At 70.0% G+C, this 109,749-nt stretch carries 112 protein-coding genes, 4 tRNA genes and 1 riboswitch (1 of these 117 only partly in view); of the genes, 59 read left to right on the forward strand and 57 right to left on the reverse strand.

Annotated elements, in window-relative coordinates; all coding sequences use genetic code 11:
* The 3 genes from IF54_RS39700 to IF54_RS0120815 form a co-directional block, all read right to left on the reverse strand.
* On the reverse strand, positions 1-791 hold a 791-nt coding region (locus IF54_RS39700; protein WP_420790451.1), incomplete at its 3' end, for an ABC transporter substrate-binding protein.
* 419 nt (positions 792-1,210) lie between these two features.
* Complete coding sequence (locus tag IF54_RS0120810) at positions 1,211-2,638, reverse strand: sensor histidine kinase (RefSeq protein ID WP_030320843.1); 1,428 nt, start codon at positions 2,636-2,638, stop codon at positions 1,211-1,213.
* On the reverse strand, positions 2,635-3,324 hold the full coding sequence (locus IF54_RS0120815) for a response regulator transcription factor (protein WP_030320845.1): 690 nt from the start codon (positions 3,322-3,324) through the stop codon (positions 2,635-2,637). The genes IF54_RS0120810 and IF54_RS0120815 overlap by 4 nt, the downstream gene beginning before the upstream one ends.
* Positions 3,325-3,422: 98 nt before the next feature.
* Between IF54_RS0120815 and IF54_RS0120820 the strand changes: the two genes are divergently transcribed.
* Complete coding sequence (locus IF54_RS0120820) at positions 3,423-3,923, forward strand: hypothetical protein (protein WP_030320847.1); 501 nt, start codon at positions 3,423-3,425, stop codon at positions 3,921-3,923.
* Between the two features lie 39 nt (positions 3,924-3,962).
* Here the strand turns inward: IF54_RS0120820 and IF54_RS0120825 are convergent, their stop codons facing one another.
* A complete protein-coding gene (locus IF54_RS0120825) occupies positions 3,963-4,826 on the reverse strand; it encodes a spermidine synthase (RefSeq protein WP_030320848.1) in 864 nt (287 codons plus the stop codon).
* A gap of 118 nt (positions 4,827-4,944) precedes the next feature.
* The gene (locus tag IF54_RS0120830) at positions 4,945-5,295 is read right to left on the reverse strand and encodes a hypothetical protein (protein ID WP_199821231.1); all 351 of its coding nucleotides are present in this window, start codon (positions 5,293-5,295) and stop codon (positions 4,945-4,947) included.
* Positions 5,296-5,560: 265 nt separating this feature from the next.
* Between IF54_RS0120830 and IF54_RS0120835 the strand changes: the two genes are divergently transcribed.
* Positions 5,561-6,967: a tetratricopeptide repeat protein gene (locus IF54_RS0120835; RefSeq protein WP_030320851.1), complete on the forward strand. Its 1,407-nt coding sequence runs from the start codon at positions 5,561-5,563 to the stop codon at positions 6,965-6,967.
* 89 nt (positions 6,968-7,056) lie between these two features.
* On the opposite strand, the gene IF54_RS0120840 is transcribed toward IF54_RS0120835, so the two are convergent.
* Positions 7,057-7,650, reverse strand: coding sequence for a histidine phosphatase family protein (locus IF54_RS0120840; RefSeq protein ID WP_030320853.1), 594 nt, complete (start codon positions 7,648-7,650; stop codon positions 7,057-7,059).
* A 208-nt stretch (positions 7,651-7,858) separates the two neighbouring features.
* On the opposite strand from IF54_RS0120840, the gene IF54_RS0120845 reads away from it, so the two are divergent.
* The 7 genes from IF54_RS0120845 (at position 7,859) to IF54_RS0120875 (ending at position 14,316) form a co-directional block, all read left to right on the forward strand.
* Positions 7,859-8,812 (forward strand): phosphatase PAP2 family protein, encoded by a 954-nt coding sequence (locus IF54_RS0120845; RefSeq protein WP_030320855.1) that lies wholly within the window; start codon positions 7,859-7,861, stop codon positions 8,810-8,812.
* Positions 8,763-9,881 carry a hypothetical protein gene (locus tag IF54_RS0120850; RefSeq protein WP_030320861.1) on the forward strand — a complete coding sequence of 373 codons (1,119 nt, stop codon included), beginning with the start codon at positions 8,763-8,765 and terminating at the stop codon, positions 9,879-9,881. Before IF54_RS0120845 ends, IF54_RS0120850 begins: the two co-directional genes overlap by 50 nt.
* The gene (locus tag IF54_RS0120855) at positions 9,872-11,497 is read left to right on the forward strand and encodes a hypothetical protein (protein ID WP_030320863.1); all 1,626 of its coding nucleotides are present in this window, start codon (positions 9,872-9,874) and stop codon (positions 11,495-11,497) included. The genes IF54_RS0120850 and IF54_RS0120855 overlap by 10 nt, the downstream gene beginning before the upstream one ends.
* The gene (locus tag IF54_RS0120860; RefSeq protein WP_030320865.1) at positions 11,494-12,831 is read left to right on the forward strand and encodes an AAA family ATPase; all 1,338 of its coding nucleotides are present in this window, start codon (positions 11,494-11,496) and stop codon (positions 12,829-12,831) included. Before IF54_RS0120855 ends, IF54_RS0120860 begins: the two co-directional genes overlap by 4 nt.
* A gap of 319 nt (positions 12,832-13,150) precedes the next feature.
* A complete protein-coding gene (locus tag IF54_RS0120865) occupies positions 13,151-13,522 on the forward strand; it encodes a hypothetical protein (protein ID WP_030320868.1) in 372 nt (123 codons plus the stop codon).
* 142 nt (positions 13,523-13,664) lie between these two features.
* The gene (locus IF54_RS40765) at positions 13,665-14,252 is read left to right on the forward strand and encodes a bifunctional DNA primase/polymerase (RefSeq protein ID WP_028809851.1); all 588 of its coding nucleotides are present in this window, start codon (positions 13,665-13,667) and stop codon (positions 14,250-14,252) included.
* Positions 14,243-14,316, forward strand: a tRNA-Lys gene (locus IF54_RS0120875). Before IF54_RS40765 ends, IF54_RS0120875 begins: the two co-directional genes overlap by 10 nt.
* Before the next feature lie 273 nt (positions 14,317-14,589).
* Here IF54_RS0120875 and IF54_RS0120880 read toward each other — a convergent pair.
* Positions 14,590-15,843: a M6 family metalloprotease domain-containing protein gene (locus IF54_RS0120880; protein ID WP_030320870.1), complete on the reverse strand. Its 1,254-nt coding sequence runs from the start codon at positions 15,841-15,843 to the stop codon at positions 14,590-14,592.
* Between the two features lie 314 nt (positions 15,844-16,157).
* Here IF54_RS0120880 and IF54_RS0120885 point away from each other — a divergent pair, with 314 nt between their 5' ends.
* A complete protein-coding gene (locus IF54_RS0120885; protein WP_030320872.1) occupies positions 16,158-17,963 on the forward strand; it encodes a putative bifunctional diguanylate cyclase/phosphodiesterase in 1,806 nt (601 codons plus the stop codon).
* A 15-nt stretch (positions 17,964-17,978) separates the two neighbouring features.
* On the opposite strand, the gene IF54_RS0120890 is transcribed toward IF54_RS0120885, so the two are convergent.
* The gene (locus IF54_RS0120890; RefSeq protein ID WP_030320873.1) at positions 17,979-19,067 is read right to left on the reverse strand and encodes an LLM class flavin-dependent oxidoreductase; all 1,089 of its coding nucleotides are present in this window, start codon (positions 19,065-19,067) and stop codon (positions 17,979-17,981) included.
* 228 nt (positions 19,068-19,295) lie between these two features.
* On the opposite strand from IF54_RS0120890, the gene IF54_RS0120895 reads away from it, so the two are divergent.
* Positions 19,296-19,556 (forward strand): hypothetical protein, encoded by a 261-nt coding sequence (locus IF54_RS0120895; RefSeq protein ID WP_030320875.1) that lies wholly within the window; start codon positions 19,296-19,298, stop codon positions 19,554-19,556.
* Between the two features lie 94 nt (positions 19,557-19,650).
* Here IF54_RS0120895 and IF54_RS0120900 read toward each other — a convergent pair whose 3' ends face one another.
* Complete coding sequence (locus IF54_RS0120900; RefSeq protein WP_030320877.1) at positions 19,651-20,382, reverse strand: aspartate/glutamate racemase family protein; 732 nt, start codon at positions 20,380-20,382, stop codon at positions 19,651-19,653.
* Complete coding sequence (locus tag IF54_RS0120905; protein ID WP_030320878.1) at positions 20,379-21,203, reverse strand: aspartate/glutamate racemase family protein; 825 nt, start codon at positions 21,201-21,203, stop codon at positions 20,379-20,381. Before IF54_RS0120905 ends, IF54_RS0120900 begins: the two co-directional genes overlap by 4 nt.
* Before the next feature lie 274 nt (positions 21,204-21,477).
* Here IF54_RS0120905 and IF54_RS0120910 point away from each other — a divergent pair, with 274 nt between their 5' ends.
* Positions 21,478-22,425, forward strand: a complete 948-nt coding sequence (locus IF54_RS0120910; protein WP_030320879.1) for a D-2-hydroxyacid dehydrogenase — start codon at positions 21,478-21,480, stop codon at positions 22,423-22,425.
* A 22-nt stretch (positions 22,426-22,447) separates the two neighbouring features.
* Positions 22,448-23,860 (forward strand): amidase, encoded by a 1,413-nt coding sequence (locus IF54_RS0120915; RefSeq protein ID WP_030320882.1) that lies wholly within the window; start codon positions 22,448-22,450, stop codon positions 23,858-23,860.
* Here IF54_RS0120915 and IF54_RS0120920 read toward each other — a convergent pair.
* Positions 23,847-24,341 (reverse strand): DUF3830 family protein, encoded by a 495-nt coding sequence (locus IF54_RS0120920; protein ID WP_030320883.1) that lies wholly within the window; start codon positions 24,339-24,341, stop codon positions 23,847-23,849. The genes IF54_RS0120915 and IF54_RS0120920 overlap by 14 nt on opposite strands.
* Positions 24,342-24,437: 96 nt before the next feature.
* Between IF54_RS0120920 and ehuB the strand changes: the two genes are divergently transcribed.
* From ehuB to IF54_RS0120950, 6 genes are all read left to right on the forward strand, one after another.
* Positions 24,438-25,343, forward strand: coding sequence for an ectoine/hydroxyectoine ABC transporter substrate-binding protein EhuB (gene ehuB, locus IF54_RS0120925; RefSeq protein WP_030320886.1), 906 nt, complete (start codon positions 24,438-24,440; stop codon positions 25,341-25,343).
* Positions 25,340-26,062, forward strand: a complete 723-nt coding sequence (gene ehuC / locus IF54_RS0120930; RefSeq protein WP_030320888.1) for an ectoine/hydroxyectoine ABC transporter permease subunit EhuC — start codon at positions 25,340-25,342, stop codon at positions 26,060-26,062. Before ehuB ends, ehuC begins: the two co-directional genes overlap by 4 nt.
* Entirely contained in the window at positions 26,059-26,709 is a 651-nt protein-coding gene (gene ehuD / locus IF54_RS0120935) for an ectoine/hydroxyectoine ABC transporter permease subunit EhuD (protein WP_030320891.1), read from the forward strand. The genes ehuC and ehuD overlap by 4 nt, the downstream gene beginning before the upstream one ends.
* Before the next feature lie 10 nt (positions 26,710-26,719).
* On the forward strand, positions 26,720-27,496 hold the full coding sequence (gene ehuA, locus IF54_RS0120940; RefSeq protein ID WP_030320894.1) for an ectoine/hydroxyectoine ABC transporter ATP-binding protein EhuA: 777 nt from the start codon (positions 26,720-26,722) through the stop codon (positions 27,494-27,496).
* A 220-nt stretch (positions 27,497-27,716) separates the two neighbouring features.
* Entirely contained in the window at positions 27,717-28,475 is a 759-nt protein-coding gene (locus tag IF54_RS0120945; RefSeq protein WP_030320896.1) for an IclR family transcriptional regulator, read from the forward strand.
* 188 nt (positions 28,476-28,663) lie between these two features.
* A tRNA-Lys gene (locus IF54_RS0120950) sits at positions 28,664-28,737 on the forward strand.
* On the opposite strand, the gene IF54_RS40770 is transcribed toward IF54_RS0120950, so the two are convergent.
* The 5 genes from IF54_RS40770 to IF54_RS0120985 form a co-directional block, all read right to left on the reverse strand.
* Positions 28,703-30,355, reverse strand: coding sequence for a long-chain-fatty-acid--CoA ligase (locus tag IF54_RS40770; protein ID WP_078852062.1), 1,653 nt, complete (start codon positions 30,353-30,355; stop codon positions 28,703-28,705). The genes IF54_RS0120950 and IF54_RS40770 overlap by 35 nt on opposite strands.
* A 40-nt stretch (positions 30,356-30,395) precedes the next feature.
* Positions 30,396-30,830 (reverse strand): hypothetical protein, encoded by a 435-nt coding sequence (locus IF54_RS0120970; protein WP_030320904.1) that lies wholly within the window; start codon positions 30,828-30,830, stop codon positions 30,396-30,398.
* 86 nt (positions 30,831-30,916) lie between these two features.
* The gene (locus IF54_RS0120975; protein ID WP_030320906.1) at positions 30,917-31,522 is read right to left on the reverse strand and encodes a lytic polysaccharide monooxygenase auxiliary activity family 9 protein; all 606 of its coding nucleotides are present in this window, start codon (positions 31,520-31,522) and stop codon (positions 30,917-30,919) included.
* A 65-nt stretch (positions 31,523-31,587) separates the two neighbouring features.
* Positions 31,588-32,703, reverse strand: a complete 1,116-nt coding sequence (locus IF54_RS0120980; RefSeq protein WP_030320909.1) for an SPFH domain-containing protein — start codon at positions 32,701-32,703, stop codon at positions 31,588-31,590.
* Positions 32,704-32,843: 140 nt separating this feature from the next.
* Positions 32,844-34,199, reverse strand: a complete 1,356-nt coding sequence (locus IF54_RS0120985; protein WP_030320911.1) for a peptidoglycan-binding protein — start codon at positions 34,197-34,199, stop codon at positions 32,844-32,846.
* A gap of 167 nt (positions 34,200-34,366) precedes the next feature.
* On the opposite strand from IF54_RS0120985, the gene IF54_RS0120990 reads away from it, so the two are divergent.
* From IF54_RS0120990 to IF54_RS0121000, 3 genes are all read left to right on the forward strand, one after another.
* Positions 34,367-34,440, forward strand: a tRNA-Lys gene (locus tag IF54_RS0120990).
* A 647-nt stretch (positions 34,441-35,087) separates the two neighbouring features.
* Complete coding sequence (locus IF54_RS0120995; protein WP_030320914.1) at positions 35,088-37,088, forward strand: glycosyltransferase family 2 protein; 2,001 nt, start codon at positions 35,088-35,090, stop codon at positions 37,086-37,088.
* Complete coding sequence (locus IF54_RS0121000) at positions 37,085-39,022, forward strand: kelch motif-containing protein (protein ID WP_030320917.1); 1,938 nt, start codon at positions 37,085-37,087, stop codon at positions 39,020-39,022. Before IF54_RS0120995 ends, IF54_RS0121000 begins: the two co-directional genes overlap by 4 nt.
* Positions 39,023-39,125: 103 nt before the next feature.
* On the opposite strand, the gene IF54_RS0121005 is transcribed toward IF54_RS0121000, so the two are convergent.
* Positions 39,126-40,196, reverse strand: a complete 1,071-nt coding sequence (locus IF54_RS0121005) for a glycoside hydrolase family 6 protein (protein WP_030320925.1) — start codon at positions 40,194-40,196, stop codon at positions 39,126-39,128.
* 164 nt (positions 40,197-40,360) lie between these two features.
* Here IF54_RS0121005 and IF54_RS0121010 point away from each other — a divergent pair, with 164 nt between their 5' ends.
* Positions 40,361-41,137, forward strand: a complete 777-nt coding sequence (locus IF54_RS0121010) for a GAF and ANTAR domain-containing protein (protein ID WP_030320928.1) — start codon at positions 40,361-40,363, stop codon at positions 41,135-41,137.
* A gap of 274 nt (positions 41,138-41,411) precedes the next feature.
* Here IF54_RS0121010 and IF54_RS0121015 read toward each other — a convergent pair whose 3' ends face one another.
* Positions 41,412-42,122 (reverse strand): class F sortase, encoded by a 711-nt coding sequence (locus IF54_RS0121015; RefSeq protein WP_030320930.1) that lies wholly within the window; start codon positions 42,120-42,122, stop codon positions 41,412-41,414.
* Positions 42,123-42,128: 6 nt separating this feature from the next.
* Positions 42,129-42,674, reverse strand: a complete 546-nt coding sequence (locus IF54_RS0121020; protein ID WP_030320933.1) for a hypothetical protein — start codon at positions 42,672-42,674, stop codon at positions 42,129-42,131.
* A gap of 235 nt (positions 42,675-42,909) precedes the next feature.
* Between IF54_RS0121020 and IF54_RS0121025 the strand changes: the two genes are divergently transcribed.
* A complete protein-coding gene (locus tag IF54_RS0121025) occupies positions 42,910-43,689 on the forward strand; it encodes an HAD-IIA family hydrolase (RefSeq protein ID WP_030320935.1) in 780 nt (259 codons plus the stop codon).
* A 24-nt stretch (positions 43,690-43,713) separates the two neighbouring features.
* Here the strand turns inward: IF54_RS0121025 and IF54_RS0121030 are convergent, their stop codons facing one another.
* Positions 43,714-44,430 (reverse strand): hypothetical protein, encoded by a 717-nt coding sequence (locus IF54_RS0121030; protein WP_030320938.1) that lies wholly within the window; start codon positions 44,428-44,430, stop codon positions 43,714-43,716.
* Between the two features lie 99 nt (positions 44,431-44,529).
* A complete protein-coding gene (locus IF54_RS0121035; protein ID WP_420790457.1) occupies positions 44,530-45,789 on the reverse strand; it encodes an ROK family transcriptional regulator in 1,260 nt (419 codons plus the stop codon).
* Between the two features lie 48 nt (positions 45,790-45,837).
* On the opposite strand from IF54_RS0121035, the gene IF54_RS0121040 reads away from it, so the two are divergent.
* The 3 genes from IF54_RS0121040 to IF54_RS0121050 all read left to right on the forward strand — a co-directional run bounded on the left by IF54_RS0121040 (position 45,838) and on the right by IF54_RS0121050 (position 48,419).
* Positions 45,838-46,911, forward strand: coding sequence for a Gfo/Idh/MocA family oxidoreductase (locus tag IF54_RS0121040; protein WP_030320944.1), 1,074 nt, complete (start codon positions 45,838-45,840; stop codon positions 46,909-46,911).
* Positions 46,908-47,417: a heme-degrading domain-containing protein gene (locus IF54_RS0121045; RefSeq protein ID WP_030320946.1), complete on the forward strand. Its 510-nt coding sequence runs from the start codon at positions 46,908-46,910 to the stop codon at positions 47,415-47,417. The genes IF54_RS0121040 and IF54_RS0121045 overlap by 4 nt, the downstream gene beginning before the upstream one ends.
* A gap of 144 nt (positions 47,418-47,561) precedes the next feature.
* Positions 47,562-48,419 (forward strand): LLM class F420-dependent oxidoreductase, encoded by an 858-nt coding sequence (locus tag IF54_RS0121050; protein ID WP_030320949.1) that lies wholly within the window; start codon positions 47,562-47,564, stop codon positions 48,417-48,419.
* A 102-nt stretch (positions 48,420-48,521) separates the two neighbouring features.
* Here the strand turns inward: IF54_RS0121050 and IF54_RS0121055 are convergent, their stop codons facing one another.
* From IF54_RS0121055 to IF54_RS0121070, 4 genes are all read right to left on the reverse strand, one after another.
* Positions 48,522-49,379 carry a fumarylacetoacetate hydrolase family protein gene (locus IF54_RS0121055; RefSeq protein WP_030320951.1) on the reverse strand — a complete coding sequence of 286 codons (858 nt, stop codon included), beginning with the start codon at positions 49,377-49,379 and terminating at the stop codon, positions 48,522-48,524.
* A gap of 188 nt (positions 49,380-49,567) precedes the next feature.
* Positions 49,568-50,281 carry a YidC/Oxa1 family membrane protein insertase gene (locus IF54_RS0121060; protein WP_030320953.1) on the reverse strand — a complete coding sequence of 238 codons (714 nt, stop codon included), beginning with the start codon at positions 50,279-50,281 and terminating at the stop codon, positions 49,568-49,570.
* A gap of 89 nt (positions 50,282-50,370) precedes the next feature.
* A complete protein-coding gene (locus IF54_RS0121065; RefSeq protein WP_030320956.1) occupies positions 50,371-50,682 on the reverse strand; it encodes a DUF6412 domain-containing protein in 312 nt (103 codons plus the stop codon).
* Positions 50,683-50,762: 80 nt separating this feature from the next.
* Entirely contained in the window at positions 50,763-51,290 is a 528-nt protein-coding gene (locus IF54_RS0121070) for a winged helix-turn-helix transcriptional regulator (protein WP_030320958.1), read from the reverse strand.
* Between the two features lie 68 nt (positions 51,291-51,358).
* Between IF54_RS0121070 and IF54_RS0121075 the strand changes: the two genes are divergently transcribed.
* Positions 51,359-52,774, forward strand: coding sequence for an MFS transporter (locus IF54_RS0121075; RefSeq protein WP_030320960.1), 1,416 nt, complete (start codon positions 51,359-51,361; stop codon positions 52,772-52,774).
* Positions 52,775-52,871: 97 nt separating this feature from the next.
* Here the strand turns inward: IF54_RS0121075 and IF54_RS0121080 are convergent, their stop codons facing one another.
* On the reverse strand, positions 52,872-53,675 hold the full coding sequence (locus IF54_RS0121080) for a class E sortase (protein WP_030320967.1): 804 nt from the start codon (positions 53,673-53,675) through the stop codon (positions 52,872-52,874).
* 249 nt (positions 53,676-53,924) lie between these two features.
* On the opposite strand from IF54_RS0121080, the gene IF54_RS0121085 reads away from it, so the two are divergent.
* From IF54_RS0121085 to IF54_RS42730, 6 genes are all read left to right on the forward strand, one after another.
* A complete protein-coding gene (locus IF54_RS0121085) occupies positions 53,925-55,397 on the forward strand; it encodes a beta-1,6-galactanase (protein WP_030320969.1) in 1,473 nt (490 codons plus the stop codon).
* A 130-nt stretch (positions 55,398-55,527) separates the two neighbouring features.
* A complete protein-coding gene (locus tag IF54_RS0121090; RefSeq protein WP_030320972.1) occupies positions 55,528-56,538 on the forward strand; it encodes an SEC-C domain-containing protein in 1,011 nt (336 codons plus the stop codon).
* Positions 56,539-56,665: 127 nt separating this feature from the next.
* Complete coding sequence (locus IF54_RS0121095; RefSeq protein WP_030320974.1) at positions 56,666-57,250, forward strand: dihydrofolate reductase family protein; 585 nt, start codon at positions 56,666-56,668, stop codon at positions 57,248-57,250.
* Complete coding sequence (locus IF54_RS0121100; protein ID WP_030320976.1) at positions 57,247-57,660, forward strand: VOC family protein; 414 nt, start codon at positions 57,247-57,249, stop codon at positions 57,658-57,660. Before IF54_RS0121095 ends, IF54_RS0121100 begins: the two co-directional genes overlap by 4 nt.
* Positions 57,661-58,560: 900 nt before the next feature.
* Positions 58,561-59,739: a GmrSD restriction endonuclease domain-containing protein gene (locus tag IF54_RS0121110; protein ID WP_030320978.1), complete on the forward strand. Its 1,179-nt coding sequence runs from the start codon at positions 58,561-58,563 to the stop codon at positions 59,737-59,739.
* Complete coding sequence (locus IF54_RS42730; RefSeq protein WP_159002173.1) at positions 59,736-60,284, forward strand: HEPN domain-containing protein; 549 nt, start codon at positions 59,736-59,738, stop codon at positions 60,282-60,284. Before IF54_RS0121110 ends, IF54_RS42730 begins: the two co-directional genes overlap by 4 nt.
* Positions 60,285-60,608: 324 nt before the next feature.
* Here IF54_RS42730 and IF54_RS41310 read toward each other — a convergent pair whose 3' ends face one another.
* Positions 60,609-61,472, reverse strand: coding sequence for an NgoMIV family type II restriction endonuclease (locus tag IF54_RS41310; protein WP_078852063.1), 864 nt, complete (start codon positions 61,470-61,472; stop codon positions 60,609-60,611).
* A 194-nt stretch (positions 61,473-61,666) separates the two neighbouring features.
* On the opposite strand from IF54_RS41310, the gene IF54_RS41315 reads away from it, so the two are divergent.
* On the forward strand, positions 61,667-62,134 hold the full coding sequence (locus IF54_RS41315; RefSeq protein ID WP_078852064.1) for a very short patch repair endonuclease: 468 nt from the start codon (positions 61,667-61,669) through the stop codon (positions 62,132-62,134).
* Here IF54_RS41315 and IF54_RS0121115 read toward each other — a convergent pair.
* Complete coding sequence (locus IF54_RS0121115) at positions 62,131-63,297, reverse strand: DNA cytosine methyltransferase (RefSeq protein ID WP_051735492.1); 1,167 nt, start codon at positions 63,295-63,297, stop codon at positions 62,131-62,133. The two genes, IF54_RS41315 and IF54_RS0121115, sit on opposite strands and share 4 nt — an antisense overlap.
* A gap of 161 nt (positions 63,298-63,458) precedes the next feature.
* On the opposite strand from IF54_RS0121115, the gene IF54_RS0121120 reads away from it, so the two are divergent.
* Positions 63,459-64,193, forward strand: coding sequence for an HNH endonuclease (locus IF54_RS0121120; RefSeq protein ID WP_030320981.1), 735 nt, complete (start codon positions 63,459-63,461; stop codon positions 64,191-64,193).
* A gap of 11 nt (positions 64,194-64,204) precedes the next feature.
* Here the strand turns inward: IF54_RS0121120 and IF54_RS0121125 are convergent, their stop codons facing one another.
* Positions 64,205-64,834, reverse strand: coding sequence for an ATP-binding protein (locus tag IF54_RS0121125; RefSeq protein WP_030320982.1), 630 nt, complete (start codon positions 64,832-64,834; stop codon positions 64,205-64,207).
* A gap of 220 nt (positions 64,835-65,054) precedes the next feature.
* Between IF54_RS0121125 and IF54_RS0121130 the strand changes: the two genes are divergently transcribed.
* The 3 genes from IF54_RS0121130 to IF54_RS0121140 all read left to right on the forward strand — a co-directional run bounded on the left by IF54_RS0121130 (position 65,055) and on the right by IF54_RS0121140 (position 66,750).
* On the forward strand, positions 65,055-65,900 hold the full coding sequence (locus tag IF54_RS0121130; protein WP_030320984.1) for a helix-turn-helix domain-containing protein: 846 nt from the start codon (positions 65,055-65,057) through the stop codon (positions 65,898-65,900).
* Entirely contained in the window at positions 65,901-66,098 is a 198-nt protein-coding gene (locus IF54_RS0121135) for a DUF397 domain-containing protein (RefSeq protein WP_030320985.1), read from the forward strand. It abuts the gene before it with no gap.
* 127 nt (positions 66,099-66,225) lie between these two features.
* Positions 66,226-66,750 carry an Imm21 family immunity protein gene (locus IF54_RS0121140; protein ID WP_107047867.1) on the forward strand — a complete coding sequence of 175 codons (525 nt, stop codon included), beginning with the start codon at positions 66,226-66,228 and terminating at the stop codon, positions 66,748-66,750.
* 274 nt (positions 66,751-67,024) lie between these two features.
* On the opposite strand, the gene IF54_RS0121145 is transcribed toward IF54_RS0121140, so the two are convergent.
* Positions 67,025-67,678, reverse strand: coding sequence for a class I SAM-dependent methyltransferase (locus IF54_RS0121145; protein WP_030320988.1), 654 nt, complete (start codon positions 67,676-67,678; stop codon positions 67,025-67,027).
* A 105-nt stretch (positions 67,679-67,783) separates the two neighbouring features.
* On the opposite strand from IF54_RS0121145, the gene IF54_RS0121150 reads away from it, so the two are divergent.
* The gene (locus IF54_RS0121150) at positions 67,784-68,788 is read left to right on the forward strand and encodes a BtrH N-terminal domain-containing protein (protein ID WP_030320990.1); all 1,005 of its coding nucleotides are present in this window, start codon (positions 67,784-67,786) and stop codon (positions 68,786-68,788) included.
* Positions 68,789-68,908: 120 nt separating this feature from the next.
* Positions 68,909-69,211: a zinc-ribbon domain-containing protein gene (locus IF54_RS0121155; RefSeq protein ID WP_030320991.1), complete on the forward strand. Its 303-nt coding sequence runs from the start codon at positions 68,909-68,911 to the stop codon at positions 69,209-69,211.
* Positions 69,212-69,237: 26 nt separating this feature from the next.
* On the opposite strand, the gene IF54_RS43920 is transcribed toward IF54_RS0121155, so the two are convergent.
* Complete coding sequence (locus IF54_RS43920) at positions 69,238-71,265, reverse strand: sigma-70 family RNA polymerase sigma factor (RefSeq protein ID WP_051735494.1); 2,028 nt, start codon at positions 71,263-71,265, stop codon at positions 69,238-69,240.
* Between the two features lie 199 nt (positions 71,266-71,464).
* Here IF54_RS43920 and IF54_RS0121170 point away from each other — a divergent pair, with 199 nt between their 5' ends.
* Both IF54_RS0121170 and IF54_RS0121175 read left to right on the forward strand, forming a co-directional pair.
* A complete protein-coding gene (locus tag IF54_RS0121170; RefSeq protein ID WP_030320992.1) occupies positions 71,465-71,881 on the forward strand; it encodes an SsgA family sporulation/cell division regulator in 417 nt (138 codons plus the stop codon).
* A 117-nt stretch (positions 71,882-71,998) separates the two neighbouring features.
* Positions 71,999-72,769: a hypothetical protein gene (locus tag IF54_RS0121175; RefSeq protein ID WP_030320994.1), complete on the forward strand. Its 771-nt coding sequence runs from the start codon at positions 71,999-72,001 to the stop codon at positions 72,767-72,769.
* Between the two features lie 561 nt (positions 72,770-73,330).
* Here IF54_RS0121175 and IF54_RS0121180 read toward each other — a convergent pair.
* Together IF54_RS0121180 and IF54_RS0121185 are read right to left on the reverse strand one after the other, a co-directional pair.
* Positions 73,331-73,744 (reverse strand): DUF2267 domain-containing protein, encoded by a 414-nt coding sequence (locus IF54_RS0121180; protein WP_030320995.1) that lies wholly within the window; start codon positions 73,742-73,744, stop codon positions 73,331-73,333.
* Positions 73,745-73,865: 121 nt separating this feature from the next.
* Positions 73,866-74,291 carry an Hsp20/alpha crystallin family protein gene (locus IF54_RS0121185; protein WP_030320997.1) on the reverse strand — a complete coding sequence of 142 codons (426 nt, stop codon included), beginning with the start codon at positions 74,289-74,291 and terminating at the stop codon, positions 73,866-73,868.
* 151 nt (positions 74,292-74,442) lie between these two features.
* Between IF54_RS0121185 and IF54_RS0121190 the strand changes: the two genes are divergently transcribed.
* Positions 74,443-74,745 (forward strand): hypothetical protein, encoded by a 303-nt coding sequence (locus IF54_RS0121190; protein ID WP_030320999.1) that lies wholly within the window; start codon positions 74,443-74,445, stop codon positions 74,743-74,745.
* A 263-nt stretch (positions 74,746-75,008) separates the two neighbouring features.
* On the opposite strand, the gene IF54_RS0121195 is transcribed toward IF54_RS0121190, so the two are convergent.
* A complete protein-coding gene (locus IF54_RS0121195) occupies positions 75,009-76,463 on the reverse strand; it encodes an MFS transporter (protein WP_030321002.1) in 1,455 nt (484 codons plus the stop codon).
* A 169-nt stretch (positions 76,464-76,632) separates the two neighbouring features.
* Positions 76,633-78,036 carry a DUF445 domain-containing protein gene (locus tag IF54_RS0121200; RefSeq protein WP_078852070.1) on the reverse strand — a complete coding sequence of 468 codons (1,404 nt, stop codon included), beginning with the start codon at positions 78,034-78,036 and terminating at the stop codon, positions 76,633-76,635.
* A 195-nt stretch (positions 78,037-78,231) separates the two neighbouring features.
* Between IF54_RS0121200 and IF54_RS0121205 the strand changes: the two genes are divergently transcribed.
* Entirely contained in the window at positions 78,232-79,560 is a 1,329-nt protein-coding gene (locus IF54_RS0121205; RefSeq protein WP_030321007.1) for an SGNH/GDSL hydrolase family protein, read from the forward strand.
* Between the two features lie 197 nt (positions 79,561-79,757).
* Here IF54_RS0121205 and IF54_RS0121210 read toward each other — a convergent pair whose 3' ends face one another.
* The 4 genes from IF54_RS0121210 to IF54_RS0121225 all read right to left on the reverse strand — a co-directional run bounded on the left by IF54_RS0121210 (position 79,758) and on the right by IF54_RS0121225 (position 83,234).
* Entirely contained in the window at positions 79,758-80,471 is a 714-nt protein-coding gene (locus IF54_RS0121210; protein WP_030321009.1) for a DUF1707 SHOCT-like domain-containing protein, read from the reverse strand.
* 87 nt (positions 80,472-80,558) lie between these two features.
* Positions 80,559-81,578, reverse strand: coding sequence for an ABC transporter ATP-binding protein (locus IF54_RS0121215; RefSeq protein ID WP_199821234.1), 1,020 nt, complete (start codon positions 81,576-81,578; stop codon positions 80,559-80,561).
* A 14-nt stretch (positions 81,579-81,592) separates the two neighbouring features.
* On the reverse strand, positions 81,593-82,357 hold the full coding sequence (locus tag IF54_RS0121220) for an ABC transporter permease (RefSeq protein WP_051735497.1): 765 nt from the start codon (positions 82,355-82,357) through the stop codon (positions 81,593-81,595).
* A gap of 76 nt (positions 82,358-82,433) precedes the next feature.
* On the reverse strand, positions 82,434-83,234 hold the full coding sequence (locus tag IF54_RS0121225; protein WP_030321016.1) for an ABC transporter permease: 801 nt from the start codon (positions 83,232-83,234) through the stop codon (positions 82,434-82,436).
* A gap of 203 nt (positions 83,235-83,437) precedes the next feature.
* Here IF54_RS0121225 and IF54_RS0121230 point away from each other — a divergent pair, with 203 nt between their 5' ends.
* The gene (locus IF54_RS0121230; RefSeq protein ID WP_037820341.1) at positions 83,438-85,846 is read left to right on the forward strand and encodes a transglycosylase domain-containing protein; all 2,409 of its coding nucleotides are present in this window, start codon (positions 83,438-83,440) and stop codon (positions 85,844-85,846) included.
* Between the two features lie 30 nt (positions 85,847-85,876).
* Here the strand turns inward: IF54_RS0121230 and IF54_RS0121235 are convergent, their stop codons facing one another.
* From IF54_RS0121235 to IF54_RS0121245, 3 genes are all read right to left on the reverse strand, one after another.
* Positions 85,877-86,197 carry a DMT family transporter gene (locus tag IF54_RS0121235; RefSeq protein ID WP_030321018.1) on the reverse strand — a complete coding sequence of 107 codons (321 nt, stop codon included), beginning with the start codon at positions 86,195-86,197 and terminating at the stop codon, positions 85,877-85,879.
* 38 nt (positions 86,198-86,235) lie between these two features.
* Positions 86,236-86,320: riboswitch (guanidine-III (ykkC-III) riboswitch) on the reverse strand.
* A 46-nt stretch (positions 86,321-86,366) separates the two neighbouring features.
* The gene (locus IF54_RS0121240; RefSeq protein WP_020138964.1) at positions 86,367-86,717 is read right to left on the reverse strand and encodes a GroES family chaperonin; all 351 of its coding nucleotides are present in this window, start codon (positions 86,715-86,717) and stop codon (positions 86,367-86,369) included.
* 44 nt (positions 86,718-86,761) lie between these two features.
* Positions 86,762-87,091, reverse strand: a complete 330-nt coding sequence (locus IF54_RS0121245) for a DUF3618 domain-containing protein (RefSeq protein WP_030321020.1) — start codon at positions 87,089-87,091, stop codon at positions 86,762-86,764.
* A 94-nt stretch (positions 87,092-87,185) separates the two neighbouring features.
* On the opposite strand from IF54_RS0121245, the gene bcp reads away from it, so the two are divergent.
* The 4 genes from bcp (at position 87,186) to IF54_RS0121260 (ending at position 89,089) form a co-directional block, all read left to right on the forward strand.
* The gene (bcp, locus tag IF54_RS0121250; RefSeq protein ID WP_020138966.1) at positions 87,186-87,653 is read left to right on the forward strand and encodes a thioredoxin-dependent thiol peroxidase; all 468 of its coding nucleotides are present in this window, start codon (positions 87,186-87,188) and stop codon (positions 87,651-87,653) included.
* A 132-nt stretch (positions 87,654-87,785) separates the two neighbouring features.
* Positions 87,786-88,331, forward strand: coding sequence for an HNH endonuclease signature motif containing protein (locus tag IF54_RS0121255; RefSeq protein WP_078852065.1), 546 nt, complete (start codon positions 87,786-87,788; stop codon positions 88,329-88,331).
* Positions 88,328-88,999 (forward strand): HNH endonuclease, encoded by a 672-nt coding sequence (locus IF54_RS41325; protein ID WP_037820343.1) that lies wholly within the window; start codon positions 88,328-88,330, stop codon positions 88,997-88,999. Before IF54_RS0121255 ends, IF54_RS41325 begins: the two co-directional genes overlap by 4 nt.
* A 15-nt stretch (positions 89,000-89,014) precedes the next feature.
* Positions 89,015-89,089: transfer RNA gene (locus IF54_RS0121260), tRNA-Leu, on the forward strand.
* A 56-nt stretch (positions 89,090-89,145) separates the two neighbouring features.
* Here the strand turns inward: IF54_RS0121260 and rdgB are convergent.
* The 4 genes from rdgB to IF54_RS0121280 all read right to left on the reverse strand — a co-directional run bounded on the left by rdgB (position 89,146) and on the right by IF54_RS0121280 (position 91,482).
* The gene (rdgB, locus tag IF54_RS0121265) at positions 89,146-89,748 is read right to left on the reverse strand and encodes an RdgB/HAM1 family non-canonical purine NTP pyrophosphatase (protein ID WP_030321025.1); all 603 of its coding nucleotides are present in this window, start codon (positions 89,746-89,748) and stop codon (positions 89,146-89,148) included.
* A 22-nt stretch (positions 89,749-89,770) separates the two neighbouring features.
* Positions 89,771-90,175: a hypothetical protein gene (locus tag IF54_RS0121270; RefSeq protein WP_030321027.1), complete on the reverse strand. Its 405-nt coding sequence runs from the start codon at positions 90,173-90,175 to the stop codon at positions 89,771-89,773.
* A gap of 145 nt (positions 90,176-90,320) precedes the next feature.
* Positions 90,321-91,058 carry a ribonuclease PH gene (rph, locus tag IF54_RS0121275; RefSeq protein ID WP_030321028.1) on the reverse strand — a complete coding sequence of 246 codons (738 nt, stop codon included), beginning with the start codon at positions 91,056-91,058 and terminating at the stop codon, positions 90,321-90,323.
* Between the two features lie 61 nt (positions 91,059-91,119).
* The gene (locus IF54_RS0121280) at positions 91,120-91,482 is read right to left on the reverse strand and encodes a PTS glucose/sucrose transporter subunit IIB (protein ID WP_324616561.1); all 363 of its coding nucleotides are present in this window, start codon (positions 91,480-91,482) and stop codon (positions 91,120-91,122) included.
* Between IF54_RS0121280 and IF54_RS0121285 the strand changes: the two genes are divergently transcribed.
* Positions 91,481-92,785 (forward strand): PTS transporter subunit EIIC, encoded by a 1,305-nt coding sequence (locus IF54_RS0121285; RefSeq protein WP_030321030.1) that lies wholly within the window; start codon positions 91,481-91,483, stop codon positions 92,783-92,785. The genes IF54_RS0121280 and IF54_RS0121285 overlap by 2 nt on opposite strands.
* A gap of 100 nt (positions 92,786-92,885) precedes the next feature.
* Positions 92,886-94,193 (forward strand): PTS transporter subunit EIIC, encoded by a 1,308-nt coding sequence (locus tag IF54_RS0121290; protein WP_030321031.1) that lies wholly within the window; start codon positions 92,886-92,888, stop codon positions 94,191-94,193.
* 72 nt (positions 94,194-94,265) lie between these two features.
* On the opposite strand, the gene IF54_RS0121295 is transcribed toward IF54_RS0121290, so the two are convergent.
* Positions 94,266-95,018, reverse strand: coding sequence for an MBL fold metallo-hydrolase (locus IF54_RS0121295; protein ID WP_030321033.1), 753 nt, complete (start codon positions 95,016-95,018; stop codon positions 94,266-94,268).
* A 234-nt stretch (positions 95,019-95,252) separates the two neighbouring features.
* On the opposite strand from IF54_RS0121295, the gene IF54_RS0121300 reads away from it, so the two are divergent.
* On the forward strand, positions 95,253-95,705 hold the full coding sequence (locus IF54_RS0121300) for a type II toxin-antitoxin system PemK/MazF family toxin (RefSeq protein WP_030321034.1): 453 nt from the start codon (positions 95,253-95,255) through the stop codon (positions 95,703-95,705).
* Between the two features lie 29 nt (positions 95,706-95,734).
* On the opposite strand, the gene IF54_RS0121305 is transcribed toward IF54_RS0121300, so the two are convergent.
* The 7 genes from IF54_RS0121305 to clpS form a co-directional block, all read right to left on the reverse strand.
* Positions 95,735-96,685, reverse strand: a complete 951-nt coding sequence (locus tag IF54_RS0121305) for a PLP-dependent cysteine synthase family protein (protein WP_030321036.1) — start codon at positions 96,683-96,685, stop codon at positions 95,735-95,737.
* A 6-nt stretch (positions 96,686-96,691) separates the two neighbouring features.
* On the reverse strand, positions 96,692-96,970 hold the full coding sequence (locus tag IF54_RS0121310) for a MoaD/ThiS family protein (RefSeq protein ID WP_007382355.1): 279 nt from the start codon (positions 96,968-96,970) through the stop codon (positions 96,692-96,694).
* Between the two features lie 88 nt (positions 96,971-97,058).
* Positions 97,059-97,154, reverse strand: coding sequence for a putative leader peptide (locus IF54_RS44075; RefSeq protein ID WP_020138976.1), 96 nt, complete (start codon positions 97,152-97,154; stop codon positions 97,059-97,061).
* A 98-nt stretch (positions 97,155-97,252) separates the two neighbouring features.
* Positions 97,253-97,675: a Mov34/MPN/PAD-1 family protein gene (locus IF54_RS0121320; protein WP_030321039.1), complete on the reverse strand. Its 423-nt coding sequence runs from the start codon at positions 97,673-97,675 to the stop codon at positions 97,253-97,255.
* 83 nt (positions 97,676-97,758) lie between these two features.
* Positions 97,759-99,171, reverse strand: a complete 1,413-nt coding sequence (locus IF54_RS0121325; RefSeq protein WP_030321042.1) for an amino acid permease — start codon at positions 99,169-99,171, stop codon at positions 97,759-97,761.
* 323 nt (positions 99,172-99,494) lie between these two features.
* Positions 99,495-100,097, reverse strand: coding sequence for a DUF2017 domain-containing protein (locus IF54_RS0121330; protein WP_030321044.1), 603 nt, complete (start codon positions 100,095-100,097; stop codon positions 99,495-99,497).
* A 233-nt stretch (positions 100,098-100,330) separates the two neighbouring features.
* The gene (gene clpS / locus IF54_RS0121335) at positions 100,331-100,648 is read right to left on the reverse strand and encodes an ATP-dependent Clp protease adapter ClpS (protein ID WP_020138980.1); all 318 of its coding nucleotides are present in this window, start codon (positions 100,646-100,648) and stop codon (positions 100,331-100,333) included.
* Between the two features lie 58 nt (positions 100,649-100,706).
* Between clpS and IF54_RS0121340 the strand changes: the two genes are divergently transcribed.
* Both IF54_RS0121340 and IF54_RS0121345 read left to right on the forward strand, forming a co-directional pair.
* A complete protein-coding gene (locus IF54_RS0121340) occupies positions 100,707-102,053 on the forward strand; it encodes a nicotinate phosphoribosyltransferase (protein ID WP_030321045.1) in 1,347 nt (448 codons plus the stop codon).
* 230 nt (positions 102,054-102,283) lie between these two features.
* Positions 102,284-102,871 (forward strand): isochorismatase family protein, encoded by a 588-nt coding sequence (locus IF54_RS0121345; protein WP_030321047.1) that lies wholly within the window; start codon positions 102,284-102,286, stop codon positions 102,869-102,871.
* 48 nt (positions 102,872-102,919) lie between these two features.
* On the opposite strand, the gene IF54_RS0121350 is transcribed toward IF54_RS0121345, so the two are convergent.
* Positions 102,920-103,657, reverse strand: coding sequence for a helix-turn-helix domain-containing protein (locus tag IF54_RS0121350; protein WP_030321050.1), 738 nt, complete (start codon positions 103,655-103,657; stop codon positions 102,920-102,922).
* 223 nt (positions 103,658-103,880) lie between these two features.
* Here IF54_RS0121350 and IF54_RS0121355 point away from each other — a divergent pair, with 223 nt between their 5' ends.
* Genes IF54_RS0121355 through IF54_RS0121365 form a run of 3 tightly spaced genes read left to right on the forward strand, consistent with a single transcriptional unit; the run spans position 103,881 to position 106,370 of the window.
* Positions 103,881-104,552 (forward strand): DUF4097 family beta strand repeat-containing protein, encoded by a 672-nt coding sequence (locus tag IF54_RS0121355; RefSeq protein WP_030321052.1) that lies wholly within the window; start codon positions 103,881-103,883, stop codon positions 104,550-104,552.
* Between the two features lie 58 nt (positions 104,553-104,610).
* Entirely contained in the window at positions 104,611-105,582 is a 972-nt protein-coding gene (locus IF54_RS0121360) for an ATP-binding cassette domain-containing protein (protein ID WP_030321054.1), read from the forward strand.
* A complete protein-coding gene (locus IF54_RS0121365; RefSeq protein ID WP_030321056.1) occupies positions 105,579-106,370 on the forward strand; it encodes an ABC transporter permease in 792 nt (263 codons plus the stop codon). The genes IF54_RS0121360 and IF54_RS0121365 overlap by 4 nt, the downstream gene beginning before the upstream one ends.
* Positions 106,371-106,474: 104 nt before the next feature.
* Here the strand turns inward: IF54_RS0121365 and IF54_RS0121370 are convergent, their stop codons facing one another.
* Entirely contained in the window at positions 106,475-106,813 is a 339-nt protein-coding gene (locus IF54_RS0121370) for a hypothetical protein (RefSeq protein WP_030321058.1), read from the reverse strand.
* Between the two features lie 113 nt (positions 106,814-106,926).
* Positions 106,927-109,275: an immune inhibitor A domain-containing protein gene (locus tag IF54_RS0121375; RefSeq protein ID WP_030321060.1), complete on the reverse strand. Its 2,349-nt coding sequence runs from the start codon at positions 109,273-109,275 to the stop codon at positions 106,927-106,929.
* Between the two features lie 337 nt (positions 109,276-109,612).
* On the opposite strand from IF54_RS0121375, the gene IF54_RS0121380 reads away from it, so the two are divergent.
* On the forward strand, positions 109,613-109,749 hold the 5' portion of the coding sequence (locus tag IF54_RS0121380; protein WP_030321062.1) for a hypothetical protein. 124 nt of this gene lie beyond the right edge of the window; 137 of the gene's 261 nt are visible here — the first part of the coding sequence; the start codon lies at positions 109,613-109,615; the stop codon falls past the right edge of the window.

Genomic DNA, 109,749 nt, shown 5'->3' on the forward strand with positions numbered 1-109,749 from the left:
CGCGAGTCACGGTCCATGAACTGCGTCAGACTCTTCGCCCCCGAGATCATCTCGTACGCCTTCTTCTGCAACGGCGAATACGACGCCGTCGACGCCTTGCTGGAGGCGGCCACCACACTCGGGTCCGACTTCAGGTAGATCTCCTCCGCCGCCGGCGTGCCCAGGTACTCGAGCAGCTTGGAGACGCCGGCCTTGTTCTTCGGCGACTTGGAGACCATGAAGCCGTCGGTGGGCGCCTCCACGGTGTCCTGCCCGTACGCGGGGTTGATCTCCGGGAAGGCGAAGAAGTCCAGGTCGTCCAGGTCGGCCTTGTTGCTGAACTGCTGGGCCACGAACGTGCCCAGCAGATACATGCCCGCCTTCTTGGACACCAGCGTCTGGGCGGCGTCCTGCCAGGTGCGGCCCATGAAACCGTCCTGGTGGTAGATCAGCTCGACGTGGAAGTCGTAGCCGTTGAGGCGGAAGTTGATCTGGTCGAACGTGCCCATCGCCGGCCAGGCGTCCTTGTCGCCGTGGTAGCCGTGCTGCTGGAAGACGCTCTTGCGGTAGAAGAGCGCCCACGGGTACGTGTACAGCGGCACGAAGTAGTACTTGCCGTCGGCGCCCTTGGACAGCTTCTTCATGGCGTCCGGGAAGTTGCCGCCGATCTTCTCCCACACGTCGTCGATCGGGGAGGCGAGGTTCTTCGCGGCGAAGAACTGCATCCGGTACCCGGCGAACCAGTTGAACACGTCGTCCGGCGTGCCCTGAAGGTAGGAGTTGATCTGCTCCTGGAACGTGTTGTGGTCCACGCGTTCGACCCGAGGCTCACGGTCTTCGGGTCGCTGGAGCTGCCGCTGCTGCCACAGGCGGACAGCAGCGGTATACCCGCCCCGAGGAGGGCCGCGCCACCCACCCCCTTGAGCAGGCCGCGACGGCTGGGCGAGGGAAGAGACGACGAGAGATCACGCATGGACGGCTCCTGAAGGCAGGGTTCAGTCATGGAGGGATTCGAAGACCGGTCGTAATCAACCAGAAATCAACTTGACCGAACACGGTGGCGCAATGACAGCCGTATGTCAGGTCAACCGTCAAGACCCTCTCGGTCCCATTTGTCGAAACGTGACCGACACGTTGGCCCGCCTCCACAGCTCCCATGGAATCGTCAGTGGCAGGCGGCGAAAGCCTTCGAGAAAACGAAGGCTTCCGGAACGATCGGCTCCGGGTGGCGTCAGCGTAGTTCGTCGCGCCCGCGCACGGTACGGGGCCGGTGGAACGACGGGACCAGCCGGCCCGTACGGCGTCGACGCACCCGGTGTCCCCGGCGCACCGGCTCCCGTCCGCCCAGCTGGATCCAGATCCGCACCTCGGTCCCGCCCAGCACCGACGACCCGATGCGGACGTCCCCGCCGGTCGACTCGGCGAGCCGGCGCACGATGTCGAGCCCGAGCCCGGTCGACCCGGCGCTGCCGGAACCCCGGCCGCGCGCCATCGCGGCCTCGGGGTCGCGGATGCCGGGCCCGGCGTCGGAGACGAGCACGATCACGGCGTCCTCGCCGTTGTGCACGTCGACCGCGAAGGCGGTGCCCTCCGCGGTGTGCCGGAAGACATTGCCGAGCAGGGCGTCCAGCGCGGCCACGAGGTCCGCCCGGGCCACGGGTATGCGCACCGGCCGCTCGGTGCCGGCGACCCGCCACTTGCGGCCCTCGTCCTCGGCGAGCGCCGACCAGAACCCCATCCGCTCCCGGACCACCTCGGCCGCGTCGCACCCGGCGCCGGGCCCGGCCGCCGCGGTCTGCGGCTTGGCCTCGCGCGCGGTGCGGATGATGGTGTCGACCTCGCGCTCCAGCTGCGCGACCGCGGCCCGGGTCTGCTCGGCGGCCGGCCCCTCCCCGAGCGAGGCCGCGTTCAGCCGCAGCACGGTCAGCGGGGTGCGCAGCCGGTGGGACAGATCGGCGGCCAGCTCTCTCTCGTTCGCGAGCAGTTGGACGACCTGGTCGGCCATGGAGTTGAACGCGACGGCCGCGAGCCTGAGTTCGGTCGGCCCCTCCTCCGGCACCCTCGCGCCCAGCTTCCCCTCCCCCAGCTCGTGGGCGCCCTCGACGAGCTTCCGCGCGGGCCGCACCATCCGTACGCCGAGCCGGTCGGCGACCGCGACCGAGCCGACGACGAGCGCGATGCCGACGCCGGCGAGAACCGCCCAGGCGGTGGCGACACCGTTGCTCACCTCGGACTCGGCGACGTACACCTCGACGACGGCGATCCGGCCGGAGCTGAGCGCGACCGGCTGGAGCAGGGTGGAGCCGCCGGAGACCTCGGTGGTGGAGGCGCGGCCGAGCCTGCGCACGGTGGCGATGTCGTCGGCGGCGGCCCGCTGCCGTCCGATGTCGAGGGCCTTCCGGTCGCTTCCGGGGTCGTCGGCGGCCGGCAGGTGGACGGCCATCCCGGCGTCCGAGCCCGCCGAGGCGACGACCCGCTCCAGCTGGTCCCGGTCGGTGGTGATGGACAGGGCGGGGGCCACGGCGGCGGCCTGGCGCTCGGCGTTGGAGAAGGCGCGGTCCCGGGCCATCTCCTTGATGACGAGCCCGAGCGGGATCGCGAAGGCGACCACGACCATGGTGGTGACCGCCAGACAGACCTTGACCAGAGCCCATCTCATAGCGGCGGCTCCAGCTTGACCCCGACGCCCCGCAGGGTGTGGAGATAGCGGGGCTGCGCGGCGGTCTCCCCCAACTTGCGCCGGAGCCAGGAGAGATGGACGTCGATGGTCTGGTCGTCGCCGTAGGACTGCTGCCAGACCTCCGCGAGGAGTTCCTTGCGAGGGACGACCACGCCGGGGCGGGCGGCGAGGAAGGCGAGCAGGTCGAACTCCCTGCGGGTGAGGTCGAGTCGGACGCCGTCCAGCTCGGCCTGGCGGCGCAGCGGGTCCACGCTCAGGCCGCCGACGCGCAGCACGGTCTCCGGCGGGGCGTCACCGCCGGCGGCACGGGACCGTCGTAGGACGGCGGACATGCGGGCGGAGAGGTGTTCGACGGAGAAGGGCTTGGTGAGGTAGTCGTCCGCCCCGGCGTTGAGCAGGCGGACGATCTCCGTCTCGTCGTCCCGCGCGGTGGCGACGATGACCGGGACGTCGGTGATCCCGCGCAGCATCTTCAGGGCCTCGGAGCCGTCCAGATCGGGCAGACCGAGGTCCAGGATCACCACGTCGAAACGGAAATGGGCGACCTCGCGCAGCGCCTCCAGCGCCGTCCCGACACTGCGCACGGTGTGTGCCGCGTCGGTCAGGTGCCGGATGAGCGCCGAACGAACGAACTGGTCGTCCTCGACCACGAGCACACTTGCCATGCGCCGCACCGTACGCGATTCGGGCGGGCCCGGTCGGGGCCTGTGGACAACTCAGTCCGGGTGCGACCCGTGAGGCGCGTGAGGCAGTATGTCGGGCGATGCGCAGAGGACTCGTACACGTACTGGCCTGGCTGCTCGCCACGGGCGCGGCGGTCACGCTGTCGTGGTGGGGTGTCCACACGGTGATGGCGGGCACGGCCTACGACCCGCCCCGCGCCCTGCCCATCGCGGCCGAGGCGAAGCAGGAGTCGGACCCGCCGGCGTCCCCGACGCCGGCCCCGGAAAGGACCGCGACCCCCTCGGAGAGCCCGTCGCCGACGCCGAGCGCCACGACCGCCCGCCCGACCCCCTCGCGGAGCCCGTCCCCGACCGCCTCCGGCCAGGTCAGGAGCTACGACACCGACGGCGGCCGGGCGGTCTTCGACCTCGGGAGGACCTCGGCGACCCTGGTGTCCGCGACTCCGGGCACGGGCTGGTCGATGCAGGTGTGGAAGACGGAGTCGTGGATCCGGGTGGAGTTCTCCTCGGGCGCGGACCGGGTGTCGGTGTTCTGCACGTGGCACGACGGCCCGCCACGGGTGGAGATCGGAACGTACTGAGCCAGTCGGGACGTACCGACTCGATCGGGACGTGCCGACTCAGCGGAACACCGAGGGCGGTGGCGCGGGAGAGGCCACGGCCTTCGCGTCCGTCACGGGGACGGCCCCGCCGGTGAAGTCGAGGAGCGCCCTGCCGTGTTCGACGCGGCCCGGGTGCGGGTCTGAGGCGGCCCGGCGGGTCAGTTCGGCGACCGGCAGGGGACTGTCGGAGGCGACCAGGACGGCGTTGCCGAAGCGCTTGCCGCGCAGCACGGTCGGGTCGGCGACCAGGGCGAGTTCGGCGAACCGGGCGGCGGCGGTGGCGATCTGGCCGCGGAGATGGGTGAGCGGCGGTCCGTCGGCGAGGTTCGCGGCGTAGAGGCCGCCCGGCTTGAGGGCCCTTCGGACCTCGTCGAGGAACTCGGCCGAGGTGAGGTGCGCGGGGGTTCTGGCACCGCTGAACACATCGGCGATCACGAGGTCGGCCCAGCCGTCGGCGACCTTGGCGAGCCCTTCGCGGGCGTCGACGGACCGCACGCGTATCCGCGCGGTCGGCTCCAACGGCAGCTGCTGCCGCACCAGTTGCACGAGAGCGGCGTCCCGCTCGACGACCTGCTGGGTGGAGCGGGGGCGGGTGGCGGCGAGGTACCGGGCGAGGGTGAGGGCGCCACCGCCGAGGTGGACGGCGTGCAGGGGCCTGCCGGGGGCGGCGGCCAGGTCGATGACGTGACCGAGGCGGCGCTGGTACTCGAAGGAGAGGTGGCGCGGGTCGTCGAGGTCCACGTGGGACTGGGGTGCGCCGTCGATGAGCAGCGTCCACGCGCGCGGGCGGTCGCGGTCGGGGATGAGTTCGGCCAGGCCGCCGTCGACTGGTTCCACGACGGGTTCGGCGACGGAGTTGCCACGCCTCTTGGACTTGCCCATGACGCCATTATCTGCGGCGGGAGGCCGTATCGCGTCTGCGGGCCGGTGGGGGCTGGTCGCGCCCCGCGGCGGAGCCGCATGTCGATACAGCCCCGCGCCCCTTGTCAGGTGGGTGCGGTCACCGGCAATTGTCCGCGGCCTCGATCAGTCGCGCCGCCTCGTCCAGCGCTGCCCGCAGTACCGCCGGATCCGTTGCCAGGTCGGCGTCCCCCGGCGGCAGCAGCCAGTCCGAGCCCTCCACCGGCGGCTCCGGAGCCAGCCGCAGCCCCCGCCCGTCCGTCTCCGTGCACGTACTGCCCGGCACGTCCCAGCCCGCCGCCGTGCCCGGCGGGACCAGGAACCCCAGGGTCTCGCCGCCGTCGTCGTGCAGTACGGGTCCGACCCCCTCGCCCACCCCCCGCCGCAGGATGTCGACGGCCTCCAGGCCGTGTCGCGTCGGTACCGTGACCACGTCACAGCTGATCTCCATCGCGGCCTCCATCAAGGAACCCTCGTCCGACTCCACGGGGTTCAACGCGCACCCGCGTCAACGGCTACGGCGGAAGTCCGCCGCAAAGGATGGCAGTTCATGGCAGATCTCGGATGAGATATCCGGTTTGTAGCCAAACCCCGCGTGGCGCCCCGGACACAGCCGGTACGTTCTTGCCCGCCGGAAACAGGGCGTCACACTGACAAACCAGTCAACTCGCCCCACCTCCGGCATGGTTCGACGGTTCGCACGAGAGGACCCGGCCATGGCGTCGTCACAGGTGACCTCGTCCCAGTCCCCCATGCCACCGAGGCCGAACCTCGCGTTCCGGCGCCTGCGCGGTCAGCGCTCGCCGGCCGAGTTCGCCGCGGCGGTCCGGCGGGCCGCGCGCGAGATCGGCGAGCTGGTCAGCTGCGACGCACGCTATGTGGGCCGCGTCGAGGCAGGCGAGATCCGCTGCCCCAACTACGCGTACGAACGGGTGTTCCTGCACATGTTCCCCGGCCGCACGCTCACCGACCTGGGCTTCGCGCCCCGCGCGACCGTACGGGGGCGCAGGTCACGGGACGCGTCTGAGACGCGGGGGGCGTACGAGCCGTATGACACGCAAGACACGCAGGACCCTGACGAGACGTACGACAACTACGAGGAGAGCGACGTGCTGCGTCGCGCATTCATGACCGGCGGGGGCGCCACGGTGGCCGCCGCCTCGCTGGGCCCGCTCGGGCTCGCCGCCGACGCCACCGCCGCCGGGCGGCCGGTGCGCCGCGCCGGAGCGAGCGAGGCCGGCGCCCTGGAGGAAGCCGTCCGCAGGATCCGGTTGCTGGACGACCGGCACGGCGCGGACGGCCTGTACCGGCGCGCGGCCGCTCCGCTGCGCGCCGCCTACGCGCTCCTTGACGCGGGCGCGACCCGGCAGACGACCGCCGACCGGCTGCACGCGGGCGCGGGTGAACTCGCCATCTCGGTGGGCTGGCTGGCGCACGACTCGGGGCGGTTCGACGACGCCCGCTCGCACTACGCGGAGGCGCTCGCGACGGCCCGGGTCACCGGTGACGACGCCCTGGAGGCGCACGCCTTCTGCAACACGGCCTTCCTCGCGCGCGACGCGGGCCGGCCGCGGGAGGCGGTGCGGGCCGCTCAGGCGGCCCAGCGCGTGGCCCGGCCGCTGGGGTCGGCCCGGCTGATGTCGCTGCTCTCGCTGCGCGAGGCGGGCGGCTGGGCGGGCCTCGCCGACCGCACCGGGTGCGAGCAGGCCCTCGCCCGCGCGCAGGCCTACTTCGAGCGGGGTGTCGGCGACTCGGACCCCGAGTGGATGAGCTTCTACGGCGAGGCCGAGCTGGAGGGCCTGGAGGCGCAGTGCTGGTCCACGCTGGGCGACTGGCGCCGGGCCGCCCGGCACGCACGCCGGGCGGCGGACCTCCAGGACCCGCACTTCACCCGCAACATCGCGCTGTACACCGCCGAACTGGCCGACGACCTGGCCCGCGGCGGCCGGCCCGACGAGGGGGCGGCGGCGGGACTGCGGGTACTGGAGCTGCTGGGCGAGGTCCAGTCCTCCCGCATCCAGACGATGCTGGCGGGAACGGCGAGGGTGCTGCTGCCGCATCGGAGGGCGGCGGGGGTGTCGGCGTTCCTGGAACGCCACGCTTCAACGCCGAGGACGGCGTGACGGGGTAGCTCGCAGGCTGCGGCCCGGTGAGGGTTTTGAGGGGGCGCGGGGAACTGCGCGAGAAGCCCCACCGGCCCGCAGCCGAACAGCTACCCCAGATGCCCCAAGTCGTTCCAGCTCTCAATGGCGGGCTCCCCGTAAGCCCACCCCAGCACGGACAAGGACGTCGGATTAAGGCGTATCCGCGCAGCGAAATCCATCGGCAACCCCAGCCACCGCGCCCCGATGGACCGCAGGATGTGCCCGTGGGCGAACACCAGCACGTCCCGGTCCGCGGACCTGGCCCACGCCACGACCTCGTCCGCCCGCGCGGCGACCCGCTCCAGGGACTCCCCCGAAGGGACCCCGTCCCGCCAGATCAGCCATCCCGGCCGCACCGCCTGGATCTCCTCCGGCGTCATGCCCTCGTACGCGCCGTAGTCCCACTCCATGAGCGTGTCCCAGGTGGCCGCCCGCTCCCCGAAGCCGGCGAGTTCGCAGGTCTCACGCGCGCGTGCCAGCGGGCTCGTGCGGATCTCCACCCCGGCCAGGCCGTCGTACGGCGCCCGGTGCAGCCGTTCGCCGAGCAGCTTGGCCCCCCGTCGGCCCTCCTCCAGAAGCGGCACGTCTGTCCTGCCCGTGTGCTTGCCGGACAGCGACCACTCGGTCTGTCCGTGCCGGGCGAGCAGGATGCGCGGTGCCATGAAGAAACCTTTCCGGGGGAAAACGGAGGCGGGACCCCTCCATCATCGCGCACCCTGTGGGTGGGCAACCCGAAGGGCGATCTCTGCGTCTTCGAGATCCGAAGGCGCTGCGTGGGGGCACTCCACAGGGGCCCGCACATACGCCGTAAAGTGGCACGACCGGAAACGACCACCGGAAGCCGCGCGAAACGAAGGGGGACAGGATCGGATGCCGCTGACCGAGACACCAGGCACCGAGGCAGTCCCGGACACGCGGCTGCGCTGGTGGACCGAGCTGCCCCTGATCGTGCTGGTGTACGCCTGCTACAGCGCGGGGCGGCTGCTGGCCCGGGGCGATGTCTCGGGTGCCGTCGACCACGGTCTCGCGATCCTGAAGGTCGAGAAGTTCCTGCACATCAACGCCGAGCACCCGTTGAACCGGCTGTTCACCAACGAGGCCTGGATCGGCGTGCCCGCGGACTTCTGGTACGCCTCGCTGCACTACCTGGTCACACCGGCCGTCCTGATCTGGCTCTTCCGCTCCCGCAGCGCGCACTACCGGGCGGCCCGCACCTGGCTGATGACGTCCACCTTCATGGGCCTGATCGGCTTCACCCTGCTGCCGACCTGCCCGCCCCGCCTGCTGTCGGCGGGCCACGGCTTCGTCGACACCATGGCGCAGTACAGCTCGTACGGCTGGTGGGGCGGCGAGGCGAGCGCCCCGCGGGGCATGGGCGGCATGACGAACCAGTACGCGGCCATGCCGAGCCTGCACGTCGGCTGGGCGCTGTGGTGCGGTGTGATGCTGTGGCGCTACGGCACCACGCGTACGACGAGGGTCGCTGCCGTGGCCTACCCGCTGATCACCACGATCGTGGTCATGGGCACCGCGAACCACTACTTCCTCGACGCGGTCGCGGGCGCCGTCGTGATGGGCCTCGGGTTCCTGCTCGCCCCGTACGTCAGCCGGGTCGCGACGCGGGCCACGGCGGGTGTCCGGGCGCGGATCACCACCGTCTCCCTCGCCTCTCGGGACGCAGAGCCCTCAATTGTCAGTGGCGGATGCCAGACTTCGGCGGGTGAGCACATTCCACGGCAGCGTGAGTCCCGGTTCGCAGGCGGAGCCGAGCCGAGTGCCGCTCCCACGGACGCAGGGGACGGCGCTCCGGCAGCGGCTCGCTGAGCTGCGCGGCCCCGAGGTACCGGCCAAGGCGCTGGACGCCCGCGCCCTCGCGGCCCTGGCCGCGAACCCCGGGTGCAAGCGGCGCGCGATCCTCGACGGCGCAGGGGTGAACAAGACGGCGCTGGCGAGCGCGCTGGGTGCCCCCTCGGCCTTCGGGCAGTCGCAGTTCGCCCTGACCCGCGGCAACGCCTTCGAGGCGAAGGTCAAGGCGGACGGCGGCGCGGAGCTGCTGCGGCTGGTGCACGAGCGCCTGGACCGCGGCGCCGAACCGCCCACCGAGGCCGAGGTCCCCGACCTCACCGCGATCGGCCCCGAGGGCCGCACCGCGCGGACCGCCCTCGCGCTGCGGGAAGCGACCGCCGGCGCCTGGACGCTCCTCGACCACCCCATGCTCGCGCTCGACGTCGCCGGTTCCCCCGCCTTCCTGGAGCCGGACGCGGTGGTCGTGCACCCGGACGGCAGTTGGACCGTCGTGGAGATCAAGTCCTTCCCGCTGCTGGACGGTTCGGCGGACCCGTCGAAGGTGGGCGCGGCCGCCCGCCAGGCCGCGGTGTACGTGCTGGCGCTGGAGGAGGTCGCGGCCCGGATGGACCCGGCGCCGAAGGTCCGCCACCGCGTCCTGCTGGTCTGCCCCAAGGACTTCTCCAACCTCCCCGCCGCCTCCGCCGTCGACATCCGCAAGCAGCGCGCGGTCACGGCCCGCCAGCTGGCCCGCCTGACCCGCATCGAGGACATCGCCGACACCCTTCCCGAAGGCATCTGCTTCGCCCCGGACCTGCCCGCCACCGAGCTGACCGCCGCGGTCGAGTCGGTCCCGGCGACCTACGCGCCCGAGTGTTTGTCCGCGTGCGAACTCGCCTTCCACTGCCGCGACCGCTCGCGCGCCGAGGGCGCGGTGACCTCCCTGGGCCGCTCGGTCCGCGCGGAGCTGGGCGGTCTGACGAGGGTGGAGGACGTCCTGGCGGCGGCCCGCGGCGAGACCGGCGACCCGGACGACCCGGCGGTGGCGGCCCTGCGGCGAGCGGCGGAGCTGCGCGCCGAGGCCCTGGGGGTGAGCGCATGTCGCTGATCACCACCCTCGGCCGTCTGGAAGCGGTCAGCACCGGCCGTGCCCAGCCGGCCGCCACGGTCCGCCACCGCCATCTCTCCGACCACCCCCTCGTCCTCGTCCCGCTCACCACCGCGGGCGAGGCCGGTGCCCCGCTGGGGGCGCTCGTGGGGACCGACCGGGACGCCCCGCAGCTCCTGGTCGTACCGCAGCCCCGGGACCGGGACCTCAGGTTCGCGTTCCTGGCCGAGCTGGCGGACATCGTGCTGCCGTACGTGGACGGCTGTGCGGAAGCGGTGGAGGCCGCCGAGCGCAACGAGACCGACCCGGAGACCGGCAAGCGCGTCAAGGTCGAGGTCGAGCTGTGCGCGGACGCCCCGCAGCTGATCGTGCCGAGCCGCGCGGGCGTCGATTTCGTGCGGCTGCTGGGGCGCTCCATGCGCTTTCGGCGTACGGCGGAGCAGGACCCGGAGACGCCCTATCCGGCCCCGCCCCGGGTGCCGTTGCTGGGCCGGTGGCTGACCCACTTCGGGGAGCGGGCCCGGATGCCGGGCTCCTCGCTGCTGCCGGCGATGACGGACCTGCTGGCCCGGCACTGGTCCACCGGCCAGTCCACGCTGGAGGACCAGCACCTGGGCGCGCTGCTCGCGTGGATCGACCCGCCCGAGGGCCGCTCCGGCGCCGAGGCCGCGCTGGAGGCCGAGCTCGCCCGGGACGAGCAGGGCCAGTTGCGGCATCCGCCGGCCGGCCCGGCCACCGACCCGGCGTTCGACAACAAGCTGCTCGCCCCGGCCTTCGAGCGCTACGACCGCGCGCGTACCGCCCTCTCCGCCGCCGAGGACGGCCTGGAGGCCGACGACCGGCTCGGCGCGCTCACCGCGGCCGAACAGGAGATCCGCGCCCTCGTCCTCAGCCGGACGCGCCCCACCTGGGACGCGGTGTGGCACGGCCTCGACCTGCTGCGGGCGCTGCCCGAGGGGGCGCACGTCGAGGAGCGGTGGACGCGCGACCGCTGGTCGTTCACCGGCCACCGCGACCGGGTCACGGCGGGCGAGCCCCCGCAACCGCGCCGCGACGACGCGGTCACCGCCGCCAACAAACTCGCCTCACGCGAGCGCGAACAGGCCCGCCTGGAGGCGCAGGAGGCACTGGACGACCCGCTGGTGATGGCGGGGCGGCGGCTGGCCGGGGAGGCGTTCGCCGGGGAGGTCACCGACGTCGTGATGACGTACAGCGAGGGCAAGCGGCCGAGCCCGCGCCCGCTGGTCACCGTACGGACCGAGGACCGGCCGCATCTGGGCGAGCGGGCCAAGGTGTACCGCTCGCTGGGCGGGAAGCCCCAGTCGGCGGAGTTCGTGGGGTACGAGGACTCCGCCGAGGGCCCCGCTGACGGCTCGACTGAGGGCGGTGCCCTGATCGTCCTCAAGATCCTCGACAAGATGGGCCGCGGCAGGGAGCCGGAGGCAGGGTCGGTGCCCGAGAAGGGCGACCGGCTGTGCTTCACGCTCTTCGAGCACGAGCAGCGCGGCGGCGCGAAGCTGCCCGAGCCGGAGGACACGCCCTGGACGCACGGCGGTCCGCCCGGTGAGGCCGTGCAGGAGACCGCCGATCCCGTGACCCCGGAGGACGTGCTGTGACCACCCAGGTCTTCGATCCCGGAGCGGCCGCCGGCGAGGCCACCGAGGCGATCCTCCGCGACACCCTGCACGGCACCCACCGGGGTGTCGTGGTGGACTCACCGCCCGGCGCCGGCAAGTCCACCCTCGTGGTCCGCGCGGCCCTGGAACTGGCCGATGCGGGGCGCCCGTTGATGGTGGTCGCGCAGACCAACGCCCAGGTCGACGACCTCGTGCTCAGGCTGGCCGAGAAGAACCCGGAGCTGCCGGTCGGACGGTTGCACAGCAGTGACGCCGACCCGTACGACAAGGCGCTGGACGGCCTGCCCCAGGTCCGCAAGTCGGCGAAGGCGGGTGATCTCACCGGGCTGCCGGTCGTGATCTCGACGGCCGCCAAGTGGGGGCATGTGAAGGTCGACGAGCCGTGGGCGCACGCGATCGTCGACGAGGCGTACCAGATGCGGTCCGACTCGCTCCTTGCGGTGGCGGGACTGTTCGAGCGGGCGCTGTTCGTGGGTGACCCGGGGCAGCTGGATCCGTTCGCGATCGTGGGCAGCGAGCAGTGGGCCGGGTTGTCGTACGATCCCTCGGCCTCCGCGGTGACGACCCTGCTGGCGCACAACCCCGAACTCCCGCAGCACCGCCTCCCCGTCTCCTGGCGGCTCCCGGCCTCGGCGGCACCCCTGGTCTCGGACGCCTTCTACCCCTACACGCCGTTCCGCAGCGGCACCGGCCACGACGACCGCCGGCTCGCCTTCGCGGTCCCCTCGGACGGCTCGGGCCCCGACCAGGTCATCGACGCGGCGGCCGAGTCGGGCTGGGGCCTGCTGGAGCTGCCCGCGCGGCACACTCCGCGCACGGACCCGGAGGCGGTGCGGGCGGTGGCGGCGGTCGTACGGCGGCTGCTGGACCGGGGCGGGGCGGCGACGTCGGAGCGCTCACCGGATCCCACGCCGCTGACCGCCGACCGGATCGCCGTCGGCACGGCACACCGGGACCAGGCGGCGGCGGTACGCGCGGCGCTGGCGGGCCTGGGGGTCGTGGACGTCACCGTGGACACGGCGAACCGGCTCCAGGGCCGTGAGTACGACGTCACGGTCGTCCTCCATCCCCTCTCCGGCCGCCCCGACGCCACCGCCTTCCACCTGGAGACGGGCCGCCTGTGCGTCCTGGCCTCCCGCCACCGCCACGCCTGCATCGTGGTGTGCCGGGCGGGCGTGAGCGACCTGCTGGACGACTACCCGTCGACGGAGCCGGTCCAGCTGGGAACGCTGGTGAAGTTCCCGGACGGCTGGGAGGCGAACCACGCGGTACTGGCACGGCTGGCGGAGCACCGGGTGAGGTGGCGGCCGTGACCGGCTGGACTCCCCCACCGCCGGACGGAGTCCGGCACGCCGCCGGAGGCGGCCGGTGAATACAGCCCGGACGGCTGGGAGGCGAACCATGCGGTACTGGCCAGGCTGGCGGAGCACCGGGTGACCTGGCGGCCATGACCGGCCGGCCTCTCCCACCGCCGGACGGAGTCCGCGGGCGGGAACATCCTCGGGGTCGTGGGCCTTGGTACCGCCGGAGGCGTCCCGCCCTCTTGCACGGGCGCGGGACAATGGACGGTGGCCCATGCACAGTCGGGCCGCCGGTACGGACGAGGTACGAGGTTACGAGGAGGACGAAGACATGGCGGAGCCCACGCCGCGTCGGAACGAACCGCGGCTACGCCCCGCGCCCCTGCTGTTCGAGCCCGCACAGGTGGCCGACGACCCGGAGCACTTCTTCGATCTGGAGTCGATCGACGACCCCCGCGCCCAGCTGACCCGGGCCACCGAGCTGGCGCACGCGTTCCGCGCCGCGGCGGACCGTGCGGTCGAGTTCCAGGCGATGGCGGCGGCCCAACTGGCCGATCCCCGGCGCTTCGACCGGCTGACCGCGGCGGACATCGCCGAGCGCGCCGAGTGGACCGAGGACTACGCGAAGAAGATGGTCGAGTTCGGCCGCGAGCTGCTGCGCGGCGCGGAGGACGGCGACCGTGGACACGCGGACCCCGTCTGAGCCGACGCGGTGGCCGTGACAGCCGCTTGAGTAAAGCTTTGGCATATGCCAGACGGGCAAGATACTCCCCTCTCCCCTCCCCTGTCCCGGATTCCCGCAACCCTCGGGAGCCGTACGCTCACGCCCGGTACCTGTAGATGCCATGAGCGCACGCGACGAACCTTTCTCGGACCGCTTCGACGTCTCAGGTGTCACCACGGACGGGGCTGCATGGCTCGCCTCGGCAGGAACGTATCCGCGCAGCACTCTGGCGCTGTGGGAGGAACGGCCCACCGCCCCGGTGGTGCTGCCCTGCGGCACCGCCTTCGACGTGGTCAGCGTCCCCGCGATCTTCGGGCGCCGGATGCTCGACCGGCTGTGGGACGAGGGGCCGGGCTCGGGGCCGGTGGCGACGCTGCGGGGGCGGATGCTGCTGTTCTCGGCGCCGGGTACGGCTCAGCGGCTGCCGTCGCTGCTGCGGTGGGAGGAGTTCGGGCGTACGGGGGCGATCCCGCCACTGCTGTGCCACGGCACCGGTGACGCGGTGACCGTGCCGGCCCCGCTGAGCGCCGCGCACTCCGGGCTGACGTCCCGCTGGCTGGTCGCCCCGGACACCCGCCATCCCTGGCTGCCGGGCCCGGAAATCCTGGTCTGGGCGGCCGTCCGGGCGGCCCGGAACGCCGTGCGGATTTCGATTTTTCCCCCGGCCGATCAGGATGCTAAGGTCTACGACGTCAGCAGGCGCCGCTAGCTCAGTTGGTTAGAGCAGCTGACTCTTAATCAGCGGGTCCGGGGTTCGAGTCCCTGGCGGCGCACCGACAGTGAAGGCCTCTCGCGAGAGCGGGGGGTCTTCATTTTTGCGGCCACCGCGGGCGGCTGGGGGTCCGGGGGTCATCCCCCGGGAGATGCAGCATCAGCGGGTCCGGGGTTCGAGTCCCTGGCGGCGCACGACATCGATGGCGAGGCGTGTTCGCGGAAAGCGCGGACCGGCCTCGCTGTCGTCATTTCTGCGTGGCTGCGCCGCGCGCGTTGTGGGGGCTCCGCCACCCACACCTCCCGGCGTCGGTCACCGTGCCGCAGGTCGGGAGTCACCCCGCCGTGATCTCCACATTCCATGCCCCCGTCGGCGTCCTGCCCGTCACCTTCACCTGGACCTTGGTGTCCGGGACCGTGACGGTTTCGCCGGTGTCGACCGGGGCGTCGGCCAGGGGTGGGTAGACGGAGTTCTCCCAGCAGGCCTCGGTGCGGGGGTGGGCGTCGATGACCTGGACGGGCCCCGTACCGGACGCGGTGCCGCTGTGGACGCGGTAGATCAGGATGCCCGGCCGGCACACCGCCGCGTCGGGGCCCACCGCCCCGCGTGCCTCGAAGGCGAGCACGCTGTCGTCCCCGGTGCGGACCACCGCGAGCTTGGTACCGCGGCCCGGGCCGAAGATCCCGGCGTTGCCGGGGCCGGTCTCCAGCGGCTCCAGTGCCAGCCGCTTCGGCCCGGGCCCCCGTACGCACACCACCTGCCGCCGCTCCAGCCAGCCCAGCTTCCACTTGTGCCAGGCGAACAGGTCCGGGGCGAGGCCGAACTGGCTGCCCATCAGGTCCCAGTCGCCGACGTAGGTGTCCCAGTCACCCTTGCCGTCCGCGGGCCGGTGATAGAGGTCCGGCAGGTCGAACACGTGCCCGGTCTCGTGGGCCAGCACCAGCCGGTCCGGCGGGTGCTTCTCGAAGACGGTGACCACCCGGCGGATGTCCGTGCCGTCCGCCCGCAGCGGCACGTCCAGGTTGACGACCTTTGTGGCGTCCGAGTCGACGCCGGGCGCGTCCGGGTCGGCGACGAAGTAGACGACGCCGTAGCGCGAGAAGTCGACCTTGGGGTCGGCCGCAGCGAGGGCGTCCCGGAGGTAGGCGGCACGGTCCGGGGCGCTCCAGTCGCGCTGTATGGCGTACGACGTCGACGGGCGCGGCATCCGGATCCAGTGCCGCAGCGCGTGCGGGCGCAGGGTGAAGCGGCCGTAGGAGGCCTGCTCGAAGAAGCGGGTGGTGGCCGGGAAGTGATCGGCGGTCAGCTCGGCGGGACTGGTCAGGGGCCGGGCGTCCGGGAAGGAGAGGAAGACCATGACCGCGTCGAGGGCGCGGGCCGGGCGCGGATAGGCACTGTTCCAGGTGTCCAGGCCCTCCGAGTGGTGGGCCTCGGTGCGCTCCAGGGTGCAGGGCGCCGAGGAGAAGGGTTCGGCAGCGGAGTGGCCGGTGACGAGGGAGGTGGCGGCGAGGGCCGCCATGGTGGTGAACACGGCGGCGGTGCTGCGCAGTCGGGGGCGCGGGAGAGTGCGCGGAAACGGGCGCGGCAACAGGACCTCCGGGAACGGTTCACGGGATACCGCACCCAGCCTGTGTTGGTTTGCACCACTACGCCCTGTTTATCTGCACCGGACGAGTGAGTTGGCGTGACCTCCCGAACCCGCCGACACCCCCGAATCGCTCACGGAACGTCACAACCGGTCCGGGGCCCGAAGAACCCGTCCAGCCCCGGGCAGAAACGATCTGCCAAGAGGGGTTGCCGGTCCGCGAGACTGGGCAATGGCTGGAAGGGCCTCAGGGCAGCCTCTATGATCGGCACACTTTCCTGCGCGGACAGCGATCGAGTGCACTGCGGGAGCTAGCGGTGAACGAAACGTCCGAAGGGCCGGCGCCCGCGGCAGACCTCGACGGGTCGACCGTAACAGAGAGTGACATCACGACAGCTACCCGTACCGGGCCGCCGTCGCACCGGGCGGCCTTCGCCGCCGCGCCGCTGGCCATGGCGGTGGTGGACCGCGACGGCACGGTCGTCGACGCCAACCCCGCCTTCGGGGAGCTGCTCGGCGCCGTACCGAGAGAGTTGACCGGGGCCCTGGCCGCCGACCTGGTGGACCTCGCCTCGGACGCGCGCACCTGGCACTCCTACCGCGAGGTGCTGCGCGGACGGCAGGCGAAGCTGCGCTGCAAGCGGCGGCTGAAGCATCCCGACGGGCACTCCATGTGGGCGCAGATCACGATCACGCCCCTGGCCGACGGTGCGCCGGGCGTACTGCTGTCCGTCGCCGACATCACCGCCCGGCGTGAACTCCAGGCCCGGCTGCGGCACTTGCAGATGCACGACCCGGTGACCCGGCTGCCCAACCGCACCCTGTTCTTCGAGCGGCTCACGACCGCGCTGGAGCCGGAGTCGTACGAACAGGGCGGCACCGGCCGGATCGGGCTGTGCTACCTGGACCTCGACGGGTTCCAGGCCGTCAACGACACCCTCGGCCACCGGGTCGGCGACCGGCTGCTGGCCGCCGTCGCCGAGCGGCTCACCCGCTGCGCCAACGAGGCAGGACAGGGCCGGGCGACCGCTCCCCTGGTGGCCCGCCTAGGCGGCGACGAGTTCGCGCTGCTGGTCGAGGACTCCACGGGCACCGAGCAGCTGGCCGACCTCGCCGAGGCGCTGCTGAAGGCGATCCAGGCGCCCTTCGACGTCTCCGGGCACCGGATGTCGGTATCGGCGTCGATCGGGGTGGTCGAGCGGCAGGCCGAGGGCACCTCGGCGACCGGACTGATGCAGGCCGCCGACACCACCCTGTACTGGGCCAAGGCGGACGGCCGGGACCGCTGGACGCTCTTCGACCCGGAGCGCAACGCCCACCGCATGACCCGCCAGGCGCTGGCCTCCACGCTCCGCCCTGCCATCGAGCGCGGCGAGTTCCAGCTGGAGTACCAGCCGCTGGTGGGCATGGAGGACGGGCGGCTGCGCGGGGTGGAGGCGCTGGTGCGCTGGAACCACCCGCAGTTCGGGATGCTGACGCCGAATCGGTTCATCGCACTGGCCGAGGAGGACGGCTCGATCGTCCCGCTGGGCCGCTGGATCCTCACCACCGCCTGCCGCCAGGCCCGGCAGTGGCAGCTGGACCACCCCGACGAGCCGCCGATCTTCGTCAGCGTCAACGTGGCGGTCCGCCAGGTGTGGGACTCCGACCTGGTCGCGGACGTGGCGCAGACCCTCGCCGAGACCGGCCTCGCCCCGCACCTGCTCCAGATCGAACTCACCGAGTCCGCGGTCATGGGCTCGGCCGGCCGCCCGCTCCAGGCCCTCCAGGCGCTGAGTGACATGGGCGTCGGCATCGCCATCGACGACTTCGGCACCGGCTATTCGAACCTCGCCTACCTCAGCCGCCTTCCGGTGTCGGTGCTGAAGCTGGACGGCTCCTTCGTGCGCGGATTCCAGTACGAGGGCGAGGGCGTCCCGCCGAACCCGGCCGACGAGGTCGTCGTCGAGGCGATGATCCAGCTGGCCCACCGCCTCGGGCTCACCGTCACCGCGGAGTGCGTCGAAACCTCGGCCCAGGCCACCCGGCTGCGCCGCATCGGCTGCGACACCGGCCAGGGCTGGCTGTACTCGCGGCCGGTGTCGCCGGATCGTATCTCCGGGCTGATGGGCGCCCAGGTCTGAGGGGGCGGCCGACGGTCAGGCCGTCGGCAACCCGTAGGCGTCGGCGATGAGTTCGTAGGACCGCAGGCGTACGTCGCCGCTGTGGGCGTTGCCCGTGAGCATCAGCTCGTCGGCGCCGGTGCGCTTGTGGAGGTCGTCGAGGCCGGAGCGGACCTCGTCGGCGGTGCCGTGGATGACGTTGGCGTTCCAGGAGTTCGCGAACTCCTCCTCCATCGGGCTGAACTCGTAGGCCTCCGCCTCCTCCGGGGTGGGGACCAGGCCGGGGCGGCCGGTGCGCAGCCGGATCATGCTGAGGGCGGCGGCGCGGACCTGGCGGCGGGCCTCCCGCTCGTCGTCGGTGGCGAGGGCGGAGACGCCGATGAGGGCGTAGGGCTCGTCGAGGACCGCGGAGGGCCGGAAGGACTCGCGGTACAGGTCCAGGGCCGGGATGGTGTTCTGCGCCGAGAAGTGGTGCGCGAAAGCGAAGGGCAGCCCGAGGGAGCCGGCCAGGCGGGCGCTGAAGCCGGAGGAGCCAAGGAGCCAGATCGGCGGGCGGTGCGGGGACTGGACGCCGCCGGGCGAGGTCGCCTGGACCGGGCCGGGCACCGCGTGGATACGGCGGTAGGGGTGGCCGTCGGGGAAGTCGTCGTCCAGGAAGCGGGTGAGCTCCATGAGCTGCTCGGGGAAGTCGTCGGCGCCCTCGTGCAGGCGGTCGGTGCGGCGCAGGGCGGCGGCGGTGGCGCCGTCGGTGCCCGGGGCGCGGCCGAGGCCCAGGTCGACCCGGCCGGGGGCCATGGCCTCCAGCGTGCCGAACTGCTCCGCGATGACCAGCGGGGCGTGGTTGGGCAGCATGACGCCGCCCGAACCGAGCCGGATGCGGGAGGTGTGGGCGGCGAGGTGGGCGAGGATCACCGCGGGGGACGAGGACGCCACGCCCGGCATGGAGTGGTGCTCGGCGACCCAGTAGCGGTGGAAGCCGCGGGACTCCGCGAGCCTGGCGATGGCGACGCTGGTGCGCAGGGCGTCGCCGGCCGTGCGGCCGGCTCCGACGGTGACCAGGTCCAGGACCGAGAGGGGTACGGGGGCGGTGCCCTCGGCAGTACCTCGGATCTCGTCTTCCGCCACGGTGGGGTGCCTCCTGCTCGTGAGCCGTGCGCTGTCGTCAGCCGTGCGCTGTCGTCGTGGCGTGAACAGGAGACTGTCCCCGGTTATTCCCGGACGCCGCCCGTCCCCGGCCACCACCCCCTCGTCCACGGAGGCCCCGCCTCCACATCCCGTCCGGTGCCCGGCCGCTTGCCGCGCGGGCCCCCGGGTACCCAGAGCGCACCACCTCACGGACCGGAGGGATCGCCCATGACGAGGGAGAGCACTTCACGGGATGGGGAGATCGGGCCGCTGGAGCCCGGGACCCGGCAGGAGGCCCAGCTGTCCATCCGTATCGCCGATATCGCCTGGACCGCGCTGAGCGTGGTGGCCGGCCTGTGGGTCGTCCTGGCCTGCGTCGACGCCGTGCGGGGCAGCGGCTCGTGGGCCTACGGCGCCGCCGCCCTGATCATGCTGGCCATCGGCCTGACGATGCGGCTGCGAGCGGTGCGCCGCCGGAGCCGGATGTGACGGGAGCCGGAGCCCGGCCGCCCGCGGGGGACGGCCGGCCCCCTCCGCCTACGGTGGCTCACGCCGGGACGGCCGGTCCCTTCCGCCGGTCGCTTCACGCCTGGACGAGCGGCTCCTTGGTGAACAGCGTCCCCAGCGACGGCGCGTTGACCCTGCGGTCGGTCAGCCGGAGGGCCTCCCACACGGTGACCTGGTTGGCGGTGAGGACCGGCTTGCCGAACTCCTTCTCCAGGGCCGGGATGTGGGTGGCGGTGTGCAGGGCCGTGTCCGGGAGCAGGAGCGCCTCCGCGTCCGGTGAGTCGGCCTGACGGGCCAGCGCGAAGACCTCCTCCTCGCCCCAGGTGCCGACCTCGGCCGCGGTGACGATCCCGGCGCCGCGGACCTGGAGGACCTCGATCCCGCCGGCCCGCAGGAACTCGGCGAACAGTTCGGCCACGTCGTCCGGGTAGGTCGCCGCGACCGCCACCCGCCCTGCGCCGATCTCCTGCGCCGCGTGCACGAAGGCGAAGGACGTCGAGGAGGCGGGTAGGCCGGCCGAGACGGCCAGGGTGCGGACCTGCTCGTGGGCGCCCTCCCAGCCGTACACGAAGCTGCCGCTCGTGCAGGCCCACACGACGGACTCGGAGCCCGACAGGCGCAGTTGCTCGACGCCCGCGGCGAGCCGCCCGGCCGAGCCCATCTCCAGGAGGGCGTCCACGCGGTGGGCATCGGTGCCGATGTCGGTGTGGACGACGTCCAGGCGGATGTCGCTGCCCAGGAGCTGTTCGATGCGCGGATAGTCGTCCTCCGCGGCGTGGCCCGGGTAGAGGAATCCGAGAGCGGTCATGTCCAGCCTTCCTGCTGCTGTTCTCCGTCCGGTAGTTCCCGGACGTCCGGCAGGCCCGGGATCTCCGGGCGCGCGGGGCCGCTCCTGGCCGCCGGATCGATCAGCGCCTGGTACGGTCCCACGGCTCGGGTACCCAGTCGGCGCAACGCCGCCCACATGGTCACCTGGTTGGCCGAGATCACCGGTATGCGCAGTTCCGCCTCCAGCTGGGGGATGACGTCGTAGGTCGCCAGGTTGGTGCAGCTGATGAACAAGGCCTGGGCGTCGGGCCGTACGGCCCTGTGGGCCATCTCGGAGACCTCGCGGTAGGGCACCTTCCAGATGTGCCGGGTCAGGCCCATGTAGGCGCACCCGGTGACCGAGACGCCCGCCTCGGCGACGTACTCCTCGAGCGCCCGGGTCACCGACTCGGTGTACGGCGTCACCAGGGCGACCCGGGTCACGCCGAGCTCGGCGAGGGCGTCCAGGAGGGCGCCGGAGGTGGTCAGGGAGGGCACCGCGCCGGCCCTGGTCATGGCCGCGCACATGGCCCGCTCCCCCGCGATCCCGCCGACGAAGCTGCCGGAGGTGCAGGCGTAGGCGACCACCTCGGGGGCGATGGCGTGGAGCGTGCGCACGGCGTCGTGCAGGGTCTCGTGCTCGCTGACCAGCCGGGCCAGGTCGAGGCTGACCTCGACGGGGACGTACGGGGTGCGGGTCAGATGGAGCGAGACCTCCTCGGGGACCCAGCGCCACAGTTCGCGGTCGAGCGCGAAGTCGAAGGGGGCGACGACACCGACACCGCGCTGCGGGCGCGGACCACCGAGAAAGGAGACGTCCATGGCGATGACCGGCCTCACGCTGAGAGACGGGGGGACAGCGGAACGTGCGCAACGCCCGTGTTGACGAAGGTAGGTTCGGGTGCGAGCGTGGTCAATCCGCCCATGTCACGCTCACGTCACACCTGACCCACCCCCGGTGTTTCCGCCCACGTCAGACGCTCGGCCGCGCCGCGGAAACCGGCGGAAAAAGGTCGGCCGGCCCTCCTGAACGTGCAGAAACCGCCCGTGCGGCCCTCCCGGAACCCGCGCGGCGCCCCGCAGAAACGGTGCCTCGATGTCCGTGCCCACCCTCCTCGTCCTCGACGCCGACCCTCTTCCGCGCCTCGGCAGGCTCACCGGCCGGGCCCGCGTCGAGCACGCGGACGCGACCACGCTCGCCGAGCGGCTGCCGTCCGCCGATGTGCTGCTGGTGTGGGATTTCGCCTCGACCGCGGTGCGTGACGCGTGGCCGGGCGAGGGCCCGCGGCCGCGCTGGGTGCACACGGCGAGCGCGGGTGTGGACCATCTGATGTGCCCCGAACTCGCCGACTCCGACACGGTGGTGACCAACGCGCGCGGGGTCTTCGACCAGCCGATCGCCGAGTACGTGGCCGCGCTGGTCCTGACGATGGCCAAGGACCTGCCCCGCACCCTCGAGTTGCAGCGCGAGGGCGTGTGGCGGCACCGGGAGTCGCAGCGGGTGGCGGGCACGCGCGCGTGCGTGGTCGGTTCCGGGCCCATCGGCCGGGCGATCGTCGCCGCCCTCAAGGCACTCGGCATCACCACCGCGCTGGTGGGCCGCCGTTCCCGCACCGGGATCCACGGCCCCGACGACCTCAGCCGGCTGATGGCCCGCGCGGACTGGGTGATCTCGGCCGCTCCGCTCACGGCCGAGACCCGGGGCATGTTCGACGCCCGCCGCTTCGGGATGATGCAGCCCTCCGCGCGGTTCATCAACATCGGCCGGGGCCAACTGGTCGTGGAGCAGGACCTGGTGGAGGCGCTCACCAAGCGGTGGATCGCGGGCGCGGCCCTCGACGTCTTCGACTCCGAACCGCTGCCGCCGGACAGCCCGTTGTGGCACGTCCCCGGTCTGATCGTGTCGCCGCACATGAGCGGTGACACCGTCGGCTGGCGGGACGAACTCTCCGCGCAGTTCGTGGAGATGTACGAGCGCTGGGAGGCGGGCAGATCTCTCGTGAACGTGGTCGACAAGAAGCGCGGGTACGTGCCAGGGCACTGAACGCCGAGCGGAGGGGCAGCACATGCAGGACCTCACCGGACTGACCGCCGTACAACTCGTCGAGGGTTACCGCAAGGGGGAGTTCAGCCCCGTCGAGGCGGCCCGGGCGGCTCTCGACCGGGCTACGGAGATCCAGCCGGAGGTGAACGCCTTCGTGCGCCTGACCTGGGAGGAGGCCCTCGCACAGGCGGGGGCGTCGGCGGACCGCTGGCGGCGCGGGGAGCCGTCGGGCGCGCTGGACGGCGTACCGGTCACGGTGAAGGACATCCTGCTGATGCGCGGGACACCGACGCTCAAGGGCTCCAGGACCGTCGCCGAGCACGGGCGGTGGGACGAGGACGCGCCGTCGGTGGCCCGGCTGCGGGAGAGCGGCGCGGTGTTCCTCGGCAAGACCACGACACCGGAGTTCGGCTGGAAGGGCGTCACGGACTCGCCGCTGTCGGGCGTGACCCGCAATCCCTACGACCCGACGCGCACCGCGGGCGGCTCCAGCGGGGGCGCCGCGGCGGCCGTGGCGCTCGGCGCGGGGCCGCTGGCGCTCGGCACGGACGGCGGCGGCAGTGTCCGTATCCCGGCCGCGTTCTGCGGGATCTTCGCCCTGAAGCCGACGTACGGCCGGGTGCCGCTGTACCCGGCGAGCGCCTTCGGCACCCTCGCCCATGTGGGCCCGATGACCCGGGACGCGGCCGACGCGGCCCTGCTGCTCGATGTGATCGGGGTGCCGGACTCCCGCGACTGGTCGGCGCTCGGTCCCGCGGCGGGCCCGTACTCCGCGGCCCTGCGGGGCGGGGTGCGGGGCCTGCGGATCGCGTACTCGCCGTCCCTCGGCGGCCAGGTGGCGGTCCAGCCCGGGGTCGCCGCGGCGGTGCGGCGGGCCGTGGAGCGGCTGGCCGGACTCGGCGCGTACGTCACCGAGGCGGACCCCGACTTCGCCGACCCGGTGGACGCCTTCCACACCCTGTGGTTCAGCGGGGCGGCCCGGGTGACCCAGCATCTGGGGGCGCACCAGCGGGAGTTGCTGGACCCCGGGCTGCGGGAGATCCGCGCCCGGGGCGGGCGGATGAGCGCGCTCGACTACCTCGCCGCGGTGGACGTCCGCATGGAACTCGGCCGCCGCATGGGCCGTTTCCACGACTCCTACGACCTCCTCGTCACCCCGACCCTCCCGATCACCGCGTTCGAGGCGGGCCTTGAGGTCCCGAAGGGCTCGGGTCACCAGCGCTGGACCGGCTGGACCCCGTTCACCTACCCCTTCAACATGACGCAGCAGCCGGCGGCGAGCGTCCCCGTCGGCACAGACGCCGACGGACTGCCGGTGGGCCTCCAGCTCGTCGCCGCCCGACACCGGGACGACCTGGTGCTGCGGGCGGCGCACGCGCTGTACAAGGCGGAGGCGGCGGGGGTGCCGGCCGGGGTGGGCGCTAGGCGCGGCTGAAGCGGAGGGATTCGCCGAGGGCGCCCGCGCGCCAGAGGTCGTTGCAGGCCTCGGCGAGGGCGTCGAGGCCCTCGGTCACCTCGCCCCACACGGTGCCCGGCACCCAGCCCACGTCCCCGTTCAGGAGCAGGTTGTTGCGTTCGTAGAAGAGGGCGAGGTCGACGACGGTCGCGTCCGGGCGTACCTCCCGGTCGTAGCCGTGGGACGGCGTCCCGAGCTGCGTGCCCGCGAAGGAGAAATAACAGAGATCTCCGGGAATGGGGGTGACTGTCGGGTTTTCCAGGGGCGGTTCGTTTTCCGCGAACGGCGCGAAGAGCGCGTAGATCTCGTTGCGCGCGTACTTCGCGTGATAGACGTCACCGGCGAGCGGAAGGGCACTCCATACGGCCGCGCAGGTGAGCGGCGCCCGGTCGTCGAGGAGCTTTGCCGTGGCGGTGATCCCGCGCTTGACCAGCGAGACTTCGATGTAACGGTCAGCCATGCACTCCATGGTCCCCCGCCGGTCAAGAGGGCCTCGGCGAAAAAGAGGCTCAAATAAATCCGCATAGGTCGCATCCGGTCGGGTAGCCGCGCCGCCATGGCTCCACCACTGGAACATGGCACACACATATCCGGAACCACCCGCCGATCGCTGCTCGCGGGGGTGGCGGCGCTCGGCGCGCTGGGCGCTGCGGGCTGCTCGCGCGTGGCCACGGCCTCGACCGAGGGAGGCGGCGATCTGCTCGACCGGCTGCGGGCGACCGGGGTCGTACGGCTGGGAATCGCAGGTGAGATCCCCTTCGGTTACATCGACAAGAACGGCGAACTGACCGGCGAGGCACCCGAACTCGCGCGGGTCGTCTTCAAGCGGCTGGGCGTGGAAAAGGTGCAGCCGGTGCCCACCGAGTTCGGCTCGCTCATTCCCGGCCTGAATTCGCAGCAGTTCGATGTCGTGGCGGCCGGCATGTATGTCACCCCGGAACGCTGCGAACAGGTGATCTTCGCGGATCCCGACTATCAGATGCTCGATTCCTTCATCGTGCGCAAGGGAAATCCAAAAGGTCTTCACAACTACAAGGACGTCGTCGAGAAGAAGGCGAAGTTCGCCACCGGCACCGGATACGCGGAGATCCAGTACGCCGTCGAGGCGGGCTACAAGGAGAGCGACATCCTGATCGTGCCGGACCAGGTCGCGGGACTGAACGCGGTGGAGGCCGGACGCGTCGACGTGTTCGCCGGGACCGCGCTGACCACCCGTGAGGTGGTGAAGAAGTCGGCCAAGGCGGAGGCGACGAAGGCCTTCACCCCGACCGTGGGCGGCAAGCCGCACGTCGACGGGGGCGCCTTCGCGTTCCGCCGCACCGAGACGAACCTGCGGGACGCCTTCAACGTCGAGCTGCGGAAACTGAAGAAGAGCGGCGAACTGTTCCGGATCCTCGAGCCCTTCGGGTTCACGAAGGCCGAGATGACGGACCTGACCGCGAAGGAGCTCTGCGGCGGATGACCTCCGGACTCTGGGAACTGGTACTCAAGGGCGTCTGGACGACGGTCCAGCTGCTGGTGTTCAGCTCGCTACTGGCCGCCGCCGTGTCCTTCGTGGTCGGCGTCCTGCGCACCCACCGGCTGTGGATCGTCCGCTTCCTGGCGGGCTTCTACACCGAGGTGTTCCGCGGGACCTCCGCGCTGGTCATGATCTTCTGGGTGTTCTTCGTGCTGCCCCCCGCCTTCGGCTGGCAGCTCGTGCCCATGTGGGCGGGCACCCTCGCGCTCGGCCTGACCTACGGGGCGTACGGCTCCGAGATCGTGCGCGGGGCGCTCAAGGCGGTCGACCCGGCCCAGCAGGAGGGCGGGATCGCGCTGAGCTTCACGCCCTGGCAGCGGCTGCGGCTGATCCTGCTGCCGCAGGCGGTGCCGGAGATGATCCCGCCGTTCTCCAACCTGCTGGTCGAACTGCTCAAGGGCACCGCGCTGGTGTCCGTGATGGGCATGGGCGACCTGGCCTTCAGCGGCAACCTGGTGCGGCTCGCGCTCCAGGAGAGCGCCGGGATCTACACGTATCTGCTGCTCATCTACTTCGTGATCGCCTTCGCGCTCACGCGCCTGATGCGGGGGCTGGAGAAGAAGTTGAAGGCGGGCGTCGGCAAGGAGCCCCGGCTCGGCCTTGACACCGACGCCGAGCTGAAGCGGGCGCAGACGACGGGCGTAGGAGGTCATGTCGCATGACGTGGGACTGGAGTGCCGTAAGCGACTTCATGCCGCAGTTCTGGGACGGTCTGCTGGTCACCCTTCAGGCCCTCGCGCTCGGCTCGCTGATCTCCTTCGTACTGGGCCTGGTGTGGGCGCTGCTGATGCGCGCGCCCTCGCGGTTCGTGCGCTGGCCGGTCGGGGTGGTCACGGAGTTCGTGCGCAACACCCCGCTGCTGGTGCAGCTGTTCTTCCTCTTCTACGTGCTGCCCGAGTGGGGCGTGACCCTCTCCGCGCTGGCCACCGGTGTCATCGGGATCGGGCTGCACTACTCGACGTACACGATGCAGGTCTACCGGGCCGGTATCGAGGCGGTGCCCGCCGGCCAGTGGGAGGCGGCGACGGCACTGAACCTGCCGAGGGTCAGGACCTGGCAGGTGGTGATCCTGCCGCAGGCGATCCGCCGGGTCGTGCCGGCCCTCGGCAACTACGTGATCTCGATGCTCAAGGACACACCGATGCTGATGGTGATCACGGTCCTGGAGATGCTCGGCGAGGCGCGGCTGTTCGCGCAGGAGCACTTCCAGTTCACCGAGCCGCTGACCGTGATCGGCGTGGCCTTCATCGTCATCTCCTATCTGGCCTCCCTTCTCCTGCGATCCCTGGAGCGACGTCTTGTCCGCTGACACCCCCCTGATGAAAGAGCCCGACGCCCACACCAACCCGCCGGTGGACGGCAGCGAGCTGATCCGCTTCGAGGACGTCACCAAGCGCTTCGGGTCCAACACCGTCCTGGACCGGCTGAACTTCTCGGTCGACTCCGGCAAGCACGTGACGCTGATCGGCCCCTCCGGCTCCGGCAAGACCACGATCCTGCGGATGCTGATGACCCTGACCAAGCCCGACGAGGGGACGGTCAGCGTCGACGGGGAGAAGCTCTTCCCGGCGCCGGAGAAGCAGCTGCGCGAGGTGCGCAAGAAGATCGGGATGGTCTTCCAGCAGTTCAACCTGTTCCCGAACATGTCGGTCCTGCGCAACATCACCGAGGCTCCGGTCACCGTGCTCGGCCTGCCGAAGGACGAGGCGGAGGCACGCGCGCGTGAGCTGCTCGACCTGGTGGGGCTCGCCGACAAGGCCGGGGCCCGGCCGACCCAGCTGTCCGGCGGGCAGCAGCAGCGGGTGGCGATCGCGCGGGCGCTCGCCATGCGGCCGCGGGTGCTGCTGCTCGACGAGGTGACCTCGGCACTGGACCCGGAGCTGGTGGCCGGTGTCCTCGACGTGCTGCGGGACATCGCCCGCACCACCGACATCACGATGCTCTGCGTGACCCACGAGATGGGCTTCGCCCGGGACATCTCCGACCAGGTCCTGATGTTCGACGCGGGCCGGATCATCGAGTCGGGGCCGCCGGAGAAGATGTTCAGCGAGCCCGAACAGGACCGCACCCGGGAATTTCTCAGCGCGGTTCTCTGACGGCGGGAAGTGAACATAGTTCAACCTGCGAGGTCCCGGACCCGGGTCATGTCTCTGGCATATGCCAGCGTGCCAGCACCCCTGCTGAGCGGCCCGGCCCGGGGACGGAATCTCGCCAACAGCCGCTCACTGCAAGCCTTTTGCCGGTTATCGTGGAGGGGATCGCTGTCTGGATTACGGCCCAGTAGTAGTGCGACCGAGCGAGCGCAGGGGGAACACCGTGGCGCTGAAGCACGAACCGACCGCGCCGTACCACTCGGCCCAGGACGCGCTGCGCGTCCTGGAGACCGTGGCACGGCACACCGCCGGAGTCACCGACGCCGAACTCGCCCGCACGACCGGCCTGGACCCGGAGCGACTGACCACGCTCCTGAGGATGCTGCGCCGTGAGGGCTACGTCGAGCAGGTGGCCGACGGCGCCTATGTGACCGGGGACGCCCTGACCAGGCTGAGCTCGGTCCACCACCGTGACGAGGCCCTGCGCGCCAAGCTCCAGCGCACCCTCGACGAGCTGCGCGACACCATCGGCGCGGCCGTGTACATCAGCCGGTACGTCGACGGTGAGATCTCCGTCGAACAGTACGCCGACGGGCCCGCGACCCCGGCGGTCAACGAGTGGGTGGACTTCCGCTCCTCCGCGCACGCGACGGCGGTGGGCAAGAGCCTGCTGAGTCAGCTCGACCACAACGGCCGGCGGGACCATCTCTCCCGGCACCGGATGACGCGGCTCACGTCCCGCACCATCACCAGCGACAAGCTGCTCCTGTCCCGTCTGGAGACCCAGCCCGCGACGGTTCCCCACCTCGACCTCCAGGAGTACGCGGTGGGCACGGTCTGCGCGGCGGTGCCGATCACTGCGGGGTCGATGGTGGGATGCCTCGCATTGTCGCTGCCGGTCGAACAGGCGCATCGCCTGCGGCGGGCCACGGAGCGGTTGAATCGGGGGGCGGCGCCCGTTCTCCTGTCGCTGGCGATCTAGGCGCAGCGCGGGAGGTCGTCGGTCGCCTGCGGGCCGTGGGGGCTGGTCGCGCCCACGCGGCGGAGCCGCAGATCGACGCAGCCCCGCGCCCCTAGGTCGGCTCACTCGCCGGTGGTCAGAAGCACCCCTTTCGACCGGGTAGTATTTTCTCTGTCGCCAGCCGCCGAGAGGCGGACGGCGAGAGTCATGCGCCGCTAGCTCAGTTGGTTAGAGCAGCTGACTCTTAATCAGCGGGTCCGGGGTTCGAGTCCCTGGCGGCGCACCGGTGAAGGGCCTTTCGTGGGAGCGAAGGGCCCTTCGGCGTTTTTCGGGGTCCGGCTTCGGTAGGTCTCTTCGCCGGGCCCGCGCCACCACACGGGGTCCGTGCAGTTCAGGCCCTCTTTTCTGAGCTGGGCTCGGTTGATCTTGTTGGTGGCTGTGACCGGCATGTGATCCACGACCCGCACGAACCGTGGGGCCATCTTCGTGCCGAGGTCCGGCTGGGCCGCCAGGAAAGCCGCGAAGGCGACGGGGTCGAAGGTTCCGGCGATCGTCGCCATCACCTGGTCCCCGGTCACCGGATCCGGTACCGCGTACACGGCGACGGCCTCCGCCCCCTCGTACCGCGCGAGGATGTTCTCGATCATCGCGGCGGCCAGGTTCTCACTGTCGACGCGGAGCCTGTCGTCGGTGCGGCCCGCGAAGTAGAGGTAGCCGTCGGCGTCCCGGTAGAAGAGGTCGCCGGTCCAGTACCAGCCGTCCCGGCGCCGCTCGGCATCCGCCTCGGGGTTGCGCCAGTACCCCTCGAAGGGGTTCGGCGCCCGGTTCACCAGCTCCCCTATCGCCTCGCCCCCGTTCAGCAGCCGCCCGGCCGCGTCGAAGCGTGCGGGCGGTCGCTCCCGGCCCGTCTCCTGATCCAGTACGACGAGCCCGGGCCCCGCCCGACCGACCGCGCCCCGAGGCGTCCCCGGCGCCCACTGGATCGCCGCGCCGCCCTCGGAGGAGCCGTACCCCTCCACCAGCCGCACCCCGAACCGGCGCTCGAAGGCAGCCGCGTCCACCGCCCCCGCCTCGGTGCCGAAGCCGAGCCGCAGCGGGTTGTCCCGGTCGTCCTCGCGCGGCTCGGTGGCGAGGACGTACTGGATGGCCCGGCCGACATAGGTGAAGTACGTCGCCCGGTACGCGCGCACGTCCGCCAGGAACCCCGACGCCGAGAACCGCCGCCTGAGCGCGACCCCGGCGCCGGTCGCCAGCGCGGGCGCCCAGTCGGCGATCACCGCGTTGCCGTGGAACATCGGCATGCAGATGTAGTGCACCCCGTCGGGGCCGAGCCGGAACTGGTCGGCCAGGGAGCGCCCGGCGGCGGCCAGCCGGCCCTGGGAGCAGAGCGCGGCCTTGGGGGCGCCGGTGGAGCCCGAGGTGAAGTAGAGGAGGAGCCGGTCCTCGGGGGCGGCACGGGAGGCGTCCGGTTCGGCACCGGCGTAGGGCGCGAGCAGGCTGTCGTACTCCTCGGAGCCGCACACCAGGATCCGGACGCCGGGCAGGTCGAGGCCGCGCAGCAACGGGAGCTGGGAGGGCTCGGTGATCAGCAGTCGGCACTCGGTGTGCAGGATGTCGCGGGCGAGTTCGGGGCCCCGGCGGGTGGGGTTGATGCCGGCGACGGCGGCCCGGGCGAGGGCGGCCGCGCTCAACCACATCGGGTATTCAGGGGTGTTGTCGAGCAGGACGCCGATGTGGGCGCCCGGGCCCGGCAGGAGGTCGGTCAGCAGCGCCGCCCGTGCGGCGGCACCGGCCGTCACCTCGTGGTGGGTGAACTCCCGCCCCTCGAACCACAGTCCGGGCCGGTGGTCACCCCACCGTCCGACGACGAGCTCCGCGACCGTACGCCTCCTGGAGTCCATGGAGGCGTACGGTAGTTGACGGACCGTCAGATGTGGAGGCTTAGGGCATCGCGGCGAAGGCGGCCATGAAGCCGGCGCAGAACAGGACGACCACCCCGGCGAAGGCCACCACCACGAAGGCGGCGCAGCCCTGCCCGCCGCCACCGGGACGGGCCGTGGCCACGATGCGGGGGCCCTCGGCGTAGTGCGCGGTGACGACATCGCCCTCGAGTACGGTGCCCGGGCCGCCCTCCTCCTCGAAGCGGACCATCCGGCCGTCGCGGGCCCTGAACTCGTATACATGGCGCAGGCTCGTGCGCACCCGGCTGTCGCCTCCGCCGCGCGCCACGGTGTACACCCGCAGGCACCGCGCCTCGGCGGTGAGCCCGCTCCTCCAGGCTCTGCGCATCCGCAGCCAGCGCCGCACCATGAGGTACGCGCCCGAGATGGCCACGGCCATGATCAGGACGGGAACGGCGTAGAAGAAGGCGCTCATGACGGATCCCCCGAGGTCAGGCACCGATCGCTTGATCGTGTGGGGGAACCTACCCCGGGGGAAGCCTGGACTGTCTCAAGCGATGCTCAGAACGTGACGTCCGAGCAGGCGTAGAACGCGTTGGTCGTGTCGGCGATCGTCCACACCGCGACGATCACGTGCCGTCCGCTGAGCCCGGACGGCAGGGTGCCGCTGTGCGAGAGGGTGGAGGGGGGTCGCTGGCCGTTGTAGGGGACGGTCAGGAACGGGGTGAGGTTGAGGTCGGAGCGGGCGAGGTTGTGGTTCTGGTTCCAGCCCGCCTTGGTGACGTAGTACTTGAAGTCGGTCGTGGCGTGCATGGCGGTGAACTGCCAGCGGAACGTGTAGCTCTGCCCGCCCGTCACCTTGGTCGCCGGCCAGGCGGCGCCCGAGGGGGTCCTCGGTGCGCTGAGCTGGCTGAAGCGGCTGACGCCGCCGTTGCAGATCTGGCCGTCGGCGGGTCCGCCGGCCGGGAAGCCCTTGGGGCCCTCGACGCTCTGCGGCTCCCACTGGATGTCGCCGCAGTTCGTCACCGTGCCGTTCTGGCAGAGCTTCTGCCTGCTGATGGGGAGGTCGGTGTAGCCGTGGCCGCTGGCACCCCCGGTGGAGAGGACGAGGGTGCCGGCGGTGGTGAGGCCGAGCGCGGTGGCGTACCACTTGGTCCTTCTGCGCATGCTGCTGCTCCTGGGAACGTGGGGAAGTTCGATGAGCTTGCAGGTCTAGACCAAGTAGCAGAGTATTACCGTGTGTTGACCGTGTCCATACACCCCGAGGAGAACGCGACCGTCAGGTCCTTCACGAGCGCCTTGCGTTCGTAGTCGTCCAGTTCGACCAGACCGCGCATGGTCAGCCGGGTCACCGTGTCCTCGACCGAGTCCACGACCGACGTCAGCACGGTCGCCCGGTGCTGGGCGTCCAGCGCGGCGATCCGGCGGCGGTGCATCGCGGCGGCGACCTCAGGGGCGTACTCGATGCGCAGCGGCTGCACCGAGAACACCTGCACGCCGACCGCGGCGGTCTCCGCGGTCACCAGCCGGGTCAGCGCCTCCCCCGCCGCGTCGGCCGAACCGCGTCCCGAGCCCGGCGCCTCCACCGGGATCCGGGCGAGCGCGGCCTCGACGCACTCGCGCAGATAGGTCTCGTGGTCGTCGACGCCGAGCGTGGCCCGCGCGGTGTCCCGCACCCGCCACACCACGAGGACCACGACCCTGAGCCCGACCCCGCTCGCGTCGGCCGCCGCCATCGGCTCGCTGCGCCAGTGCCGCAGCCGTACGTCGACCCGGCGGCGCAGCAGCAGCGGGTTGACCCACAGCAGCCCGGTGCGCCGGACGGTCCCCCGGTAGCGGCCGAACAGCCCGAGCACCCAGGCCCGTCCGGTCCGGCCCCGGGCCAGCCCGCCGAAGCCGAAGAGCCCGAGGGCACCGGCGCCCGCGTAGGCGGCCCACTGCACCGGGCCGAGGCCCGCGTGCGCGTACGCCGGCAGCCGCAGTGCCTCCAGCGCGAGCGGCGGTACGACGCCCGCCCACCACGAGGTGACCGCGCACCCCGCCATGCCGCAGACGCCGGCGAGGACGCCCGCCGCGCCCGGCAGCACCCGCGCGGGACGCTCGGCCAGTTCGGGGTCGACGTCGGGGACGGAGCGCGGGGCGGCCTGGGCGGTCCTGCGCAGGCGGGGCTGCTCGCCGGTGCCCTGTCTGCGGGCCACCACGGCGGGCTTGAGGGGGACCGACACCGGGTCCGGGTCGTCGCGGAACAGCAGGTGGACCGGGATCTCGGTGGTCACCTCGTTCTGGATGAGCCGGGCGGGCCGGGACGGTCCCTCGGACTCGGGGGTGTGTGAAGTGGTCGTACTCATGAGTGCCTCCAGCCTCCGCGCCAGATGCGTCACAACAAGGGGGACGGACGGGTGATGGCCGACCGTGCAGGGGTGGGCCGGTGCTTGCGGACCAGCCCGGACTTACGAGAACGGCCGGGGCCTACGAGAACAGTCGGGACCTACGAGAAGAGCCGGCGCCAGGTCTCCGGGCCCGGGTAGCCGTCCGCCGCGCCGCCGCGCCAGCCCTGGGCGCGCTGGAAAGCCTCCACTCCTCGCCGGTCCGGCTCGCCCCAGCGCGGTCCCGGGCCGGTCGTGTAGTACTTGCCGAATCCTTTCTTCACCAGCTGTCGGCCGAGCTGGGTGACGTACTTGTTGGTGGCGCCGGGCCGGAACATCGCGCGGCCCGGATAGCCGGGGACTCCGTGCGAGGAGGGTGCGGGCGGTCCCGCCGCCCCGGTCTCGCCCTTCGCCCCGATGTCCTTGCCGCCGCCGGTCACCAGCAGGGTCCAGGTCTGGGCGCCGGGCAGCCCGTCCGCGTCGCCGCCCCGCCAGCCCTGCGCCTGCTGGAAGGCCTGGGTGGCCCTGCGGTCCGCGTCCGACCAGCGGGGGCCGGGGCCGGAGGTGTAGAAGGCTGCGGCACCGCGCGCCACGAGCATGCGGCCGAGCTGGGTGACGTACTTGTTGTTGGCCCCGGGACCGAAGTACGCGGCGCCGGGGTAGGGCGTGGCGTCCGGGGTCTGCGGCCCCGCGGGGTCCGGGTTGGCGCCGTCCGGGGTGGCGCCGCCGTCCGGCTCGGTGCCCGGGGTGCCGGCCGCGAGGCCCTTGTACCGGTAGGCGACGTACCGGTCGGAGTTGCTCCAGTAGGCGTAGGGGGTGGCCTGCTTGCGGGCGTAGGGGCGGGTCTCCTCGTAGGCGAGGTAGTAGGTGTGCGTGTAGTCGGTCCAGCCGCCGAAGATGACGACGTGGGAGCCGTTCTCGGGGTTGGACGGGTTGTGGAAGAGCAGGATGTCGCCGGGCTGGAGGTCGTCCTTGGCGATCCGGATGCCGTACTGGGCGAGGCTGCCGGTCCATTCGTTGCGCGGCAGGCTCCAGGCCATGGAGACGAAGCCGGAGCAGTCCTGGCGGTAACCGTCGCCCCAGTACTCGGACATGCTGTACGGCACCCGCGCGGCGACCCACTGCTTGGCCCGCCGGATGATGTCGGCGCGGGTGGTGGTGGGTGTCCTGACGGGGGCGGGTTTGGCGCCGGGGCCGTGCAGGGGGGCCTTGTCGCCCTGGGGGGTGTCGGGCTCGTCGGCTCTGGGGGCGCCGGGGCGGGCGGGGGCCTGGGGGGCGGCGAAGGCGGGGGCCGCGTGCAGGGCGCCGAAGGCGGTGGCGGCGGTGGCGGCCGTGGCGGCCGTGGCGGCGAGGATCACGGTTCGGGCGGCGGCGGGGTGACCGCCGGCCGGGCGGGGAAGGACGCGACGCCAGTGGACGCATCCGGGGCAGTCGCAGTCGTTCTCGGGATCGATCTCCTCGAACACCGGAGTCTCCATGCGACGCCCCTCACCCTGAAGGTCGAAATGTCCGCAACTGTGCACGTTCGCCAGTTTCTCAACTGTCGCCCGGACACGCATGCTGACGGTCCGAATGATGTACGCCCCCTCCTGCGCCCCGGTCCGCAGCACCCTCCGGCATCCGGTAGAGTCATGCAGGTCAGCAGGCGCCGCTAGCTCAGTTGGTTAGAGCAGCTGACTCTTAATCAGCGGGTCCGGGGTTCGAGTCCCTGGCGGCGCACGCGTGATCGAAGGCCCTCCGTGGAAGCGGGGGGCCTTCGGCGTTGCGGGAGCCCTCACACAGACACCCGGCAGACCGAGGGCCACGCGGCGGCGGCTGGGGGTCTGGGGGTTATCCCCCAGAAGACACAGCATCAGCGGGTCCGGGGTTCGAGTCCCTGGCGGCGCACGCGTGATCGAAGGCCCTCCGTGGACGCGGGGGGCCTTCGGCGTTGGTGCGGTGTTCTCGTCGAGGCGTACGCATATTCGACGATTCCTCTTGGCGTGGTGGTCCCGGCGGGCGCTTTCTCAAAGCGTGGGTCTTCTTGTGCGACAGGCGCAACAATGAACACGTATGACCGGTAAACACCGCGTTTCGCATCTTGCGATCATGATGAGCACCGTAGAACCCTGGTTTTCAAGATGCTGCGTATACGCGGCAGTTGGGGGGCAAGGAGACGGTTGCCAGAGTTGCGGGGAAAGGGGCCCCGCTGCTGAGGATGCCGGAGGGGGCGTCTGCAACCGGAAGGCCGCTTTCACATGTCTGACATGGTGAGGATTGTGGTGACTGCGGCCCACCACTGATACGTCTGTGAAGGTCGAGGGGGACCGGACCAGCCGTAAGGAAACGACAACACGCGGCCGCGTCCGCGTGTGGGGGGATGACTCATGACGTCGACGCCGACGGGCGCCCGGCAGAACTTCGACCCGTCCGAAACCACTCAGGTCAGGCTGCCTGCGCATCGGACCGGCACTGCGCGCCGCATAGAGAGGACGCTTCCGAAGTACGACTACGAGCACTACAGCAGACTGGCAGGTCCTCTCACCCAGCCCGACCCGGACAAGCCCTACAAGGTCCAGTACCGCTCGCTGATCTCACAGGAGCCGCACCGCATCAGAGTCGCCCTGATGCTCGCCGCGGCCCCGCTGCTCTCCCTGGTCCTGCTGGCCTGGCTGCTCCAGCCCGAACACTGGACCGAGCGCGACTACCCGGCCTTCTCGTGGCTGCCGGCCCTGGACATCGTCATGCTCGTCTCGATCGGCCTGATCGAGTTCTTCCGCTGCATGAACGTCCTGTCCAACGCGCACGCCACCCTCGTCGCCCGGGACCCGATCCCCGTGGTGCCCGAGACCGGCACCAGAGTCGCCTTCCTCACCTCCTTCGTGCCCGGCAAGGAGCCGCTGGAGATGGTGACGAAGACCCTGGAAGCCGCGGTCAGGATCCGCCACCGGGGCCTCATGCACGTCTGGCTCCTGGACGAGGGCGACGACCCGGCGGTCAAGGAGGTCTGCGCGCGCCTCGGTGTGCACCACTTCTCCCGCAAGGGCGTCGAGAAGTGGAACCAGCCCAAGGGCGCGCACCGGGCAAAGACCAAGCACGGCAACTACAACGCCTGGCTGGACGCGCACGGCGACCAGTACGACTTCTTCGCCTCGGTGGACACCGACCACGTGCCGCTGCCCAACTACCTGGAGCGGATGCTCGGCTTCTTCCGCGACCCGGACGTCGGCTTCGTGATCGGCCCGCAGGTCTACGGCAACTACGACAACTTCGTCACCAAGGCCGCCGAGTCCCAGCAGTTCCTCTTCCACGCCCTGATCCAGCGGGCCGGCAACAAGTACGGCGCCCCGATGTTCGTGGGCACCTCCAACGCCGTACGGATCAGCGCGCTCAAGCAGATCGGCGGGCTCTACGACTCGATCACCGAGGACATGGCGACCGGGTTCGAGATGCACCGCCACAGGAACCCGGCGACCGGGAAGAAGTGGCGCTCGGTCTACACCCCGGACGTGCTCGCGGTGGGTGAGGGCCCGAGCGCCTGGACGGACTTCTTCACCCAGCAGATGCGCTGGTCGCGAGGAACGTACGAGACGATCCTCAAGCAGTACTGGAAGGGCTGGTACTCACTGCCGCCGGCCAAGCTCTTCAACTACACGATGATGATCATCTTCTACCCGATGTCCGCCCTCAACTGGATCCTCGCGGCCCTGAGCTGCGCGCTGTTCCTCGGCCTGGGCGCCTCGGGTGTGAATATCGACCCCACCGTGTGGCTGATGCTCTACGGCAACGCCTCCGCGCTCCAGATCGGCCTGTACATCTGGAACCGCCGCCACAACGTCTCCCCGCACGAGCCCGAGGGCTCCGGCGGAGTCGCGGGCATGGTGATGTCGGCGCTGTCCGCCCCGCTGTACGCGAAGGCGCTGGTCGACGCGGTGCTGCGGCGCAAGAGCAAGTTCGTGGTCACGCCCAAGGGCGACTCGGCCAGCCCCGACCGGTGGTTCGGCACCTTCCGCTACCACTGGTACTTCATCGCGATCTTCGGCGGCTCGATCGGCGCCGGCGTCGCCCTGGGGCACTCGCACCCCGCGATGATCATCTGGGCCACCTTCGCCATGCTGATCACGGCGACACCGATCCTCACCTGGCGGCACATGCTGCGGCAGACTCGCAAGACGTCCGCCGGAGTACCGCCGCGGACAGTCCCGGCCCAACTGCCGGCACACGCCGAGGCGCGGACGCCGTACCACCAGCCGCAGCCACAGCCCGCTGCCGCCGCCCCGCACGCTCCGGCGCAGAAGCCGAGCTGGGCGGAGACGCACACGCACGACGAGGGCAAGGACCAGACGATGCAGATCGCCCTCGGTGGATTCGGGGGACGTAAGGAATGAACGACCGTGCAGGCCGCCGCCGCGCCCGTCGGCTCGCGATCGGTACGGCGGTGGTGCTGGCGCTGGCCGGGATGAACGGCCCGTGGCTGTACCGCTTCGGGACGGCGAAATACCACCAGTACCAAATCAACAAGCCCGAGTACAAAGCCGCGAACGGCAAGTGGGAGATCGTCCGGTTCCCGAAGGAGTACCGGCAGAACACCATCCACGCGGCGCTGCTGCGCACCGGGAAGGTGCTGCTGGTGGCGGGATCGGGCAACAATCAGGACAACTTCGACGCGAAGAGGTTCGACACCCGGATCTGGGACCCGGTCAAGGGCACGATCAAGAAGGTGCCGACACCGAGCGACCTGTTCTGCACCGGGCACACCCAGCTCGCGAACGGCAATCTGCTGATCGCCGGTGGCACCAAGCGGTACGAGAAGCTCAAGGGGGACGTGACGAAGGCCGGCGGCCTGATGATCGTTCACAACGAGAACCCGGACAAGCCGATCACCCTGCCGGCGGGCACCACCTTCACCGGCAAGGAGGGCGGCAAGACCTTCGTCTCCAAGGACCCCGTCGTCGTCGAGCGGGCCACGAAGGTCTTCGACAAGAAGACCGGGAAGTTCCTGCGCAACGACCCGGGGCTCGGGCGGATCTACGTCGAGGCGCAGAAGAGCGGGCGCAAGTACGAGACCGGCACCCAGGACAACTACCGGATCCACGGGCTGACCGGGGCGGACGCGCGCAACACCTACGGCATCGCACAGAAACTGGCCCTGGACAAGAAGGACTTCCAGGGGATCCGGGACGCCTTCGAGTTCGACCCGGTCGCCGAGAAGTACATCAAGGTCGACCCGATGAAGGAGGCCCGCTGGTACCCGACGCTCACCACCCTCAGCGACGGGAAGATCCTCAGCGTCTCCGGGCTCGACGACATCGGTCAGCTGGTGCCGGGCAAGAACGAGGTCTTCGACCCGAAGACGAAGAAGTGGACGTACACACCGAAGATCCGGCAGTTCCCGACCTACCCCGCGCTGTTCCTCATGCAGAACGGCAAGATCTTCTACTCGGGGTCCAACGCGGGGTACGGGCCGGACAACGTGGGGCGTGACCCCGGGATCTGGGACGTGGCCAGCAACAGGTTCACGAAGATCCCGGGACTCAGCGACGCGAAGGAGATGGAGACCTCCGGCACGGTTCTGCTGCCTCCGGCCCAGGACGAGAAGTTCATGGTGATCGGCGGGGGCGGGGTCGGTGAGTCCGCGCAGTCCAGCAACCGGACGCGGATCGTCGACCTGAAGGCGGACAGCCCGCGCTTCGTCGACGGGCCGACGCTGGAGAAGGGGACGCGCTATCCGCAGGCGTCGATCCTTCCCGACGACAGCGTGCTGGTGTCCGGAGGGTCGGAGGACTACCGCGGGCGCGGGAACTCCAACATCCTCCAGGCGCGGCTGTACCACCCGGACACGAACACATTCGAGTCGGTGGCCGATCCCCTCGTGGGGCGGAACTACCACTCCGGGTCGCTGCTGCTGCCGGACGGGCGGGTCATGTTCTTCGGGTCCGACTCCTTGTACGGGGACGCGGCGAACACGAAGCCGGGGGTGTTCGAGCAGCGGATCGAGATCTACACGCCGCCTTATCTGTACCGGGATTCGCGTCCTTCGCTGTCCGGGGGGCCGCAGACGATCGCGCGGGGTGCGTCCGGGACGTTCACCTCTCCGCAGGCTTCCGTGATCAAGAAGGTGCGGTTGATTCGGCCCAGTGCGTCGACTCATGTGACGGATGTGGATCAGCGGTCCATCGAAATGAAGTTCACCGTGTCGGGGGACAAGGTGAAGGTGACGGTGCCGGGCAACAAGAACCTGGTGCAGTCGGGGTGGTACATGCTGTTCGTCGATGACGATCAGGGGACGCCCAGCAAGGCTCAGTGGGTTCGGGTGCCCTAAGCCGAGCCGAAAGACGCTCCCGCACCTGTGACTTCGGGTGCGGGAGCGTTGTGGCTGGTCGCGCCCACGCGGCGGAGCCGCACATCGTTACAGCCCCGCGCCCCTAGGTGTCCGAACCTCGCGCCAGTTTCAAGGCGTAGGTCGGCCACCAGTCCCCTGCCTTCGGGCCGCCCTTGCACTCGCCGTCCGACTCTCCTGGGCGCTTGACCCACAAGTAGGCGTCCACCAGCGGGTCCGCCGTCCTTGTCGTCGGTGTCTCCCCGAGGGCCCTGCCCGGTGGGTTGCACCAACGCTCCTTCTCGGCGCCGGACTTGTACGGGCCGTTGCCGTTGCGGCTGGTGTCGATGACGAAGTGCTTGTTGCCGACCTTCGCGGAGAGCTGTTTGCCGTAGGCGATGGAGTCCTCGGTGGAGTAGAAGTTGGAGACGTTCACCGAGAATCCGTCGGCCTCGGTGATGCCCGCCCGCTTGAGGGGCTCGTAGATCTGGTCGGGGTGGCCCCAGCCCGCGTTGCCCGCGTCCAGGTAGACCGTCGTGTTCTTCAGGGACTTGAGCTTCTCGACGGCGCCGCTGAGGAGGTTGTAGCGCTCCTCGTGGAACTCGTCCTTCGTGCAGCCGTCGACCAGGTGCAGTACGGCGTCCGGTTCGAGGATCACCGTGGCCGCGCGGTCGCCGATGCCCGCCGCCACACCGTCGATCCAGGCCCGGTAGGCGTTGCCGTCGGCGGCGCCGCCCTGGGAGTACTGGCCGCAGTCGCGGTGCGGGATGTTGTAGAGGACCAGCAGGGCCCTGCGGCCCGCCTTGTCCGCGGCCTCGGTGAAGCCGCGGGCCTCCTGCTCGGGTTGTTCCACGCCGATCCACTCACCTGTGGGCTGCTGGGCGATCTTGCGGATCTGCCCCGCCTCGGCGTCCTTGCCGCTCTTCTCGTACGCGGCGACCTGCCGGGCCGCGTTGCCGTCCGGGTTGACCCAGAACGGGTCGGCCTCCTTGGGCTGCTGGGTGATGCCCGCACCGGGCTTGTCACCTTCGTCCCCCTCGTTCCCGCCGTTCGACGCGGAACACGCGGCCAGCAGCAGTGCCGCCCCCAGCACCGCCGCACAGGCCCCTGCGCGGGTCGCCGTCCTGGCCCCGGCCGTGGTGGCCCCGGCCGTCCTGGCCCGCCTGCTGACGTACATCCAATTCCCCCCTGGGTGCACTGTGGCAAGTCCCAATCGTGACACATCGGACGCGCCGCCCACGAGTCGTCCGAGCCTTGTCCAGGAGCTGTTACAGCGCCGGGAGGGCAGGGTAGGTGCGCGCCTGTACGGGGGCGCTCGTCGGTGAAGGGGAGTGCTCAGCGATGCGGTACGCCACCAGGGAGTTCCGGCTGGCCTCGGCACTGCTGGAGGCGGCGGACACGCTCGCCGAGGACTTCGACGCGACGCGCTATCTGCAACGGGTGTCCGACCACTGTGTGGAGCTGCTGAACGCGCGGGCGGCCGGGGTGATGCTGATCGACGGGGGCCGGTCGGTGTCGCTGGCCGCGAGCAGCCGGTACGAGCGGCTGGGGCTCGACCTGCTGGAGGCGCAGCACGGCGGCGGGCCGTGTCTGGAGAGTTACGGCTCCGGCAGGCCCGTCCCGCCGGTCTCCGTCCGGGTCGCCCACGCGGCCGCCCGCTGGCCCGGCTTCACCGAGCGAGCGCTCCGGCACGACATCGTGACGACCTTCGCGGTCCCGCTGCGCCGCCGCGAGCAACGGCTGGGCGCGCTCAACGTGTTCGTGCCGACGCCCCCGTCGCGCCACGTGGATGACGCCGGTCCCGAGCTCGAGGTGGCTCAGGCGCTCGCCGACGCCGCCACGCTCGGCCTCCAGAACCACCGCGCCTACACCCGATGCCGCACGCTGTCGGGGCAGTTGCAGGAGGCCCTGTCGAGCAGGGTCCGTATCGAGCAGGCCAAGGGGATGCTCGCGGAGCGCTGGGGGGTGCGGGCCGACGAGGCGTTCGTCGCGCTGCGGCAGTACGCGCGGCGGCGCCGGCTCGCCCTGGACCGGGCGGCGGGCATGGTCGTCGAGGGTGTCGCGGCCGACGCCGAGCTGCGCCGGGAGATCGGCGATGGCTCCGAGGGGCCGACGTAGAACCGGGGCCACCAGGGCGGATGACGGAGGGGCAGGAGCCCGGGCCTGCCGTCGACCGGCCTCTAGGCCCGGGCGCACATCCGTTCTAGAGTCTTTCCGTAGCGATTCGGCCCCAGCCCCTGGCCGCAGTCAGCACCCACCGTGCCTCCCAGGCCTCCCGTGCCGTCGCCGGGTTACTCCCGCAGCCCGAGCGCGCGCGGTCGAGGACCGGCCCGGTCGGCGACTTCGGGGGAGCGGGTCGCCGACCGGGCCAGGTACCGGCTCACACCGAGTCCTAGGGGCCGGTGCCGGTCAGATACGCCGAGACGACCACGTTCGCCGTGTAGCTGCGGCTGGCCCGGTCGAAGGTGCCACCGCAGGTGATCAGGCGCAGTTCGGCACGGCCCGGCTCGCGGGGGCCGTAGGCACGGTGGGCGTCGAAGTCGTCCCGGGTGATGACCTGGACGTCGTCGACGGTGAACTCGGCGACGCGGCCGTCGTCACGGACCACCCGGACCGTCTCGCCGGGCTCGAGGGCGCTGATCTTGTAGAAGACGGCGGGCCGGGTCTCGGTGTCGACGTGGCCCACCATCAGGGCGGTCCCGGCGGCCCCGGGTTTCGCTCCGGCCGCGTACCAGCCGACGACCCCGGGCTGGTCGAAGGGCGGCGGTTCGATGGCGCCCCGCGCGTCTAGGCCGCGGGCCACCACCGGTGCCTGCACGCCCAGGTCCGGGATGTCCAGGCGCTGGGGCCGCGCCCCCTTCAGGGGCTTGGCGGCGGGCGGCAGGTCGGCGGATCCGGGCAGGCGGCCGATACCGGCCACGTCACCGGTGGTGGGCGCGGTCAGACCGTTCGGTACGTCGGTCACCTCGCGCCCCCACAGCCACAGCCCGAGCAGCAGTACCGCCCAGGCCACACCGGTCAGCAGCCGACCGGAGCCGGAACCGCGGTCCCGTCCGGGGGCGTCGCCCTGGTCGGCGAAACGTTCGGTGCGTCGGTCGGACATCGCCGGTCAGTCCGCCCTGCGGCTCCGGCGGGTGCTCCGCAGCACGACGGCCACCGCCGCGACCCCGGCGAGCACCAGCCCGGTCACCGCGTGCCCGGTGCCGGGGCCGGTGGCGCGGGGCTGCATGGCGGAGAGGTGGGTGGCGCTCCAGCCGCCGCCCGCGTCGACGGGGGCGGCGGGGGACGCCGCTGCCGTGGCCGAGGGGGCGGTGCCCGCTCCCTTCGCCGCTACGACCGTGATGCGGCCCTTCACCTCGAAGTCGACGCAGGTGATCTTCACGTCGTAGGCGCCGGGCTTGATCGAGGAGCGGACCCGGGTCTCGCCGGCGAGGCTGCCGCCGGACCCCGTCAACCGGGCGTCGGCGACGAACGCGGCCGAGGCGGCGGTCGCCGTCTTCCCCGCGCAGCCCTTCACCCGCAGGGCGAGGTCGGCGCCGGGGGCGGGGGTCGAAGGGGTGACCGAGACGCTGCCGCCGTCCGCCGCGTGCGCCACGGGGGTGAGGGCGGCGACGGCCAGGGCCGTGCCACAGAGAGTGAGTCTTACGGAACCCATCGTGAACCTCCAGATGTCTGGAGCCTCCCGCGGCGCGGCCGGGCCCGCATCCCGGGGTGCCCGCCCACTGCTCCGGATGGGGGACGGCCGACGCCCCGGAGCAGGGGAAACGGGGAGTCCGGGGCGGCCGGGCGGTGACCGGAGGGCGAGACGCCGAAGGACGCTCGTTGCCGTCTCGGAGCGGCTGCATAGCATGGTCGTCTCACACGTTCACCGCACGCAGGAGTCCCCACCCATGACAGAGCGCAAGCCCATCGAATCGTGGCTCACCGACATGGACGGGGTGCTGATGCACGAGGGCATCCCGGTGCCGGGCGCGGACGCCTTCATCAAGAAGCTGCGGGACTCGGGGCGGCCGTTCCTGGTGCTGACGAACAACTCGATCTACACCGCGCGCGACCTGCACGCCCGGCTGAACCGGATCGGCCTCGACGTGCCGGCGGAGAACATCTGGACCTCAGCCCTGGCCACCGCCACCTTCCTGGACAACCAGCACCCCGGCGGGACCGCGTACGTGATCGGGGAGGCGGGCCTGACCACGGCACTGCACGACACCGGGTACGTCCTCACCGATTCCGACCCCGACTTCGTGATCCTCGGGGAGACCCGGACGTACTCCTTCGAGGCGCTGACCAAGGCCATCCGGCTGATCAACGACGGGGCCCGTTTCATCGCCACCAACCCCGACAACACCGGGCCCTCCCCCGAGGGCGCGCTTCCGGCGACCGGGTCCGTGGCCGCGCTGATCACCAAGGCGACCGGCAAGGAGCCGTACTTCATCGGCAAGCCCAACCCGCTGATGATGCGGACCGCGCTGAACACCATCGGCGCCCACTCGGAGACCAGCGCGATGATCGGCGACCGGATGGACACGGACGTCCTGGCCGGTCTGGAGGCGGGCATGGAGACCTTCCTCGTGCTGACCGGGCTGACGGGCAAGGGCGACATCGACCGCTACCCGTACCGGCCGACGAAGGTCGTGGACTCCATCGCGGACCTGGTCGACCGCATCTGAGCGCCGTGCCCGCCGCGGCCGCGGTCACCGGCGTCTGCGGGTCAGCAGGATCGCGCCGCCGGTGACCAGGAGAGCCACGGTGGCGGCGAGGGCGATGCCGGTGACGGAGCCGAGGCCGGTGCGGGCGAGTTCGTCGGCGAAGGGGAGCCGGGCGTCGCCGGTCGCGGTGCCGGTCCCGGGGGTCTCGGCGGCGCCGGGTTCGCTCTCGACGCCGAAGCGGTAGTCGTTGGACTGGCCCACCCAGTCGCCGTCGTCGTCGTGGCGCTGGACGACGGCCGCGTTGACGGTGACGTCGTTGGGAGCGGTGTCGGCGGTGAGGGCCAGGCGGATCCGCACCGTGAGGGTCTTGCCGGGGGCGACGGTGAAGCCGGGGAAGCCGTCGTCGAAGGCGCCGACGAGTTCCTCGGCGTCGGTCTTCTCGAAGCGGACGGGGTGGGCGCGCTCGCCGTCGTAGAACTCCAGCTGGGGCTGGGCGGGTTGAAGGGCGCGGCGGTCGTCGACGAGGACGACGACGGGGTGGATGTCGCTCCAGGTGCGGGCGGTGGTGTTGGTGAGGTCCAGGTACCAGGTGCCGAAGCCCCCGCCGGCCACGTAGGTGTCGGGGCCGCCGTGGACCCGGGTCGTGATCGGGAAGTCGCCGCGGCCGGATCCGGGGTCCGCGGGTGCGGGAGGCGTGGGCAGGAGGAGGGCGGCTGCCGCCGCGAGACCGAGGTGGGCGGAAGTGGACAGTCGCATGAACACATGACCATGCCGGACGGGATCGCCGGTACGCGGCACCATTCCGGCGGGTGCCCCCGAACGGTCCCCGCAGACCGCCCGATCGGCCGACCGAGCCCGCCCTCAGGCGTCCGCCCGGCCGAAGAGCGGGGCCAGGACCAGCTGGGCCGCACCCTCGGCGATGTCCCCGGGCACGGTCCGCACGGGGACCGGCGGCTCGCCCGCGCGCCGGGCACGCTCGCCGAGGACGGCTCCGACTCCCCGTAGGAACACCTCGGGGGCGCTGGTGACGGTACGGCCGCCCAGCAGGACCAGGTCGATGTCGAGCAGGGCGACGAGGTTGCCGGCCGCGATGCCGAGGACGCGGGCCGCCTCGGCGAGGTCGCCGCGGGACACCGACGTGCGGCAGAGCGCCTCGACGCAGCCGCGGTCGCCGCAGTCGCAGGGCGGGCCGTCGAGCTGGACGACCTGGTGCCCGAACTCCCCGGCCGCGGTCCTCGCGCCCCGCCGCACGACTCCGTCGATCACGAGTCCTGCGCCGAGGCCGGTACCGAGATGCAGATACGCGAACGAGCCGCGCTCCCCGGCGACGGCGAGGCCCAGCGCGGCGGCGTTGGTGTCCTTGTCCACGGCGACCGGCACCCCGAGCCGTTCCCCGAGCGCGTCCCGCAGCGGAAACCCGTCCCACTCGGCGAATCCGGTGACCCGATGAAGCACGCCTCGGGTGTGGTCCAGGGGCCCGGGGAGGGCTACGCCGACGCCGAGGAGAGGGGGTGGGGGGTGAGGGGTGGCCGAGGTGGGGGGCGATGTGGCCTCGGGGGGTGGAGCGGGGGCGGCGGGCGGTGCGGCTTCGGAGGGTGGAGCGGCTTGGGCGGGTGGCTCCACCAGCGCCTCCACCTCCCCCGCGACCGCCGCGACGACCGCCTCCGCGCCCGCGCCGAGGTCCAGGTCGGTGCACCGCTCCCCCACCACCGTGCCCGCGAGGTTCACCAGCACCAGGCGCAGGGCGTCGCGGTCCAGGTGGACGCCCACCGCGTGGCCCGCCTCCGGCACCAGGCGCAGTACGGTCCGAGGCTTGCCGCCCGTCGAGGCTCGGCGTCCGGCCTCGGCCGCGAGGCCCGCGTCCCGCAGCCGCGCGGTGATCTTGCTGACGGCCTGGGGGGTCAGCCCTGTGCGTTCGGCGAGCTCCAGGCGGCTGATCCCCTCCACGCCCGCCCGCCGCAGCAGGTCCAGCACAAGCGCGGTGTTGTGGCTGCGCAGAGCCGGCAGATTGACACCCGCATCCGCCGCCGCCCGGACTTCGCCCACCTTCCGCGCCCCCTCGCCGGCGACCCGCACCCGACCACCCGTCCGCCCTCCGCTCATCCCGTTCACGTCGCCCATTCTCCCCCGCGCTTGCACTTTGGCAACAGCGTTGCGAAAGTGGAGGGCATGACTGCTGCTGACCTCCGTGTGGGCCTCGTCGGCTACGGCCTCGCGGGTTCCGTCTTCCATGCCCCGCTGATCGCCGCCACCGAGGGCCTCGTTCTCGACACGGTGGTCACCTCGAACCCCGAGCGGCAGGAACAGGCCCGCGCCGAGCACCCGGACGTCCGTACCGTCGCCGACGCCGACGAGCTCTTCGCCCGCGCCGCCGACCTGGACCTGATCGTCATCGCGTCGCCCAACAGGACGCACGTCCCGCTCGCCACCACCGCCCTGAAGGCCGGCCTGCCCGTCGTGGTCGACAAGCCGATCTCCGGCACGGCGGCCGAGGCCCGCGAGCTCGCCGCCCTCGCCGAGGAGCGCGGTCTGCTGCTCTCCGTCTTCCAGAACCGCCGCTGGGACAACGACTTCCTGACCCTGCGCAAGCTGCTCGACGAGGGCGAACTCGGCGACGCATGGCGCTTCGAGTCCCGTTTCGAGCGCTGGCGGCCGCAGCCCAAGGGCGGCTGGCGGGAGTCCGGCGACCCCGCAGAGATCGGAGGTCTGCTCTACGATCTCGGCAGCCATGTCGTCGACCAGGCGCTCACCCTCTTCGGCCCCGCCGCCACCGTCTACGCCGAGACGGACATCCGCCGCCCGGGCGCCTCGATCGACGACGACACGTTCCTCGCGATCACCCACGCGAGCGGAGTCCGCAGCCACCTCTACGTCTCCGCCACCACCGCCCAACTCGGCCCCCGTTTCCGGGTGCTGGGCTCGAAGGCGGGCTATGTGAAGTACGGCCTCGACCCGCAGGAGGCGGCGCTCAGGGAGGGCGAGCGGCCCGGGACGTCGGCCGAGTGGGGCCGCGAGCCCGAGTCGCTGTGGGGCCGGCTCGGTGCCGGTGAGTCCCCCGTGACCGGCGGCGGCAGCCCCGTCCCCACCCTGCCCGGCGACTACCCGGCTTACTATGCGGCCGTGGCCAGGGCCCTTTCCGAGGGCGGCACCAACCCGGTGACCGCGCTGGAGGCGGCCGCCGCCCTCGACGTACTGGAGGCGGCGCGCCGTTCGGCCCGCGACGGAGTGGCGGTGGAGCTGTGACCCACAACACCGAGCTGACCCCGAAGTTCCACCCGGAACTCACCCCGCCCCTGGAGGAGCTGGAGGCGCAGGAACGGCGCCTGGTCTTCCGGCAGTTCACCCACGAGGACGCGTGGGCGCTGGGCTCGCTCCTGGTCGACATGGCCCGGGAGCGGCAGGCGCCGGTGGCCATCGACATCCACCGCGGCGGCCAGCAGCTCTTCCACGCGGCCCTGCCGGGCTCCACCCCGGACAACGACGCCTGGATCGACCGCAAGCGCCGGGTCGTGGAGCGCTACGGCTCCGCCTCCTACCTGGTCGGCGCCCGCTTCCGCGCCAAGGGCAGCACCTTCGAGGAGTCCTCGCGCCTGGACCCCGACGCATACGCGGCCCACGGCGGCTCCTTCCCCATCACGGTCGAGGGCGTGGGCGTCGTCGGCACGGTCACGGTGTCGGGGCTGCCCCAGCTCCAGGACCACCGTTTCGTCGTGGAGGCGCTGGAGGAGTTCCTGGGCAAGGACCGCTAGCGGAGCGGTTGCCCAGGAGTTCCTGGGCAAGGACCGCTAGCGGAGCGGTTGCCCGAGCGGTCCGCCGAGCGGTTGCCCGAGCGGTCGGCCGAGCGGTCGGCCGAGCGGGGATTATCGCCGGGCTCTCCCACGTTGGCACCTGCCATGAAGGAGACCATCGGAACGTACGGCATCTGGAACGGCGGCGGTCTGCGCGGGGAGGACCCGGCCCTGCGCGGTGAACGCGCGGAGGCCGCCGCCGAGTTGGAGGAACTCGGCTTCGGCGCGATCTGGCTCGGCGGCAGCAGCTCCGCCGCCAACGCCGCCCCGCTCCTCGAGGCGACCTCCCGGCTGGTCGTCGGCACCAGCGTCCAGAGCATCTGGGACCACGAACCCAAGGCCGCCGCCGCGAGCTTCACCGAACTGAACACCGCCCACCCCGGCCGCTTCACCCTGGGTCTGGGCGTCAGCCACGCCAAGCTGGCGGAGCAGTACCGCCGTCCGTACTCGGCGCTGGTCGCCTACCTGGACGCCCTGGACGCGGCGGGGGTCCCGGCCGGGGCCCGGGTCCTGGCCGCCCTGGGCCCCAGGACCATCGAGCTCGCCCGGGACCGTTCGGCCGGCTCCATCCCGTACCTGGTCACCGCGGAGCAGACGGCGAAGTCCCGTGAACTCCTCGGCGAGCAGCCCCTGTTGGCCCCGGAGCTGAAGGTGGTGCTGGAGAGCGACCCGACGCGCGCCCGCGCCCTGGCCCGCGGCTCCCTGGCCGTCTACCTCGGCCTGCCCAACTACACCAACAACTTCCTCCGCAACGGCTTCACGGAGGACGACCTGAAGGACGGCGGCAGCGACCGTCTGGTCGACGCGGTCTACGCCTGGGGCTCCGAGGGCGGGATCCGCGCCCGCATCGACGAGTACCTCGCGGCGGGCGCGGACCATGTGGCCCTCCAGGTGGTGGACGGAGGACCGCGCTACAGCCTTCCGCGGGAGGCCTGGCGCAGGCTCGCATCCTTGCTGGCCTGAGGTTTTGAGGGGCGCGGGGCTGTATCCATATGCGGCTCCGCCGCGTGGGCGCGACAAGCCACGACGGAGCCGCACCCGCCCGGCAGCCGCAGCCCTCGCCCCTCAGGCGTCTTTGAACTCCTGCCGCTGACGCCCGAGTCCGGAGATCTCCAGCTCCACGACGTCCCCCGCCCGCAGGTACGGCTTGGGCTCGGGCTCTCCCAGCGCGACGCCCGCCGGCGTACCGGTGTTGATGACGTCACCGGGGTACAGGGTCATGAACTGGCTGACGTATCGCACCACTTCACCCACGGGGAAGATCTGGTTCGCTGTCGTGCCGTTCTGCTTCAGCTCGCCGTTGACCCACAGCTTCAGGGCGAGGTCCTGGGGATCGCCCACCTCGTCGGCCGTCACCAGCCACGGGCCCAGGGGGTTGAACGTCTCGCAGTTCTTCCCCTTGTCCCAGGTCCCGCCGCGCTCGATCTGGAACTCCCGCTCGGACACGTCGTGGGAGACGGCGTACCCGGCGACATGGGTGAGCGCCTCCTCCGCGGAGTCCAGGTAGCGGGCCGTACGCCCGATGACGACCGCCAGCTCGACCTCCCAGTCGGTCTTCTCCGACTTCCGGGGCACCAGGACGGTGTCGTACGGCCCGACCACCGTGTCGGCGGCCTTGAAGAAGATCACCGGCTCGGCGGGCGGCTCGGCGCCGGTCTCACGGGCGTGGTCGTGGTAGTTGAGCCCGATGCAGACGATTTTGCCGATGCGCGCGAGCGGCGGCCCGACCCGCAGCCCGGTCGCGTCGAGCTCCGGGAGTTCCCCGGACCCGGCGGCCGCGCGGACCCGGCCGAGTGCCACGTCGTCGGCGAGCAGCGTCCCGTCGATGTCCTCCACGACACCGGACAGGTCCCGCAGGACCCCGTGGGCGTCGAGCAGCGCGGGCGTCTCCGTTCCCGCCGTTCCGACTCGCAGCAGCTTCATGATGACTTTCTCCCTCGATCGCGGGGCGTCCTCCGACGGGTGCAGCCATCGGATGACTGGTCGATCGTCCAAGGTCGCCGTCCAGTCCGCAATACCCGGTTCACGGACTGGACTGGGCACGGACTGGACTGGACCGGGCGCGGGCTGGACCGGGCGCGGGCTGGACCGACTGAGATCCACCGGACCGCTCAGCGGTAGAGCACCGCCCGCTCCACCGCCGCCCACGTCGAGCTGGTCACCACGTACAGCGCGGCCGCGAGCGGCACCACCGCCACGGTGAAGAGGGTGAAGAAGGACATGTACGGCATGAGCCGGCTCACCGCGGCGGTGCCGGGCACCGGCTGCCCGTCGGTCACCGGCACGACCGGGTTCGCGGCCATCATCCGCTTGGTGCGGCGGTAGTTGAAGGTCGCCACCAGGATCACGAACACGAACAGGCAGACGTAGACGAGTCCCGCTCCCCCGAACACCCCGCCGTCCCCGAGCGCGTCGGCCCAGCGCCCGCCGAGCGGCGCGGCGAAGAGTTCGTGGCTCAGCAGCGCGTTGGTGCGGCCGCCGATCGTGGTGTTGGAGAAGAGGTGGTACAGCAGGAAGAAGGCCGGCATCTGGAAGAGGCCGGGCAGACAGCCGGAGAGCGGTGAGACCTTCTCCTCGGCGTGCAGTTCCATGACGGCCTTCTGGAGCTTGTCGGGGCTGTCCTTGTGCTTCCTGCGCAGCTCGGCGATCTTCGGCTGGAGCCTGGTGCGGGCCTTCTGACCGCGGGCGGCGGCGCGGGACAGGGGGTGCACGAGCAGTCGTACGAAAGCGGTGAACAGGACGATCGCGGCGGCGGCCGCGGTGGCGCCGAAGAGGGGGTGGAGCAGGTCGGCCAGGTGCTGGACCAGGTCGGCGAAGACAGACATGGGTGAGCCCTCCGGGGGTCTCGTCGTGCCGGAAGCGGTGAAGGCGGCATGACGACCCGCGCGGGGTGCACTGCTGTGGAGATGAAGCCCTACGCGGTGGTCGTCCGGAGGGCGCGACCGGGGGCTCGGGGACGGGGGCGGCCCTTGGCGTCGGGGTCGCGCTGCGGGAGGAAGGCCGTGCGGCGGTCCCGGTCGCGGATGGCCGTACGGACGCGGGTGGGCGGCACGGCGGGGGCGCAGCGCGAGGCGAGCAGCGAGCAGGCGGCGAAGGCGGAGCCGGCCGCGGCGGTCGCGGCGAGCGCGACGGCGGCGGAGAGGCTGCCGGTGTCGAGCAGGACGAGGTCGAGGACGAGGAGCAGCAGCACGGCGACGGGACGCGCTGCGGTCCAGGTGCGGTTCACGGCGACTCCCCCCTCTCCCGGCACGCCCACGAGCCTCTTCCGTGCCGCCTCGGTCGACGGCGGCACGCACCCTCCCTCGGTTATACCTGATCGACCACGAGCGGCTCCAAGAGCCTCTTGGGCTTGCGCAGGGCCCGGCTGACCGGGTTCACGGGGTCGGGGTCGAGGCCGGGGCCCGGAAGCATGAGGACGTCCTCGACCGGTACGGCGGTCCCGCAGGCCGGGCATTCGCCGTACGAGCCGAGTTCGGTGCCGCAGTCGGCGTGCTGGAAGACGAGGAGGGCGCTGTCGCCGTGGTGCTCGCGGCCCCAGCGGCTGAGGGCACGCAGGGTCGGCCACAGCGCGGTGCCGCGGTCAGTGGGGACGTACTCGTCGCGCGGCGGCGAGTCCTGGTACCGGCGCTTCTCGAGGATGCCCTCCTCGGTGAGCATCTGGAGGCGGGCGGCCAGGACCGCACGCGGGATGCCGAGGTGGACCAGGAAGTCGTTGTAGCGGCGGACGCCGTAGAGGGCGTCGCGGACGACGAGCAGGGTCCAGCGTTCGCCGACGATCTCCAGCGCGCGGGCGATCGAGCATTGCTGCGTCACGTAGTCCTTGCCCAGTGCCATGACGCCCACTGTAACCATTCGCCCCGAGTGGGTTCAATGAACGAACCTGCTCTGCTACGGTCATCCGCATGCCAAGGTTCAATGAACGAACTCGCACCGCGGTGAAGCAGTCCGCGGTGAAGCAGCAGGAGCCGCCCGCCCCGGCCCCGGAGTCCTGGTCCCGCCCCCGTGCCACCCTCGCGCTGACCAGCGCCGCGACCGCCGTGGCCCTGATGACGTACACCGCGCCGATGGTCACGCTCCCCGACGTCGCCGCCGATCTGCACACCCCGCTGTCCGCCCAGGCCTGGCTCCTCAACGGCACTCCGCTCGGCCTGGCCGCCCTCCTCCTGGTCGCCGGCTCCCTCGCCGACGACTACGGCCGCCGCCGGATCTTCGTCGCGGGCACCCTGGCACTCGGCCTGACCACGGCCCTCGGCGCACTGACCTCCTCCACCTGGCTGTTCACCCTGGCCCGGATCGCCCAGGGCGCGGCCAGCGCGGCACTCCTCGCGAGCAGCCTGGGACTGATCGTGCACGCGTTCCCCTCACCGAGGGGCCGGCTGCACGCGACCGGCGTCTGGGGCGCGTTCGTGAGCGGGGGCATCGCGGTCGGCCCGCTGCTGAGCGGCGCGATGCCGAGCTGGAGAGTGTCGTACGGCGTTCTCGGCGCCGCCGCCGTGGTCGTGGCCGCCCTGTCCGGCCGCCTGCTGTCGGAGTCCCGGGCCCCGCGCGGCGGACGCCCCGACCTCCTCGGAGCCGTGACCTTCGGGCTCGCCCTGGTCGCCCTGGTCGCGGCGCTCACGCTGGGCCGGGACGGCTGGCTCCGGGCGCCGGTGGCCCTGCTGTTGCTCGCCTTCGTCCTCCTGCTGGGCCTGTTCGCCGTGGTCGAGCGGCGGTCGGCGACCCCGATGATCGACCTGGGCCTGCTCCGCCACCGGCTTTTCCTCGCCTCGTCCTCGTCCGGCCTGTTCACCGGTCTCGCGGTCATCGGCCTGTTCAGCTTCCTCCCGGCCCTCCTCCAGCAGACCGTGGGCCTGTCCGCGATGGACACCGCCTGGCTCTTCCTCCTGTGGTCCGGCCTGTCCTTCGCGGTGGCGCTCCAGGTCAGGCGTCTGGCGGGCCGGGTGCCGCCGCGGTGGCAGCTCGCCCTCGGCTTCCTGCTGCACGCGGCCGGCGTTCTGACCATGCTGGGCTCGCTCGACGCGGGCTCCTGGGTGCGGCTGCTGCCCGGTCTGGTGATCGCCGGAGTCGGCAGCGGCCTGCTGAACGCGGCGCTCCCGCTGCTCGCGGTGGAGTCCGTTCCGGCGGCCCGGGCGGCGATGGGCTCGGGGGCCCAGCAGACGTTCCGGTACATCGGCTCCTGCGCCGGAGTCGCCCTGACGATCGCGATCGCCACGTCGTCGGGGAGCGGCCTGGCCCACGGCGCGGACCTCGCCATGGCCGTCTCGGCGGGGCTGGCGCTGGTGGCGGCGGCGAGTGTGGTGGCGCTGCGGGAGCGGTGACCTCGCCGACGGGGAGGCGACGACGACGGGCGACCATGTCAACGCGGCTGGGTCGGTGGTCTCGTCAAAGGGGCCGCGTCGGCGAGCGGTGATCACGTCAACGCGGCTGCGTGGAGACCAAGGTGCCCCACACCACAAGCCGGTACCGGGACGTGTACTCAGGGGTGCACGTGGTGAGGGTGATGAACCGACCGGGCGCGGTGTAGCCGTAGGAGGGATGGACCGTCGAGCGCGGCACCGGCCGGATCACCCCCGAGTCGCGGGCCGAGGTCTGGCGCAGGGTCCTGTCCACGGCGTACGTGTAGACCGCGCTCCGGGTCTCGACCTGGACGGTGTCCCCGGGCCCCAGGCGGTTGACGTACCGGAAGGGCTCGCCGTGGGTGTTGCGGTGTCCGGCGAGCGCGAAGTTGCCGACCTGGCCCGGCTGTCCGGTGCCGGGGTAGTGACCGACGTAGCCCTTGTTGAGCACGCTCTGCTTGCCGACGCCCTCGGCCACGGGGACGCGGAGGTTGAGGCGGGGGATGGTGAGGATGGCGTGGGCCTGCGTCCAACTCGGCTGCGAGCGCCTGGAGTTGCCGGAGTGGCCGCCCGACCCCGCCGCGGTGGACCCGCCCTCGCCGCCGGTGCCGGTGCTGCCGTCACCCGAGGCATCGCCCTCGCCCGTCACCGGATCGCGGGCCGAGCCGAGGCCGTCGCCCCCCTGCCCCCACTGCCGCTCCAGCGCCTCGACCTTCCGCCGGGCGCCCTCCCGGGCCTCGCGGTTGGTCCACCACAGCTGATGGACGACGAGCAGCATGAGGACGACCCCGACGGTCACCAGGACCTCGCCGCCGGTCCACAGCACGCGGCGGCGCCGGGCGCGTCGGCGGCGGGTTCCGTGGTGCACGATGCGGGACCGCATGCGGCCGCACGATAGGGGCAGCACCTCCAAGTCGCCAGAGGCAGGCGGACTGTTGCCAGAGGCCGGCGGGCGTACAAGCCCCCGGACACCGCGCGTCCGAGATGCCGCACTTCTTCCACTGGTTTTAGAAAGGGATGTCAGAACTCTCGACAACCCCACCGGCCACACCCGATGCTTCGACGTGGCAAGAACGGGACGGGCTACGACGCCGGTGGGACGCCGCGTCGCCCCTCGGAGTTCGGAGTAGCAATGATCCGACGCAGAACGCTGCTGACAGCCGCAGGAGGCACCCTCCTCGGCAGCGCACTGGCCACCGGCACCGCCCGCGCGGACGCCACGATCGCGGTCAGCCCGGGGACGTCGTACGGCACCTGGGAGGGCTGGGGCACCTCCCTGGCCTGGTGGGCCAATGTGTTCGGCGCGCGGGACGACTTCGCCGACCTCTTCTTCACCACCAAGTCCACGACCTACAACGGCACTTCGCTGCCCGGACTCGGCCTCAACATCGCCCGCTACAACCTGGGCGCGTGCAGCTGGAACACGGTCGGCGGCGAGTCGATGGTCGCGTCGGCGAACATCCCCGGCTTCAAGCAGATCGAGGGCTACTGGCAGGACTGGAACAACGAGGACCCGACCTCCTCGGCCTGGAAGTGGACGGCGGACGCCAATCAGCGGGCGATGCTGGTCAAGGCCACCTCGCGCGGGGCCACTTCGGAGCTGTTCGCCAACTCCCCCATGTGGTGGATGTGTCTGAACCACAACCCCTCCGGCGCCTCCGGCGGTGGCAACAACCTCCAGTCCTGGAACTACCGCCAGCACGCCTCCCACCTCGCCGCGGTGGCCCTCTACGCCAAGAACAACTGGGGCGTGAACTTCTCGACGGTCGACGCCTTCAACGAGCCCTCCTCGTCCTGGTGGACGGCGACCGGCACGCAGGAGGGCTGCCACATGGACGCGTCGGTCCAGTCGGCCGTACTGCCGTACCTGCGCAGCGAGTTGAACAACCGCGGCCTGACCGGAGTGAGGATCTCGGCCTCGGACGAGACGAGTTACGACCTCGCCCGCACCACCTGGAACTCCTTCAGCTCGACCACGAAGGGATACGTCAACCAGGTCAACGTGCACGGCTACCAGGGCTCGGACGGCCGTAGGGACCTGCTCTACACGGACGTCGTCACCACGGCCGGCAAGAAGCTGTGGAACTCCGAGACCGGCGACGGCGACGGCACCGGTTACACCACCGCCTTCAACCTCCTCTACGACTTCCGCTGGCTGCACCCCACAGCCTGGGTCTACTGGCAGGTCATGGACCCGACGGCGGGCTGGGGCGTGATCAAGTACGACGCGGGCACCCTCCAGGCCGGCGCGATCGAGACGAAGTACTACGTGCTGGCCCAGTTCAGCCGGCACATCCGCCCCGGGATGAAGATCCTCGACACGGGGGTGAGCAACGCGGTCGCGGCCTACGACTCCACGGCGAAGCGCCTGGTCATCGTGGCCCTGAACACCTCGACCTCGGCCCAGACCCTGACCTTCGACCTGTCCCGCTTCACCACGGTGACGGGCGGCTCGGGCGGCCTGGTCCCGCGCTGGAACACGGTGACGACGGGCGGCGACAAGTACGCCGCGTACTCCAACACGTTCCTGAGCGGGAAGTCGGTGGCGGTGCCGTTCGCGGCGAAGGCGGTGCAGACCTTGCAGATCGACGGTGTGACGATCTGAGCCCGGCGTGGTGGGGGCCGGAGTCCTCGGTGTGAGTCCGGCATGGTGCGGGCCGGGGGCCTCCGGGTCACCCGGCCCCTGGCCTGCACCTCTCTCTTCTTTGTCACTGATCGGCAGTACGGTGTCACCCATGCGCCCCGACACGCCTGCCGAGAACGTCGACCACAACGCCGAAGCGGCACGCCTGGAGCGGACCGCCGACCGGTACCCCGAGGACGCCGAGGCCCTGCTCGTGCAGGCCGCGGCCCACCTGGAACTGGCCGGCGACCGCCCCGCCGCGTCCTCCCTCTACGACCGCCTGCTGGCCGCGCAGGACGGCTTGGAGAACCCGTTCCTCGTCCGCGCCCTGAAGGCCGCGAACCTCTGGGAGTACGGCCATGAGGCCGAGGCCCGCGCGATCATCGAGGGCGTCCGCGCGGCGGCTCCCCGGGACCCGGCGCCCTGGGTGATCGTGGCGGAGGCCCTGGAGTCCCACGACGAGCTGGAGCAGGCGCAGGAGACGTTCACGGAGGGCGCGAGGGTCCTTCTGACGGACGTCGCGGAACCGCCGTACTCCACGCATCCCCTGCTGTTCGGCCGCCACCGGGTCCGCCGCATGCTGGGCCTGGCCCACGACGAGTGGGACACCCTGGCGGACACCCTCCACACCTCCCCGGTCTCCCTGGACGAACTCCACGACCCGAAGCGCGTGTGGTCCCTCGGCTCGGACAACCCGGCGGAACTGGAGGCGGAGATCAGCCGCCTGCGCGCCGAACTCGGCACGTTCCGGGAGGCGTTGTCCCGCCCGTTCCCGGTGGCGGTGCTGCACTGGCCGGCATCCGAACTCTCGGAGCTCCTGGCGGCGTACCCCTCGCTGGAGTCGGAGTACCCCTCCCACGAGGAGCACCTGGCGACCATAGAGGAGTCCCTGCGCGAGCTGTCCTCCTCCGGCACCCCGAACCTCGGCATCGTCTCCGGCACGGTCCCCTCCTACGAGGCCTTCGCCGCCTCGGAGGGCATGTCCCCGGCAGAGACCTCACTCCTCCCCCAGTACGCGACGACGCTGGCGGCGCGAGGCCGCGCGGTGGAGTGGCCGCCGCAGCGGGGGACGGCGTGCTGGTGCGGGTCGGGGCGGGTTTACGGGGAGTGTCACGGGGAGTAGGTCGCCGCGGGGGGCGGGCTCTGGAAGCCGTAGGTCGACACTGACCGATGAGTTCGCCCGCCCCTTGAGGTCTTCCCTGTGACACACCTGCCCGGTGTCGCGTCACGGAGAAGAGATGGGGCCCAGGATGAAGAACCCGATCAGGCTGTACATGTCGATGTCGCTCGACGGCTACATCGCGGGCCCGGACGACCGACCGGGCCAGGAACTCGGACGCGACGGTGGACGACTGTTCAACTGGCTGGACGACCGGGAATCCGACGGCCCGAGCGGCCAGGTCTACCGCGAGGCGTTGGCGACCGGCGCGCTGATCTCGGGTCGCCGGACCTTCGAACTCGCCCGGCGCTGGCAGGGCGACCACCACGACGGCGTGCCGATCCTCGTCCTCACCCACCAGGTGGACGAGGGGGACGTGCCACCGGGCCACGCCCGCTTCGTCACGGACGTGGACGACTGCGCCCACCAGGCCCGCACGGCAGCCGGGAACAGGCCGGTCATGGTCCACGGCGCATCCGCGGCCCAGGCACTCCTGCGCGCAGGCCACCTGGACGAGATGGAGATCCACCTGATTCCGGTCCTGCTCGGGGAGGGCCGCCGACTCTTCGACCATCTGGGCGGCAAGCACATCGAACTCGACCTGGTCCGGCGCCTCGACGACCGGGACGTCACGCACCTTCGCTACCGGGTGCGCCGGGCGGAGGAGGCCGCGTGAAAACGCTCTTCGTCTCGTACCGAGTCACGGACCTGGACCGCTCGCTGGCCTTCTACACCGCCTTGGGCTACGTGGAGCTGGGCCGGGTGGAAGCCGGCGAGGCAGGCCACCTCGCGATCCTCAGCTTCCCCGACGAACCGTCCGCATCCCTGGAACTGGTCCACCGCCCCACCGAGGGCCCGGTCGAGGTGGGCACTGGCTTCGACCACTTGGCGATCCAGGTCGACGCCCTGCCCGACACGCTGACGCGGCTGACCGAGGCCGGCCTGGCCCCGGGGCCGATCCAATACCCGGGCGGCCCCGACGGCCCCACAACATCCTGGCTCACGGACCCGGACGGCTACCGAATCGAACTGGTGGAGTGGCCACCGGGCCACGCGGCCGGCATCACGGCGGCGGACTTCGCCTGACGAGCCAGCCGTCGCCACCACCGACCGCCCTGCCCCACCACCGAAACTCCCGGCCGTACACCCGCACCCCCTCCAACGGAGAGCCGCCGACCCACCGCACAGCCGGACAACGACTGCACCCCCTACCCCAGGCCCACACCTCAACGCACCCTCAATCCTCACCACCTGGGCCCCCTCCCCTGGCCGCCCGCTCGCTTCTCCCCCGTGCCGGAGCGGACTGGGTCAAGGGTCGGCCACAGGCCGATCGCCGAAGGCGACGCGACCGCAGGAAGCGCCCTTGACGCAGTCCGCGGAGGCACGACACTGCAAGGAAGCGGGCGGCCCACGTCAGCCAGCCATGAAGCGGAACCACTAGCATCGTTCACCTGTTCATGGCCTTAGATGTACGGGGGAGTGTGCGTGGGCGTAGTCCTGCCTGGCGAACTGGTTTGGGTTATCGACCTGATAGGCATCGAGTGGTCCGACCTCGACGAGGAAGACGCTTTGTGATACCGAAAGAGGCCGGTTCATGGCGACGTCGGCATGTGAGCCAACGCTGCGTGATGCGCGGGCGTTCAAACGGCCCGCTGATCCCGCACACAGCCGTCGGCCGAACGGCGAACGCTGTCATGAAGCGGGAGAAACCCGCGGGGGCTGGTGCGGTCGGTTCCGCGACTTTAGCCAGCCACCAAGCCTCGAAGATCAGGGACCCAATGCCGTGCTTGGCCATGATCACTCACGCCAAAGCAGCTCGCGGCCAAAGTCGCTGCGCCGACCTCCGAGTGACGGTTCGATGTAGTTGAATCGACGCAAGACACACCGGGTATCGACCATCTCGCACTCCGCGGGCCCTCGCCAGAGGAGGGGCCCCTGCCGCGCCCCTACGGACCGGGGCAGGACAAGAGAAAAGGAACAAAAATCATGCCAAGCAAGCCCGAAGTTAAGATCGACGACGCTGAATTCGAGGAGGAGGCGGAAACTCAGGTAACTGAGTACGATATCGTATCCGCCCCAAACGACTTCAACACGCTGACAATTAACAGCTTCATTGAGCAGGGAGCTATTCAGACGCCCGGATTTCAGCGCAACTATGTCTGGGACATCAAGAGGGCGTCCAAGCTGATCGAGTCCCTTATCTTGGGGTTGCCAGTTCCTCAGGTCTTCCTTTATGAGGAAAATCGGAATCGTTTCCTGATCATCGATGGCCAGCAGCGGCTGCTTACAGTTTTCTTCTTCATGAAGGGGCGGTTCCCCCGGAAAGAGAAGCGCGGCGAATTGCGACAAATCATGAACTCGTCGACGGGACTATCCTCTGATGTGCTCGCGAACGATGAGTACTTCACCCCATTCAGGCTTCAACTGGCCAAGCTGCCAAACGGTGACGCGAACAGGTTTTCGCGCCTCACTTACGCCAACCTTGGCGATCACCAGACGCAATTTAATTTGCGCCCAATTCGCAATGTCATCGTAAAGCAGGTCAGCCCCCAGAACGACGATTCCTCGGTTTTCGAAATGTTCAATCGACTTAACACTGGTGGCGTGAACCTCAACACTCAGGAGATTCGCGCATGCCTATATCACTCAGATTTTTTCGAAAACCTTTTCGTTCTCAATGAAAACCCCAAGTGGCGCGACCTGCTCGACACTCCTGATACCGACTTCCGTATGCGCGACATTGAGATGATTCTCCGTACCCTTTCCCTTTGCGAGGGGACGAGTAATTATGGAGGATCGATGACAAGTTTCATCAACTCCTTCTGTAAGGCCTCGCAGAGCAAGACCGACACCGAGATTCAGAAGGTGACTGATGAGTGGAACTGGTTTCTCGAACTGACAGAATCTTGGGATGAATGGACGTTTTGGCCCTCAGGGTCTAAATTCAGCATCCTCCTGTTCGAGGCTGTGTACAGTGCCGCGCAGAGGCTCCGAGCTGAAGGCTACGACCTAAGCGCCATCGAAGACGCAAAAATCACCGAATACGGCAAAAGCGATGAATTCGCGGCTTGGTCTCAAGAAGGGTCCACCAAGACAGCGAAAGTCAAGGGCCGATTGGACGAAACTTACAAGCTGCTCAAGAGCCTTGCTGTCATAGCGTCATGAGCACCGCTAACCGGCCTGTGGAGTTGCTGTACCAGGATCAGAAGCAAATGCTCGACGAGCTACAGCTCCGCGAGCCATCGTTTCATGCCACGCTACAGACGATGCTGCCCAAGATGTTGATGCTAGCCGCTGCGAGCGAGTTCGAGCACTTCGTTTGCTCACACATCCGCGATTATGTCGCCGAATCGTCATCCGGAGACCGGATTTCTTTCCTCGTGGAACGGAAGGCCATCAACCGTCAATACCATACATACTTTGACTGGCCGAAACAAAAAGCTGGAACATTTTGGGCTCTATTCGGTCCAGAATTCAAGAAAGCGGTAGAGTCAAAAATCTCCGAGGAGGAAGACCTCTCTGGCGGACTCAAAGCTTTCCTGGAAGTCGGCTCCGTTCGAAATAACCTAGTGCATAATAATTATGCCGACGTGACGATCAGCTATACGCTTGCTGAGGTGCACAAGCTGTACACGACGGGATGCAAATTCGTGGACGCTTTGCCATCTCTCCTCAGGATCGAGGTAGAGACAGTCCAGTCAGATTCATAAGAACCCGAAGTGGCGCTATTCTGAAGCGGTGGGCCGCTCAGTAAGATCCTCAACGCTCAGAATCGTGACAAGCCAGGATTCCTAGCCGGCGACCCGCCCACATTTCTCAGACATGCTCAGGCCCTGTGTCTTGTGACCGACGGGTCGGCCTTGGAGGGCGGGTCATAGAGCATGCTTGCTGAGACATTGATAGAGGAGCACGAGCAACCACAGCAGCCCGGCGCCGCCGCGAGGCGACGCTCGGGCCCTGCGCCTGCATAAGCGTCTCCCACGGCACGAAAACGGTCCACCGACTCCGTCAGCAGACCGTCCATGATTTCGAGGCTAGATAGCAAGATCAAGTGGCAAGTCGCTGATATCCCGGAGCCGCTTACCGTCGATCAAAGTATGAAGCATGTTGATTGCCTCGTCGTTCGATGTGCCATCAACTGCCTTGACGAGTTCCGGCAGAGCGAAGTGGTAGACAGTGTCGATGTCGCCTGTGCCGAGGGCAAGAGACGCCAACCGAGACGGCGACGGCTCACCAGTGACGACTGCAATGTGCGGAGTGCGCCCCTTGCGGTTCCGGATGACGTTGAGTGCCTCGGAGCGCGCGTTCTGGGCACGGTCACTGCGGAGCGTCCACTTGCACGAAACTATGGCGTGAACGATGGGCTGCTCCTGATTGACCGTCCTGATTACGGCATGCCGTCCAGCATCAGAATCTACAAGATTTCGATCACGATTGATGGCCTCATCCGGCTCCGGCTTCCGGAGTACAAGAATATCCGGACTGATCTCGTAAGAATTCCCAAGTACCGATGCGAGATTTCGATCACTTTCGATAGCTTCAGCAAGGCTGGCCAAGTGAGTGTAAGGCTCATACTTGGAAATCTGATACTCGCTGCGTGACCCGCCAACATTCTCGATTGACCAATTTCCCGGACGGATTGTGGAGAAGAGGGGGAAGATTTCCTTCAGGAACGCTTCGACAGATTCTTCGAACTGCTTCCCGGCGCTTTGTCCTTTGAGCTTCTCAGAGATAACCCGAGCCGACAGATCCTTCGCAATGCTGAACGCAATACTCAGGCTAGTCTTTTGACTACTGTCAGCATTCGAAGCAACATCAGTAGGTGAGAGTGAAAGGGTATTTCTTTCAATAAGATCCAGGTGAAACTTGTTCCTGGCTTCGGTAAGCGCCGCCGTCATTCAGAAAACCCCTGTCTGAAAATTGTCGAACTGGACTGCGCGCCAGTGAATGCCCTGTCCTCACCCAGGGATTCCCCGGCTACCCGTTCGTTCACCGTGCAACCGGGCGTTGCCATAGGGTGCTCCTGACGCGCCGATGAGGCACCCGCACACCGCGAGTCCGAGCTTACTGATCTACACGGAGGAGAGCGTGCATGTCTGACAACTGGACTCCTCCTGAGGGCTCTTGGGCATCATCGGCCGCAAGGCGCCGCAACATGCAGGCGATCCGCAGCAGGGACACCACCCCTGAACGACTGATCCGTCGGCTCGTTCACGCTCAAGGCCTGCGCTACCGAGTGGGAGCGAGACCCTTGGCAGATCTTCGTCGGACGGCAGACATGGTCTTCCGACCGACGAAGATCGCTGTATTCATTGATGGTTGCTACTGGCACGGCTGTCCTGAGCACTACGTATCGCCCAAGACCAACCCGGGCTACTGGTCAGACAAGGTAGCCCGGAACATGGCACGTGACCGTGACACCGATCAACGGCTGAGGGAAGCCGGTTGGACGGTGCTTCGATTTTGGGAGCATGAGCCCTCCGAAGACTGCGCTACACGCATCGCTGCCGAGGTGAACAAGCGCCGAACCGCAATCGGGAACGCGAAGCCTGACAGCTAGTCCTTCTTCTGATCGCGCTCCCGTGCTGCCTTCAGGACATCGATGATCGATTCACCGATGGCCTGCGCGACCGGCGGAGGGAACGCGTTTCCGACCTGCCGGTACTGGGCCGTCTTGCCACCGCTGAAGTCCCAGCGCAGCGGAAACCCCTGGATGATCGCGGCCTGCCGCACCGTCAGCATTGGGCCATCGTTACCGAACAGGTCCCTGCCTTCAGTGCCTGTAGGCTTACCGTCCACAGGCTCATTGGCCACGCCCATACCTGAAACGCCCAACGCTCGCCATGCCTTCTTCGCGCGGCTGGGCCCGAGGTCGGCACCGCCATGTTTCTTGGAACCGCCGACGAGCGTGGGAGCCACGTCCTTGTCTGCCGCCTGCTTCCAGACCTCGAAGACTCGACGCGCCTTGGCAGCCTGTGCCCCCTTCTCAAACGGCCGGATACGCTCTCGCATCGTCTTCTCCAGCGCCTTGAAGACCGAGACTCGCTCGACACTGGGCGCAGGAGCTTCGTACTTCAGGTCTCTGAGGACGTCTCGCCTGAAAGCGACAAGGATGGAGCGGGGCCGGAGTTGCGGAACGCCGAACTTCTCCGCCTCGTATACGTCCCATCCCACGACCTTGTAGCCAGGCAGACCGTCGTCGCTCGACTCCATCTCCTCGAGCTGCGCTCGAATTCTCGACCTGTAGTCGTCGAACTTGGCATCCATGAGACCGCGAACGTTCTCGATCATCACAGCGCGGGGACGGATCATCTCGGTCAGGGTCAAGATGCGCGGGAACAGGTCGCGTTCATCGTCCTCCCCGAGCTGCTTGCCCGCATGGGAGAACGGCGGGCACGGCACGCCACCTGCGAGCAGGTCGACCTCACCACGACGATAGAACTCAGCGCTTTTCTTGAGGTCACGCTCGGGCTCAAACTCCACCACGTCCTGACACAGAACGTCGCAGTTGTCCCGCTCCCAGTCCCACTTCGGGTGCACCTCGATGTTCTCGCGGAGCGTGGCGACGGCGTACTTGTCGATCTCGATCAGAGCCAGATGCCCGAAGCCGGCCTGATGCAGACCGATGGCCTGCCCGCCGGCCCCAGCGCAGATCTCGATCGACGTGAACTCAGGCACCCGCACACCGGTTGCATCTTGCTCGGGTTCCTTCGGGTGGGTCATGCCCCCTCCTTACAGCCGTACAGCGGCAGACACATTTTGCAATCCACCATCACTGAGGGTGACAGACCCCACTGACAACGAGACCTCACCAAGTTTGCAGCACGTCCCACGGTTCGCTGAACGCACCCTCCGTCGCGCCGAACACTCATACGATATTGCACATGCGGATACCTGCCTGGACTGAGGACGAACTTGTACTGGCCGGAGCCTTGGTCGTGAAGAACGGCTGGCGCGAGCTGCGGACTCACGACCAGGAGGTCCAGGAGCTGTCGGAGCTGATTCGGTCGCTGCCGGTCCACTCCCCGGAGGAGCGAGCCCTTCCTGGCTTTCGGTCTGCTGACAGCGTGAGCCGCAAGACCACGGATTTCATGACGAACCATGCGCTGTACACCGGGAAGGCCACCCGCTGCGGCAAGCCCACACTGCTCATGATCGATGCGTTCACGGATCGGGAGGCGGAGATGCTTCAGGCTGCCGAGGCCCTGGCGGAGGGCATCGCCTCGGGTGAGTTGCACCGCATCGCTGAGCAGCCCGACGAAGTCGATGAAACGGGCGCGTCCGCGATCGAGGGCCGTCTTCTCGTCCGCCGTGCGCTGGCCCGCGAGCGTGACCCGAAGCTTCGCGCCCTGAAGATCAAGCAAGTCCAGCGTCACGGGATCCCGCTCCGGTGCGAAGTCTGCGACTTCGACTTCGCCCGCATCTACGGGGAACTGGGCGAGGGCTACATCGAAGTGCACCACGTCATCCCCCTCCACGCCTCCGGGACCCGAGAGACCAGGCTCGAGGACCTCGCATGCCTGTGTGCAAACTGCCACCGCATGTGCCACCGGAGCCGCCCCGGAGAATCCTGGCGTACCCCGACGGCCCTCCGGGAGCAGATACAGAAGTCTGCTTGAGAGGCCCGCCATCAAGCTGCATCCGCTTGTGCCTCGTAGTGCATCTGGGCACGATCGAGCATGTCGTCCGGATCATCTCCACGGGCAGCTGTCCAGTGGAGGAGATCAGCGATTAGTTCCACCGCCGACTGCTCCAAGGCCACCTCTCGCCTCATGCCCCGTGGTCCAGAGTCCCGGCCACCCTGGTAGCCCTCCAGCGCCTCAACGGCCCGCTCGATGCGTCGGCACGCGCGTCCCGGCGCAATAGGGATCTCACACCAGACCGACTTGCCCACTGCGGTGAGGACCGTTCCCCAGTCCGCGGCCAGCGCCGCGAGTAGGTGCAGCCCTCGGCCGCACTCCTCGTCGCAGCCCGGCGTCCTGGATGTCGGAACCACCTGACTCTTGTCGTGGACTTCGAGCCTCAGCATCTCTCCCCTCCACTCAAGGATCAGCGTCGCTGACGCACCCTCACCGACGTGCTTGAAGACGTTCGTTGCCAGCTCCGTAACGAGGAGCTCCGTCTCGTCTCTTGCTGCGGTCACACCCCATCGGGCCAGCTGCTTGGCGGCAGCCCTCCGCAGCAGGGGCACTTCCGCCGATGCCGCCTCGAAGGGCAGGACACAGCGGAGTCGGGGCTCGGACCTGTCGTAGCCGGGCACGGCCACTCCTCCCTCCCAAGCCACACAGATGCTGCGCCTGCCGTGATCGCACGACTGCACTGCGTAGCGGTTCCGACAGCGAGCATGGCACAGAGAAGTCTCACTGTGTAACTTCTCATCAGAATCCATCGAGTGAATCCGATGGTGGGCCCGGCTTCTCCCTGCCTAGCCTGATGAGGATCTCCGGGCTTGCTGTCCCGGTACTTGGCTGAGGAGCCGCATGCCCGAACGGACCACAACCCGGCGTCGTCAACTCGGTTCGATGATGCGCAAGTTGCGCGCCCGCAAAGGGCTGACGCTTGAGGAGGCCGGAAAGCTCGTCGGCGTTTCCAAGGCGACGGTCAGCAGGTACGAGACACAGGCCGGACCGGTCAAGTGGATCGTCATCGACGCCCTGTGCCGTGAGTACGGGGCAACTGAGGCCGAGCGGAGCGCTGTTGTCGGGCTCGCCAAGGATGCCAAGCAGCAGGGCTGGTGGAGTTCCTTCGCCGACTCCATCCCCGAGAGCATGAACCTGCTCCTCACGCTGGAGGACGAAGCGGTGCGCGAGAGTCACTTCGCGTGTGTCTACGTTCCCGGTCTCCTCCAGACCCGCGCCTACAGCACCGCACTCCAGAGGGCGAACGAGGTCCCCCTGGAGCCGGCCGAGATCGAGCGCCTGGTCGACATCCGCATGAAGCGGCAGGAGATCCTCACCCGGCCCAAGCCCCCACATCTCTGGGCGATCCTCGACGAGTCCGTGATCCGCCGTGTCGTCGGATCGCCCGAAACGATGAAGGAGCAGCTCAGCCGCCTCCTCGACGCCAACGAGTCACCGCACACCACCCTCCAGGTGCTGCCCTTCACCAAGGGCGCGCACGCCGCCGCACTGGGAAGTTTCGTCATCATCGGTGGTCAGGAACCGGCTCTCGACGTGGTCTACGTCGACTTCCACACAGGCTCTCTGTTCCTGGAGAAGGACGAGGAACTGGAGCGGTACAGGCTTGCGTTCGAGTACCTGCGCGCACAAGCGTTGGACATGGAAGCGTCCTCTGCCATGATCCATCGCGTCCGCAAGGAGCTGTGAATGTCCGCCCGCCCTCAGTCCGCCGCCAAGCCCACCTGGTTCAAGTCGTCGTACAGCGGCGGGAACGCCACCGAATGCGTCGAGGCTGCCTTCATACCCGCAGGCATCCTGATACGGGATTCCAAGCGGCCCGAGGGGCCCCTGGTCACGGTGTCGACCGAGTCATGGCGTTGGTTCCTGGCTGCCTCGGCGAAATGAGCCATCACCCAGGTCGATCACTTGGTGCACCAGCGTTGTCAGTGGGCATGTGCAGACTGGCAACATGACTGCCTCGTCGTCCGCCGAAACCAGTCCGTCCCACGCTCCGTCCGTCTGGGTGGAGTCCATGGGCGGCCCTTTGGTCGTCGTACCCCTCTCCGCGCTGGCGGCGTGGCGCGGGTGCACGGACACAGGAATCATCGTGGGTGACGGGACGGTTCCAGATGACTACGACCGAGCCTGCGCAGTGGACGACCTGGCAGGTCTGATCCCCGTGGGAGAGTGCGGCGCGCATGCGCTGGTACTGGGGGATGAGCCGTCCACCACCTGCTACCTGCCCGAGCACCGCGCCTTCCTGCGCTGGCTCGCGGCCGACTCCGATGCCGAGTTGAAGGCCGCGGCGGAATCTGTTCTCAGAGATCCCGCTACCTCGTGGGAGGAATGCGGTACGTGGGCGGTGGACGGTCCGGCCGTACTCATGGACTCAGCCGATGCCGGAGCCGACCTGGGTGTCGAGTATCCGAGTGGCGGTATGCCCGAAGAGGCACCTGTTCCTCTGGCCGCCGGTTCTTGGAGGGTCCGGGCCGTCCACACCAAGGCCGACGAGCACAACTGGGTCGGCTTGGTTCAGCTCTTGCCCATCGGCGTATGAACCGACGGGGAGAGCCAACAGGACCCACTCCTGGTATGGCAGGCGTAATCAGTGACGTCCCCGAAGCTTCCCCAGCAGCTGCTTCGCCTGAGCCCGGCGTCGGGGGTCTGATGCGGCTCGGCGGGCCTGTTCGGTGGCTCGGCGGCCCTGTGGGCTCCTGGCGAACTCCTTGATGCGGTCGATCATGCGCGGCATGGCGAGCCCTCCTTCGGTCCGGGCGACTGGTGTTCTTCGTCGTGGGATCGGCTACCCCCTGCCCGGCCGCTCAGCCCTCTCAAGCTGGGCGAGAAGGGGCCGGCTTTCGCGCTAGGAGCTGGATGGCTGTCGCCGCGTGTCCGTTCATCGTCGGCACCGGGACTGTTCGGCTGTCGGTGATCTCGAAGTCCGCGAGCAGGGTGGAGAGCCGTTCACGGGAGTGGTGTCGGCAGATCGCGCCGTCGCTCGTCCTGAACACGCCGTACGTGCCGTAGGTGTCCGCGTCACGGTCGTAGCGGTGGCGATTGCGGTCGTCGGTCTGGAGCAGGACGTCGCTGAGGTACAGGACGCCGCCCGGCTTCAGGAGGCCGTACAGCTGTGTGATCAGGCGGTGTTGGGTCAGGTCGTCGGGGACGCAGGTCAGGACGGCGAAGAGCAGGGCCGCGTCGAAGGAGGCCGGTGGGGACCGGAGTTCGGCGGGGAGCTTGAAGCTGAGGGTGGGGTGCTCGTGGCGGGCCCGTCTGATCATGTGCGGTGACGCGTCCGTGCCCGTCAGGTTGGGGAAACCGAGTCGCTGGAGTTCGGCCATGACACGGCCGTAGCCGCATCCGTAGTCGAGGATCGCGGCCTGTCCGGCCAAGCGGTGGAGCCAGGGGAGGTGGAGGGGGTGGGTGAATGTCTTCCTGGAGGCGGCGGCGTTCCAGTAGGGGATCTGACTGTCCGGGGTGGGCATGATGGGTGCTTCGCCTCCCCGAGATCCTCAGCTTCCTGGCCGCCTCCGGCGTGACGGCCCTCGGGCCGATCCCCCGTTGAGCATCCCTACCCCGGAGCCCACCGCATGCCCACCCTCCCCGGCATCGATCCCCGCCCTATGCAGCACTGCGAGACCACGGCCCTCGGTGTGCTGCTCCGCCACCAAGGGATCGATCTCTCCGAGCCCATGCTCTTCGGGCTCGGGCGCGGGCTGTCCTTCGTGTACTGGGACAGCAGGAGCATGGGCTTTCCCTTTCTCGGCGGGCGGGTCAAGCCGTTCGAGCTCAGCAGGAATCTGGCCGACGCGCTGGGGCTGGAGCTGTCGGTGCGGGAGACCTCGTCTGCGCGTAGGGCGTGGGCGCATGTCGTGGAGGCCATCGGCAGCGGGCGGCCCGTCGGGCTTCAGCTCGACAGTTTTCATCTGGAGTACTTCACGGCGAAGGTGCACTTCGGGGGGCATGTCGTCGCCCTGTACGGCTATGACGAGCGCATCGCCCATCTCGTCGACACCGAGCAGCAGGGCGGTGCCGTGACGACCAGCCTGGGCAGTCTCGCCGAGGCCCGGGCCTCGCGGGCACCCATGGCGGCCAGGCATCGGTCCTTCACCCTCGCCCCGGCCCCTGGCCCGGGCCTGCGCGCCCCGGAGAAGAGCATCGTCCCCGCGATCACCGCCTGCGCCCACGCCTTCCTCAATCCGCCCATCGCCAACCTGGGGCACCGCGGCATCGACAAGGCCGGGAAGGCCGTACGGACCTGGCTTCGGCGGAGTGACGACCCCGTGCGGGATCTGCCGCAGGCCGCGCTGCTCATGGAGAGGGGTGGGACCGGGGGTGCGTTGTTCCGCAATCTCTACCGTGACTTCCTTGCCGAAGCCGGTGAGTTCGTCGGCGGGGGCGGTGGCGGTCCGCTGCGTATCGGGCATCGGCTCTACGCCGAAGCCGCAGCTCTGTGGACCGAGGTCGCCTGGCTCATCGCTCGGGCCGGTGAATCGGGGGAGGAGGAGCTTCTCGTGCGGGCGGGGGACGGTCTCCAGGAGGTGGCGCGTCTCGAACGCCAGGCCATGGAGGCGCTGAGCCGGTTGGAGTCCTGAGCCGGCTGTCCCGCTTCAGGGGTGCGTCGCTTCAGTCGGAGAAAAGTGATCGCCGCTCCGTACGGGCACCCGCTGCGGGGATACTGCCTCTCAGGCACCGATCCGGAAGGCGACCACACCATGCTCATCCTCTTTGGCACCAAGGGCTACCTGTACCAGCTCGCGATACTCACCCTGGTGTGCGGGCGGTGCGGGAATCCGGCCGCGCACACGCTGCGCAAGCGGGTCACGAAGTTCACGCTGTTCTTCGTGCCGCTGTTCCCGATCTCCACCAAGTACGCCACGCAGTGCACCTTCTGCGGTGCGGAGAGCAAGCTGAGCGCGCAGGAGGCGGAGCAGTTGCAGGCGCAGGCCGCCGCGGGGGGTCCGCAGGGGGGCCAGGTGTCCGGTGGACAGGCCCCGCAGCAGCCGTACCAGCACTGAGGCCCACTGAGGTCCACTGAGATCCCCTACTCCGGGGACGGACTGGGCCCGCAGTGGTGGCCGGTGGGGGGTTCCGGAACGGGGGGAGCCTCCGGGTCGGTGGGGGTGGCGGGCGGGAGCGGGAGAGTCGGATCGGCCGGGGGCGGCGAGGGCTGCGCAGGGGGCGTGGGCTCCGACGGCTCCGAGGGGGCCGGCGGTTCCGGTGACTCCGGGGGCTGTGGTGATACCGGCTCCGGGGTGGTCGGGGGTGGCGAGTACGTCGGCGGTTGGGGCGTTTCCTCGACAGGGCCCGGATCCGTGGGAGCGGGACTGCTTGGCTCCGGTACGGGCGTCTCGTCGCCCGGGGCGCCGGCCTGCGGGTCCTCGGGCTCGGGTTGCGGCTGTGACGGCTCCGGCTCCGGCTGCGCGGGCTGATCCGGCTGATCCGGCTGATCCGGCTGATCCGGCTGTGCGGGCTGCGTAGGCTCCACGGGCGAGGGCTCCACGCCAGGCGGCGATACGGCAGGCGGCGTCGGCGTCACAGGCGGCGCCGTCGGCTTGGCAGGAGCCGTCGGCTCCACAGGCGGGGGCGACATGGCAGGCGGCGTCGGCTCCGCAGGCGCCCCCGGCACCACAGGACTTGGGCTCGGAACCGGGTCCGGTCCCGGAGTCGCAGTCGGATCCGTCGGTCCGTCCGGCGCGGACCGCTCCGGAGGGGCCGGATCCCCGGACTCCCGAACGCGCGCCACCACCCCCTCACCGCCGCCGGCGTCCTCCGCTACGACCGCCACCGCCGCGCCCTTCCGAGCCGGCCCCCCGCCGCGCTCCCGGTCCACCGACCGGTCGTCTCCCGGGGTTTCCCCCGCACTCCCCTCCGAGGGGCCCGCCACCGGTCCCTGAGCCACCGGCACCCGTCCCGGCGAAGTCACGGTCGCCGGCGACTCGTTGACCCCGAGCGACAGGGCTACCGCGAGGGCCGCGGCCGCCGCCGTACCGGAGGCAAGGGCGACCTTGGCCTTCGGACCCGCCGCACGGGCCGTACGGAGAATCACGTGCCCTCCGGAAGAAAGGGCGCTCGCGGAACCCGAGGAGCCCGCGGCCCCCCCGACTCCCACTGAGCCCACGGACCCCCCTGTTCCCCCTGAGCCCGCGGACCCAGCGGCTCCCCCAGCGCCCACCGACCCAGCGGCTCCCCCAGAACCCACCGACCCCGCGGCTCCCCCAGAACCCACCGACCCCGCGGCTCCCCCAGAACCCAAAGGCCCCGCGGCTCCGACTCCCGCAGAACCCCCCGCAAGGGACGCCAGCCCAAGCCCCTTCCCCGCACCCCCGCCCGCCACCGCAAGCACCAGCAGCGCCGGTCCCACGATCGCCGGCAGCCGGTGGTTCGCACGGACCAGCACGGCAAGGCGCCCCCGGCACTCGTCGCAGACGTCGACGTGGGCGAGCAGGCGCTCCGACTGACGTGCGGTAGCCGTGCCCCGCACATAGGCCGGCATGCGGACCCAGTGGACCTCGCACGCGGGATCCTCGGGTGCCTCGGTCTGCGAGCGCAGGAACGCCTGGCGCATGCCTTCGCGGGCGCGGTGCAGCAGTACGGCCGTCGCGCCCTGCTTGGCGCCGATCTGCCGGCCGACCGACTCCAGCGGCTGCCCCTCGGCGTCGGCGAGCCACAGGGCCCGAACCCAGCGTTCGGGGAGTTCACCGAGGACGCGGACCAACAGGTCGGTGGCGGAGACCTGTTCGGCCGGGTCCTCCACATGACCGGCGGACGCCTGCTCGGGGACCTGCGGATCGCGCGGGGTCTCGTGGGTGGCGCTCGCGACGGAGGAGGCGAGGTGCCGCACGGTCGTCATGAGGTACGCCGGGACGTTGTCGATCTCGTGCCCGGCGGACAGCCGGCGCCACACGCGGAAGTGCGCCTCGGCGACGAGGTCCTCCGCTGCCCAGGAGTTGCGGGTGAGCGAGCGGGCGTAGGCGACGAGCCGCGGCTGTTCCTGCTCGTAGATCCGCACGTACGCGGCGGTCGCGGAAGGGGACGCCTGGGCGGGGACTCTGGCGGGTTGGTCGGTCATGCAGGAACGCTCCAGTTCCCGGCGCTGGGGGCGCGGACGGGTTTGTCAGCGTAGATGACAAAACTTTCAAGCATTCAGTTCCGGCCGTGATTCAGATCACACGACAGGCTCCGGTCTCCGCGTAATGAACCGGCACACCTACGACTCGACAGGGCAACCGACTCACAACCGACATCGAGAAGGACCGGAGACCTCCCCCATGCGCCTCCCCACGCTCCACCAGACCGTCCGCGCCCGCCTGATCGGCTCCGAGCACCCGGAACTCCCGATCCGCCCCACGTTGCGCTACAGCGCCGCCGAGCCCTTCGCCGTGCACATCGACTTCCCCGCGCACGTCTCGGCCGATGGCCAGGGTGTGACCTGGATGTTCGGGCGGACGCTGCTGGAGGAGGGACTCGAAGCACCGGCCGGGGAGGGGGACGTACGGATACGGCCGTGCGGCTGGGCGAGAACGGTCATCGAGTTCCACTCGCCGCTCGGCCTCGCCGTGATCCGCTTCAGCACGACCACGCTCCGCCGCTTCCTGCTGCGTTCCTACGAGGTCGTCGCGCCCGGCACCGAGACCCTGGGCCCGGACCTCGACCAGGGGCTGGCGGCGCTGCTCGACGAGGTGTGACAGGGGCGGGCCGCGGCGGGATGAATTCCGTTGGGAACAGGCCCGGTCGGGGGCTACGGTGCGGAACCGCCCGACAGGCATCCCCGAAACTCCCGGCCACCGCAACGGAGATCACCGATGGACTCTGAACGCCCCCTGTCCTACGACACGTTGGTCACTCGCGCCGTGGCCGACCCCTCCGTCGTAGGGCTGGTCCTCAAGGGGTCGCGGGCCCACGACGGGATGGCGACCGAGCACTCCGACCACGACCTGTACATCGTGGTCGCCGACGGGGCGACGACGGAGCTCTCCGCTCTCCACGGGCGCCGTTCCGCGACGCTCGACGTGATCGTCATGCCGCTCGCCGGGTTCCGGGCCGCGGGCATGCCCGGCTTCGAGCGTTACGCCCTCGCGCGGGCCCAGGTGGTGCTCGACCGTCTCGACGGAGGTACCGGCATCGCCCGGCTCCTGGCCGAGAAGGGGCGGCTCGACGCCGACGAGGCCTTCCGGGAGGCCGGGGACCTGCTCGACGCCTACGCCAACTCCCTCTATCGATCACTGAAGAACGACCGCGACGGCCAGCCCCTCGCCGCCCGCCTCGACGCGGCGGACAGCGTCCGGTTCCTGCTGGAGCTGCTGTTCACCCTCGATCGGCGCCCCAGGCCCTACAACAAGTACCTGGAGTGGGAGCTGACTCGGTACCCGCTGCCCGATTGGGACACGGGAGCGCTGCTGGAGGCGGTCGGGCGGATCTCCTCGACCGGCGATGCGGCCGTCCAGCGGAGCGTCTTCGCGCGCGTGGAGGCGGACGCACGTCGGGCCGGGCTCGGGGAGGTGCTGGACGCGTGGGGTGAGGATCTGAGGCTCATGCGGGGCGAGGCGGGCCTCTTTCCCGGTCCATCCGCTTGAGTCTTGAGTCGGAGCCGCGCGCCCCCGGCAGCATCAGTCCACCCGACTACGCTCGTTCCGACGGTTCGGACGTTCGGACGGGGGCCGACGCGTGATCCTCTTGGTTCCGCTGCTCATGCTGGTGCTAGCGGGGGCCGCCTGCGCGCTCCTCGGCTACGGAGGTGGCCGCGTCGCCGACTGGTTCGTCCGCCGTGCCGAACTTCCCACCGCCCTCCTCGGATTCGCCGCGCTGGCGGGAGCGGCGACGGCCGCCTTGTACGCGTGGGGACTGCTGCACGTCGGCGGGGCGGTCCTGGAGGCCGAGGACGGCGGGGCGGATTCGTCGCCGATCGTGCCGTGCCGACGAACGCGCTGCCCGGGTCGTCGACTACTCGGCGAGCTTCCTGCCCCTCGACTTCGTCTGCGAGACCGACGACGGCGACAGCTACCGGGCCGGGGAGGTTCCCGGGTACGTCTCCCCCGCCGCCGTCGGTTTCGCGCTTGCCGCGGCCGGGCTTGCCGTGGCCTCCGGGTACGTGTCGGAGATGCGGCTGCGGGCCGCGGCACGCGCGGGCGAGGGTGTCAGGCGGCGAGGGCCAGTTCCGCCTTGCCGAACAACAGGGCGTAGCCGGAGGGGAGTTGGGCGAGGACGCGGTTTACCGGTTCGTCGCCCACCAGCTCGGGCAGCACGCTCAGCACCGAGCTGACGTGCCAGCGGGCCGTCGCCGGGGTCGCGCCCTCGATGCGGGCGGCGACCGCGTCCACGAACTCCGCTGCGGACAGCGACCTGTTGAGGGGAATGCGGGAGGCGATGACCCGCGCCGCCTCCTCGGGCAGGGCGCGGGCGAGACCGACGCGTTCCTCGCCGGTGACGTGGTCGCCCAGAGCGGACAGGACGACGTGCGTGACGTGTTCGGCCTCCGCCCGCGTCGCGTACTGTCCGGCCTCCTGCACCGCCTCGACGAGGTCGGTCCAGCTGGGTCGGTTCGCGCTCATGTACTGCTCTCCTGGGGGTCGTTGCACCGGGCGCCCCACGGCCGTACGGACCGTCTGCAACAGCCTGAGCCGGCCCGTACAGGTCCGCGGGACGCCCGGTCTTCGGTCGCGTGGGGGTTGTTCAGCCGCTGATCTGCCGGGGTCCGCTGCCGCCGCCGCTGATCTGGATACGGCGGGGCTTGGCCTGTTCGGCGACGGGGATCCGCAAGGTCAGCACTCCGGCGTCGTACGAGGCTTCGATGCGCTCGGTGTCCAGGGTGTCGCCGAGGAAGAGCTGACGGGTGAACGTGCCCGTGGGCCGTTCGGCGACGATCAGCTCCGCGCCCTCGGGGGCGGGGGCGCGGCGCTCGGCCCGGACGTTCAGGACGTTGCGCTCCACGTCCAGCTCGATCGTCTCGGGGTCGATGCCGGGGAGGTCGAAGTGGACGACGAAGTCGTCCCCCGACCGGTATGCGTCCATCGCCATCGCGCTGGGGCGGGCGGTCGAGCCGAACACCTGCTGCGCGAGTCGGTCGAACTCACGGAAGGGGTCGGTGCGCATGAGCATCACAGTCCATCTCCTTTCCACCGATTCCCGGTGCGATGCCCTACGCCTTCTTATATAGCTCGGAGCGAGGAAACTTGACAAGCCCTGACTCAGGTTCGGGGGACGTCCCTGGTCCGGGGCTAGCCTCGATGCCACGACCTAGGAGGCAGACATGGCGAAGGTTCCCAGTGCGGTGGTCGCGGCGGGCGGGCTCGTCGGGGGGTACGGCGTGGCGCGGTGGACGAAGAAGCGGCAGCTGGGCGGGGCGGTGCTGGCTGTCGCCGGGGCGGCGGCGGCACGGCAGTGGCGGGAGCGGGCGGGCGGACCGGCGGCCGGTGCGCTGACGGCCGCGTATGTCGTCGCCTTCGCCGGGTCCCATCCCTTGGCCAAGAGGGTCGGGGCGTGGCCTGCGGTGTTCGGTGTGGCGGGCGTGGTGGGAGTTGCGTCTTGGGTGGTGGCGGATCGGCGGGGCTGAAGGGCGCCGATGGGGGTGCCGGGTGCGGTCGTAGGGCGGCTGCGGGTGCGTGGGGGCTGGTCGCGCAGTTCCCCGCGCCCCTAGGGGGTTGCAGTTCACCTGCGCTGCGACGGGAATGTCCGCCCCCACCCGCACCGACCCACCCACCGGACCGCATGCGCTACGCACGCCCCCACCGAGGCCGGGCGGGCCGCCGCAGGCCCCCAGGGGCGCGGGGAACTGCGCAAAACGCCCGCCCCCACCGAAGCCGCAGACAAAGACCTCTACTCCACCGCAGTCAACGGCTTCGCCACATCCTCCAGCGACCGCCCCTCCGCCCGCACAGCCAAGAACGCCGCCACCAACCCCGCCGCACACATCAGCCCCGCCCCGATCTGGAACGCCAACACCGTGTCCCCGACCTTCCCCGTACTCGTCAGGTCGGCGAACAGCAGCGGTCCGCTGATACCGCCCGCCGCCGTACCCAGCGCGTAGAAGAACGCGATCGACATCGCCCGCGTCTCCATCGGGAACACCTCGGACACCGTGAGGTAGGCACTCGACGCCCCCGCCGACGCGAAGAACAGCACCACGCACCAGCACGCCGTCATCGTCGCCGCGCTCAACGACCCCCGGTCGAACAGCCACGCCGTCCCGAACAGCAGCACCCCGGACAGCAGATACGTGGACGAGATCATCACCCGCCGCCCCACCGTGTCGAACAGCTTCCCCAGCAGCAGCGGCCCGAAAAAGTTGCCCACCGCGATCACCGCGAAGTAGTAACCCGTGTCCCCGGTCGGCACGTCGAAGAACGTCGTGAGGATCGCGCCGAACCCGAACGTGATCGCGTTGTAGAGGAACGCCTGCCCGATGAACAGCGAGAACCCCAGCACCGCCCGCCGCCGGTAGTCGGAGAACACCGTCCGCGCGATCTCCACGAACGTCACGCTCCGCCGCTGGTGGATCGTGATCTCACCCTCGGCCCGCGGCAGGGCACGCCCCCGCTCCTCCTCCACCCGCGACTCGATCGACGAGACGATCCGCTCGGCCTCCTCGTCCCGCCCGTGGATCAGCAACCACCGCGGACTCTCCGGTACGTGCCGCCGTACGAGAAGGATCACCAGCGCCAGCACGGCACCCAGCGCGAACGTCAGCCGCCAGCCCACGTTCGCCGCGAAGAAGTCCGTGTTCAGCGCGAAGATCGACAGCAGCGAGCCACCCACGGCTCCCAGCCAGAAGCTTCCGTTGATCATGAGGTCCACCCGGCCCCGGTACTGCGCCGGGATCAGCTCGTCGATCGCGGAGTTGATCGCCGCGTACTCGCCGCCGATACCGAACCCGGTGAGGAAGCGGAACAGGAAGAACCACCAGGCGTCGAAGGAGATCGACGTCAGCGCGGTGGCCGCCAGGTACACGGCCAGCGTGATCATGAACAGCTTCTTGCGGCCCCACTTGTCGGTCAGCCGCCCCCAGAACAGCGCCCCCACGCAGGCGCCGGCCACATACAGGGCCGCCGCGACGCCGGTGACCTGTCCGGAGGAGATCGACAGCCCGCTTCCCGGTTCCGACAGCCGGCTCGCGATGTTGCCGACGACCGTGACCTCCAGGCCGTCGAGGATCCATACGGTGCCGAGTCCGATGACGATGGTCCAGTGCCAGCGGGACCAGGGCAGCCGGTCGAGTCTGGCGGGGATGTCGGTCGTCACGGTGCGGCCGGTGTCGGCTTGGGCGGTGGTCACGGAAGGGCTCCCTCCTCAGCGAGCGAACCCCTCCCGGGTGCCCCGGCCCTCGATTCCTAGGCCGACCACCTCACACCCCCGATACACACCCCCGTACACCACCCTGCACCCGCGGCCACACCCCCGCTACACCCCGGGCCCGCAGCTCACAGCCCCATCGAACCCTCCTTCACGCCCCCAACACCCGAGTCACCGTGTAGATCAGCAACCCCACCAACGACCCCACCACCGTGCCGTTGATCCGGATGAACTGGAGGTCGCGCCCGATGTGTGCCTCGATCTTCCGGGTCGTGTGCTCCGCGTCCCACCCGGCGACCGTGTCCGTGATCAGGGAGGTGATCTCGCGCCGGTAGGTGGTGACCACGTACACCGCGGCCCCCTCCACCCACCGGTCGACCTTCGCCTGCACCTTGGGGTCGACGGCCATCCGCGCCCCCAGCGACAGCAGGGACGCCCGCACCCGCAGCCGCAGCTCGCTGCGCTCGTCCTCGGCGGCGGCGACGATCATCGACCGTACGGCGGTCCATGCGGACGCGATCAGGTCCTGGACCTCGCCGCGCCCCAGTACCTCGCCCTTGAGCCGCTCGACCCGCGCGCGCGTGTCGGTGTCGGACTGGAGGTCGGAGGCGAAGTCGGTCAGGAACCGGTCCAGGGCTCCACGGGCCGGGTGGGACGGCATGTCCCGCATCTCGGTCACGAAGCGCAGCAGTTCCTTGTAGACCCGCTCTCCGACCTTCTTGTCGACGAACCGCGGGGTCCAGCCGGGCGCGCCGCCCTGCACGGCGTGCATGACCTGCGTGTCGTGCAGCACGAGCCAGTCGTGGGCCCGGGTCACGATCAGGTCGACGACCCGCCGGTGCCCGCCGTCGGCGACGACCTTCTCCAGCATCTTCCCGATGCCGGGCGCGATCTCCTGGGCGTCGGCCCGCCGGGTGATCGCCTCCCCGACCACGGCCTGGACGTCGGAGTCCCGCAGGACGGTCAGCGCGCCCCTGAGGGCCGCCGACAGCTCCGCGGTGACCCGGTCGGCGTGCTCGGGGTCGGCCAGCCAGGTCCCGAGCCGGCTGCCGATGCCCACGGCCCGCAGCCGCTGCCGTACGACGTCCTCGGAGAGGAAGTTCTCGCCGACGAACTCGCCCAGCGACACCCCCAGCTGGTCCTTCTTGGTGGGGATGATCGCGGTGTGCGGGATGGGCAGGCCGAGCGGGTGGCGGAACAGGGCGGTGACGGCGAACCAGTCGGCCATGGCGCCGACCATGCCCGCCTCGGCGGCCGCGGCGACGTAACCGGCCCACGGACCGGCCCCGGAGCTGTCCGCCCATTTCGCCAGCGCGTACACCAGTGCCACGAACAGCAGCAGGCCGAGCGCGGTGAGCTTCATCCGGCGCACTCCGCGCTGCTTCTCCTCGTCCGCGGCGCTGAAGGTGTTCATCGTGCGTACGGCGGAAACCGGGCCGGCACTGTTCGCGGAAGCCGGGCCGACACCGTTCACGGCCCCGACCCCGGCCCCGGCCGTCGGGGCGGGCCGCTGCCCGTCAACCGGTCCTTTTTGCGTAGGTTCCGTACGTTCCATCCGCTCCACCCGTTCGGTGATCCCTCACACATTGTCCCTTCCTGACCTACTCCTGGAACGGAACAGGAGTTCCCCGCGTCTGTCCGGACGGGGGAACCGGAGGGGGTCTCGTCATTTGTCCTCAGTGTTATGCCTCATCATGAACTCATCAGATCGGAGCCCCGGGCTCCCATCTCCTGAGGAGAACAGCACCACATGACTCGGCGTCATGGTTACGCCCTGCTCGCCGCGATCACCGCAGTGATCGTGGCCCTGTCCACCGCCATCTACGTCGGAGTGGCGGCCGACGCCGGCACCAGGGACCGGACCGCACTGTCCGGTTCCGGGCCCTCGCGTCCCGCCGCCGCGCCCGCCTCCGCCGGAACCTGGGTCGGCACCTGGGCGGCCTCCCCCGTCGGCGCCGAGCCCGGCACCGCGACCGAAGGCCTGGCGGGCCGCTCCGTCCGCAACGTCGTGCACACCAGTGTCGGCGGTACGAGTGCCCGCATCACGCTGTCCAATCTCTACGGCCGGACCGCGCTGACCCTCACCCACGCGTCCATCGCGCTCGCCGCCGGTCACAAGACCGCCGCGGCGAGTGCGGGCACCATGCGACGGCTCACGTTCGCCGGCAGCACCACGGTCGTCATCCCGGCCGGTGGACAGGCACTCAGCGACGCCGTCCCCCTCGCCGTCCCGGCGGGCGCCGACGTCCTGGTCACCACCTACTCCCCCACCCTGTCCGGACCGGTCACCTACCACCCGTGGGCCCGGCAGACGTCGTACTCCGGGGAGGGCGACCTCACCGGGGACACCACCGGCACCGCGTTCACCGAACGGGTCGACCGCTGGCGCTACCTGACCGCGCTGGACGTCCTCACCGGCGAGGCGGACGGCACGGTGGTCACCTTCGGGGACTCGCTCACCGACGGCAAGGACTCCACGGCCGACGCGAACAACCGCTGGCCGGACTATCTGAACCGGCGGCTGCGCGCGGCCCTCGCGGCCGGGCAGGACCTCCCCCGCTACAGCGTCGTCAACGAGGGGATCGGCGGCAACCGGGTCCTCGTGGACGCCCGCCCGCCGGAGAACCAGGCCGGCATCCACCGCTTCCGGCGGGACGTGCTGGAGCGCCCCGGCGTCAAGGTCGTCGTCATCGACCTCGGCATCAACGACATCCTCCGCACCCCGGGGACCGTCGACGCCGACAAGCTCCTCGCCGGCCTGCGCGACCTGGTCCGCCAGGCCCACGCCCACGGCATCAAGGTTGTCGGCGGCACGCTCATGCCGTTCGGCGACCGCCACGGCTGGACCAAGGCCCGCGAGGGCGTCCGCCAGACCGTCAACGCGGAGATCAGGGCGGGGCGGGTCTACGACGCGGTGGTCGACTTCGACAAGGCGGTCAGGGACCCGTACGACCCGCGTACGCTCCGCACGATGTACGACTCGGGGGACCGGCTCCACCCCAACGACCGGGGGTACGAGCGGATGGCGGACACGTTCGACCTGGAGTACCTGAAGGGGTCGGCGGCGGCGCGATTGTGAGTGCGGGTGCGTCGTGGCTGGTCGCGCAGTTCCCCGCGCCCCCGCTGCGCTGGGCTTGGGCCGGGCGCCCAAGGGGCTGGGGGCGCGGTTCGCGGGCGGGTGCGGGTGCGTCGTGGCTGGTCGCGCCCACGCGGCGGCAGCCGCAGATCGACTAGAGCCCCGCGCCCCTGAAGGCCCTCACCTGAACGTCCCACCGCTCAGCGCTCCCCCCGCCGACGCCCCTCCCTCAGCTCGCGCGCAGCGGCCCGGCGTTGCAGACGTTCCTGGCGCCGCTCCTCCCGCAGCCGCAGGCGATCCGCCTTCCTGAGCTTGCGCTCGACCCCCACACCGCCCCAGAACGCGAACCCGGTCACGATCACGCGAGGTGCCCCCGGCTCACCCGGCACGCCCTCCTCGCGGTGGTCGAACCCGCCCATGATCCCGATCCCGCGCACCACGACCTCGACACCCGGCGGCACGATCACCTCCACGCCGCCCATGATCGCCACGCAGTTGATCTCGACCTCGCGGTCGGCGAAGTTCGCGTCGCGCAGATCGATCTCCCCGCCGCCCCAGAAGGCGAAGCAGTTGAAGCGCCGGGGCACGGTCCAGCGGCCCTTGCGCTGGAACCCGGACATCACGGCGACGGACCACGTGGAGGACCCCTCGCCTCCGACGATCCGGGACGCCCAACTCCCGGTCGGGTCGGGCTGCTTGAGCATGTCGACCTTGGGAGGGGCCACCCGGCCGACCGGCAGGTCCCGGGTGATCGGGGCGAGTTCACCGTACGTACGCGCCTTGTACGTCGCGTCCAGGCGCTCCTCGAACTCCTCCATGTCGAGCCGCCCCTCGGCGAGGGCGTCCCGCAGGACCTCGGCGACTCGCTCACGATCGGCGTCGGCAGCACGCAGCTCCGGGAGTTCCTCCGTCATGCACAGCAGCCTACGAGTTACCGCACCCCACGGCTACGACACCGCCCACGGCTACGAGACCGCCCACCGCTACGACACCGCCCTCGGCTACGGCACCGCCTTCTCCGCTTCCCCCGCGTACATCTTCGCGATCACCGCCTCGATGTCCGGCTCCCGCACCGACAGGTCGACCAGCGGGTACTCCGCGGCGACCCGCGCCACCAGCGCCGCCGCCGACTCGGACGCCGGGAACGCCAGCCACTGCCGCGGCCCCTCCACCCTCACCACGCGCGCGGGAGCCGCGTCGATCGGCGGCAACTCCCGCTCCAGGTCCACCACCAGGGTCCGCTCGCTCTCGCCCACCTCGTGCAGGCCGGCCAGCGGGCCGTCGTACATGAGGCGGCCGTGGTCGATGACCATCACGCGTGAGCACAGCTGCTCGATGTCCTGGAGGTCGTGGGTGGTCAGCAGGACCGTCGTGCCGCGCTCGGTGTTCAACTCCCGCAGGAATCCCCGCACCTTGGCCTTGGAGATGACGTCGAGGCCGATGGTCGGCTCGTCCAGGTACAGCACCTCGGGATCGTGCAGCAGGGCCGCCGCGATGTCGCCCCGCATCCGCTGGCCGAGCGACAGCTGCCGTACCGGGACGTCCAACAGGTCGGTCAGTTCGAGGAGTTCGACGCAGCGGTCGAGGTTCTCGCGGTAACGGGCGTCCGGGATGCGGTACATGCGGTGCATCAGCTTGTAGGAGTCGATCAGCGGGAGGTCCCACCAAAGGGTGGTGCGCTGGCCGAAGACCACTCCGATGCGATGGGCCAGGCGGGTGCGTTCGCGGGACGGGTCGATGCCGGCCACTCGCAGCCGGCCGCCGGACGGGGTGAGGATGCCCGTGAGCATCTTGATCGTCGTCGACTTGCCGGCGCCGTTCGGGCCGATGTACCCGACCATCTCGCCGCGCGCCACGGTGAAGGAGATCGAGTCGACCGCCCGCACCTGGCGCCGCTCCCGTTTCAGGAAGCCGGTCTTCTTGCGCACGTCGAAGACCTTCTCGACGCGGTCCAGTTCGATGAAGGCGTTCACCGCCCCGTCCGCCGCCCCGTCCCCTGTCTCGTCCACCGCCACGTCCACTTCCACCTCCGCCACTAACTCCCCGTACTCCGATACGAACCGAGCCCTGCCCGCCACGCGAGACCGGCCAGTCCACAGCACACCGCGGCCACCAGCGGCGGCGCGAAGGCCGCCCACTCCGGCAGGTCCAGCGGATACGGCCGGCCCAGCACGTAGCAGGCCGGCACCCAGTTGACGAAGGCGAGCGGGAACATGAAGGTGACGCCCCGCACGAAGTCCTTCCCGAACACGGTCGGCGGGTACTGGAGCAGCGTCGTACCGCCGTACGTGAACGCGTTCTGCACCTCCGCCGCGTCCTGAGCGAAGATCTGGAAGGCAGCGCCCGCCACGAACACCGCGCAGAAGATCACCGCGCCGCTGAGCACCATCACCGGCACCAGCAGCACCTTGGCCGCGCTCCAGTCGACGTCCACCGAGGCCAGTGCCCAGACCAGCACCACCGTGCCCTGGGTGATCCGGCCCAGGCGGCGCACTGCGAAGTGGTCCGCGCCGATCTGCGCGAGCACCGGCGCGGGCCGCACCAGCAGGGTGTCGAAGGAGCCGTCGCGGATCCGGGAACCCAGCACGTCCATCGAGCCGAGCACCAGGTCGGCGATCCCGAAGGCGGTCACCGAGAGGCCGTAGAGGAAGGCGATCTCGGGCAGCCGCCAGCCGCCCAGCGCGTCGACCTGCGAGAACATCAGCAGGATCCCGACGAAGTCCAGACCCGTCACCGCCAGGTTTCCGCACACCGTGACGACGAAGGAGGTGCGGTAGGTCATGGCGGAGCGGATCCACATGCCCGCGATCAGCCGGTACGCCCGCAGCCCTTCGCCCAGCCGGGAACCCCGGACCACCTCGGTCCCTTGCGTCGCCTCAGCCACCCTGCACCACCACCCGCCGCGTCGCCGCCTGCTGGAGCAGCCGCCCGGCCGCCAGCAGCACCACCGCCCACGCCGCCTGGAAGGCATAGGCGCTGAGCGGGTCCGTCTCGCCCATCAGGACGTCCGCCGGCATCTGGAGCTGCGCCGCCCAGGGCAGGGCCCGCACGATGTCGCCGAGGACGCCCGGGAAGGCGTTCAGCGGGAAGACCATGCCCGAGCAGAAGACCCCGAGGATCATCACGGCCTGCGAGATGCCCTGGCCGTCCAGCAGCCAGAACGCGCTCAGGGCGGCGAGGTACCGGATCCCGAAACTGACGAGCATCGCGAGCAGCAGCGCCACCAGCAGGGCGGCCCAGGAGGTGACGTCCGTGGGCAGCGCCATCGGGAAGAACAGCGCCCCGAAGGTGAAGGGGATCACGCCGCGTCCCAGCAGCTGGAACAGCGACCGGCCCAAGTCGCCTGCCAGCCACCACAGTTGGAGGTCGGCCGGCCGGTACAGGTCGACCGCGATCTCGCCCGTGCGGATGCGGTCCATCAGGTCCTTCTCGGCACCGCCGCCCTGGATGGCCAGCGTCGAGTAGAGACACTGCCCCAGCCAGACGTAGGTGACCGCCTGCGCCTGGTCGTATCCACCGAGATGGGGCTTCTGCTCCCACAGCGCGAGGTACGTGTAGACCAAGATCACACCGAAGACGGTGTTGGTGAACACCCCGGCGAGCGTCGCCGCCCGGTACGTCGCGTACCGTCTGAATCCACCCGCCGCGACGGCCGCGTACAACCGCCCCGAACCCACATCCACAGCCCTCCTCGGCCCGCCGACACCGAAGCGCAGGAGCCTAGTGCGCAGGTGGCGGGGCGGGCCACCCATTTTCCGGGCGAGACGCGCGCCATATCCGGGAACGGAACGGATGGTGCGAGAGTCTTCAACAGGGGGCGCAGAAGGCGTACGAGGTCGTACGGGAACGTACGACGCGAAATCAGGAGTCCGTGCACGACATGAGCGACCAGCCGCAGCAGCCGACCGAGGGCTGGGCACCGAGAGACCCACAGACGGTTGAAGAGCCCGGCGGGGAGAAGAAGGCCAAGCGGCCCAAGCGCACGGGCTGGCGACGGCTGATCCCGACCTGGCGCATGGTGCTGGGCACCTTCGTCCTCGGGCTGCTGGTCCTGGCAGGGCTGTTCTACCTCGGCTACTCCATGGTCAAGATCCCGCCGGCCAACGCGCTCGCCACCAAGCAGTCCAACGTCTACCTGTACGCCGACGGCAGCCAGCTCGCCCGCGACGGCGAGGTCAACCGCGAGAACGTCTCCCTCTCGCAGGTCTCCAAGGACGCCCAGCACGCCGTCCTCGCCGCCGAGGACCGCGACTTCTACACCGAGTCCGCGATCGACCCGAAGGCCATGCTGCGGGCCGCGTGGAACACCGCCACCGGCAAGGGCAAGCAGTCCGGCTCCACGATCACCCAGCAGTACGTGAAGAACTACTACCTGGCCCAGGAGCAGACGGTCACCCGCAAGGCCAAGGAGTTCTTCATCTCGATCAAGCTGGACCGCGAGAAGTCCAAGGACGAGATCCTCGAGGGCTACCTCAACACCAGTTACTTCGGCCGCAACGCCTACGGCATCCAGGCCGCCGCCCAGGCCTACTACGGCCAGGACGCCGTCGAGCTCGACCCGGCCCACGCCGCCTACCTCGCCGCGCTGGTCAACGCGCCGAGCGAGTACGACGTCGTCGCCCACCCCGAGAACAAGGGTACGGCCGAGGCCCGCTGGAACTACGTCCTGGACGGCATGGTCAAGAAGGGCTGGCTCGCCCAGTCGGAGCGCACCGGCCTGAAGTTCCCGATGCCGAAGGAGCAGACCGTCTCCACCGGGCTGTCCGGGCAGCGCGGCTACATCAGGGACGCGGTCGAGGACTACATCCTCACCAACAAGATCCTCACCAAGGAGCAGCTGGAGGCGGGCGGTTACCGCATCACCACCACCCTGGACAAGACCAAGCAGAACGCCTTCGTGAAGGCGGTCAACGACCAGGTGATCGACAAGCTCGACAAGAAGGACAACAAGGCCGACACCTACGTCCGCGCGGGCGGCGCCTCCGTCGACCCGAAGACCGGCAGGCTCGTCGCGATGTACGGCGGCATCGACTACGTCAAGCAGTACACGAACGGCGCGACCCGCGGCGACTTCCAGGTCGGCTCCATCTTCAAGCCCCTCGTCCTCGCCGCGGCCGTCCAGAACGACTCCAGGACGCAGGACGGGCAGACGATCACCCCGAACACGTACTACGACGGCACCAACAAGCGTCCCGTCGTGGGCTGGAGCGGCGGCAGCTACGCCCCCGAGAACGAGGACCAGGGCTCCTACGGCGAGATCACCGTCCGCGAGGCCACCGACAAGTCCGTCAACTCGGTGTACGCGCAGATGGCCGTCGACGTCGGCTCCGACAAGGTCAAGCAGACCGCGATCGCCATGGGCATCCCGGCCGACACCCCCGACCTGACGGCGACCCCGTCCATCGCCCTCGGCGTGAACACCGCGAGCGTCCTCGACATGGCGCAGGCCTACGCGACCCTCGCCAACCACGGCAGGCACGGCACGTTCACGATGATCGACAAGATCACCAACGGCGAGGAGACCGTCCCGCTGCCCGCGCAGAAGACCCGCCAGGTCATCAGCCGCGAGGCCGCCGACACCACCACCTCGGTCCTTCAGAGCGTCGTCCAGAACGGCACCGCCACCGCCGCCCTGGCCGCCGGCCGCCCCGCCGCCGGCAAGACCGGCACCGCCGAGGAGGACACTGCGGCCTGGTTCGCGGGCTACACCCCCCAGCTCGCCACGGTCGTCTCCGTGATGGGTCAGGACCCGGTGACCGCCGCCCACAAGTCGCTGTACGGCGCGCTCGGTCTCCAGCGCGTCAACGGCGGCGGTCCGCCCGCCCAGATCTGGGCGCAGTACACCAAGGCCGCCCTCAAGGGGAAGCCGGCCGCCGACTTCGACCTGGAGCTCCAGCCGGGCGCCGAGAACCAGGCCCCCGGCACCCAGGCCCCCGTCGAGCCGTCCACCGAGGGCCAGGACAACGGCGGCACCACGACCGGCGGCGACACCGGCGGCCAGGACAACGGGGGCGCGACCCAGGGGCCGACGCAGGGCCAGTCCCAGGGGCAGACCCAGGGCCAGGACAACGGCGGCACCACGACCGGCGGCGACACGACGGGCGGCGACACCGGCGGTACGACGACCGACGGGGGCACGACCGGCGGCACCACCGGGGACACCTCCGGCGGCACCACCGACGGCGGCACCACGGGTGACGCGGCCGGGGGCGCGAACGGGGACTCGCCGAGCGGCGGGGCGGCGACCGGCGGCCAGAACCCGGCGATCCTCGGCACCCGCGAGGAGTGACGGCGCGGCCGGGGCCGGAGGGACCGGGTGTCAGTGACCCGAGGTCGCCTTCAGCCCCACCACGGCGACCAGCAGCAGGCACACGAAGAAGATCCGCGCGGCGGTGACCGGCTCCCCCAGCACCACCATGCCGAGCACCGCCGCACCGGCCGCCCCGATCCCGACCCAGACGCCGTAGGCGGTACCGATGGGAAGGGACTTGGCGGCGCAGGAGAGCAGGATCATGCTGGCGACGATGCCGGCGCCGGTGAACAGACTGGGCACGAGCCGGGTGAATCCCTCGGTGTACTTCATACCGACCGACCAGCCGACTTCGAGCAGACCGGCGACGACGAGCAGAACCCAGGCCATGAGAGGCACCTCCGAGACGACTGACTGGCTGACTGCGGGGTGCGTCGTCTTTCCCAGTGCTCTTACGGCGGTCCCGGTACGGCGCGTCTCGTCGGGCTCCCTTCGAAGGTAGCAAGGAAACGGCGAAAGGGGCCGGTGACGATGGTCACCGGCCCCTTTCGCCGTCGTATTACAGGTACAAGCCGGTCGAGTCCTCGGAACCCTCGAACCGGTCGGCCGCCACCGCGTGCAGGTCGCGCTCCCGCATGAGGACGTACCCGACGCCCCGGACCTCGACCTCGGCGCGGTCCTCGGGGTCGTAGAGCACACGGTCGCCCGGCTCCACCGTACGGACGTTCTGTCCCACGGCGACGACCTCGGCCCAGGCCAGTCGCCGCCCGACGGCCGCGGTGGCCGGGATGAGGATGCCGCCGCCCGACCGTCGCTCGCCCTCACCGTTCTCCTGCCGCACGAGCACGCGGTCGTGCAGCATCCGGATGGGCAGCTTGTCGTGCGGGGTGTCGTTTCTCTTGGCGCTCACGCGACTGAACCTACCTGTCCTCGACGCCCGGGTACGCGGCCGGGTCAGCCCTTGCGGCGCCGGGCACCGAGGGCGAGAAGGCCCACGAGTCCCACGGCGACGAGGGCGACGGGCACGACGCGTTCGAGGCGGGGCGAGCCCTCCTCGTCCACGAACTGGGCCTTCACCTCGGTGACGGCCTTGTTGACGGAGACGTAGGCCCGTCCGAGCGTGTGGTCGATGTTGGAGACCACCTTGGCCCTGGCGTCCCCGACGATCGTCTTCGGGTGCACCCGCACCCCGATCTCGTCGAGGGTCTCGGCCAGCACCTCGCGGCGGCGCTTGATGTCCGCCTCGATCTGCGCCGGGGTTCTGATGTCCGACGTGTCCGCCACGGCAGGCCCTCCGAAGTCGCTTCGTACGTGTCCTGGACAGTCTGTCAGTTCCTTCGGCGACCGCACTGTCAGGACCCCCGGTTACGCTGACCCAATGAGCGAGCGACTCCAGCCCGGGGACGTGGCCCCCGCCTTCACCCTGCCCGACGCCGACGGCAACGACGTGTCCCTCTCCGCCCACAAGGGCCGCAAGGTCATCGTCTACTTCTACCCGGCCGCCCTGACCCCCGGCTGCACGAAGCAGGCCTGTGACTTCACGGACAACCTGGAGGTGCTGGCCGGCGCGGGCTACGACGTCATCGGCATCTCCCCGGACACCCCGGAGAAGCTGGCGAAGTTCCGTGACAAGGAGTCCCTCAAGGTCACCCTCCTCGCGGACCCGGAGAAGTCCGTGACGGAGGCCTACGGCGCGTACGGCGAGAAGAAGAACTACGGCAAGACGTACATGGGCGTCATCCGTTCCACGGTGATCGTGGACGAGGAGGGCAAGGTCGAACGGGCCCTGTACAACGTCCGCGCGACGGGCCACGTGGCAAAGATCATCAAGGACCTGGCCATCTGACCGGTTCCCTCCCGAACGGCCCGCACCGGTTTGCCTGGTGCGGGCCGCTTTACATTTCGGGCGTGACTGTCCGATAAGCGGTTCGCTACTCCGTACGGGCCGCGAACGTGAGCTCGGAACGGAGGGGGTTCGGTGGGGGCGAACGTCCACGAGCGGACGAAGAAGCTCGGGGTGGACGTCTCTCACTTCGAGCGTGAGGGTGCCAAGTGGACTCGGGACATCCTTCAGCCGGTCGTCGCGGCCTCGACGAGCGTCAATGACGTCCTGCGCCGACTCGGACTTGAAGTGGTCGGCGGCCACCACACCAACATCTCTCGGCGGATCAAGGCCTACGGCATCGACACCTCGCACTTCGCGCCGGTGGTGCGCACGGAGCGGCAGCGGTACAACCAGCGCCGCCGGACAGCCGAGGAGATCCTCGTCGAGAACACCTCGCCGGACGCACGCCGTGCGCCGAGCAGCCGCCTCAAGCGTGCGATGAGCGAGCAGGGCGTGGAGGAGCGCTGCGCCATGTGCGGGATCGAAGGGGTCTGGCTCGGCGAACCGCTCCCCCTGGAGGTCGACCACATCGACGGCAGTTGGCGGAACAACCGCGTCGAGAACCTGCGGCTGCTGTGTCCCAACTGCCACTCGACGACGGACAGTTACCGGGGGCGCAGTAAGGGTCGTGCGGCATGACCATCGGCATGCAGTACACCCGAGAGCAACTGATTGATGCGGCCGCCAAGTGTTCCGACATCGACGAGGTCATCACCTTCTTCGGCACTCACCCCTACCGCAATCTCCGTAGGCACCTTTACAGCCGTTTCGAACACTTCGGCATCGACGTTTCGCACTTCCCCCGCAGACGACGTGCAGTGGGACCTCCCCCCAGGCCCACCGCAGACGAGTTGCGACGCGCAATCGAGAACGCCGTCTCCATCGCAGGCGCCCTCCGCGCCTTGGACAGGCCCTGCAACGGCCAGCGGCGCACGCTGTTCCACCAGTGGGTCGCAGAGGACGGCCTGGACACTTCGCACTTTCTGGGGCAGGTACATCAGCTGGGCAGGTCAAGTTCGATGGCTAAGCACCCCGAGAACATTCTCGTCCGACACGGCAGCAAGCATCGGACAAAGACCTCGCTACTACGGCGAGGGCTCCGCGAAGTCGGTGTACCCGAGGAGGGCACCAAATGCGGCACCGGCCCCAAATGGCTCGGCAAGCCCATGACACTGGAGGTCGATCACATCAACGGGGACTGGCGCGATAACCGCCGAGAGAACCTGCGGCTGCTCTGCCCCAACTGCCACGCGATCACCAGTACGTGGTGCAGAGGAGGTCGACGAGCGGTCCACAGCGCCCAGTAGAGTAGACGACGCTGCGGGCCCGTATCCCAGCAGGCTAGAGGACGCCGGTTTAGATCCGGTGCGTCGTGGGTTCAAGTCCCACCGGGCCCACAGGAAAGCAAGGCCCTGCACCTTAGATTCTAAGGCGCAGGGCCTTGCTTCTAGGCTCAGCCCAACAACTCCCGCACCACCGGCACCAACGCCCGGAACGCCTGCCCACGGTGGCTGATCGCGTTCTTCTGCTCCGCTGTCAGCTCGGCGCAGGTCCGGCTCTCGCCGTCCGGCTGGAGGATCGGGTCGTAGCCGAAGCCGTTCGTGCCTGTCGGGGCGTGGCGGAGAGTGCCTCGCAGGCGGCCCTCGACCACCCGCTCCGTGCCGTCCGGCAGCGCCAGCGCCGCCGCGCAGGCGAAGTGGGCGGCCCGGTGTTCGTCGGCGATGTCGGAGAGCTGGGCCAGCAGGAGGTCCAGGTTGGCCTTGTCGTCTCCGTGCCGGCCCGACCAGCGGGCCGAGAAGATGCCGGGGGCGCCGCCCAGGACGTCGACGCAGAGGCCCGAGTCGTCGGCCACGGCGGGCAGGCCGGTCGCCTGGGCCAGGGCGTGGGCCTTCAGCAGGGCGTTCTCGGCGAAGGTGACGCCGGTTTCCTTGACGTCCGGGATCTCGGGGTACGCGTCCGCGCCGACGAGGTCGAACGGCAGGCCTGCGTCGGCGAGGATCGCGTGGAGCTCGGTGATTTTCCCGGCGTTGCGGGTGGCGAGGATCAGGCGGGTCATGCCGTCCAGTATCCAGCGCGGGTCAGGGGGTGCAGACCTTCGTCAACTCGCCCGCCGCGTCGGTGATCGGGCTGAGGTCGGGGGTCTGGTCGCCGTTCTTGACGGCCGTACGGACGTTGTTCACGGCCGTGTTGAGGTCGTCGACGGCTTTGTTGACGTCGGCGTTGTCGGTCTTGTCGCCGATCTCGTCGAGGTTCTGGTCGATGGAGGCGAGGGCCTCGTCGATCTGGGTGGGGTCGCTGGAGGCGTTCTCCACGGCCTGCTGGAGGTCGGTGACGCTGTCGGCGACGGCCTCGGCGGTCTGGACGCAGTCCAGTGCCTTGCTGACGGCGTCGCAGCCGGTCGTGAGGCCGAGGGTGAGTCCCGCGGCGGCCACTACGGCGGCGATGGTGAGACGGCGACTTCGGCGGCGTGGGCTCGCGGCCATGGTTCTGTTCCTCCTTTGGTCAGGCCTCAGGAGGCCCCCGTTGTCTGGCCGGGCGCCCGTTGTGCACAGCGGGCGCCCGTACCGGTGAAGACGCCGGTGCGGCCGGTCGGGTTGCCCGGACCGGCCGCTGTTCTTGGCGTTTCCTTTACCTTTCGAGGACGCTGTCGAGCGCCTTGGTCTGGAGGGCGGCGAGTTCCGTGCAGCCCAGGACGGCGAGGTCGAGGAGGGAGTTGAGCTCCTCGCGGGCGAAGGGCTCCGCCTCGGCGGTGCCCTGGACCTCGACGAAGCGGCCGTCGCCGGTGCAGACGACGTTCATGTCGGTGTCGGCGCGCACGTCCTCCTCGTAGCGCAGGTCGAGGAGGGGCACTCCGCCGACGATGCCGACGGAGACGGCGCTGACGGTTCCGGTCAGGGGCTTGCGGCCGGGCTTGACGAGCTTCTTGCCCTGGGCCCAGGCGACGGCGTCGGCGAGGGCGACGTAGGCGCCGGTGATGGCCGCCGTGCGGGTGCCGCCGTCGGCCTGGAGGACGTCGCAGTCCAGGACGATGGTGTTCTCGCCGAGCGCCTTGTAGTCGATGACCGCGCGCAGGGAGCGGCCGATGAGGCGGCTGATCTCGTGCGTGCGGCCGCCGATCTTGCCGCGGACGGATTCGCGGTCGCCGCGGGTGTTGGTGGCGCGGGGCAGCATGGAGTACTCGGCGGTCACCCAGCCCTCGCCGCTGCCCTTGCGCCAGCGGGGGACGCCTTCGGTGACGGAGGCGGTGCAGAAGACCTTGGTGTCACCGAAGGAGACGAGGACGGAGCCCTCGGCGTGCTTGCTCCAGCCGCGTTCGATGGTGACCGGGCGGAGTTGTTCGGGGGTGCGGCCGTCGATTCGAGACATGGGCCGAGCCTATCGGCCTCGCGGGCGAGGGTTCGGCGTGCTCAGCTCACTCCGCGACCGCTCACATCATGTCCTCGATCTCGGCGGCGATGGGGTCGGCGTCGGTGCCGATGACGACCTGGATCGCGGTGCCCATCTTGACGACTCCGTGGGCGCCGGCGGCCTTGAGGGCGCCGTCGTCGACGAGGGAGGCGTCGTGGACCTCGGTGCGCAGGCGTGTGATGCAGCCCTCGATCTCGTCGATGTTGTCGATGCCGCCGAGTCCCGCGACGATCTTCTCCGCCTTGGTGGCCATGTCGTTCTCCTCCTGCGCAGTTGGCCCAACTTCACGGGCGATTGAGCTGTTCGTACCGAAAGATGACGTGACAGCAGCTCCCTCGTCCGTGACTGGTCTACACCACCTGACAGGCGGTAGCCAACTCATGAGTCAGCCTTCGAGTGCCGAGACCGAGATCTCGCCCGCGCGTCGGCGGTGGCAGTCGGCGTTCCAGGGGCTCCAGAAGATGGGTCGCTCCCTTCAACTGCCCATCGCCGTGCTGCCGGCCGCGGGCATCCTGAACCGGCTGGGCCAGCCGGACGTGTTCGGGGCCGACGGCCTGGGCTGGACGAACGTGTCCAAGGTGATGGCGGGCGCGGGCGGGGCGCTGCTGGACGGTCAGTTGGGGCTGCCGCTGCTGTTCTGCGTGGGTGTGGCCATCGGGATGGCGAAGAAGGCGGACGGGTCGACGGCGCTGGCGGCGGTGGCGGGGTTCCTCGTCTACTTCACGGTGCTCCGGCAGTTCCCGGAGGACTGCCCGAACGGGGCGAAGGCGGTGCCGAACATCGGGTGCCAGGCGACCGTCGATCACACGGTGGTGGCGTTCACTTACCAGAATCCCGGGGTGTTCGGCGGCATCGTGATGGGGCTGCTGACGGCGTTCTTCTGGCAGCGGTACCACCGCACCAAGCTGGTGGACTGGCTGGGCTTCTTCAACGGCCGTCGTCTGGTGCCGATCATCATGGCGTTCGTGGCGATCGTGTTCGCGGCGCTGTGTCTGTGGGTGTGGCCGCCGATCGGTGACGGTCTGGAGAACTTCAGCGACTGGCTGACGGACGCGGGGGCGTGGGGGTCGGGGCTGTTCGGGGTGGCGAACCGGGCGTTGCTGGTGATCGGGCTGCACCAGTTCCTGAACGTGCCCATCTGGTTCCAGTTCGGGACGTACACGAAGCCGGACGGTATGCAGGTGCACGGTGACATCAACATGTTCCTGGCGGGCGACCCGCACGCGGGGCAGTTCCTGTCGGGGTTCTTCCCGATCATGATGTTCGCGCTGCCGGCGGCGGCGCTGGCGATCACGCACTGTGCGAAGCCGGCGCGGCGCAAGGAGGTCGGCGGGCTGATGCTGTCGGTGGCGCTGACGTCCTTCGTGACGGGGATCACCGAGCCGATCGAGTACTCGTTCCTGTTCGTCGCGCCGGTGCTGTACGCGGTGCACGCGGTGCTGACGGGTGTGTCGATGGCGGTGACGTGGGGGCTCGGGGTGCATGACGGCTTCAGCTTCTCGGCCGGGCTGATCGACTACGTCATCAACTGGAACCTGGCGACGAAGCCGTGGGCGATCGTGCCGATCGGGCTGTGTTTCGCGGCCGTCTACTACGCGGTCTTCCGTTTCGCGATCACCCGGTTCGACCTCGAGACGCCGGGCAGGGAGCCGGAGGAGGAGGTCGAGGACGTCACCAAGGTGTAGTCCTCCGGTTGCAAAACTGACGGGTTCCTTATAACGCCCCCATCGTGTACAACAGGTCTACACCACTGAGTGGTGTAGACCACCCGATGGAGGAAGCGTTATGAGCACCGCCACCGCGCCCACGGCGCCACCCGCGAAGAAGCGGGGATCAGGCCTGTTCCAGGGCCTGCAGAAGGTAGGCCGAAGCCTTCAGCTGCCGATCGCCGTGCTGCCGGCGGCGGGCATCCTGCTGCGTCTGGGGCAGCCGGACTCGCAGGAGCGGTTCCACATCAACGCCGACGTGGCGAAGGTGTTCGCCGGTGCCGGCGGTGCCCTGCTGGACAGCTCCTTCGGTCTGCCGCTGCTCTTCTGCATAGGCGTGGCCATCGGCTTCGCGAAGAAGTCCGACGGCTCGACGGCGCTGGCGGCGGTGGTGGGCTTCCTCGCCTACTACGCGGTGATCCACCAGTACCCGATCAAGGACGGGCACGAGGGCGCGACCTACACGGCGACCGGCCTCGGCGGCGGCTTCTGGCAGAAGGGCACCGAGGCAGCGACGACCGCGACCTTCCAGAACCCGGGTGTGCTCGGCGGCATCATCCTCGGTCTGCTGACGGCGGTCCTGTGGCAGCGCTACCACCGCAAGAAGCTCGTCGACTGGCTCGGCTTCTTCAACGGCCGCCGTCTCGTCCCGATCATCACGGCCGCCGTCGGCACGGTCCTCGGTGTCCTGGTGGTCCTGGGCTGGGAGCCCATCGGCAATGTCATCACCAACTTCGGTGAGTGGATGACCGGCCTCGGCTCCTTCGGCTCGGCCCTCTTCGGTCTCATCAACCGCGCGCTGATCCCGATCGGCATGCACCAGTTCGTCAACTCGGTGGCCTGGTTCCAGATCGGCGACTACACCAACTCCGCGGGCACCGTCTTCCACGGCGACCTGCCCCGCTTCTTCGCCGGTGACCCGACCGCCGGTATGTTCATGACCGGCTTCTTCCCGATCATGATGTTCGGCCTGCCGGCCGCCGCCCTCGCGATCGCGCACTCGGCCCGCCCCGAGCGCCGCAAGGCCGTGCTGGGCATGATGATGTCGATGGCTCTGACCTCGTTCTTCACGGGTGTCACCGAGCCGATCGAGTTCACCTTCATGTTCATCGCGCCGGTGCTCTACGCCATCCACGCGGTCCTCACCGCGATCTCGATGGCCGTCACCTGGGCGCTCGGCATGCACATGGGCTTCAGCTTCTCGGCCGGCTTCATCGACGTCTTCATCAACTGGGGCATCTCCACCAAGCCCTGGCTGCTGATCCCGGTCGGCCTGGCCTTCGGCGCGATCTACTACGTCGTCTTCCGCTTCGCCATCGTCAAGTTCAACCTCCCCACCCCGGGCCGCGAGCCCGAGGAGGAGCTGGAGGATCTCACCAAGGCGTAGGAACGGCCTCACCGCGTGCGAAGGCCCCCGGAGTCCTGAACCTCTCCGGGGGCCTTCGGCATGTCGTAGGGGCTAGATGTCGTACGACTGTCTCGGCGCCGCCAGGGACACCGGGCCGTCGTACACCGCGCGCGCGTCGGCGAGGTTGACCTGGGGGTCGGTCCACGGGGGGATGTGGGTGAGGACCAGGCGGCGGGCGCCTGCCCGGGTCGCCGTCTCTCCCGCCTCGCGGCCGTTGAGGTGCAGGTCGGGGATGTTCTCCTTGCCGTGCGTGAAGGCGGCCTCGCACAGGAACAGGTCGGTGTCGCGGGCGAGTTCGGTGAGCGCGGGGCTGAGGCCGGTGTCGCCGGAGTACGTGAGCGACGTGCCGCCGTGCTCGACGCGGATGCCGTACGCCTCCACCGGGTGGGCCACGCGCTCCGTGTGGACGGTGAAGGGGCCTATGTCGAAGGTGGACGGCTTGACCGTGTGGAAGTCGAAGACCTCGCTCATGGAGGAGGCGGTGGGGGTGTCGGCGTAGGCCGTGGTCAGGCGGTGTTCGGTGCCTTCGGGGCCGTAGACCGGGATGGGGTCGCAGCGGCCGCCTTCGTGGCGGTAGTAGCGCGCGACGAAGTACGCGCACATGTCGATGCAGTGGTCGGCGTGCAGATGGCTGAGGAAGATCGCGTCGAGGTCGTAGAGACCGCAGTGGCGCTGCAACTCGCCAAGGGCACCGTTGCCCATGTCGAGAAGCAGCCGGAAGCCGTCGGCCTCGACGAGGTAGCTCGAGCAGGCCGATTCCGCGGACGGGAACGACCCCGAGCAGCCGACGACGGTGAGCTTCATAAAGCAGAAACCTCCGCTGGCGGGAAACTTTTCTGGGAAGGAGACGGGGGTCGTGCGGTTCGTCGAGCGTAAGGCGCAAAACCTCTGGTCGCTCCTCCGCCAAGGGCTGTTGTGGGCGAACTCACCTGTGCTGTCACCGGTTCGGCTGGACCAAGGGCGCGTAGGGAGTGTGACCGCGCTAACGGCTTGAGCAGAGGGCGCGCGGCGCTGATCGCGCGCCGGTACCGTCTCCTCATGGACACGTCCTGGTGGCTCGCGCTCGCGGCGGTGATACTGCTCGGACTCGTCGCCACGCTCGTGGACGGCTGGGGGCGGGGGCACCGGCCCCGGGGGCGGGCGGACCGTACGACCAGGCCGTCCGGGCGTTCGACGGGGGTGCGGCCGCGGCCCGCGGAGATCTGGTGGGCACAGGTGCCGTACGAGGACGGGTCGGGCGCCAAGGACCGGCCCTGTCTGGTGCTGGCCGTGCACGGCCGGCGGGCCACGGTCGCGAAGATCACCAGCAAGTACCACGACGAGCGGGCCGGGGTGATCCCGTTGCCGCCGGGCTCGGTGGGCGACGCGCGGGGCCGGGCGAGCTTCCTGGAGACGAACGAGCTGCGTCAGGTGCGGGTCGGGGACTTCCGCCGCAAGGCCGGAGTGGTGGACCCGGTCCTGTGGGACCAGGTCAGACACCTCGCGACCTGAGGCCTGTCCGGCGGACAGGCCTCAGCGGGTCACGCCCAGAGCTGGCCCTGGAGGGTCTCGATGGCTTCCTCTGTCGTGGCCGCCGTGTAGACGCCCGTGGACAGGTACTTCCAGCCGCCGTCGGCCACCACGAAGACGATGTCGGCGGACTCCCCCGCCTTGAGCGCCTTGTTGCCGACGCCGATCGCCGCGTGCAGGGCGGCACCCGTGGAGACGCCCGCGAAGATGCCCTCCTGCTGGAGGAGCTCACGGGTGCGGGTGACCGCGTCCGCCGAGCCGACCGAGAAGCGGGTGGTGAGGACGGAGGCGTCGTACAGCTCCGGTACGAAGCCCTCATCGAGGTTGCGGAGCCCGTACACCAGGTCGTCGTAGCGCGGCTCGGCGGCGACGATCTTCACGTCCGGCTTGTGCTCGCGCAGGTAGCGGCCGACGCCCATCAGGGTGCCGGTGGTGCCGAGGCCGGCGACGAAGTGGGTGATGGAGGGGAGGTCGGCGAGGATCTCCGGGCCGGTGGTGGCGTAGTGAGCGCCCGCGTTGTCCGGGTTGCCGTACTGGTAGAGCATCACCCAGTCGGGGTGCTCGGCGGACAGCTCCTTGGCGACCCGTACGGCGGTGTTGGAGCCGCCCGCGGCCGGCGAGGAGATGATCTCGGCGCCCCACATGGCGAGCAGGTCCCGGCGCTCCTGCGAGGTGTTCTCGGGCATCACGCAGACGATCCGGTAGCCCTTGAGCTTCGCGGCCATCGCCAGCGAGATGCCGGTGTTGCCGGAGGTGGGCTCCAGGATCGTGCAGCCCGGGGTCAGCCGGCCGTCCTTCTCCGCCTGCTCGATCATGTGCAGGGCGGGGCGGTCCTTGACCGAGCCGGTGGGGTTGCGGTCCTCCAGCTTGGCCCAGATGCGGACGTCGGCGGACGGCGACAGCCGCGGCAGGCGCACCAGAGGGGTGTTGCCCACCGCGGCCAGCGGGGAGTCGTAACGCATCGACGATCAGGCCATGCCGCCGGCCACGGCCGGCAGGATCGTGACGTTGTCGCCGTCGGTGAGCTTGGTGTTGATCCCGTCGAGGAAGCGGACGTCCTCGTCGTTCAGGTAGACGTTGACGAAGCGGCGCAGCTCACCGCCGTCCACGATGCGGGCCTGGACGCCCGCGTGCCGGGTCTCGAGGTCGGCGAAGAGCTCGGCGAGGGTGTTCCCGTTGCCCTCCACCGCCTTCTGGCCGTCGGTGTAGGTGCGGAGGATGGTCGGGATGCGGACCTCGATGGCCATGGTTGCGGGCTCCTGTCGGGAAGTGTCTGGTCGGGTGGGCGCACGACGACGCGCGCCGCGGCTCACGGCCGTACGGCGGCAGGGAACGTCAACAGATGGCGCTGTTCAGCCTGCACAGGTCGACGTGCAGCCGCGCCACGAGCAGGATGCTCGGCGCCTTCTCGCTCACGTCGTTCAGAACCATGGGCTCATCGTATCGATTCCCGGTCCGGGTCCCGGAGTGTGATCTCGCATGCTGGATGGATTCTGACCGGACTGTGAGATCGGTAGGCGGTTGGGAGATCAATAGGCCTCGACGACCGTGACCTCCTCCTCCGTGACCTCGCCTTCCACGATCCGGTACGAGCGGAACTGGAAGTCGCCGAGGCCGTCGGTGTCCGCGGTGGAGACCAGGACGTAGTGGGCGCCGGGCTCGTTGGCGTAGGAGATGTCGGTGCGGGAGGGGTAGGCCTCGGTCGCGGTGTGGGAGTGGTAGACGATCACCGGCTCCTCGTCGCGGTCGTCCATCTCCCGGTAGAGCTTGAGGAGGTCGCCGGAGTCGAACTCGTAGAAGGTCGGGGACATCGCCGCGTTGAGCATCGGGATGAAGCGCTCCGGGCGGTCCGAGCCGGCCGGGCCCGCGACGACTCCGCACGCCTCGTCGGGGTGGTCCTTGCGGGCGTGCGCGACGATCTGGTCCACGAGGGCCTGGGTGATGGTCAGCATGGTGGTCAGGATAAGCAGAAGGGCTGCCCGGTACCGAGGAGTGGTACGGGGCAGCCCATATGCCGGACGTGCCGGGACGTTCCCTAGCCGGAGACCTTCTCGAGCTCCGGCTTCTGCCGGTCCGCGACCTGCGGGTTCCGGGCCTTCAGCACGACCCAGCCGACGCCGAGGGCGACCGCCCACACGGCGAGCACGTACAGGCTGATCCGGGACTCGGAGTCCTTCATGATCAGGCCGGTCACGAAGAGCAGGAACACGATGGCGATCCATGAGCCCACCGAGCCGCCCGGCGCCGGGAAGGACGAGGCGGGCAGGCGTCCCGCCTCGACCGCGCGCCGGTAGCGGACGTGACTGACGAGGATCATGAGCCAGGTCCAGATGCCGGCGCCGACCGCCACCGAGGTGACGTAGGCGAACGCCTTCTCCGGGACGACGTAGTTCAGGACCACGCCGATGCCCATGAAGGCCACCGAGACGGTGATGCCCAGCGCGGGCGTCTTGGTGGAGGAGAGCCTGCCGAAGACGGTGGGGGCCTCGCCGCTGTCGGCCAGGTTCCGCAGCATGCGGCCGGTGGAGTACATGCCGGAGTTGCAGGACGACAGGGCCGCGGTCAGGACCACGAAGTTGACGATGCCGGCGCCCGCCGGGATGCCGATCTTCGCGAAGGCCTCGACGAACGGGGAGACGCCGGGGGCGAACTCGGTCCACTTCACGACGCAGAGGATGACGGTGAGCGCGCCGACGTAGAAGAGGGCGATCCGCCACGGGAGGGTGTTGATGGCCTTGGGGAGCGTCTTCTCGGGGTTCTCGGACTCGCCCGCGGTGACACCGACGAGCTCGACGGCGAGGTAGGCGAACATGACGCCCTGCAAGGTCATCAGGGACGAGCCGATGCCGTTGGGGAAGAAGCCGTCGAACTCCCACAGGTTGGAGACGGCGGCGGTGTCACCGGCGTCGCTGAAGCCGAAGGTGAGGACGCCGAGGCCGATCACGATCATGCCGATGAGGGCGGTGACCTTGATCATGGAGGCCCAGAACTCGATCTCGCCGAACAGCTTCACCGAGATCAGGTTCGCCGTGAACAGGACGACCAGGAAGACCAAGGCCGTCACCCACTGCGGGATGCCCGGGAACCAGTAGTGGATGTAGATCGCGGCGGCCGTCAGTTCGGCCATGCCGGTGACGACCCACATCAGCCAGTACGTCCAGCCGGTGAAGTAGCCGAAGAACGGGCCGAGGAACTCGCGGGAGTACTCCGCGAAGGAGCCGGAGACCGGACGGTAGAGCAGCAGCTCGCCGAGGGCCCGCATGATGAAGAAGATGATCACGCCCGCGAGGGCGTACATCAGGATGAGACTGGGACCGGCCTTGGCGATGTTCGCCCCGGCGTTGAGGAAGAGCCCGACGCCGATGGCGCCGCCGATCGCGATCATCTGGACCTGACGGCTGCCGAGTCCGCGCTCGTACCCCTCTTCGGGTGCCTTCTCGGAGGTCATACGTGTGGTGCGCCTTTCTCCATGCCGAACCGGGCCTCTGGTCGGCCACGGATCGGGTTTCGATCCCCCCGGATTGATGGAGTGGTGCCAGGCCGGTGGTTACCGGCGCTGTGGCGCACCCGGGCGAACATAAGGGTGGTGTCCGGCCGGGCGGTCGTGAAGATTTATCACGGCCGCAACAGAGATCACCCGGGCGCGATGTGGCGCAGAGCACAGGGAGAAGCGGACAAAGGGCGCGGGGACGGAACGAAAGCCGTCAGCGTGGTGACGTGATCGTTATCCGGATTTGAGCGTCCTCTGAGCGAGCACAGAACCGTCACATCTCACGGCATAAGGGTCGTCACGAGGGTCTCCTGGAGGCCGCCGAGCCAGAGGTAGGCCATCACCATGGGCTTGCGCGGGTCCTCGTCCGGGAGCCGGTAGAGGAGGTCGGTGTCCTCCTCGTCGGTGATGTCGAGGCGGGAGCCGATCGCGAGGCGCAGGTCGTTGAGGGCGCCGAGCCACTGCCGGGACTCGTCGGTCGACAGCTTGAGGACCGCACCCCCGTCGCCCGCGACCTGGAGCGCGTCCAGGGTGCGGACCACCGCGAGGGCGTTCTCGCGCTTGCCGGCCCGCAGGTCGTTCTCGGTGTAGCGGCGGAACTCCGAGGAGTACGCCCGCTGTTCCTCGGCAGCCGCGGCCTCCGGGGTGCCCTCGGGGTCGCTGTAGGCGTCCGGGAACAGCCGCTTGAGCACCGGGTCGGAGGGCGGCTCGCTCGGCCCCTCGGCGAAGAGCTCGGCGAGCGGGTCGTCGGGGGCGTCCTCGGCGGGCCCCGGCCCGATGAGTTCGAGGAGCTGGACGGCCAGCGACCGGATGATGGAGATCTCGACCTCGTCGAGGGCGACGGCCGCGCCGCCGCCGGGGATCGGTTCGAAGGTTCCTGGCATCAGGGAGTGTCCTCGGGGATCGGGTCGGCCGGGTGGGGCGGGTGCTTCGCGGACGGGGTCGGGCGAGTTCGAACGAGGTCGAACGGGGTCGGGCGGGGTCCGGTGCGGCCGGTCGCGAGACGGACATGAGGCGGCGGGGGCGGCCGTAAGGCCCCGAGGGCGGGAGCGGCCTCGCGTGCGCAGGCTTCCGGGACGCCGGGGCGGTTCCAGAGGGCGCGCACGGAGTGGACGCGCTACTTCCGGTCCTGCTGGAGGGTGGCCCACAGGCCGTATCCGTGCATCGCCTGCACGTCGCGTTCCATCTCCTCGCGGCTGCCGCTGGAGACGACCGCCCGGCCCTTGTGGTGGACGTCCATCATGAGCTTGGTGGCCTTGTCCTTCGAGTACCCGAAGTACGTCTGGAAGACGTAGGTCACGTAGCTCATGAGGTTGACGGGGTCGTTGTGCACGATCGTGACCCAGGGGACGTCCGGCTCGGGTACGGCGAAGACCTCCTCCGCCGACTCGGTGCGTTCGATCTCTACGGGAGCGGGTGACGTCACACGGCCCATGCTGCCACGGGCACCATAAATCGTCACACTGACGCGAAGTGGGGTAGCATCCGTTGTTATGAACACAGCGGACCTTGGGCTGCCGGTGGACGTTCCCTCGACGGCGCTCTTCACGGACCAGTACGAGCTCACGATGGTGCAGGCCGCCCTGAAGGCGGGTACCGCCGAACGGCGGAGCGTGTTCGAGGTCTTCACCCGCCGGCTGCCGGACGGGCGGCGCTACGGCGTCGTCGCGGGCACCGGCCGGGTGCTCGACGCGGTGGAGAACTTCCGCTTCGACGCGGACGTCATCGGCTTCCTGCGGGAGCGGGACATCGTCGACGAGGAGACCCTCGACTGGCTCGGCTCCTACCGCTTCGGCGGGGACATCTGGGGCTACCCGGAGGGCGAGGTGTACTTCCCGGGCTCGCCGATCATGCGGGTGGAGGGCTCCTTCGCCGAGTGCGTGCTCCTGGAGACCGTCATCCTGTCGATCCTCAACCACGACTCCGCGATAGCCGCGGCCGCCTCCCGGATGTCCTCGGCCGCCGGGGACCGGCCCCTCATCGAGATGGGCGCCCGCCGCACCCACGAGCTGTCCGCGGTCGCCGCCTCCCGCGCCGCCTACGTCGGCGGCTTCGCCACCACCTCCGACCTCGCCGCCGGCTTCCGCTACGGCATCCCCACCGTCGGCACCTCCGCCCACGCCTTCACCCTCCTGCACGACCGGGAGCGGGACGCCTTCCAGGCCCAGGTGAACTCGCTGGGCCGCGGCACCACCCTGCTCGTCGACACGTACGACGTCACCGAGGCGGTCCGTACGGCCGTCGAGGTGGCCGGGCCCGAGCTGGGGGCCGTGCGCATCGACTCCGGCGATCTGCTGCTGGTCGCGCACCGGGTGCGGCAGCAGCTGGACGAGCTGGGCGCGAAGGGGACGCGGATCATCGTCACCTCCGACCTTGACGAGTACGCCATCGCCTCGCTGGCCGTGGCCCCGGTGGACGCTTACGGCGTCGGCACCCAGCTGGTGACCGGGTCCGGGCACCCGACCGCGTCGATGGTCTACAAGCTGGTCGCGCGGGCCGAGTCCGACGACCCGAAGGCGCCGCTGATCCCGGTCGCGAAGAAGTCCTCCGGCGGCAAGAGCTCGGTCGGCGGCCGCAAGTGGGCCGCGCGGCGGCTGGACGCGGAGGGGATCGCGGAGGCCGAGGTGGTGGGCACCGGAGCGGTGCCGCCCGCGCTCGCGGACCGGCAGCTGCTCGTCGAGCTGGTCAAGGGCGGCGAGGTCGTCGCACGGGAGCCGCTGGACGTCGTACGGGACCGGCACGCGGCCGCGCGGGCCAACCTGCCGTTGTCGGCGACCCAGTTGTCGCGCGGGGAACCCGTCCTTCCGACGGAGTACGTCACCGGGCGCACGGGTAGCTAGAGTCTGTCCGGCCGATCGGGCCGGCTCCCCCACGAGGTCGTCCGGGCACGGCGGATCCGGCAAGCGACGACAACACGGCAGCTCGGTGCGCCGGCCCGCACGACGCCGGCGTGATCCGCCGGACGGGCCCGGCGGCTGTCGTACCGAACGCGCCCGGCCATGCCCCCTCCCGCCGGGTGCCCGCAGTCTCTAGGCTCATAAGTTCACTCACCAGTCGAAGGACACCCACCATGCGCCGCGCCTTGATCGTCGTCGACGTGCAGAACGACTTCTGCGAGGGGGGCAGTCTCGCGGTGGCCGGCGGCGCCGACGTGGCCGCCGCCGTCACCGAACTGATCGGACAGGCGGCGGGCTCCGGCTACCAGCACGTGGTGGCCACCCGGGACCACCACATCGCGCCCGGCGGTCACTTCGCCGACAACCCCGACTTCGTGCACTCCTGGCCCGCGCACTGTGTCGCCGGCACCGAAGGGGTCGGGTTCCACCCCAACTTCGCTCCGGCCGTGGCCTCCGGCGCCATCGACGCCGTGTTCGACAAGGGGGCGTACTCGGCGGCGTACAGCGGTTTCGAGGGCACCGACGAGAACGGCGTGACGCTGGCCGAGTGGCTGCGGACGCGGGACGTCACTGAGGTGGACGTGGTCGGGATCGCCACGGACCACTGCGTACGGGCCACGGCGCTGGACGCGGCGCGCGAGGGCTTCCGCACCCAGGTCCTGCTCGACCTGACCGCGGGCGTCGCCGAGGCCACCACCGAGCGGGCGATCGAGGAGCTGCGCGAGGCGGGCGTGGAGCTCACGGGCAAGCCGGTGGTGTGACACGCACCGGGGCGGCGGGCCGGACCCCTGTGGTCCGGGTGACCCGTCCTAACCCCCGGTGTCCTGCCTCGGTACCCCCGGCTTGGTGTGGAGGACCTCGCGGGCCTGGTCGGCGGCGCGGGTGATGCTTTCCGAGATGAAGTCCAGGAAGCGGGCCATGTTCTCCAGGCGGGTGGCGGCCGGGGTGCCCGAGCCGAGGACCGGGACGCCCTGGCGTGCGGTCTCGGCGACCTGGGCGGTGGAGCGGGCGCTGGCCATCATCGCCTCGTACATGATCTCGTCGTCGACGACATAGCGCTCCCGTCGGCGCTCGTCGCGCTCCCGCCGGACCATCCCCTGGCCCTCCAGGAACGCGACCGCCTTGGACACGGACGCCGGACTGACCTGGAGGCGTCCCACCAGGTCGGCCGCGGTGAGGCTGCCCTCGTCGCTGAGGGTGAGCGAGGCCATCACCCTGGCCATCATCTTGGGCGTGCCGGACTGCATGAAGACGGTGGTCAGCGTCTCCTCGTACGCCCGCACCGCGTCCGCGTCCCGCCCGTGCGCCTGCGGGGGCGCCTCCGTTCCCCTGGGCGCGGCCTGCCTGCGCCGGTGGGCGCGGTGTTCGGTGGCGCGGTGGGCGAGGTCGGCACGGTAGGCGGTGGGGCCGCCGTTGCGCATGACCTCGCGGGTGACGGTCGAGGTCGGCCGGTCCAGGCGTCGGGCGATCTCCGCGTAGGCGAGCCCGTCGGCCAGTCCCAGCGCGATCTGCTGCCGTTCCTGCTGGGTGAGTCGGCCTCCCGGCATCGCGGTTCTCCTTCGTGGTCCGTGGCGGCTCAGCATAGCGTTCATCTCCATTCTATTGCAACGATTGCCAATCTGACGTTGCATTATCTTCAGGGCCGTTGCAATGAAAAGTAGCTCCTGAGCTGCCATTACTGTGCACACATGCAACTTGCTTATTGCCGATACCGTGAACGCAACGTAGCTTTTCCTCTATCGGAAACAGCAACGAGCACTGGAGCCAGTGATGCACACCTTCGCCACCACCACCCCTGTCAGCACCGTCCTCGACATCCCCGCCGGCCGTATCCAGGTCATCGCCGCCGACCGCGCCGACACCACGGTCGAGGTACTGCCCGCCGACGCCGGCAAGAGCCGCGACGTGAAGGCGGCCGAACAGATCCAGGTGTCCTACGACGACGGAGTCCTGCGGATCGCGGCCCCGGCCGCCAGGAACCAGTACGTCGGCCCCACCGGCTCCGTCGAGGTGACGGTCCGGCTGCCCGCGGACTCCCACGTCGAGGCCAGGGCGGCCGCCGCCGGGTTCCGGGCCGTCGGACGGCTCGGCGACGTGACCTTCGAGGGCGCGTACGGCCCGGTCAAGATCGACGAGGCCGCGAGCGTCCGGCTCACCGCCGCCGACGGCGACGTCTCGGTCGGCCGGCTGGGCGGCCCCGCGGAGATCAGCACCCAGCGCGGCGACATCCGGATCGCCGAGGCGGTGCGCGGCACGGCCGTGCTGACCACCCAGAAGGGCGACATCTCCGTCGACGCGGCCCGGGGAACCTCCGCCTCCCTGGACGCCGGCACCGGCTACGGCCGGATCAGCAACACGCTCAGGAACACCGACGGCGCCACCGCCGACCTGCACATCCGCGCGACCACCAGCCACGGCGACATCACCGCCCGCGCCCTGTGACCGCCACCGCCGCCGCCGTCCTCGCGGCCCACGCCGACACCGACAAGGAGCACTCCCCATGACCGACCTGGCCATCGCGGCGAACGGGCTGCGCAAGTCCTACGGCGACAAGACCGTCCTCGACGGCGTCGACCTGGCCGTCCCGCAGGGCACGGTGTTCTCCCTGCTCGGCCCGAACGGCGCCGGCAAGACCACCGTCGTCAAGATCCTCTCCACGCTGATCTCCGCCGACCCCGGCACCGGAGACATCCACGTCGGCGGCCACGACCTGGCCGGCAACCCGCAGGCGGTACGGGCCGCCATCGGGGTCACCGGGCAGTTCTCGGCCGTGGACGGACTGATCACCGGCGAGGAGAACATGCTCCTGATGGCGGACCTGCACCACCTCTCCCGGAGCGAGGGCCGACGCGTGGCCGCCGAGCTCCTGGAGCGGTTCGACCTCACGGAGGCGGCCCGGAAGCCCGCCTCCACCTACTCCGGCGGGATGAAGCGCCGCCTCGACATCGCCATGACCCTGGTCGGCGGGCCGCGGATCATCTTCCTCGACGAGCCCACCACCGGACTCGACCCGCGCTCCCGGCACGCCATGTGGCAGATCGTGCGGGAGCTGGTCGCGGGCGGGGTCACCGTCCTGCTCACCACGCAGTACCTGGAGGAGGCCGACCAGCTCGCCGACCGGATCGCGGTCCTGCACGACGGTGGAATCGTCGCGCAGGGCACCGCCGAGGAGCTCAAGCGGCTCGTCCCCGGCGGCCACGTCCGGCTCCGCTTCACCGACCCGGCGGCCTACCGGGCCGCCCTCGCCGCCCTGCGCGAGACGACCGCGGACGACGAGACGCTGACGCTCCGGATCCCCAGCGGCGGCAGCCAGCGCGAGCTGCGCTCCCTCCTCGGCCTGCTCGACACGGCCGGGGTCGAGGCCGACGAACTGACCGTGCACACCCCCGACCTCGACGACGTGTTCTTCGCCCTCACCGGCGGGGACGACCAGCCGCACCTGCCCCGGCAACCCAAGGAGACCGTCCGATGAGCACCCTCTCCCTCGCCGTCCGCGACTCCTCCACCATGCTGCGCCGCAACCTCCTGCACGCCCGGCGCTACCCCTCCCTCACCCTGAACCTGCTGCTCACGCCGATCATGCTGTTGCTGCTCTTCGTCTACGTCTTCGGCGACACCATGAGCGCGGGCATCGGCGGCGCCGGCGCGGGCCGCTCGGCGTACGTGGCGTACCTGGTCCCGGGCCTGCTGCTGATGACCATCGGCTCCACCACCATCGGGACCGCGGTCTCCGTCTCCAACGACATGACCGAGGGCATCATCGCCCGCTTCCGGACGATGGCGATCCACCGGGGTTCGGTGCTCGTGGGGCACGTCGTGGGCAGCGTGCTCCAGTCCGTGATCAGCGTGGTCCTGGTCGGTGCCGTGGGGGTCGCCGTCGGCTTCCGCTCTACGGACGCCACCGCCCTGGAGTGGCTCGCGGCCTTCGGGCTGCTCGTGCTGTTCGCCACCGCGCTCACCTGGATCGCGGTCGGCATGGGCCTGGTCAGCCCCAACGCGGAGGCGGCGAGCAACAACGCCATGCCGCTGATCTTCCTGCCGCTGATCTCCAGCGCGTTCGTGCCGGTCCACGCGATGCCGGGCTGGTTCCAGCCGATCGCCGAGTACCAGCCCTTCACCCCGGCCATCGAGACCCTGCGCGGACTGCTCCTGGGCACCGAGATCGGCCACAACGGATGGCTGGCCCTCGCCTGGTGCGTCGGTCTCGCGGTGCTCGGCTACCGCTGGTCCACCTCGAAGTTCGACCAGGACCCGCGGTAGGCCCGTGGCAGACCCCACGGTCCTTCAGGCCGCAAAGGCCTCCAAGACCCCCGAGAGCCCCCGAGAGCCGCCGCTCTCGGGGGCCCCGGTCGTCGGGGGCCCGGTCAGGCCGCCGCCGACCTCCTCAGCATCCTGATCGGGTGCCACAGCTCCTGGACGAGCTCGGGACCGCCCGAGACAGCGTTGTCAGGGGCGGTACGCCATATGAGGCCGTCCGGATGATGCAGTACGGCCGTGATCTCGTCGGGGCTCGGGGGCGCCGCGTTGCCCCGCAGGTAGACCGCGCGCAGCCCCAGGTTGCGCAGCCTGGTCAAGGCGCGCGCCCGGTTCTGGGCGTGGACGAGCACCCGCATGCTGCCGCAGCCGGCGGCGGGCGGGCGGGGCAGGTTCAGTGCCACCACCACGGTGCCGTTCGGCAGCTTGCAGAAACCTCCTGCGGCCATGCAGTCACACCCCCGTGTGCGTCGGTGTCAATAAGGAAGTCACAGCACGCACCTAAACACGATCGGCGGCAACCCGCCAGGGGTTGCCGCCGATACGCTTCTGACCTGCGGTTTTACTTCTTCTTGGCCGAAGGTCCGACCTGGAGGGTGATCGTCGAGCCGTTCAGGGGCTCCTTCACGATCGTGATCCGGGTGTTGGTGTCAGTGATCTTGACGCCCGCGAGCGGGTTGGTCTCGTCGTAGTACGTCGAGCGTCCGTCGTCGAAGACCGGGACACCGGGCTGGGACTTGATCTTCGTCGCGACGTCGGCCTTGTGGAGCGTGATGCCGTCCGTCGGGTACCAGCTGAAGGTCGAGTCGTAGGCCTGGATGCGGTTGCGCATCAGCGTGCCGTCGGACCACTTCAGCGCGGTCGGGTGCGAGTCGATCGGCAGGATCAGACCCCGGCCCGCGTGCGCGCTGGTGTTGTCGTCCTTCTGGGAGGTGTCCCACTTCCAGATCAACAGGCCGTTCTGGTAGGCGTAGTGCTCCACCCAGTCCGGACGGGTCGTCGAGAAGCCGTAGTTGTACGGGCCGACCTTCAACACCTTGTCGTACGACACGTATTGGCGGTTCTCGGCGATGTAGTACTGCGCGTACTCGTCGGTGAAGGACGCGCCGACCCGGCGGAAGCCCTTCGCCGTCCAGGCGGTGTCCGCGCTCTCCGCGTTGTCCGAGAAGAGCACCGAGCCGTCCGCGGTCAGCGTGATCTCGTCGGCCGCGAAGCCCTTGAGGGACGTGCCGCCGTCGGTGGCGTAACGGAAGCGCAGGCTGACCTTCTTGCCCGCGTAGGCGTTCAGCGGGTAGGTCAGCTTCTGGTACGCCGCGACCGAGCCGGTGAGGGCCGGCTTGCCGCTGCCGTCCCGCGGAATGGCGGTGCCGTCGGCCAACGTGCCGTCGAGCGGGGTGTAGTTGGCGCCGCCGTCGCTGGAGACCTCGGCGTACAGGTAGTCGTAGTCCTGCTCGATGTCCCACCAGCCGTCGAGGGTGAGGGAGGCGGCGGACTTACCGGTGAGGTCGACCGTGCGGGTCAGGGTGTTCTCGAGGTCGTCGCCGGTGTCGCTCCACCACTGGGTGGCACCCTGCGCCGGGGCGGTCACCTCGGTGGTGACCGGCTTCTTCGGCAGCTGGACCACGAGGGCCTGCGGGTCCTTGGTGTTGTACTCCGCGACGCCCAGCTTGTGGTGGGACCGCTTGCCGGCCTTGGCCACCTCGTAGTCCAGCCAGCCCAGTTGAAGCTTGTCCCAGGCGTTCATGTCACCCGGCAGGTCACCGATCGCGTCCTTGCCCGTGCCGAGCCAGGAGCCGGACGACATCAGCGTCCAGAAGCCGGTGGAGTTCTCGCCGCCGCCGGAGGTGTCGTACTCGTCGGGCAGGCCGAGGTCGTGGCCGTACTCGTGGGCGAAGACACCCAGGCCGCCGTTCTCCGGCTGGATGGTGTAGTCGCCGACCCAGACGCCGGTGTCACCGATCTCGGTGCCGCCGCGCTTGTTGGTGTCGGGGCCGGTGACGCCCTTGTCGGTGCCGAAGGCGTACCAGCGGTGCGCCCAGATGGCGTCCTCGCCCTGCGCGCCGCCGCCCGCGGACTCGTCCTCGCCGGCGTGCACGATCTGGAAGTGGTCGATGTAGCCGTCGGGCTCGTTGAAGTTGCCGTCGCCGTCGTAGTCGTAGCGGTCCCACTGGTCGAACTCGGCCAGCTCCGCGGATATCTCGGCGGCCGTGTCACCGGCGGCCTCGCGCTGCGCGACCCAGGCGTTCACGCCGTCCTGGACCGCGTACCAGGCACCGGTCGCGGCGTCGTTGGAGCCGTAACGGGCCTCGTTGTAGGGAACCTTGACCCAGTCGGTGACCTCGCCGTCGACCGAGTAGCGGCCCGAGGACTGCTTCTCGTAGTACGACTTGAGCGTGGCGTTGCCCTTGCCGAAGTACAGGTCCTGGTAGTGGGCCCGGTCGAAGTCGGCCTGCCAGTCGGTGCTGTTGTTGGTCTTGCGGTCCGGCGCCTCGATGCGGTTGTGCAGCGGTCCGGGCGTGCCGCCGTAGCGGGGGTCGACCTGGTCGCCGAACTCGACGAGGATCGTGAAGATCTTGTCGGTCTTCTCGCGGCCGAGCTCGACGTACTTGCTGCCGCCCTTGCGGCCCTTGAGCTGGACGACCTTCGAGCCGTTCTTCTCCTTGACCGTCGCCTGGCCGGCGATGACCTGCTGGAGGGCCTCCTCACGCTGCGCGTCCTGCGTGCGGCTGTACGGGCCGTCGAAGTCGTGCTCCTTGGCCTTGGCAGGCTGCGGGTCCTGCCGGTCCACCGCGGGGGTGCCCGCGGGCTTCTCCGCGGCCTGCGCCACGGCGAACGTCGAGAACGTGGCCGAGGCCGCGGCTATCGCCACGACCGTCGCGGCGGTCCTGAACGTCCAGGATCTGTCCGTCACTTGTACCTCTCCCCTATCCAGGCAAGTGATCGGTATTTGACTAAAGGTTGACGAGAAAAGACAGATCTTGACTTGGACCCGTCAAGTGCATTATTGGGAGGTGGTGTTCGCATTGCGGACACATGACCGCAACAGAACAGGCGCGCACAGATGTCCACTTGGTGGACGCCATGACTCCGTGCGCCCCCTGTGCTCCGGCACTGTTCGTTAGGTCACGCTTACTGCTCGTTCCACTCGGGCACACAGCCGATTAGAGTCGATTGGCGGAACGCCCGGATGTCGGCGGAATGCCAGGCCGACACCCCCCGTGGATCCCCAATTCCGAGGACCGATTGCCATGCCTCGTCCGACCGCCGCACAGCTCGCCTACGGTTCGATCACCGTCATCTTCTCGACGCTCGCCATGCTGCTGCTGTCACAGACGAGTTCGGCCGTGGGGACAGCGGTCATCGCCGTCTCGGCGCTCGCCCTCGG

The organism is Streptomyces sp. NRRL B-3229, from assembly GCF_000719505.1.
GTDB lineage: Bacteria > Actinomycetota > Actinomycetes > Streptomycetales > Streptomycetaceae > Streptomyces > Streptomyces griseorubiginosus.

Excerpts from the sequence above, each read along its gene's own strand:
- IF54_RS0120810 (WP_030320843.1), bottom strand. The coding sequence starts at position 2,638 with ATGAGATGGGCTCTGGTCAAGGTCTGTCTGGCGGTCACCACCATGGTC.
- IF54_RS0120815 (WP_030320845.1), bottom strand. The coding sequence starts at position 3,324 with ATGGCAAGTGTGCTCGTGGTCGAGGACGACCAGTTCGTTCGTTCGGCG.
- IF54_RS0120820 (WP_030320847.1), top strand. The coding sequence starts at position 3,423 with ATGCGCAGAGGACTCGTACACGTACTGGCCTGGCTGCTCGCCACGGGC.
- IF54_RS0120825 (WP_030320848.1), bottom strand. The coding sequence starts at position 4,826 with ATGGGCAAGTCCAAGAGGCGTGGCAACTCCGTCGCCGAACCCGTCGTG.
- IF54_RS0120830 (WP_199821231.1), bottom strand. The coding sequence starts at position 5,295 with ATGGAGATCAGCTGTGACGTGGTCACGGTACCGACGCGACACGGCCTG.
- IF54_RS0120835 (WP_030320851.1), top strand. The coding sequence starts at position 5,561 with ATGGCGTCGTCACAGGTGACCTCGTCCCAGTCCCCCATGCCACCGAGG.
- IF54_RS0120840 (WP_030320853.1), bottom strand. The coding sequence starts at position 7,650 with ATGGCACCGCGCATCCTGCTCGCCCGGCACGGACAGACCGAGTGGTCG.
- IF54_RS0120845 (WP_030320855.1), top strand. The coding sequence starts at position 7,859 with ATGCCGCTGACCGAGACACCAGGCACCGAGGCAGTCCCGGACACGCGG.
- IF54_RS0120855 (WP_030320863.1), top strand. The coding sequence starts at position 9,872 with ATGTCGCTGATCACCACCCTCGGCCGTCTGGAAGCGGTCAGCACCGGC.
- IF54_RS0120865 (WP_030320868.1), top strand. The coding sequence starts at position 13,151 with ATGGCGGAGCCCACGCCGCGTCGGAACGAACCGCGGCTACGCCCCGCG.
- IF54_RS40765 (WP_028809851.1), top strand. The coding sequence starts at position 13,665 with ATGAGCGCACGCGACGAACCTTTCTCGGACCGCTTCGACGTCTCAGGT.
- IF54_RS0120895 (WP_030320875.1), top strand. The coding sequence starts at position 19,296 with ATGACGAGGGAGAGCACTTCACGGGATGGGGAGATCGGGCCGCTGGAG.
- IF54_RS0120900 (WP_030320877.1), bottom strand. The coding sequence starts at position 20,382 with ATGACCGCTCTCGGATTCCTCTACCCGGGCCACGCCGCGGAGGACGAC.
- IF54_RS0120905 (WP_030320878.1), bottom strand. The coding sequence starts at position 21,203 with ATGGACGTCTCCTTTCTCGGTGGTCCGCGCCCGCAGCGCGGTGTCGGT.
- IF54_RS0120910 (WP_030320879.1), top strand. The coding sequence starts at position 21,478 with ATGTCCGTGCCCACCCTCCTCGTCCTCGACGCCGACCCTCTTCCGCGC.
- IF54_RS0120915 (WP_030320882.1), top strand. The coding sequence starts at position 22,448 with ATGCAGGACCTCACCGGACTGACCGCCGTACAACTCGTCGAGGGTTAC.
- IF54_RS0120920 (WP_030320883.1), bottom strand. The coding sequence starts at position 24,341 with ATGGCTGACCGTTACATCGAAGTCTCGCTGGTCAAGCGCGGGATCACC.
- ehuB (WP_030320886.1), top strand. The coding sequence starts at position 24,438 with ATGGCTCCACCACTGGAACATGGCACACACATATCCGGAACCACCCGC.
- ehuC (WP_030320888.1), top strand. The coding sequence starts at position 25,340 with ATGACCTCCGGACTCTGGGAACTGGTACTCAAGGGCGTCTGGACGACG.
- ehuD (WP_030320891.1), top strand. The coding sequence starts at position 26,059 with ATGACGTGGGACTGGAGTGCCGTAAGCGACTTCATGCCGCAGTTCTGG.
- ehuA (WP_030320894.1), top strand. The coding sequence starts at position 26,720 with ATGAAAGAGCCCGACGCCCACACCAACCCGCCGGTGGACGGCAGCGAG.
- IF54_RS40770 (WP_078852062.1), bottom strand. The coding sequence starts at position 30,355 with ATGGACTCCAGGAGGCGTACGGTCGCGGAGCTCGTCGTCGGACGGTGG.
- IF54_RS0120970 (WP_030320904.1), bottom strand. The coding sequence starts at position 30,830 with ATGAGCGCCTTCTTCTACGCCGTTCCCGTCCTGATCATGGCCGTGGCC.
- IF54_RS0120975 (WP_030320906.1), bottom strand. The coding sequence starts at position 31,522 with ATGCGCAGAAGGACCAAGTGGTACGCCACCGCGCTCGGCCTCACCACC.
- IF54_RS0120980 (WP_030320909.1), bottom strand. The coding sequence starts at position 32,703 with ATGAGTACGACCACTTCACACACCCCCGAGTCCGAGGGACCGTCCCGG.
- IF54_RS0120985 (WP_030320911.1), bottom strand. The coding sequence starts at position 34,199 with ATGGAGACTCCGGTGTTCGAGGAGATCGATCCCGAGAACGACTGCGAC.
- IF54_RS0120995 (WP_030320914.1), top strand. The coding sequence starts at position 35,088 with ATGACGTCGACGCCGACGGGCGCCCGGCAGAACTTCGACCCGTCCGAA.
- IF54_RS0121000 (WP_030320917.1), top strand. The coding sequence starts at position 37,085 with ATGAACGACCGTGCAGGCCGCCGCCGCGCCCGTCGGCTCGCGATCGGT.
- IF54_RS0121005 (WP_030320925.1), bottom strand. The coding sequence starts at position 40,196 with ATGTACGTCAGCAGGCGGGCCAGGACGGCCGGGGCCACCACGGCCGGG.
- IF54_RS0121010 (WP_030320928.1), top strand. The coding sequence starts at position 40,361 with ATGCGGTACGCCACCAGGGAGTTCCGGCTGGCCTCGGCACTGCTGGAG.
- IF54_RS0121015 (WP_030320930.1), bottom strand. The coding sequence starts at position 42,122 with ATGTCCGACCGACGCACCGAACGTTTCGCCGACCAGGGCGACGCCCCC.
- IF54_RS0121020 (WP_030320933.1), bottom strand. The coding sequence starts at position 42,674 with ATGGGTTCCGTAAGACTCACTCTCTGTGGCACGGCCCTGGCCGTCGCC.
- IF54_RS0121025 (WP_030320935.1), top strand. The coding sequence starts at position 42,910 with ATGACAGAGCGCAAGCCCATCGAATCGTGGCTCACCGACATGGACGGG.
- IF54_RS0121035 (WP_420790457.1), bottom strand. The coding sequence starts at position 45,789 with ATGGGCGACGTGAACGGGATGAGCGGAGGGCGGACGGGTGGTCGGGTG.
- IF54_RS0121040 (WP_030320944.1), top strand. The coding sequence starts at position 45,838 with ATGACTGCTGCTGACCTCCGTGTGGGCCTCGTCGGCTACGGCCTCGCG.
- IF54_RS0121050 (WP_030320949.1), top strand. The coding sequence starts at position 47,562 with ATGAAGGAGACCATCGGAACGTACGGCATCTGGAACGGCGGCGGTCTG.
- IF54_RS0121055 (WP_030320951.1), bottom strand. The coding sequence starts at position 49,379 with ATGAAGCTGCTGCGAGTCGGAACGGCGGGAACGGAGACGCCCGCGCTG.
- IF54_RS0121060 (WP_030320953.1), bottom strand. The coding sequence starts at position 50,281 with ATGTCTGTCTTCGCCGACCTGGTCCAGCACCTGGCCGACCTGCTCCAC.
- IF54_RS0121070 (WP_030320958.1), bottom strand. The coding sequence starts at position 51,290 with ATGGCACTGGGCAAGGACTACGTGACGCAGCAATGCTCGATCGCCCGC.
- IF54_RS0121075 (WP_030320960.1), top strand. The coding sequence starts at position 51,359 with ATGCCAAGGTTCAATGAACGAACTCGCACCGCGGTGAAGCAGTCCGCG.
- IF54_RS0121080 (WP_030320967.1), bottom strand. The coding sequence starts at position 53,675 with ATGCGGTCCCGCATCGTGCACCACGGAACCCGCCGCCGACGCGCCCGG.
- IF54_RS0121085 (WP_030320969.1), top strand. The coding sequence starts at position 53,925 with ATGATCCGACGCAGAACGCTGCTGACAGCCGCAGGAGGCACCCTCCTC.
- IF54_RS0121090 (WP_030320972.1), top strand. The coding sequence starts at position 55,528 with ATGCGCCCCGACACGCCTGCCGAGAACGTCGACCACAACGCCGAAGCG.
- IF54_RS0121095 (WP_030320974.1), top strand. The coding sequence starts at position 56,666 with ATGAAGAACCCGATCAGGCTGTACATGTCGATGTCGCTCGACGGCTAC.
- IF54_RS0121110 (WP_030320978.1), top strand. The coding sequence starts at position 58,561 with ATGCCAAGCAAGCCCGAAGTTAAGATCGACGACGCTGAATTCGAGGAG.
- IF54_RS42730 (WP_159002173.1), top strand. The coding sequence starts at position 59,736 with ATGAGCACCGCTAACCGGCCTGTGGAGTTGCTGTACCAGGATCAGAAG.
- IF54_RS41310 (WP_078852063.1), bottom strand. The coding sequence starts at position 61,472 with ATGACGGCGGCGCTTACCGAAGCCAGGAACAAGTTTCACCTGGATCTT.
- IF54_RS41315 (WP_078852064.1), top strand. The coding sequence starts at position 61,667 with ATGTCTGACAACTGGACTCCTCCTGAGGGCTCTTGGGCATCATCGGCC.
- IF54_RS0121115 (WP_051735492.1), bottom strand. The coding sequence starts at position 63,297 with ATGACCCACCCGAAGGAACCCGAGCAAGATGCAACCGGTGTGCGGGTG.
- IF54_RS0121120 (WP_030320981.1), top strand. The coding sequence starts at position 63,459 with ATGCGGATACCTGCCTGGACTGAGGACGAACTTGTACTGGCCGGAGCC.
- IF54_RS0121130 (WP_030320984.1), top strand. The coding sequence starts at position 65,055 with ATGCCCGAACGGACCACAACCCGGCGTCGTCAACTCGGTTCGATGATG.
- IF54_RS0121135 (WP_030320985.1), top strand. The coding sequence starts at position 65,901 with ATGTCCGCCCGCCCTCAGTCCGCCGCCAAGCCCACCTGGTTCAAGTCG.
- IF54_RS0121140 (WP_107047867.1), top strand. The coding sequence starts at position 66,226 with ATGGGCGGCCCTTTGGTCGTCGTACCCCTCTCCGCGCTGGCGGCGTGG.
- IF54_RS0121145 (WP_030320988.1), bottom strand. The coding sequence starts at position 67,678 with ATGCCCACCCCGGACAGTCAGATCCCCTACTGGAACGCCGCCGCCTCC.
- IF54_RS0121150 (WP_030320990.1), top strand. The coding sequence starts at position 67,784 with ATGCCCACCCTCCCCGGCATCGATCCCCGCCCTATGCAGCACTGCGAG.
- IF54_RS0121155 (WP_030320991.1), top strand. The coding sequence starts at position 68,909 with ATGCTCATCCTCTTTGGCACCAAGGGCTACCTGTACCAGCTCGCGATA.
- IF54_RS43920 (WP_051735494.1), bottom strand. The coding sequence starts at position 71,265 with ATGACCGACCAACCCGCCAGAGTCCCCGCCCAGGCGTCCCCTTCCGCG.
- IF54_RS0121170 (WP_030320992.1), top strand. The coding sequence starts at position 71,465 with ATGCGCCTCCCCACGCTCCACCAGACCGTCCGCGCCCGCCTGATCGGC.
- IF54_RS0121175 (WP_030320994.1), top strand. The coding sequence starts at position 71,999 with ATGGACTCTGAACGCCCCCTGTCCTACGACACGTTGGTCACTCGCGCC.
- IF54_RS0121180 (WP_030320995.1), bottom strand. The coding sequence starts at position 73,744 with ATGAGCGCGAACCGACCCAGCTGGACCGACCTCGTCGAGGCGGTGCAG.
- IF54_RS0121185 (WP_030320997.1), bottom strand. The coding sequence starts at position 74,291 with ATGCTCATGCGCACCGACCCCTTCCGTGAGTTCGACCGACTCGCGCAG.
- IF54_RS0121190 (WP_030320999.1), top strand. The coding sequence starts at position 74,443 with ATGGCGAAGGTTCCCAGTGCGGTGGTCGCGGCGGGCGGGCTCGTCGGG.
- IF54_RS0121200 (WP_078852070.1), bottom strand. The coding sequence starts at position 78,036 with ATGGAACGTACGGAACCTACGCAAAAAGGACCGGTTGACGGGCAGCGG.
- IF54_RS0121205 (WP_030321007.1), top strand. The coding sequence starts at position 78,232 with ATGACTCGGCGTCATGGTTACGCCCTGCTCGCCGCGATCACCGCAGTG.
- IF54_RS0121210 (WP_030321009.1), bottom strand. The coding sequence starts at position 80,471 with ATGACGGAGGAACTCCCGGAGCTGCGTGCTGCCGACGCCGATCGTGAG.
- IF54_RS0121220 (WP_051735497.1), bottom strand. The coding sequence starts at position 82,357 with ATGTGGATCCGCTCCGCCATGACCTACCGCACCTCCTTCGTCGTCACG.
- IF54_RS0121230 (WP_037820341.1), top strand. The coding sequence starts at position 83,438 with ATGAGCGACCAGCCGCAGCAGCCGACCGAGGGCTGGGCACCGAGAGAC.
- IF54_RS0121235 (WP_030321018.1), bottom strand. The coding sequence starts at position 86,197 with ATGGCCTGGGTTCTGCTCGTCGTCGCCGGTCTGCTCGAAGTCGGCTGG.
- bcp (WP_020138966.1), top strand. The coding sequence starts at position 87,186 with ATGAGCGAGCGACTCCAGCCCGGGGACGTGGCCCCCGCCTTCACCCTG.
- IF54_RS41325 (WP_037820343.1), top strand. The coding sequence starts at position 88,328 with ATGACCATCGGCATGCAGTACACCCGAGAGCAACTGATTGATGCGGCC.
- rdgB (WP_030321025.1), bottom strand. The coding sequence starts at position 89,748 with ATGACCCGCCTGATCCTCGCCACCCGCAACGCCGGGAAAATCACCGAG.
- IF54_RS0121270 (WP_030321027.1), bottom strand. The coding sequence starts at position 90,175 with ATGGCCGCGAGCCCACGCCGCCGAAGTCGCCGTCTCACCATCGCCGCC.
- rph (WP_030321028.1), bottom strand. The coding sequence starts at position 91,058 with ATGTCTCGAATCGACGGCCGCACCCCCGAACAACTCCGCCCGGTCACC.
- IF54_RS0121285 (WP_030321030.1), top strand. The coding sequence starts at position 91,481 with ATGAGTCAGCCTTCGAGTGCCGAGACCGAGATCTCGCCCGCGCGTCGG.
- IF54_RS0121280 (WP_324616561.1), bottom strand. The coding sequence starts at position 91,482 with ATGAGTTGGCTACCGCCTGTCAGGTGGTGTAGACCAGTCACGGACGAG.
- IF54_RS0121290 (WP_030321031.1), top strand. The coding sequence starts at position 92,886 with ATGAGCACCGCCACCGCGCCCACGGCGCCACCCGCGAAGAAGCGGGGA.
- IF54_RS0121295 (WP_030321033.1), bottom strand. The coding sequence starts at position 95,018 with ATGAAGCTCACCGTCGTCGGCTGCTCGGGGTCGTTCCCGTCCGCGGAA.
- IF54_RS0121300 (WP_030321034.1), top strand. The coding sequence starts at position 95,253 with ATGGACACGTCCTGGTGGCTCGCGCTCGCGGCGGTGATACTGCTCGGA.
- IF54_RS0121305 (WP_030321036.1), bottom strand. The coding sequence starts at position 96,685 with ATGCGTTACGACTCCCCGCTGGCCGCGGTGGGCAACACCCCTCTGGTG.
- IF54_RS0121310 (WP_007382355.1), bottom strand. The coding sequence starts at position 96,970 with ATGGCCATCGAGGTCCGCATCCCGACCATCCTCCGCACCTACACCGAC.
- IF54_RS44075 (WP_020138976.1), bottom strand. The coding sequence starts at position 97,154 with ATGGTTCTGAACGACGTGAGCGAGAAGGCGCCGAGCATCCTGCTCGTG.
- IF54_RS0121320 (WP_030321039.1), bottom strand. The coding sequence starts at position 97,675 with ATGCTGACCATCACCCAGGCCCTCGTGGACCAGATCGTCGCGCACGCC.
- IF54_RS0121325 (WP_030321042.1), bottom strand. The coding sequence starts at position 99,171 with ATGACCTCCGAGAAGGCACCCGAAGAGGGGTACGAGCGCGGACTCGGC.
- IF54_RS0121330 (WP_030321044.1), bottom strand. The coding sequence starts at position 100,097 with ATGCCAGGAACCTTCGAACCGATCCCCGGCGGCGGCGCGGCCGTCGCC.
- clpS (WP_020138980.1), bottom strand. The coding sequence starts at position 100,648 with ATGGGCCGTGTGACGTCACCCGCTCCCGTAGAGATCGAACGCACCGAG.
- IF54_RS0121340 (WP_030321045.1), top strand. The coding sequence starts at position 100,707 with ATGAACACAGCGGACCTTGGGCTGCCGGTGGACGTTCCCTCGACGGCG.
- IF54_RS0121345 (WP_030321047.1), top strand. The coding sequence starts at position 102,284 with ATGCGCCGCGCCTTGATCGTCGTCGACGTGCAGAACGACTTCTGCGAG.
- IF54_RS0121350 (WP_030321050.1), bottom strand. The coding sequence starts at position 103,657 with ATGCCGGGAGGCCGACTCACCCAGCAGGAACGGCAGCAGATCGCGCTG.
- IF54_RS0121355 (WP_030321052.1), top strand. The coding sequence starts at position 103,881 with ATGCACACCTTCGCCACCACCACCCCTGTCAGCACCGTCCTCGACATC.
- IF54_RS0121360 (WP_030321054.1), top strand. The coding sequence starts at position 104,611 with ATGACCGACCTGGCCATCGCGGCGAACGGGCTGCGCAAGTCCTACGGC.
- IF54_RS0121365 (WP_030321056.1), top strand. The coding sequence starts at position 105,579 with ATGAGCACCCTCTCCCTCGCCGTCCGCGACTCCTCCACCATGCTGCGC.
- IF54_RS0121370 (WP_030321058.1), bottom strand. The coding sequence starts at position 106,813 with ATGGCCGCAGGAGGTTTCTGCAAGCTGCCGAACGGCACCGTGGTGGTG.